Below are 112,474 nucleotides of genomic sequence, written 5' to 3'. Positions count from 1 at the left end.
CGGGCCTCGCGCGAGCCGGTGCGGCGAACGCCAGCCGCATATTGATCTACGCCAGCAGCGACGCGGACACCCTGACCGCGACCCTGGCTGTCTCGGCTATGGCGCCTGACGCCGCGCACATCGTGTGTTTCTTCGACGACGCTGACAGCGCGCGTTTGCTGGCGCAGCATTGTCCTCGGGTCGAGATCGTTCTGTCGTCGGCGCCGGAAATGCTGGCCCGCGCCGCGCGCGATCCAGGCTCCAGCCAGGTCATCAGCGCCCTGACCAGCCATCTGGATGACGGCGCGACCCTGTTCAGCCTGAGATGGGCGGGTGCGGGCCGGTCGGTCGGCGACCTGACGCAACGGCTTTTACACCACCGCGCCACCCTCCTGGCGCATCAACCCCACGGTGCGGAATCGCCGCGCTTCAATCCGTCGCCCGAAACAGCCGTGGAAGACGGCGACCGCCTGTTCTATGTCTCGGCGGCCCGGCTGAGCCAGCCGAGCCTGGCCGGATACTGATCGTCCCATGTTCAAGAAGCTTTTCGGATCGTCGGAGAAGGCCGCCCCCGCCAATCGGCTGGCGACGGTGCGCAACATCACCGTGGGCCGCACCGTATCGCTGGACCCGCTGGCCTGGCGTCGACTGGGCGACGAGACCCATTTCGTGCTGGATCGCGACGTGCTGGACATCTCGGCGCAAGGGCTGGTCAGTCTGGACAGCGGCCAGTTCGTCCACCGCTTCTACACCGACGACCACGTCATGCTTCAGGCCATGAGCGACGACGAGGCGGGCGCCGAAAGCTACGACTTCAGCCTGTTCATCCCCTGGACCTCGGCCTATCCGCCGGGTGAGCGCGAACGCCGCATCTGGCGCGACCGGCTGTCGGCGCCGGTCTTCCATGGCGCGGCCGAGGAACTGCCCGACTATCCGCGCTTCTGGTTCGCCGAGAGCGACGCCATCCAGCCGCCCGTCACCCTGTGGGAGACGATCTGGGACGACCGGGCTGCGACCACCCCCTATGCCAAGATCTTCCAGACCTGCATGCTGTATGCTCGCGACCTGGGCGGCGGGCGCGAACTGATGATCGCTCTGGAGCAGCAGCCCGAGGGCGGCGAGACGACGCACGAAATCATGATCGGCATTCCACTGGAAATGGCCGAGTTCCGCGCCTGAGCGCGCAATCTTAAGGGGCAAGACAGATGTTCGACTGGTTCATTTTTCAGCAGGGGGCGATCGCCTTCCTGATCGCCTTCGCCATGGCGGGCGCCTTCACCCTGGCCTTCAAACTGGTCTACCAGTGGGTCACGCCGTATCACGAGCATACGCTGATCCGGCAAGGCAACACCGCCGCCGCCATTGCTCTCGGAGGCGCCCTGATCGGTTACGTCCTGCCCCTGGCCTCGGCCCTGTCGCACACCGTCAGCCTGATGGAGTTCGCGGCCTGGGCCCTGCTGGCCGGGATCATCCAGATCGTCGTCTTCGTCGCCATCAGCCGCATGGCCTTCCGCAACCTAGTCGTCCGCATCGAGGCGGGCGAGATCGCCGCGGCCGTCTATCTGGCCTCCATCTCCATCTGCGTCGGCCTGCTCAACGCCGCCTGCATGACGTCGTGACCGCCATGACCGATCCGAAAGATCTGCCCAAGACAGACACCATGCGCCGGCTGAAGCGCTCGCGCGTCCTGCACGTCAGCAGCCTGATGGCGACCGCCAGCTTCTCCCTGGCCGCCTGCGGTTCGCCCCAGCGCGTCCCGCCGCCCGAGCCCGAACCGACCCTGGCCTATCAGTCGCTGGATGAGTGCCGCGCCGCCAACGACATCCCGGACGATCAGTGCAACGCCGCCTTGGCCAAGGCCCAGGAAGAGGCCGCCAAGACCGCGCCCCGCTACGCCACGCGCGAGGAGTGCGAAGGCCAGTGGGGGCCGTCCCAGTGCCAGCCCAACAACCAGGGCGGCAACGGCTCCTTCTTCACCCCGCTGCTGACCGGATTCATCATCGGGCAAATGCTGAACGGCGGCGGCTATCGCGGCGGCGGACCGCTGTATCGCGACCGGGAAGGCCGGCTGTCGAACGGCTACGGCGGAGGCTACACCTACCGCGACTATCGCACCGGCAAGACCCTGACCAACGGGCGCGAGCACGGCGACGTGGCGCGTCAGGCGCCCAGCCGCGTGCAAAGCCGCACCGCCGTCGTCTCGCGCGGCGGCTTCGGCGGCGGCGGCCGGAGCTACGGCGGCTGAGACGTCTCTGGCGTCCGCCGCCGGACTTCCCTTATTAGGGATCGCCTTTCGCTTCACGACTGACCGGACCGCCCCGCCCCATGACCGCATCGCCGCCCCGGATCGGAGGCCTGGACGTCGAAAGCTGGGGCGACCCGGAGGATCCCATCGTCCTGCTGGTCGGCGCGCCTGAGCGTCTGTCGGGCGACTGGCGGCGCTCGGTGCGGGCGCTGGTCGACGCGGGACGTCATGTCGTCCTGGCCGCCGCGTTCGACGGGGACGAGGATGCCTCCGTCGCGCTCAGGCGTCTGCTGACCGAAATCCCGTCGCGCCCGGCCATCGTCTGTGCGGACGAGACCTTGCCGGTCATGGCCCCCGCCCTGGCTGTCACCGGCCCGGCCCTGGCCAGCTGCCTGGTGATCGTCGCCGGCGAAGGGCAGGGGGTCGTGTCGCCCGAGGTCGAGGCCCTGCTGACCGGCGTTCCGACGCAGGTGGTTTCGCGCGCCGACACGCTCGAAGACGCCCCCGATCGGCTGGAGGCCGAGAACGCCGCCTTGCTGGGCTTCCTCGAACGTCAGGCCCCGCGCGAGGCCCTGCACTATCAGGCCGGGTCCGACCCGCGCACCCTGCGCGACGCTCTGGGCTGTTTCGCCACCGGGGTGACGGTGGTGACCACGCTGGACGAGGCCGGACAGCCCGTGGGCCTGACCGCCAACTCCTTTTCGTCGGTGTCGCTGGACCCGCCGCTGATCCTGTTCTGCCTGGCCCGGTCGTCCACCAACGTCGAGCGCTTCCGTCAGGCCGAGCATTTCGCCATCAACGTCCTGCACATCGGCCAGCAGCCCACCTCCGGCGTCTTCGCTCGGTCCCAGGCCGACCGGTTCCAGGACGTGGCGTGGGAGACCTGGGACACCGGCGCGCCCATCCTGTCGGGCGCCCTGGCCAGTTTCGAATGCGGGACCGAACAGATCGTTGAGGCCGGCGATCATCTGGTCATCATCGGCCGGGTCACGCGCGCGCGGTTCGAGCCGCGACGCGATCCCCTGCTCTATTTCCGGGGCAAGTATCGGCGGCTGCACTTCTCCTGACGCTTTGAATTGGTCGGGCGGATCGCTATCTGTCCGCGCAACAAGAGGAACCGCTCCATGTCCGATCCCGTCGTCATCGTCTCCTACGCCAGAACCCCGATGGGCGGTTTCCAGGGCGCGCTGTCGGACGCCAAGTCCACCGACCTGGGCGCCGTGGCGGTCAAGGCGGCGCTGGAGCGCGCCGGGCTGGACCCGAACAAGGTCGAGCAGATCATCATGGGCTGCGTCCTGCCCGCCGGTCTGGGCCAGGCGCCGGCGCGTCAGGCGGGCATGGGCGCGGGCCTGCCCGTCACGACCGAGGCGACCACGATCAACAAGATGTGCGGCTCGGGCATGCAGGCGGCCATGATGGCGCACGACGCCCTGGCGGCCGGTTCGGCCGACGTGATCGTGGCGGGCGGTATGGAATCCATGACCAACGCCCCGTATCTGATGACCAAGCACCGCGGCGGCGCGCGCATCGGCCACGACGTCATTTCCGACAGCATGTATCTGGACGGGCTGGAGGACGCCTACACCCCCGGCAAGCTGATGGGTCAGTTCGCCGAGGACACGGCCAAGGTCTATCAGTTCACCCGCGAGCAGCAGGACGCCTACGCCATCGAAAGCGCCGGCCGGGCCAAGCGGGCCCAGGACAGCGGCGCCTTCGACGCCGAGATCGCCTCGGTCGAGGTCAAGACCCGCAAGGGCCCTGTCATCGTCGATCGCGACGAACAGCCGACCAAGTCCGACCCCTCCAAGATTCCGAACCTGAAACCCGCCTTCGGCAAGGACGGCACCATCACCGCCGCCTCGGCCGCCTCGATCTCGGACGGCGCCGCCGCCCTGGTCATGATGCGTCAGTCGACGGCCCAGGCGCTCGGCCTGACGCCCATCGCCCGCGTCGTCAGCCAGGCCGCCCACGCCCAGGAGCCCAGCCTGTTCACCACCGCCCCGGTCTTCGCCCTGCAAAAGGCGCTGAAGAAGGCGGGCTGGAGCGCCGACGACGTCGATCTGTGGGAGGTCAACGAGGCCTTCGCCATCGTGCCGATGATCGCCATGCAGGAACTCGGCATCCCCCACGACAAGATCAACGTCAACGGCGGCGCCTGCGCCCTGGGCCACCCGCTCGGCGCATCCGGCGCCCGCGTCCTGACCACCCTCCTGTCCGCCCTGAAAGCCCACGGCAAGACCAAGGGCATGGCCGCCCTGTGCATCGGCGGCGGCGAAGCGACCGCGATGGGCGTGGAGTTGGTTTAGGGTATTTGCAGTTGGATTGGTCGCGCGAGGTAGGCTTCCTCTCGTCGGCCCCAGCTTCTAGCGTCGGGTGATGGACCAACTCCAACTCGATTTCGGATGGCGAACGGCGCTTCTCGGCCTAATCGCCGTTCAGATCACCGCCCTCGCCATCGCCCTCGTCACCGCCTCGACGCGACGGATGGCCAACCGCCTTTTGGCTGGCGCCCTCTTGGTCATTGCAGGCCTTCTGATCCCCTATGCCATTGGGTTCGCGGGCGCCTACGATCTCTGGCGCGGCCTGACCTTCGCGCCCTTCGCCATCCCCCTGGCTCTAGGCCCCCTGCTTTACGCCTATGCCCATGCGCTACAGGCCGGTCGCCTGCCTCGCCGGATGGCCTGGCACATGGCCCCGCCGTTGGCGCAGTTCCTCTATTTCGGGGCCTGCTTCCTCCTGCCGCTGGACATTAAATGGGCCTGGTACACGGGTGCTCACCGCGAGGTGGCGGCCCCGGTCCTCGACGTGCTCGCCATGGCCAGCCTCGGCGCCTACGCCTGGGCCATCGGCCGGGTGCTCAGGGACTATCGCCGCCGGTTGGCCGACGCCCGCAGCGACGACGACCTGTTCTCCGCGCGCTGGCTTGGGCGAGTGCGGGCCGCCATCGTCCTCGGCCTCCTCGTCGAGGTCGGTTTCTGGCTTTGGTCCGCCCTGACCGGCGGCATCGACTATTTCCAACAGGCCGGCCTGTATTTCGCGCTCGGCGCACTGGGCCTTTATCTCGGGGTTTCGGGCTGGCGCCACGCCGGCCTCCCCGAGACGTTCGTCCCTGAAGATGCGCCGGTGACCGACGAGCCCGTGCGCGTCGCGCCGGACTGGGGCGCCATCGCCGCCGACTTTGCAGCCCGAACTCGTGCAGAAGGCTGGTGGCGCGAGCCGGCGCTGACCTTGCCGCGTCTGGCCCGGTGTCTGGGCACCAACAGCGGGCGGCTGTCCCGAGCGATCAACCTCGGGTTCGGCGTCAACTTTTCCACCTTCGTCAATGGTCTCCGGGCCGAGGGCGTGGCCGAGGCGCTCGCGACCCGCACGGACGCCGATCTGCTCGACCTGGCCTTCGAGATGGGCTTCGCCTCCAAGGCCAGTTTCAACCGCGCCTTCCAGGCCCGCTATGGCCTGCCACCCTCCCGGTACCGCCAACAGGTCTCAGATCCTGTTTTTGTGTCGTGTGACGATGATCTGAGGCGCGCAAAGGCGTGAGGCCGCACATCCTCGACACCATCGAGATCGAGGATATCCCATGCCGTCGCTGAACCGCCGCCGCCTGCTCCAAATGTCCGCTGGCCTATCCCTCGCCTCGGCGTGTCCGGCCTGGGCGCAGTCCCAGCCCGACGACTGGAGCGGCGATGTCGCCATCCTGCGCGAGGTCTGGGAGACCATGCATCCGGGCCTCTACCGCTACAGCACGACGGCCGAGATCACGGCGCGCCTCGACGCGCTTGCCGACACCTGGCGGGCGCCGGGGTCATTCCGTGAGCGCTTTCTGGCCCTGACGCGGGTCACCGCCTCGATCCGCTGCGGCCACACCTATCCCAGCCCCTACAACGGCGACGACGCCATGGTCGCGGCCATGTACCCGGACCGTTCGCTTATGCCGTTCCGCTTTCGCTGGATCGACGGCCGCATCGTGATCACCGAGGATCACACGATGACGGGCGCTTTGCCGAGAGGCACTGTCGTCAGCGCCATCGACGGCGTCGCCACCGAAACGCTTCTGGCCCGACTGGTCCCGCTCGCTCGCGCCGACGGCGGCAACGACGCCAAGCGCATCAATCTGATGGAGGTTCGTGGCGAAGACCGGTTCGAAACCTTCGACATCCACCTGCCGCTCATCCTGCCGCTGAAGGACGAGGCCGCCTTCACCCTCGCGGACAGGCGGATCGTGCGCGCGCCGCTGCTCACTCTTGCGGAGCGGCAGTCCCGCCTGGCGCCGTCGGCCAGCCCGACCGGCGACGCCAATCCCTGGACGCTCGAAAGCCTGCCCGGCGGCGTCCGCCGCCTGACCATGCCCAGCTGGGCCCTGTTCAATTCGACCTTCGCCTGGGAGGCCTGGCTGGGCGAGACTCTGGACGCCTTGAGCTCCGAGCGAGCGCGAGGCCTGATCATCGATCTGCGCGGCAATGAGGGCGGCCTCGACTGCGGCGCCCTCATCCTCAGCCGCTTGATTGACCGCGATCTGCCTGTGTCGCGCAACCAGCGCTGGACCCGCTACCGCAGCGCCCCTGAATCGGTTCGGCCCTATCTTCACACCTGGGATCGCAGCTTCCTCGACTGGGGCGACCAGGCCCAACCCTCCACCGAACGCCCCGGCTTCTATCAACTGACCCGCTACGACGATGATGCGGAGGGCACGGTCATCCGACCGGCCGGAACGCGCTTCACGGGACCGGTCGCGGTCCTCTGCGACGCCTCCAACAGCTCCGCTACCTTCGGGTTCGCCCAGGCCGTGCAACAGAGCGGCGCCGCCACCCTGATCGGCCAGCCGACCGGCGGCAATCGGCGCGGCATCAACGGCGGCGCCTTCTTCTTCCTCAAGCTTCCGGCGTCCGGCATCGAGATAGACCTGCCGCTGATCGCCAGCTTCCCCGATACGCCCCAGCCGGACGCCGCGATCCAGCCCGACGTCTTGGTTCAGACGACGGCCGAAGACATCGCCTCGGGTCGCGATCCGCAGATGGCGGCGGCAATGGCGTTCATCACAAGGGAATGATGCGAAAGGGCTGCGTTCGGGGTCAGGCGAACGCCTAAGCCGCGAACGCCGCCCGGATCGGCTGCACCGTCTGGTCCGGCCGCTTCACCGGCAGGTCGAAGCTGACCACCGTGCCGACGCCGGGTTCGCTTTCCATAGTCAGCTGGCCGCCGTGCATCTCGATCAGGGCCTTGGTCAAAGCGAGGCCCAGGCCGGTCCCTTGCGTGGTCTTGGAATGCTGGCCCTCGACCTGTTCGAACGGGCGGGCCAGGCGCACCAGGTCGTCGGGGGCGATGCCGATACCGGTGTCGGCGCAGGCGACGCGGATACGGTCTTCACCCGCCGGGCCTGCGAACCGGTTCAGCGACACGACGATGGACCCGCCGTCGGGCGTGAACTTCACGGCGTTTGAGATCAGGTTCAGCAGCACCTGTTTGACCCCACGATGATCGGCCTCGATGTCGGGCAGGTCGCCGCCCTCGACCGAGATCTTCAGCCCCGCCTCCTGCACCTTGCCGCGCATCAGGCGCACCGCGTCCTCGCACACCTCGCGCAGCGACACGGGCTCATAGTGCAGGGTCATCTTGCCGGCCTCGATCTTGGCCATGTCCAGCACGTCGTTGATCAGGCTGAGCAGGTGCTGGCCCGACTTCAGGATGTCGCCGGCATAGCCCTTGTATTTCTCGTTCAGCGGCCCGAACAGCTCGCTGGCCATGATCTCCGAGAAGCCGTTGATGGCGTTCAGCGGCGTGCGCAGCTCGTGGCTCATGTTCGCCAAGAACTCGGACTTGGCCTGGTTGGCGGCCTCGGCGCGGGTCATGGCGACCTCGTATTTGCGCGCCAGCAGCGCCAGCGTCTCACGGCTGGCCTCCAGCTGATCGACGGTGGCGCGCAGGTCGTCGGCGGCGCGGCGGCGCTCGGCCTCCTGGCGTTTGATGGCGGTGATGTCGGCGGCGGTGACGACCGAGCCGCCTTCCGAGGTGAACCGCTCGGACAGCTGCAGCCAGCGCCCGTCGTGCAGTTCGACCTCGCGCAGACCGGCGCGACCGCCTGCGGGTTTATGCTCGGCCTTGATGGCCAAGGCCGCGATCCGGTTCAGCTCGTCCTTCAGGGCCCCGCGCCGCACAATGCCGTGCTCGAAGCCGAAGGCGTCCTCGAACGCCTGGTTCCACAGGATCAGCCGCCCCTGGCGGTCGAACAGGACGAAGGCGTCCGAGATGCTTTCGACCCCGTCGCGCAGCCGGCTCTCGGCGGCCTGGGCGGCGGCCTTGGCGCGGCGGGCCTCGGTGATGTCCAACGCGACGCCCAGGATGGCGGTGAAGCCGTTCTCGCCGCGCGTCCCGCGCGCCTGACCCCGTGCGTCGATCCAGCGCGTGCGGCCGTCGGGGCCGGCCACCGGGAAGGTGATCTCGAAGGCGCCATAGGCGGCGGCCTGGCGCAGGGCGTGCAGCACCTCATCGCGGAACCGCGGATGGACGCGGGCGATCACGTCATCGGCCGAGGTCACGCCGCCGCGTTCGAACCCCAGCAGGGTGGCCATATAGTCGGACAGGGACACCTCATCCTTCTTGAGGTCCCATTCCCACACGCCGCAACGCGCGGCCTCGACCGCGATGCGGAACCGCTTCTCGGTGGCGATGCGCTCGCGGTGCTGACGGGTCTGGCGAAAACCGTAGAAGACGAACAGGGCGACGACCACCAGGCCTAGCAGCAGCGGCACGCCCACCAGCCAGGCGTCGTCGTAGAAGGAGGCCGCGTCGCCCTGGGACAGGGTGACGACATAGGGACCGTCTGCGGTCGTGCGGGCGGCGGTCGCCATCCGCGTTTCGCCCCCGACCGTCACGGTGCGCGGCGCCCCATAGCCGGCCAAGGCCGCGGCGTCGGCGCCGATCAAGGCCCGGATCGGCTGACCGACTTCGGCGGCGCGCCGTGAGGCCAGCACAACCCCGGCCGCCGAGACGATCCGCGCGTCGCTGGACGCGGGCAAGACCGGGTCGATCCGCGCCTCCAGCCGGACCCCGTCGATGCTGGCCGACGACGCGATGACGGCGCCCTCGCCCTGGGTCGCCTGAACCGTTTCGCCGGGACCAATCAGCGAAAACCCGACCTGGGGCGCGACCCGACGCGCGGCCTCGACCACTTCGATGGGCGGGCGGCCGGCGCGAATGACCGTTTGGCCGGCGGCGAGGCCGGCGTCGGCGGACTGGATCAGGACGGCGGTCTGGCTGGCGACCAGCTGCGTGTTCAGCGTCAGGTTCTCGGCTTCCAGCCGGCTGACATCGCGCGTCGGTCTGGTGATTTCGCGTGACGCCAGAAGCACATAGCCGGTGGCGATCAGGGCCAGGACCAGCACGGAAACGCGCAGCCAGGCCGGCGCGCCGGGGGCGCGGTCGGAGGCGCGACGCCCCGACCGATTTTCCCGCCGCTCCTCGTCGCGCAAGCCCCGTCCCCCCGGCAAATCTGCTGTCAGGGGAATCTAGGCTGCGTCGCGGATTCCTGTCGAGGCTTGGCGCGCGCTTTTAACGGTATTTTAAGCCGCTGTGACCGGCGCCGGCAGGCGGTCCGGCGCAGGCTCCAGAACCCGCGTCACGCCCTGCAGCGTATCGCGCGCCTGGCTGGCCAGGGTCAGCACGGCGGGCGGGGCGTCGTCGGGCGCCTCCGACACCATGTCCACCAAACCCTGGGCGATCTGCATCAGCTGCGGCGCGGCGGCGATCAGCCGGGCCTGAAGCTCGATCTGCTGCGGATCGCGGTCGTATTCGGCGCCCGGCACGCGCCAGCCGCCCCAGTCCGCCCGGTCGGTCACCACCACGGGATAGGTGCCGGGGTGGGGGTGGTGCAGGCAGTCCTCGGGCAACTGCCATTTGTTGCGCGCCCGCAGCAGCCGCCACTCGCCCAAGTCCTCTTTCGCCGACGGATCGTCCATCGCCAGCATCAGCTCGCTGGCCGTGAACTCGCGCCCCAGACCGACGTCATAGGTGACGCGCACGGGTTCGTCGAAGCCCTTGGCCCACACGGGCTGGACCTGTTCGATGAAGGCCCAGGCGCCGACGCATTCGACCCAGACCTTCTGACCCTTCTGGAACTGCGCGCGCGCCATAGACCTCTCCGAACTTCAACGGACAGGATGAACGACGATCCTTGACGCCCGGTGTCGGGGCGCGGTTACGCAGGTCTTAACGCGAGATGCTCTCCAGCGCCTCTCCGGCGTATTTTTCCTTCACCCGCGTGGACAGATCGCCCAGCGAGACCACGCCGACGACGCGGCCATGCTTGTCCACTACCGGCGCGCGGCGGATCTGTTTGGCGCCCATAAGGTCCAGCACGACCTTCAGGTCGTCGGTGTCCAGAACCGTCTGCGGATCGCGGGTGATGAACTCTACCACCGCCGCGCTGGAGGCCGCGCCGGTCGCCAGGGCGCGCACCACGATGTCGCGGTCGGTGATCGTGCCGATCAACTGGTCGCCGTCCGCGACGGGCACGAAGCCGAAGCCGCCCTTGGCCATGCGGCTGGCGACATCCTGGATGGTGTCGGCGGGGCGGGCCAGGTGCACGTCCTTGGTCATCACGTCGCGGATCTTCATGGCGGGTTTCCTTGGTTCAAGCGTTGCGCTGGAAACCCGCCGCGAGCGCAGCGGTTCCGATCAGGGCGTCCGTTGCGCAGGCAGGCTCTCGGCCGCACGGACCATCTGCACGAACTCGGCCCGGTCGCCATAGGGATCCTCGCCCCTGGCCCCCTGTGCCTGATCGACGATCCGGTCCCAGCCATAGTCGGCCGCCATCCACGGATCGCCCCGCAGCTTCTGGCCGAAGCCGGCGACGGCGATGGCCCAGCGGGTCGATTCCGGCGGCTGGGCGCCGACCGAGCCTGATGCGCGATTGGTCAACGGTTGCTGGATCAGCTCCGACCGGCTCTGGCCCGGCTGTTTATAGCGCACCTGGACGAAGCCGATTTCGCCGTTCGGATCGCCGCCGCCGACCCCAATACGATTATCGGGATAGCGCCGTTCGGGCGCCTGGGTCGGGCCGCCGACGGGGGTGATCTCATACAGGGCCGTGACGCTGGCGCCCGATCCGACCTCGCCCGCGTCGATGCGGTCGTTGGCGAAATCTTCCTCGTTCAGCAGCCTGGTCTCATATCCGATCAGCCGCCATTCGGCGACGCGGGCGGGATTGAACTCGACCTGAATCTTCACGTCGTCGGCGATGGGAAAGGCGCCCTTGTCGAACGCCGGGCCGAACAGCCGGCGCGCATCGCGCAGGTCCCCGACATAGGCCGCCACGCCATTGCCAGCCTGGGCGATGGTCTGCATCCGCGCGTCCTGATAGTTGCCGCGCCCGAAGCCATAGACGGACAGATAGACGCCGGTCCCGCGCTTGTCGGCGACATAGTCCTCCAGCCGCTTGTCGTCGGTCACGCCGACGTTGAAGTCGCCGTCGGTGAACATCAGGATGCGGTTGACCTTGTCACGGGCGAAGCTGGCCTGGGCCTGGTCATAGGCGTTGGTCATGCCGGTGGCCCCGGCCGTGCCGCCCGAGGCGCGCAGACTGGCGACCGCACAGCGCATCTTCAGCTTTTCGTCACCACGCGTCGGCTGCAAGGTCGTGCCGGCGCCTTCGGCATAATAGGTCACGGCCAGGGTGTCCTGCGGCCGCAGCCGGTCGATGGCCAGGTTCATCGCCTTCTTGGCCAGATCCAGCTTGTCGGCCGACGCCATCGATCCCGAAACATCGACCAGGAAGGTCAGGTTCAGCGGCCGCTGCTCTCCGGTCGGCAGCTCATAGCCCTGCAGGCCGATATGCACGATCTCACGCCCTGGCGCCCAGGGCGAAGCGGCGACCGCCGTGGTGATGGCGAACGGCCGGCTCTGCGCGGTCGGCCGGGCATAGTCGTAGTCGAAGGCGTTGATCAGCTCCTCCACCCGCACCGCGTCCCTGGGGGGACTGCGCCCCTCGTCGATGAAGCGGCGGACGTTCGAATAGGCGGCCGTGTCCACGTCGATGGAGAAGGTCGAGACCGGCTGATCGCTGGTCCGCTTCACCGGATTGGGCGTCGCGTCGGGATAGCGTTCGGTGTCGGCGGGCGCGGGGGCTGGCGTGATGGCTGAAACCCGAGAGCCCGTGACGACCACGTTCCCCGCCATCGCGGCGGGCGGGGCCGGCGGAGGTGGCGGCGGAGGCGGCGGTGGTGGCGGAGGGGGGGCGTATGCGACGCGATCCTCCTTGCGGGTGGGCGCGACCATGACGGGAGGCCCCGTCGGCGCCACCCTGCGCACGAGAGCCGGCACGGACGGCGACGGCTGTAGGTCGAAGCCCAACGGCCCGCAGGCCGCCGGCGTCGCCTCGCCGTCCATCGATCGGGGCTCGCCCATCGTCTGGGCCAGCGGCGCCGTCGGCGGCGCGACGAACGAAAGACCGATAAGGGCCGCTAGCGCGGCCCGTGAAATATGAGACATGGCGTCCTCCCGCTTCAACCCCAGGGGGTATTCGCCGTCCCGTGTTCGTCGAAACTATGGCGAAGCGAATGCCCGCACGCCTCCGGCGCGCCGCAGCGCCGACGACAGCCTCAGTCTTCGCCGCGATCCATGATCCACGGCATCGACCGCCAGAACGCACAGCGATGGTCGTCGCTCAGCCCTGACATCGTCGCGACGACGTCGCCCTGCGGTCGAAACACGATGGCGGCGTTCGTCTCCCCGACGCCCGGCCAGGGCGCCAGGCCCTCGACGTTCGGCGACAGCGTGCGCACGAAGGCGCTCCATTGTTGGCGCATCCTCTGCGCCAGTTCGGCCTGGGCGGGGTCGAACCGGATGGAATGGCTCTGGAACACGCCGTCCGGCCACAGATAGGCCAGTTCCCCAGCATGGGCGGCGCCGAACCGCCAGCTGTCCGGACCGTCCCACATCGGCGGGTTCAGATCGGCGAACTCATAGAACCAGACCGGCCCGTGTCGGGCGGCGTTGCCGGCCAGGACCAGGCTGGCGCAGCCGCCGTAACCGCGCATGCCGCTGTCGGTGATGATGCGCGTGATCGCCTCGGCCGCCGCATGGTCGCCGTGGGCCGGGTCCAGCGGATAGAGAGCCTCGATCCGTCGCGCGCTGTCCTCGTCCACCAGGCGACGCAGCCAGGCGCGGTAGTCGGCGGCGTCGAAGCCGACGAAGGCGGGGCCGGCGATGCGCCCCTCCTCGGCGTTGGCGCCGATCATCAGGGGAATGGGTGCGCGGCCCTCTTCGGCGATCTGGTCGAAGGCGTTGCGGCCTGGCTCGGTCCGTCCGCCGTAATGCGGCGCCGCAAATCCTCCCGCAGCCAGAATCTCGACCGCCGACCGGCCGCGCAGGCAGGCCAACGGATCGGCGGCCTCCTCGCACCCCAGTCTACGCGCCGTCTCCAGCCCGCGCGCGATGGACACGGTCAGGTCGTCGACGTCGTGCAGGCAATCGTCGCTGGAGATTATGGCGGCGCGAAACAGGTCGCCCGCGTCCGCGCCTGCGACCAGGTTGCAGATCACCGTGCCGCCGGCGGACTCGCCCGCCAGCGTCACCTTTTCCGGGTCGCCCCCGAAGGCCCTAATGTTGTCGCGCACCCAGATCAGCGCCGCGCGCGTGTCCAGAACCCCATAGTTGCCGGCCTGGCCTTCGACCGCCGCCACCGCCGGATGGGTCAGAAAGCCCAGCGCGCCCAGGCGGTAGTTGATGGTCACGACGACGATGTCGCCTTCGCGCGCCAGCACGGCGCCGCCGTTGTCCGTCGCCGATCCGCTGGTGGCGCCCCCGCCGTGGACATAGACCATCACTGCGCGCGGCGTGGCGGCCGGCGCAGAGGGGCGGATGACGTTCAGCACCAGACAGTCCTCCGACCAGGTGTCGGGGCCGCCGCCTTGCGGACAGCGCGGCCCCGCCCGGCCGGCGTCACGCACGTCGTTCCAGGCCGGCGCGGGCGCGGGCGGGGCGAAACGCAGGTCGCGGACTGGCGCCGCGGCGTAGGGCAGGCCCAGGAATTGGTCCGTCCCGTCGATGGTCACGCCTCGCACACGGCCCTGGGCTACGGCGGTCTCCAGCGCATCGGTTTGCGCCTGTCCGACGCCGGGCGCGGCCAGGCCGAGGGTCAGGGTGAGCAGGGCGAGCGACAGCGAACGCGACATGGCCGCGTCTTCGCCCGAACCGCCGTTCGCCACAAGGCCGATGGCAATTGGCTGCGCGCATCCCCACAATGGAGCTTGAGCATACGAGGGGCATGATGGCCGAGGCGACGACGGGACTGGATCTGGGCGCGGCGGCCGCCCTGCTGGCGGCGGGCGTGCTCGCCGTGCCGGTGTTCAAGCGCATCGGCCTGGGGTCGGTGCTGGGCTATCTGGCGGCGGGCCTGGCCATCGGTCCCTTTGGCCTGAAACTGTTCCGCGAGCCCGAGACCATCCTGCATGTCGCCGAGTTCGGCGTGGTCATCTTCCTGTTCATCATCGGGCTGGAGATGCGGCCCAAACGCCTGTGGGGCTTGCGCAAGGAGATCTTTGGCCTGGGCGCGGCCCAGGTGCTGTTCTGCGGCCTGATTCTGACGCTGACGGCCATGCTGGCGGGCTTCTCCGCCCCGGTCGCCTTCGTCGGGGCCATGGGCTTCGTCCTGTCGTCCACCGCCGTCATCATGCAGATGCTGGAGGAGCGCGGCGAGATTGCGGGCGGGCCGGGCCAGCGCGCCGTCTCCATCCTGCTGCTGGAAGACCTGGCCATCGTGCCGCTGCTGGCCATCGTCGCCATCCTGGCGACTGTGCTGGGCGTGGCGAACGAACAGGCGCCGCCCCTGTGGCAGACCATCGGCTTCGCGGTCGCGGCGGTCGGCGGCGTGCTGCTGGCCGGCAAATATCTGGTCGATCCGATCTTCCGCCTTTTGGCCCGTTACGGCGGGCGCGAGGTGATGACGGCCGCCGCCCTGCTGGTCGTGGTCGGCGCCGCCTGGGCCATGTCGCTGGGCGGCCTGTCGATGGCCATGGGCGCCTTCCTGGCCGGCGTCCTGCTGTCGGAATCGACCTTCCGCCATCAGCTGGAATCGGATGTCGAACCGTTCCGCGCCATCCTGCTGGGCCTGTTCTTCCTCAGCGTCGGCATGTCGCTGGATCTGTCGGTGGTCGTCGCCGACTGGCGCATCGTGGTCGGCGGCGTGGTCGCCTTCATGGTGGTCAAGGCGCTGGGCATCTATGGCGTCGCCCGCCTGTTCAAGGCCTCCCACCACGAGGCGGTCGAGCGCGCGGCCCTGTTCGCCCAGGGCGGCGAGTTCGCCTTCGTTCTTTATGGGGCGGCGGTCACGGCCGGCGTGTTCGACGCCCAGGTCGGCGCCATGCTGTCGGCCATTGTCATCCTGTCCATGGCCCTGACGCCCCTGACCAGTTTGCTGACCCAGCGCTTCCTGCCCAAGCCGACCGTGTCGGCCGAGGACGCCGACGGCGTCGATTTCGCCAAGAACCTGCGCGGTCAGGTCCTGATCATCGGCTTCGGCCGTTTCGCCCAGGTCGTGTCACAGCCGCTGCTGGCGCGCGACGTGGACGTGTCGATCATCGAGAACGACGTCGAGATGATCCAGGCCGCCTCGCAGTTCGGGTTCAAGGTCTATTACGGCGACGGCACACAGCTGCACACGCTGCGGGCGTCCGGTGCGGACGAGGCCGAGATCGTCCTGGTCTGCGTGGACAAGCCCGAGGCCGCCGACCGCATCGTCGAACTGGTCAAGTCCGAGTTCCCGACCACCAAGATCATGGTCCGCGCCTTCGACCGGGGCCATTCGATGCGCCTGATCCAGGCCGGGGTCGATTACCAGATCCGCGAGACCTTCGAATCGGCGCTGAAGTTCGGCGAGCGCGCCCTGATCGAACTGGGAATGGACGAAAGTCAGGCGGCCGAGGCCATCGGCGACGTGCGTCGTCGCGATGAGGCGCGCCTGGATCTGCAACTGACCGGCGGGATCAGCGCGGGCCGCCAACTGATGCGTGGCAACATGCCCACGCCGCAGCCGGCGCCCTACATCAAACCGCGCCGCGAAGGCCGCCTGCTGAACGAGGACGAGGCGGGCCCGGCCGCGCCGGACACGCGGCGCGAGCCCGCCGACGTCTGATCCTACTGGCTGACGCCCGTTTCCAGACGCGCGCCGGCCAGCTCGGCCTTGGCCTGCAGATAGGTTGTCTCCGACACCAGTCGGGAGATGGTGTTGAAACGCTCCGTCGTCAGGCCCGACCCTTCGACCGCCGCCGTCAGCTGAGCGCTCTGCTCCGGCGTGGCCTGGTTGTTCTGGACCTGGGCCGTAATGGTGCGGATCTGGGTCATGGCGGCGACGAAGCGGTTCAGCTCGTCGTCGGTCACGGCGGCGGCCGGGGTGCCGGGCGCCGGCGGCGTGGCGTTGACCACGCGAATGCGTGCCGCCAGGGCCGGATCGGCGGCGACGGCGTTCGACAGGGTGTTGAAGCGGGTCACTTCCAGACCGGAATCCTGAACGGCGGCGGCCATCTGCGTCTGTTGTTCCGGCGTCGGCTGGGCGCCGTTCAGCGTGTCGCTGACGGCCCTTACCTTGACCATGGCGTCGTCGAACTTCTTCAGCTCGTCATCGGTGAAGGTCGCAGAGCCGGTCGTGGGCGCGGCGGCAGGCGTCGCGCCCGCAGTGGGGGCGGGGGCGTTCTGGGCCTGGGCGGTCGCGGCGGTCGCCAGAACGGCGACGGAAGCGAAAAGGGCGAGGCGGGGCGTGCGCATGGGCATGTCCTTTCGGTCTGGCGTCCACTTGAGGAGCCGTCGAACGACGACGACGACGCAATCACGTCATCGCTCCCCGAGAAGTGTGGAGCCTGGATAAGACGAAGGGGGAGCCTTCCTAACCTAGGCGTTTACGCTCGGATCGCCAGTCTTCGACGCTGGAGGCGCGATCAAGGATACGTTAGACGGGCGTGATCCTTGCTGAGGTTTGCTCATGAAACGTCTCGCCATCGCCGCCCTGGCCCTGATCGCGGTCGCCGCGCCGGCCGTCACCGTCACCGCCTGGGGCAATACCGGCCACCGCCTGATCGGCGTGGCGGCGATGCGGGCTCTGCCCGATGATCTGCCCGCCTTCCTGCGCACCCCGGCCGCCATCGCCGACGTGGGCGAGCTGGCGCGCGAGCCCGACCGCTGGAAGGGCGCCGGCCAGCCGCACGACCGCGAACGCGACACCGCCCACTTCATCGACATGGACGACCAGGGCCGCGTCTTCGACCAGCGCGGCATGAGCATCAACGACCTGCCGCGCCTGAAATCGGAATATGACGCCGCCCTGACCAAGGCCGGTCTGGACGTCAACGACGCCGGCTATCTGCCCTACGCCATGATCGACGCCTGGCAGAACCTGGGCCGCGACTTCGCCTATTGGCGTGTGCTGAACGCCGCCGAGAAGCGCGAGACGAACATGGAGCGCCAGGCCTGGTACCGCGCCGACCGCATCCGCCGCGAGGCTCTGATCCTGCGCGACATCGGCGTGATGGGTCACTATGTCGGCGACGGCTCACAGCCGCATCACACCTCGATCCACTACAACGGCTGGGGCGACTTCCCGAACCCGGAAGGCTTCACCAACTCGCGGCAGACCCACGCAGTCTTCGAGGGCGAGTTCACCAACCGCGTCGCCCGTCTGGACGCGGTCGAGGCCGCCATGCCGGCCGCCAGCCTGGACGGTTTCGACGTCAAGGCGCGCACCGTCTCCTATCTGACCACGACGCTCGGCACGGTGATCCCCTTCTATCGGCTGGAGAAGGCGGGCGGTTTCCGCGACGCCGACCCGCGCGGCGCGGCCTTCGTCAACGAACGTCTGGGCGCCGGCGCGGGCGAACTGCGCGACTTCATCGTCACCGCCTGGACCGCATCCGGCAGCGCCTCCATCGGCTGGCCCGCCGTCAAGGTCGCCGAGGTCGAGGCCGGAACCGCCGACCCCTGGATCGCCATGGTGGGCGAGGACTGATTTCCTTGTCGGAGCTAACGCCCCCCACCGTCATCCTCGACAAGTCGCAGATGGCCGAGAACATCGGCGCCGTGGCGCGGGTGATGGCCAACTTCGGCCTGACGGACTTGCGTCTGGTCACGCCCCGCGACGGCTGGCCCCAGGACCGGGCCTGGGCCATGGCCTCGGGCGCTGACTGGGTGCTGGAGGGGGTGCGGGTGTTCGACAGCGTGGCGGACGCCGTCGCGGATCTGAACACCGTCTTCGCCACCACCGCCCGCCCGCGCGAGACACGCCAGCCGGTCCGCACCCCGCGCGAGGCCAGCCGCGTCCTCTATGACGACACCGCCTCGGGCCTGAAGACCGGCCTGCTGTTCGGCGGCGAGCGGGCGGGGTTGGAGACGACCGACATCGCCCTGTGCGCCGGCATCGTCACCATCCCCATAGACCCCCGGCACCATTCGCTGAACCTGGCCCAGGCGGTGGCGATCAACGCCTATGAGTGGCGCACCCTGATCCTGGACGCCCCGCCGCCGCGCTTCCGCGACAGCGAGCCGCCGGCGTCGAACGAGCTTCTGGTCGGCATGTACGAACATCTGGAAGAAGAGCTGGAGAACGGCGGCTTCTTCTATCCGCCCGAGAAAAAGCGTTCGATGAGCCAGAACCTGCGCGTCATGCTGGGCCGCGCCGCCTTCTCGGAGCAAGAGGTCGCCACCATGCGCGGCGCAATCCATGCCCTGTCGCGCGGTCGCGGCCGGGTGCTGGCCAAGCTGGCGGCGGAACGGGCGGCGAAGGCCTCCTCAAGCAGCGAGCCGCCGCGCGGCGAGCGATAGGAGGCGAGGATGAAGCTCTTGCTGATCTATCCGTTGGCGGCGCTGGCGGAGATCGGCGGCTGTTTCGCCTTCTGGGCCTGGCTGAAGCTGGATCGCTCGCCGTTGTGGCTGGCGCCGGGCGTCGTCTGCCTGATCGCCTTCGCCTCGTTGCTGACCATGGTCCCCAGCGACGCGGCGGGCCGGGCGTTTGCGGCCTATGGCGGGGTCTATATCTGCGCGTCGCTGATCTGGATGGCGCTGGTCGAGAAGACGACGCCGGATCGATGGGACGTGCTGGGCGGTCTGGTCTGCATCGTCGGCGCGGGCATCATCCTGTTCGGGCCACGGGCGGCCTAACCCGCCCCCAGCAGGTCCGACCATCGCCAGCTGCCCTTGCCCAGCGCCAGCTGCGCGCCGCCGGGGCGGTCTTCCAGCTTCAGAACCGCCAGGCCGGTCATCCGCTGGCTTTTGCACTCGGCGGGAGCGAAGGCGACTTCCAGGGCGATGGCCTGACGCACGCCGGCCAAGCCTTTTCCCGATTGGTTGCGGCTCTGAAGCCAGTCGCCGTTCCAGACCAGGATGGCGCGTCCGTTGGCGTCCATGTCCTGAGACGCGGCGATGACGGCGCGGCGCACCGCCTGGTCGTCGCGCACGGCGTCCTGGACCCAGCGCACCATGTCGCACGATCCGCCGCCCGATCCCGGGCCTGAGCCGGTTCCGCCCGATCCGCCGCTGCCCCCCACGCCCGTTCCGCCTCCGCCGCCCGGTCCTGCGCCGACCGTCATGGCGCCGGCGATCTGGGCCGCGCCCAGCAAGGGCAGGGGCGGTCCCGGCGGTGCGGGCGCGGCGGGCAGGGGTTCGACGTCGGGCGGGCGTTTGGCGACGACCAGTCGCGGCCGCGCCGCCGCCACGGCGGGCGGGCGACGTTGGGGGGCGGGCCTGGGCGGCGCCGCCGACTGGGCCGCTGCGGCCGGCGCATCCGGCTTGGGCGAGGGATCGGGAGCGATGACCCGCGCGGGCGGCGGCGGAGGAGGGGGCGGCGGTTCGACCAGTTCGACCATCACCAAAGGCGGCTCGGACACGACCGTCTCAGGCGTCGCGCGCGCGGTCATCAGCAGGGCCAGCCCGGCATGGGCGACCAGAATCGGCGTCGCCGCCAGCGCCCAGCGTCGTGCCCGGCGCCGTGCCTGTCCGGCGCTCAATCGCCTATCCGTGATGACTGTTGAACACCGTGCCGCATGGTCATCAGAACAGAATGCCTGTAAAAATCTTCAGGCCCTGTTGAAAACATTCGGTCGCGTCAGGAAAGTGGCGCTGTGCCGAATACAACCGGGCGGCGTTTCAGATCAGCGATAGATCAGCCCGCCCGCCTTCGGCCTCGACCGTCGGCGGCGCAACGTCTGATCTCGGCGCCGGGTTCCGCGCGGACGCAAGAATAACGCGAAATACCCGATCTGCTTATGGTCAAGCTGACATGATCCCGCCCAAAGCAAGTCATTACTCCGCCTTGTGCCCTACGCCATTTTCATCTGGCGCAAAAACGGGTGTGGCGCTCCCGGCAAGAAGGAGACAGAACTTGAGCAGATCGAAACTCAGGACGGCGGTCGTCGGCGGCGCCCTCATCGCCCTCGGCCTTGCGGCCAGCGGCTGCGCCAGCCATCGTTTCGTGCGTGATCAGGTGGAAGTCGTCGATACCCGCGTGACCGGCGTCGAAGGCACCGCAGGCCAAGCCCTGCAACGCGCCAACGACGCGCACAAGCTGGCCGAGGGCAAGTTCCTCTATCAGGTCGTGCTGTCGGACGATTCCGTAAAATTCCCCACCGACGCGGCGGCCCTGTCGCCCGAAGCCGAGCAACGCCTGGCCCAGTTCGCCCAGCGTCTGCAGGGCGAGAACAAGAACGTCTATCTGGAAATCCAGGGCTATACGGACGCGACCGGCACGCCCGAGCATAACAACCAGCTGGGCGAGCAACGCGCCGAGGCCGTGCGTCGCTTCCTGAACCGTCAGGGCGTCGCCCTGAACCGCATGGCGACCATCTCCTATGGTCAGGAACAGCCGGTGGCCTCGAACGAGACGCCGGAAGGCCGTTCGCAGAACCGCCGCGTGACCATCGTCGTCCTGGCCTAACCGCCTTCGACCTCAAAGACCGGAACGGCGGCCGCTTCGCAGCGGTCGCCGTTTTCGTCTCTACAGCCCATCGAAGAAGCCCGGCACGGCCTGCGTCGCCGGCCCATAGACGCCCTCGTCGAACAGGCGCGCGCCCGACGTCGGCTCCAGGTTGATCTCCACCGTCCGCGCCCCTGCATAGCGCGCCGACTGCACGAACCCTGCCGCCGGATAGACCGCGCCGGACGTGCCGATGGAGACGAACAGGTCGCACGCCTCCAGCGCCGCCTCGATCCGCTCCATCTCCAGAGGCATCTCCCCGAACCAGACGATGTGCGGCCGCATGAGGCCCTGCGGATGATGCGACGAGGCCTGATCCGCCGCCATGTCTCCGGTCCAGTCCATCACCACGCCCGACCGGGTGCAGCGCGCCTTCAACAGCTCGCCATGCATATGGATCAGTTCGAACCCGGCGCCGGGCGGCGTCTGCGCATGCGCCCGGTCGTGCAGATCGTCGACGTTCTGCGTCACCAGCAGGAACTCGCCCTCCCACCGCGCCGCCAGATCCGCCAGCGCCCGATGCGCCGCATTGGGCTGAACATCGGCCAACTGCCGCCGCCGCTGATTATAGAAGTCCTGAACCAGGGCCGGATCGGCCGCATACCCCTGCGGCGTCGCCACATCCTGCACCCGATGCCCGCACCACAGCCCGTCATCCGCCCGAAACGTCGGCACGCCGCTCTCCGCCGATATGCCGGCGCCGGTCAGGACGACGAGGTTCAAGGCGCGATCTCCTGTCTGATCTGTGACGCGTTCAGCAAGCGCCGAAGTTCGCCAGATAGGCGTCGTAGTCGGGCCAACGGAAACCCATCGGCGCGCGACGTTGCTCCAGCCGTTCCGGGTCTTCCGTGGGCGCCGGGACCATGCGGCCGGCTACGCATTGCATCTGGGTGCCGTACCGCTGCGGACGGTTTTCGGCGACAGCGATGCGGTCGTACATCATCGCATACTGCCACTTCAGCGCCTCGCCCCGCTCGGCCATCGCTTCCAGCGCGGGCAAGAACCGTTTTTGCAAAGCCGCGTCGGCGTGCTGGATGACCAGGAAGGCTCCCGTCGCCGCATCCTGGCCATAGACGGCGTTGGAGAACCAGCCCTCGACCGGAACCAGCGACAGAACCGTGGCCACCGTCTCGTCGCTGATGGCGTCCAGCCGCGCCTTCGCTTCTGCTTGCGCGGCAAGTCGATCCGTTTCGGAAAGGCCCGAAAGATCGACGCTGTGCATCGCCTTCAACGGCTCCTGATCCAGGGTCAGCGTCAGCTCCAGTTTTTCCTTGGGTGTCGGGTTCTCCGGCAGGGCCGCTTGTTGAGCGCGTGCGGTCGCAATGGCCTCGGTCAGGGGACGAAGCGCCGACTCGGCGGCGGGGGAAAGATCGGCCAGACTCAAGATAACGACGAGGAACCAGGCCAGCATGATGGAGTCTCTCCGTTGCCGGATCAGACTATTGTCGCGCGTGAATGATGCAAGCCTGTCGTGCATCGGAACACGTCCGATCCTGACGCCCTCGTCCTCTACACATCAGACATTGCGCGTCCGTGCGAACCGATCTCAAAAATCTGCACGAAAGTGCACTCAAAAAAATTCAGTGGCCTTCATTGGCGGACGGGCTGGCCTTTCCGGCGTCGCTCGTGAGAAACAGGCGCAAACCAAGGAGCCCTCGCCATGAAAACCCGCGCCGCCGTCGCCTTCGAGGCCAAACGTCCGTTGGAGATCGTCGAGGTCGATCTGGAGGGGCCGCGCGCCGGCGAGGTGCTGATCGAGATCAAGGCCACCGGCATCTGCCACACCGACGCCTATACGCTGGACGGTCTGGACTCCGAGGGCATCTTCCCCAGCATCCTGGGCCACGAGGGCGCCGGCGTGGTGGTCGAGGTCGGACCGGGCGTAACCTCGGTCGCGGTCGGCGATCACGTCATCCCGCTGTACACGCCGGAATGCCGCCAGTGTAAGTCGTGCTTGTCGCGCAAGACCAACCTGTGCACCTCGATCCGCTCCACCCAGGGCAAGGGCGTCATGCCCGACGGCACGTCGCGCTTCAGCTATAAGGGCCAGGCCATCGCTCACTATATGGGCTGCTCGACCTTCTCGAACTTCACCGTCCTGCCTGAGATCGCCGTGGCCAAGATCCGCAAGGACGCGCCGTTCGACAAGGCCTGCTACGTCGGCTGCGGCGTGACCACTGGCGTGGGCGCCGTGGTCAATACGGCCAAGGTCGAGCCGGGCGCCAACGCCGTGGTCTTCGGCCTGGGCGGCATCGGCCTGAACGTCATCCAGGGGCTGAAGATGGTCGGCGCCGACATGATCGTCGGGGTGGACATCAACCCCGACAAGGAAGAATGGGGCCGTCGCTTCGGCATGACCCATTTCGTCAATCCGAAGGAGGTGTCCGACGTCGTCGCGCATCTGGTCGAACTGACCGGTGGCGGCGCGGACTACACCTTCGACTGCACCGGCAACACGGTCGTCATGCGCCAGGCGCTTGAGGCCTGCCACCGCGGCTGGGGCGAGAGCGTCGTCATCGGCGTCGCCGAATCCGGCAAGGAGATCGCCACCCGCCCGTTCCAACTGGTCACGGGACGGGTCTGGCGCGGTTCGGCCTTCGGCGGCGCGCGCGGCCGCACCGACACGCCCAAGATCGTCGACTGGTACATGGACGGCAAGATCGAGATCGACCCCATGATCACCCACACCTTCGGCCTGGAAGACATCAACAAGGCCTTCGACCTGATGCATGCCGGCGAGAGCATCCGCAGCGTGGTCGTGTTCTGATCGACTTGCGCGCCTCACGGTTCGTTGTCTAAAGAAATGGACTTAAAATCGGGAGGTTCGACCATGTTCACCCACGTCACCGTCGGCGCCAACGACATTGAGGCGTCGCGCCAATTCTATGACGCGGCGCTCGGCGCCCTAGGCGTCGAGCCGGGGCAGGGGCCGGACCCCAAGGGCCGCTACTGGTGGCGCACGCGCATGGGCGCCTTTGCGGTCGGCGCGCCGATCGATGGCGACCCGGCCTGCCACGCCAACGGCGGCACCATCGGCTTTCACGCCAAGACGCCCGAGATGGTCCAGGCCTTCCACGACGCCGGCGTCGCCGCCGGCGGTCGCGCCATCGAGGACCCGCCCGGCGAGCGTCAAGGCCCGTTCGGCCCGATGATCCTTGCCTATCTGCGCGATCCGTCAGGCAACAAGATCTGCGCCATGCACCGGGTGGGGTGAGGCGCTTGGCGCGATGATAGCATTGCGCTATCATCGCCCCATGGCTCAGGTTCTCGTTCGCGATCTGGATGACAGTATCGTCGCCCGCCTCAAGGTGATGGCGAAGGCTGAGAACATCTCCCTGGAGCAGAAGTTCAGGGATATGGCCGCTCGCGAGGCCATGGACATAGAAGCCCGCTTTGAAAACGCCTCCCGACGATCCCGCGAGCAGACGCGAGGCTCGTCGCTCGACTCCACCGCTCTGATCCGCGAAGACCGCGACCGGTTAGTGCGGTCTTCGACGCCAGCGTCGTCGTCAAATGGTTCGTCGATGATCCGCTGGCGGATGCGGCGATAGAGGCGCGTCGGACCCATGGTCCGGCGGTTGCGCCTGACCTGATGCTGATCGAGGTGGCGAATGTCTTTCGCCGCTATGTCGTTCGTGGCGAGTTGCAGTCGTCGTCGGCAGTGGAGAACCTTTCCATCATCCCGCAGGTGGTCGATCTGGTGGATCATCGGGGGCTGATCTCCGAGGCCTTTACCTTGGCCTGCGACCTGAACCATTCGATGACCGACTGCCTGTATGCCGTGATGGCGCGGCGGCGGGGTCTGCCGCTCGTCACCGCCGACCTCAAGCTGGCCCGGAAGTTGGGCAAGGTCGAGGGAATGGATGTTCGCCTGTTGAGTTCGCCGGAAACCGTCGCATGACCTTCGAGACCACCAAGACCCACATCGTCCACGGCGGAACCCTCCGCTATCTGAAGCACGACAGCACCGCGACCGGCACGCCCATGACCCTGTCGGTCTTCACGCCGGCGGGCGAGGGGCCTTTTCCCGTCCTGATCTGGCTGTCGGGCCTGACCTGCACCGAGGACAATTTCACCACCAAGGCCGGCGCCTACCGGGCCGCCGCCGAACACGGCGTCATCATCGTCGCGCCGGACACCAGCCCGCGCGGAGACGGCGTGGCCGACGACCCCGCCTATGATCTGGGCCAGGGCGCGGGCTTCTATCTGGATGCGACGCAGGCGCCCTGGGCCCCGCATTTCCGCATGGAAACCTATGTCGCCGAGGAACTGATCGGCCTGATCGACGCCGCGTTCCCGACCACGGGCGCCCGCGCCATCAGCGGCCATTCGATGGGCGGCCACGGCGCCCTGACCCTGGCGCTGAACCACCCCGACCTGTTCCGATCCGTCTCCGCCTTCGCCCCCATCTGCTCCCCCACCCAATGCGCCTGGGGCGAAAAGGCCTTCACCGCCTATCTCGGCGGCGACCGTGCGACCTGGGACCGCCACGACACCGCCAAACTGATCGCGGCCGGCGTCGCACGCGGGATCTATGACGACATCCTGATCGACCAGGGCGACGCCGACAGTTTCCTGACCGACCAGCTGAAGCCCGAACTGCTGCAAGCCGCCGCCGACGCCGCCGGCCAGAAGATCACCCTGCGCATGCAGCCCGGCTACGACCACTCCTACTTCTTCATGACCAGCTTCATCGCCGACCACGTCGCCTTCCACGCCCGGCGGTTGAAGGGCTGATCGTCGGATGAGGCATCGCCTGGGTTGGACGGTTCTCGCGGTCATGCTGGCAGCTGTACCGGCCCTGGCGCAGGAGCAGGTTGGCGATCTCGACTGGCGACCTGAGGTGGCGTCGCCGGCCTACGTGGCCGATGGGCCTCGTGTCCGTGTCGATCAGGGCCATGGCAGCGAGCAGACCATTGAAGGACGCTACGCCGCCTTCGCCGCCCTGATGCGGGCGGACGGATATCGGATCGAAGCGAGCCGGGGGCGGCTCGATGCGCCCGGCGCGCTCGATGGCGTGGCGGTGTTGGTTATCTCCAATCCGGCGCGCCCGGCGGACGGCTCGCGCGCCTCGGCTTTCGACGACGCCGAGATCGAGGCGATCAGCCGCTGGGTGGAGCAGGGCGGGGCGTTGCTTCTGGCCGCCGATCACGCGCCGCACGGCGCAGCCGCCGAAGCCCTGGCCGCAAGGTTCGGGGTGTCGATGGGAACGGGCTACGCCTTCCAGCCCGTGGGCGGCGACGTCACGGCCAATCTGGTCTTTCCGCGCCCGGCGCTTGCGGATCATCCGATCATTGAAGGCCGCGACGACAGCGAGCGCGTGACGGTCGTCAAGAGTTTCACGGGGCAGTCGCTCGCTGGGCCGACGGACGCGACCGTGCTGCTTGCGATGAGCGTGGACGCGCGAGAGGCTCCCGATCTCGAAGCCCTGCAGACGATCCGACGTCGCCTGCGGGCCGGCCAGGATCCATCCGTCGTCCTCGCCGAGCTATCGCGGTCCGCCTTGCCGGCTCAAGGTGTCGCCTTCCGTTTCGGCGAGGGCCGGGTCGTCGTGCTGGGAGAGGCCGGCATGCTCACGGCGCAGATCGTGCGGTTTCCCGACCAGCCGGATCGCGAGCCGCTCCGCATGGGGCTGAATACGACCGGCCATGACGATCAGCAGTTCGTGCTGAACCTGATGCACTGGCTGTCGCGTCTTCTCCCCTGATGCTACAGGGGCGCCATGAGCGCTCCCGATCCCTACGAACCGATGTTTTCCGCCCTGTGCCGCGAGGTGGGGTATTGCCTGCACGCCAAGGGCCAGAAGCGGGTGATCGAGGCCCTGCCCAAGGGTCTGGACGCCGCCGTGCGCGCCGTCTTCGCCGCCGAAGGCGTGGACGAGCCCAATGCGCCGGGCGACGTGAAGCGCGCCGTGCGCGAATGCCTGAAGGCGAACTTGCCAGCTTGACCGTTCCGGGCCGATAAGTCGGAACGAATCCGGGCTTTGTCGCTTGGGTTTTACGAACGGGCGCCTATGTGCTGCCTATCAAGATCTGTCGGAAAAGGAGCTCTCCCATGGCCTTCACCCTGCCCCCGCTGCCCTACGCCTATGGCGCGCTCGAGCCGGCCATCGACAAGGAGACGATGACCTTCCACCACGACAAGCACCACCAGACCTATGTCGACAACCTGAACAAGGCCGTCGACGCCGACGCCGGTCTGCAGGGCAAGTCGCTGGAAGAGATCTTCACCAGCATCTCGACCGCGCCCAAGGCTGTCCGCAACAACGGCGGCGGTCACTGGAACCACAGCCTGTTCTGGGAACTGCTGGCCCCGGCCGATCAGGCCGGCGAACCCTCGGCTGAACTCGCCGCCGCCATCGAGAGCGATCTCGGCGGCATGGACAAGTTCAAGGAAGACTTCAACGCCGCCGGCGCCGCACAGTTCGGCTCGGGCTGGGCCTGGCTGATCGTCCAGAACGGCAAGCTGAAGATCACTTCGACCCCCAACCAGGACAATCCGCTGATGGATGTCGTGGACGAGCGCGGCGAAGTCATCCTGGGCGCCGACGTCTGGGAACACGCCTACTATCTGAAATACCAGAACCGCCGCGCCGACTATCTGAAGTCGTTCTGGTCGGTGGTGAACTGGAACAAGGTCAACGAACTGTACGAAGCCGCCAAGTAAGGCCCGCCACAGATCGCGATCTAGATCGAGACAAGACGACGCCCGCCGGAACCTCCGGCGGGCGTTTTCGATTCAGGTTCTACAGACGGAGAGTGAAGCGATGCGGATGATGATGACGGGGGCGGCCTTGGCCTGCCTGACCTTGGCGGCGTGCAATCCACAGGCGGGCCAGCAGAAATCCGGCGATCACGCCCCGCCCACGCCGCAGCAGACGGTCGCCGCCCCGGCCGAGAAGCCGGTCTATCGGTTCAAGATCGGCGCACTGGACGCCATCGCCCTGTTCGACGGCGAGAACCCGGTCAAGAACGACAACCAGACTTTCGGCGTCGGCCTGACGCCCCAGGTGGTCGCTGCGTCCCTAACCGCCGCCGGTCAGCCGGCCGATCCGATCATGCTGGAAATCCATCCGCTGCTGGTCAGGAACGGCGACCGGACCATGCTGTTCGACACCGGCCTGGGCGAGGGCAAGGGCCAGCTGATGGACAGCCTGCAAAAGGCTGGCGTCGATCAGGCCTCCATCACCGACGTGCTGATCTCGCACGGCCACCCCGACCATGTCGGCGGCCTGATCCGCGCCGGCGGTCTGGCCTTCCCCAATGCTGCGATCCGGATGCCGCAGGCGGAATGGGCCTCGATCCGCGCCAATCCCGAACTGGCCGATCTGGTGCGCATCATCACGCCCAAGGTCCAGGCCTTCGCGCCGGGCGGAGAGGTCGCGCCGGGCGTGACGGCCCAGGACACGGCGGGCCATACGCCGGGCCACGTCGCCTATCTGATCGCCGATGGCCAGAACCAACTGCTCTTCACCGGCGACCTGATGCACCACTGGATTCTGTCGGTGGAGCATCCCGACTGGCGCGTCGGCTATGACGACGATCAGGCGGCGGGCGAGAAGGCGCGGCTGGATCAGGTGACGGCGCTGCGCAACTCTGGCGCCCATATCTACGCCTATCACTTCCCGTTCCCGGGCCTGGGCAAGATCGCCACCCGCGAGGGCCGGGCCATGTTCATCTCCGAGGCGCAATCAGCGACGGACTAGATACGAAGATCCAGACTGTGCCGGGCGCGTTCGTTCATGCGCTCGGCATGGTGCTGGCGCAGCATCCGACGCTGTCGAAGCATCTCGTGGATGCCGTCCGCCAGTTCGAGCAGCTGCCCGTCGTTCAGCGGCTCGACAAGGTCGATCAGCTTGGTTTTCAGCGTCGCGAACGCCGGCTCGGACAGGCCGGTCTGGAACGTCTTGGCTTCATTCGTCACCCTTGGTCCTCCTCTATCGTCTCAGGCGACTGGAGGCTTCACCCGGTCGGAAAGGGATGGGTGCGGGCCATCGTTCCATTCCATCGTGCTTAACGGCCCGCCCGGCTTGACTCCCCCGGCTTGACTCCATGCCCGCCGGTGGCCATAAGCGCCGCCTTCCATGCCTCCGGTTCGCCGGGGGCGGGATTGATGACGGAAGATGCGTGGACCGCCGTTGAGATCGCATTCCCAATCGAGGGGATGCCGGGCCGTATCGTTGAAAAGAGAATAGAATGTCCAAGCGCCACAGCGCCAAATACAAGATCGACCGCGCCATGGGTGAGAACCTGTGGGGCCGCGCCAAGTCGCCGGTCAACAAGCGTTCTTACGGTCCCGGTCAGCACGGTCAGCGTCGCAAGTCGAAGGTTTCGGACTTCGGTCTGCAACTGAAGGCCAAGCAGAAGCTGAAGGGCTACTACGGCAACATCACCGAGAAGCAATTCGCCAAGACCTACGACGAAGCCACGCGTCGCAAGGGCAACACCTCGGAAAACCTGATCGGTCTGCTGGAATCGCGTCTGGACGCCATCGTCTACCGCGCCAAGTTCGTCCCGACCGTCTGGGCCGCCCGTCAGTTCGTCAACCACGGCCACGTCACGGTCAACGGCAAGAAGGTCGACATCGCCTCCTACCGCGTGAAGCCGGACGACGTCGTCACGGTGAAGGAAAAGTCGCGCAGCATGGCTCTGGTGATCGAAGCCCAGACGTCGTCGGAACGCGACGTGCCGGATTATCTGGAACTGTCGGACCGCTCGTTCTCGGTTCGCTACGTCCGCGTCCCGGAACTGTCGGACGTGCCGTACGCCGTGAAGATGGAACCGAACCTGGTCGTCGAATACTACGCTTCGTAAGCGAAGCCTCGACCAGTTGAGTTTGAAGGGCCTCGGACTCGTCCGGGGCCCTTCGTTTTTACCCTGTTCCCTCCACGGGCGAACAGGCGCATTCTCGGCCCGTTCAGGCTTTGAGAGACAGGGGAGGTCGTCGGTGCGCGACTCCATCATCGGACGACTGGCTTTGATCGCCGCCGCATCGGCGAGCCTTGCCGCCTGCGCCACCGGCGGCGAGCCGTCCGTCTCGACCCAGGGCATGCCGGGCGCGCTTGAGCCGATCCACGCCGCCGCCTTCACCAAGGACGAGGCCGTTTTCTGGGTCAGCTCCAACGGCTGCACCGACAAGGAAGACCTGATCCCCATCGTCAGCCTGCAGGGCGGCGCTGCCGTCATCACCCTGCGCCGCATCGACGAGGACAAGTGCCGCCAGGATCTGGTCGAGGGCGTCGAGCTGAAGTGGTCGTTCGAGGAACTGGGCCTGCCGGCCGGTTCGCCCATCAGCGTCAACAATCCCTATCAACTGCCGCGCTCCTGACCTCCCGAATAGGGATTGGTTAAGCCTGTTCGGGCGCGTCTGATTAAATTCTCTGCTGCTACGGAGCCAGGCTGTCTTCCCCACGGTCTGTAGCTTTCATGCGCTTTTTCACCTGCCTGACCGACGACCATAATCTGTGGCTGGTCGGGCTCGCCGCCGGCCTGTGCCTGATCGGCTCCATCATCACCTTCCGCCTCTATCGCCGACTGCGCGCCGCCGAAAAGGGCACGCGCCTGGCCTGGGCCTTCATGGGCGCGGTGGCGACCGGGGCGACGATCTGGTGCACCCATTTCGTGGCCATGATCGCCTATGAGCCGGGCGCCGCCATCAGCTACGAGCCGGTCCTGACGGGTGTCTCCCTGGGCGTCGCCATCGCCGGCAGCGCGCTTGCCCTTTGGGTCGCTTCGCGAGCCATGCGGTTCTCGGCCGAGATCGGCGGCGTGCTGTTCGGCCTGACCGTCGTGGCGATGCACTATACCGGCATGGCGGCCTTTGCGACCGATGCGGTCATTCACTGGTCCGCCGCCTATATCGCCGCCTCGATCGTGGGCGCCGTCGTCTTCGGCGCCCTGGCGTTCAACCGCGCACGCCGTCCCGGACAGATCGCGCCGGTCGCGTTGATGGTCTTGGGGATCGTCGCGCTGCACTTCACCGGCATGGCCGCGATGACGGTCATACCCCTGTCGCCGCTGGTCGACGCCGTCGCCGCCGATTCCGCCAATGTCATCATGGCCTTCGCTGTCTCCGCCGTCGGCCTGATGATGCTGGGCACCGGCGTCGCCAGTCACGCCCTGGACATGCAGTCCCGGCTTCAGGCCAAGGCGCGCCTCGATCATCTGATCGAGGGCAGCGTGGACGGCATGGTGGTCGCGCAGGACGGCCTGATCCTGGCCGCCAACGCCGCCTTCGCCGACCTGTCGGGCATGGACCGCAACGCCCTGGTCGGTGAGCCGCTGTCGCGCTGGCTGGTTCACACCACCGATCTGGCCGTGGGCGGTCTGACCCAGTCCAGGCTGGTCGGAGCGGGCGGGACCGAAATCCCGGTCGAGATCGCCGTGCGTCGCGACGGCGGTCACGCGGTCGAAGCCGACCTGATGATCTATGCCGTGCGCGACCTACGCACGCGTCTGGCCCAAGAACGCCGCATCGCTCACCTGGCGCGCAACGACAGCCTGACCGGCCTGCCGAACCGCTCGTCCTTCCTGGAATGGCTGACGCGCCAGACCGCCGACGACAGCGCCGCGACCCGGGTCGCCCTGCTCGCCATCGACCTGGACCGGTTCAAGGAGGTCAACGACGTTCACGGCCACGCCGCGGGCGACCAGCTTCTGATCCGCATCGCCGAACGGATGAAGGCCAGCCTGCGCCCCGGCGAGTTCGTGGCTCGCTTGGGCGGCGACGAGTTCGTGGCCGTCGTTGCGGTCGAACAGCGCGAGGACGCGCTGGGCCTGGTCGATCGTCTGCGCCAGGCCGTCATCGCGCCAGTCATGCTGGACCATGCCGAGGTCGCCTGCGGCCTCAGCGTGGGGGTCGCCGTCTGGCCCGACGACGCGCGCGACATCTCGTCCCTGATCAATGACGCGGACCTGGCCATGTACCGCGCCAAGGCCTCGCTGGGGACCGACGTCTGCTTTTACGAGGAAGAGATGGACGAGGCGGTGCGCAACCGCCGTCGCATGGCCCAGCAGATGCGCGAGGCCCTGGACCAGGGCCAGTTCAGCCTGAACTGGCAGATTCAGGCCGCCGTCGATACGGGCGACATCACCGGCTACGAAGTGCTGCTGCGCTGGATCCAGCCTGACGGGACCTTCATTTCGCCGGCCGACTTCATCCCCCTGGCCGAAGAGAACGGCCTGATCCTGCCGATCGGCGAATGGGTGCTGCGCACCGCCTGCGCCGAGGCCGCCGCCTGGGCCGAGCCGTACAAGATCGCGGTCAACCTGTCGCCGGTCCAGCTGGGCCACGTCGATCTGCCGCGCCTGGTGCATCAGGTTCTGGTGGAGACTGGCCTGTCGCCCTCGCGGCTGGAGCTGGAGATCACCGAGACGGCCATGATCACCGACATGGAGCGCACAACCCACGTGCTGCGCCAGCTGAAGCTGCTGGGCGTCTCCATCGCCATGGACGATTTCGGCACCGGCTATTCGTCCCTGTCGACCCTGCGCGCCTTCCCGTTCGACAAGATCAAGCTGGACCGCTCCTTCATGTCGGAGCTGGACGGCGGACCTCAATCCGCCGCCATCATCCGCGCGGTGCTGGCCTTGGGCGAGAGCCTGGACATCCCGGTCCTGGCGGAGGGCGTAGAAACGCTGGAACAGCTGACCTTCTTGCGCGACCAAGGCTGCGACGAGGTTCAGGGCTATCTGCTGGGCCGCCCGCAGAAGACGGCCGAAGGCCATATCCAGCAGGCTGCTCGCGTCCTGTGGGACGGCGCACCACCGCTGGAAGACGCCGCCTGATCAGGCCTTACGCACCGGCCTTGCCGTAGCCCGGCCAATATTTCTTGCCGGCCCGCTCGTATTGCGGCGGCAGGCCCTCGTCGTCGCCCAGCGCAACGGCCGCATGATGCGCCCAGTTGGGATCGTCCAGCGCCGCACGGGCGATGGCGATCAGGTCCGCCTGACCCGACGCCACGATGCCCTCGGCCTTTTGCGGATCGAAGATCATGCCCACGGCCATGACGTTGGCGTCCGGCGTCGCCGCCTTCACGGCTTGCGCGAACCGCAGCTGATAGCCCGGCTCGGCGCCCGGAATGTCGGCGCGCGCGACATTGCCGCCCGACGTCAGATGCAGATAGTCATAGCCCATGTCGTGCAGGGCCTGACCGAGGGCCGTGACCTCGTCCAGGGCGATGCCGCCCTCGACCCAGTCCGACCCGTTGAACCGCACGCCCAGCGCCTTGGCGCGCGGCCAGACGTCGCGCAAGCCCTGGGCCACCCGCAAGGGGAAGCGCGCCCGGTTCTCGAACCCGCCGCCGAAGTTATCGGTGCGATGGTTGGACAGGGGCGACAGGAACTGGGTCAGCAGATAGCCGTGGGCGGCGTGCAGCTCGACCAGGTCGAACCCGGCCCGGTCGGCCCGGCGCGCGGCGTCCTCGAAGGCCGCGACGACCCGGTCCATGTCGCCTTGCGTCATCGCCGTCGGGGTATGCCAGTCGTCCTTGAACGGTTCGGCCGAGGCGCTGAACGTCTCCCATGCGCCCTCGTCGGCGCCTAGGGCGCGACCGCCCTTCCACGGCGCGCTGGTCGAGGCCTTGCGGCCCGCATGGCCCAGCTGAACGCCGATCGGCGTGTCGCTGTAGGTGCGGATGTCGGTGATGATCTGCGCGAAGGCGGCTTCCTGGGCGTCGTTCCACAGGCCGGTGTCGTCCGGCGTGATGCGCCCCGCCGCCTCGACCCCGGTCGCCTCGACGATGACCAGGCCCGCGCCCGAGATCGCCAGCTTTCCCAGATGCTGCACGTGCCAGGGCTGAGGCACGCCGTCGATGGCGGAATACTGGCACATCGGGGCGATGACGACGCGGTTCTTCAGCGTCAGGGGCCCCACGGCGCGGGGCGAGAACAGCAGGCTCATGAGAGACGATCCGAGGAGAAGGGGAGGGACCGTAGCTATGGCGGTTGCAGACGCGTTCAAGCCCAGCCTGTCCGATTGTTCATCCAGCTTGCCGATAATTCACGTGTGCGGAACCGACCTGCGCGGCACAAAGGGTCAAGCTTTCAAAGGGGAACCACCAATGCTTCGTCTCGCCATCGCCATCGCCATCGCCGCTCCGCTGCTGTCGGGCTGCATCATCGTCTCGACCGAAAAGCCGACCACGCGGGTCATCACCGCCCCGGCCTCGGGCCAGTGATGCGCGGTCTCGCAAAGGGTCTGGCGGTCGCGGCCCTGGTCGCGCCGCTTCTGTCGGCCTGCGTCATCTATGACAGCGATGCGGGCGAGAACGTCTCGGTCAATGTCACGCGCAACGACGCCCCGCCGGCCGAGGCCATTCGCGAGGCCCGCTTTGCCGACGGCGCCCTGGTCGCGCGTGTCGATTCCAACGGCTGCACCCAGGCGTCCGATTTCGAAGTGTCGGTGTCGGACGGCTCGCCCACCGAGATCACTCTGCGCCGCACCAAGCCGGACCTGTGCAAGGCCCTGGTCGCCGACGGCGTCGAACTGCGCTGGACCTACGCCGACCTGGGCCTGGAGCCCGGCACCCCGGCGCGGATTCTCAATCCGCTGAAGTAGGCGTCTCGAACACGCTCAGCATCGTGGGCGGAATGCGCTGGGGCCTCAGGGTCGCGGCGTCGACCAGCACCCATTCGGTGACGCCCTGGGCGCAGACGCGGCCTTGGGCGTCCTCGATGCGGACATAGCGGGTGAAGCGTGGCCCCTGCGGATCGCCGACCCAGGTGCGGGCGACCACGCCCTGGGCGCCCGGCTCGATGCCGCGCAGATAGTCGATCTCGTGCCGGGTCGCGACCCACGACCATTTCGCCCGCGTCGCCTCGTCGAAGCGCGCGTTCCAGTGGGCCGTGCCAGCGTCCTGCAGCCAGCCGACATAGACGACGTTGTTGACGTGGCCATTGGCGTCGATGTGCTCGGGCCGCACGTCCAGCGGCACGACGAAGACCTCGCGGTCCTCGCGCGGCTCAAGCGTCTTGCGGGCCATCAGGCCTCGCCGAGCGGCACGCCCTTCTCGACCATCAGGGCCTGAAGTTCGCCAGCCTGGAACATTTCGCGGATGATGTCCGATCCGCCGACGAATTCGCCCTTCACATAGAGCTGGGGAATGGTGGGCCAGTCGGTGAAGCTCTTGACGCCTTCGCGCAGGGCCTCGTCCTGCAGAACGTCCACGCCCACGAAGGCGGCGCCGACATGATCCAGGATCTGAACCGCCAGGGACGAGAAGCCGCAGCGCGGCTGGTCCGGCGTGCCCTTCATGAACAGCACGACGTCGTTCTGGGCGACGGTTTCGCCGATGAAGGCGTGGGCGGGATCGGCGGTCTGGGCAGTATCGGTCACGGGAAGGGCCTTTCGTGAAGCCCGTCAGCTAGGGAGCCGAGAGGGCGCGGTCAAGGCGTCCGCGACGATCTGTATGGCGCGGGTCGTTCTGCGTCAGGCGGCCTGGCTGGCGACGACGCGCGCCATCTCGATCTGCGCGGCCAGGCCAGGCGGCATGTCGCGCTCGGGCGCGGCCGCCAGTTGCGCCAGCCGTTCGGTGTCGGTGGCGTTGACGATCACGCTGGACACCGTCGGATCGGTCAGGACGTAGGCCAGGCAGATCGCCTCGGCCGTCCAGTTCTGCGTGCGATACAGGAAGCCGAAGGCGTCCTTCTGCGGCGTATCCGGCGGCCGCTTCTGCGCGCCGATGCCGAACAGGCCCTTCTTCAAGACCGGCGCGATGCGCGGACCCGAGCGACGATCCTTGAAGAAGTCATAGGCGAAGACCGACATGTCCTGCTCGCGCGCCGAGCGGATGCGATTGCGGACCTTCCAGTCGGCGTTGATGCCCAGCGGGGTCAACAGGGCGTCGAACGCGCCGGTCGAGACATAGGCGTCCATCACCTCGCCGCCGCCCGCGATGCCCAGCAGCTTGATGCGCCCGGTCGCCCGCATGGCCTTCAGCGCGCTCAGCGAGGATTGCGCCAGTTCGGTCTCGCCCGGCTCGTGCAGCACCGCCACGTCGATCCAGCCCAGGCCCGAGAAGTGCAGCACCCGATCGATGGCGGCCGTCATGCCCTGGGCGGAAAAATCCCGGTCTTCGCCGCGTCCGTCGCCGGCCCCCAGGGTCAGGCTGACATAGACCAGCTTGCGATCCACGTGCGACAGGGCCTCGCCCAGCACCTCGGCCGCCACGGGGTCGGCGCTGTCCAGGCGGTAGCTGTTGACGCCCGCTTCCAGCGCCGAATACAGCAGGTCCAGACCCGCTTCACGCCCGCGCTTCAGCGCATCGGCGCCGAAGTTCAGCGTCAGGTTGGAGATGGCGGCGCCCGAGGCGCCGAAGGGCCTGTAGCGCATCGGTCAGTTTCCCGCCTCGGGCGCCGAGGTTTCCAGCGCCAACGCATGAAGTTCGCCGCCCATCTGACCCTTCAGCGCGGCATAGACCATCTGGTGCTGGCGCACGCGCGGCACGCCCGCAAAGGCGCTGGACACGATGCGGGCGCGATAGTGGTCGCCGTCGCCCGCCAGATCCTCGATCTCGATCTCGGCGTCGGCAAAGGCGTCGACCAGATGCTGGCGCAGCGTTTCCACGGACATGGGCATGGGCAGGGACTCGCGGTTCGTTCGACGCCAGTTTGCCCGATAATCCTTAATGGCGACCTACGGCGCCCGGCGCGGCCGTTCGAACAGCTGAACCGGATGATCCTTGTAGGTCGCTGTCGCATAGGGCCGGTAGCCGACCCGCTCTGCCAGTTTCAGCGAGGCCAGGTTCTCGGGCGCAATCATGCACACCGTGCGCGTCGCCGACAGGCGGGCGTCGGCCCAGGCCAAGGCGACTTCAAGCGCCTCGCGCGCCAACCCCCCGCCATGAAAGGCCGGCGACAGGCCCCAGCCCAGTTCTGGATCGGTCATGGCCGGCTCTATCAGCCTGCGGTGGTCCAGGATCGAGACATTGCCCAGATAGATGCCGTCCTTCGCCCGACGAATCGTCCAACTGCCGTAACCATCGACGGTCCACTGCCCCAGGTCGCGCAGCAGCCGGAACCAGACCTCTTCACTGTTCATCGGACGGCCGGTGATGTGACGGGTGAAGTCCGCGTTCGCCCAGAGGACCAACAGATCGTCGTAATCCGTCACGGACACCGGGCTAAGCACCAGTCGTTCGGTCGTCAGTATTCTGTCGTTCACATCAGGCCCAGTTGCTTGAAGCTGGCCACCCCGTCGCGGCCGACGACCAGATGGTCGTGAACCTCGACGTTAAGGGCGCGCCCGGCCTGCACAACCTGTTTCGTGATCTCGACGTCGGCGCGGCTGGGCGTGGGATCGCCGGACGGATGGTTGTGCACCAGGATCAGGGCGCTGGCCGACAGCTCCAGCGCGCGCCGCACCACCTCGCGCGGATAGACCGGGGCGTGATCGACCGTGCCCCGGTTCTGCACCTCGTCCAGGATCAGCTGGTTCTTCTTGTCTAGATACAAGACGCGAAATTGCTCGCGCGGCTCGTGTTGCAGGGCGACCCGGACATAGGCCAGCAAAGCCGTCCACGACGAGATCACCGGCCGTTTCGCCGTCGGCTCGCGCGCGATCCGTCGCGTCACGTCGAAGATCAGCTGCAGGTCCAGCGCGATCGCCCGCGTCGCCTTGCCGACGGCATAGCCCATCGACCGCGCGACCTGATCCTCGATCGCCTCATGGCTGGCCGCCCCGATCCCCTCCAGCCCGCCGAACCGCGCCAGCAGATCCTTGGCCAGCGGCTTGGTGTCCTTGTAGGGCACGCTGCGGAACAGCAGCAGTTCCAGCAACTCATAGTCGGGCAGGGCGCCCAGCCCGCCCTTCGCCGCCCTCTCGCGCAGCCGGTCGCGATGGCCGCTGTGGCGCGGTTTGGGCTTGGTGAGAATCTCGTCGGTCATACGCCGTCAGGCTCGCAGATGCGCAACCTTCACAGGATCGGTCGATCCGACGACGCGCGCAAGCTCAACGTGTGTCGTTACACCTTCTTGAGTCGCCTTGGGCGCTTATGAGGGCGGCGGGGGTGCCATCGCGCTTAATCGAACCTGCCGACCAAAACTGTATCTGTAGGTAAGATCCCAGCCGTGCGCCGCCTCTGGTGACGGAGCGAGCCTGAAGGACAGGCAACGCGTCTCCCCCAAGCATGGCGTGACGGACACTATCTGGCTCGGCGCGAGAAATCCTGTCGTCCCGGCTTTACGGTCGGCAGGGCTCAATGCATCCAGAGCGTGGGCGTAGGCTTGAAGGGCCCCTTTCGCCGCTTCGGGCGACAGGGCAGCGAAACCTTCAGGCGAGTTCGCGTTCTGTGTGCAGCCTCCGGCATCATCTGCTGCGCGATACAGAACCTGACGATACCCGCTGAATACCCGAACGGTCGGCTTTCCCTGAACGGTCTGATCTTCGCCGAAGAACCCGTTCAGGGCCGTTTCGCAAATCCCTTGCGACACCAGGCTTGGGGCTTCGACGAGCTTAATGACGATATTGCCTGGCGGGGCCGGCGGTAGAGATGACGAAAGGGCGGCTGACTTGATCGCGTCGGCCCGCTCCGGTGTCAGCCAAAGCGCCAGGTCGCGGCTGTCAGCGTCGCGGACCTGCTCGACCGGTCGTTCTTCTGACGGAAGGGGGAGTTGGCTGTAGCCGGCATTCAACTGAACCAGCCTGCCAGCCTGATCAAGCGTCGGCGCGCATCCCGCCGCCAGCAGAAGCAGGGGTATGATTTGTCTCACCGGATACCCCCGCGCCGTCAGCCGTCAGTTCGGCCGGAACAGCCCAGCCGGAGACGCCGTGAAGATCTCCAGCCCGTCTTCCGTCACCCCGATGGTGTGCTCGCACTGGGCGGACAGGGACTTGTCGCGCGTCACGGCGGTCCAGCCGTCGGACAGCACCTTCACGTGCGGCTTGCCCAGGTTGACCATCGGCTCGACGGTGAAGAACATGCCGGGTTTCAGAACCGCGCCCTCGCCGCGACGGCCGTAGTGCAGGACGTTGGGGCTGTCGTGGAAGACGCGGCCGATGCCGTGGCCGCAGAAGTCGCGGACCACGCTCATGCGCTGGGCCTCGACGAACTTCTGGATGGCGAAGCCGATGTCGCCGAAGGTGTTGCCCGGCTTGACCTGTTCCAGGCCCAGCTCCAGCGACTGATAGGTCACGTCGATCAGCTTCTTGGCCCGCGCATTGATCTCGCCCACCGCATACATGCGGCTGGAATCGCCGTGCCAGCCGTCGACGATGACGGTGTGGTCGATGTTGACGATGTCGCCGTCCTTAAGCACCCGGTCGCCCGGAATGCCGTGGCAGACGACGTGGTTGATCGAGGTGCAGACGGTCTTTTCATAGCCCTTGTAGCCCAGGCAGGCGGGCAGGCCGCCGTTGTCCAGGGTGAACTCGCGCACCAGATCGTCGATCGTGCTGGTCAGGACGCCCGGCTTCACATGGGCGGCGATCATGTCCAGCGCCTCGGCGACCAGACGGCCGGCCTTTCGCATGCCTTCGAAGTCTTCGGCGTCGTGGACGCGAATGGCGCTGGAGCGGACCAGGACGTCGGTTTCGATTTCGGGCGTTTCGTACATGGGGCGATCGGTCTGCAAAAGGCGGGGATACGGCGCAATCCGTTCGCCGCAGATGGTCGTTATAGCATGAAACCTCAACCCCGAGTTTGGATTCCCGCATGACCGACGTCGATCCCACTGCCGGGCCCATTGCTGCCGGGCCCCCCGCCGCCGTCACAGCCGCCGTGCTGGTCATCGGCGATGAAATCCTGTCGGGCCGGACCCAGGACACGAACACCAACACCATCGCCCGTTTCCTGGCCGCGCTGGGGATCGACCTGATGGAGGCGCGGGTCGTCAGCGACGACCATGACCGGATCATCGAGGCGCTCGACGCGCTGCGCGCGCGCTGGGACTATGTCTTCACCACCGGCGGCATCGGTCCGACCCATGACGACATCACCGCCGACGCCGTCGCGGCGGCTTTCGGCGTGGCCCTGCCCGAACATCCCGAGGCCCTGGCCATACTGGCGCGGCGCTATGGCGACGACTTCAACGCCGCGCGCCGCCGCATGGCACGCATCCCCGACGGCGGAGTGCTGATCGCCAATCCGGTCACCGACGCGCCGGGCTTCCAGATCGGCAATGTCTTCGTCATGGCCGGCGTGCCCAGGATCATGCAGGCGATGCTGGAGGACGTGGCGCCGCGTCTGCGCACCGGCGCCGTCGTTCATGCCCGCACGCTGAAGGTCAGCGGGGTGGGCGAGGGGGCTGTGGCCGAAGTGCTGCGGACGGCCGCAAATCTGCGCCGTGACCTGTCGTTCGGCAGCTATCCGTTCGGCCACGGCAGCGTCGGCGAGATCGGAACCCAGCTGGTCATCCGTGGCCGTGACGCGGGCCTGGTCGAGGCGGCGGCGCAAGATTTGATCGCCGAACTGCGAAATATGGGCATCGATGTTGCCGCAACGTAACCTCTCGAAGCCGTGATCATGTGCGGCTCAGGCGCCACGGTTTCGCCCGTTTCCGGTCCGATGGGGGCCTTGCCCGCAACGCTTTCGCGCCGTGAACGCTGAGTGGGCTCCTCCCCGGATCGACCGCGCGTAATGCGGTCGACGTTTACTTAGGTGTTTGAAATGACCTCCAGGAACTTCGCCCGCGTGGGCGGGCTCGCCCTGACGACCGCCCTGCTGGCCGGCGTCGCCGCTCCGGCCATGGCCGGCTCCTTCTATGTTCAGGAACAATCGACGCGCGCCCAGGGCCGCGCCAACGCCGGCGTCGGCGCCGACAAGGGTGTCCAATCGCTGTGGTGGAACCCCGCCGCCATCGCCGGCACGCAACGCGAAGTCTATCTCGGCATGCACGGCCTGATCCTGGACTCCGACGTCGATAACCGCGGCTCCACCCTCAGCTACAATCTGCCCGCCCCGACCCCGCCGTTCCCGGCCGGCACCATCCTCAGCGGCTCGACCGTCGTCGCCGGTGATCCGCACGTCCACGACGTGGTCGAAAGCGGCATCGTGCCGAACTTCGCCGTCTCCATGCCGATCGGCGACCGCTTCAACGTCGGCCTGGCCGTCCAGGCGCCCTACAACTTCACCACCAAGTACGAACAGCCCGACTTCGCCCGCTACGACGCCCTGACGTCCGAGCTGCGCTCGGCCAACGTCAGCCTGGTCGCCGCCATGACGGTCACCGACTGGCTGGACATCGGCGCCGGCTTCGACGCCCAGTACGCCAAGGCGACCCTGTCGTCGGCTTTGCCGAACCTGCCGACCGTCGCCGGCGTGGCTCCGCTGGTGCTGATCCCTGCAGCGACCGACGGCCGCAACCAGCTGGAAGGCGACGGTTGGGACTACGGATGGAACGCCGGCGCCCAGATGCATTTCGGCAAGCTGGACCTGGGTCTGTCCTACCGCTCCAAGATCGAGCACGAGCTAGAAGGCTCGGTGAACATCTCGGGCCTGACCGGCGCCCTGGCCGCCGCCAACGTTTCGGCTGACGGCGTCGCCAGCTTCAACACCCCCTGGTACGCCACCGTCTCGGCCCGTTACGCCGTCAACGACCGCCTGACCCTGAACGCCCAGGTCAACCAGATTGGCTGGAGCGAGTTCGACGCCATCCGCGTCGCCTACGGAGCCACCGGCTCGTCGACCATCGTTCAGGACTATGACGACGTCACCACCGGCTCGATCGGCTTCGACTACAAGATCGACCCGACCATGACGGTCCGCGCCGGCCTGGGCTACGACCCGACCCCGACCTCGGACGATCACCGCACCGCCCGTATCCCGGACGGCGACCGCTGGCTCTACGCCGCTGGCCTGTCCAAGACGGTCGGTTCGATGACCTTCGACGGCGCCGTGACCTACATCGACATCGACACCGCGCAGATCAACGACACGCGCGACGTCTATGGCAACGGCCTGGTCATCTCGAACCTGCGCGGCGAGGCCAAGGGCTCGGGCGTCGGCTTCTCGATGGGCGCGACCTGGGCCTTCTAAGGTCCGCATACGCCTGACATGAGAACGGCGGCTCCTTCCCAGGAGCCGCCGTTTTTTTTATTCCTCCACCGCATAGCGGGGGAGGGGGACCGCGCGAAGCGGGTGGAGGGGGCGGAAACGGGCGCGATGTCCGACGTTTCACGCCGTGCGACGTTCGCCCCCTCCACCGCTTCGCGGTCCCCCTCCCCCGTTTCGCTGCGCTTCACGGGGGAGGATTTAGATCAAGCCTTGGCGCCGCCGACATAGCCCTTGCCGCCGTTGGACGGGCGACGACGGGGACGGCGCTTCATTTCGCCTTCCGCCGGCTTAACGTTGTCGTTGATCGACGGGACGCGCTCGCCGGCCAGGGGGTTGTAGGCGCGTTCGGGACGCGGGGCCGCCGGGGTTTCGCCCGGACGGGCGCGACGCTGGCGATGAGGCTGGCCGCCGCCTTCCGGGCGCACGCCGTCGCGGTGCGGGACGCGGCTGCGTCCACGTCCGCCACGACCTTCGCCACGGCCGCCTTCGCCACGGTCGCCGCCTTCACGTTCCGGCATGGTCGCCTTCTTGCCGACGCCGGTCGCCATGATGGTGGCGTCCAGCTGGCCCAGGGCCTTGTCGTTGCGACGGTCGATGGCCGGGATCTTCTGGCGCGTGACCTTCTCGATGTCCTTCAGCAGCTTCATCTCGTCGCCGGCGACGAAGCTGACGGCGGTGCCGTCCTTGCCCGCCCGCGCGGTGCGGCCGATGCGGTGGACATAGGATTCCGGCACGTGCGGCAGTTCGAAGTTCACGACGTGCGAGACGCCGTCCACGTCGATGCCGCGCGCGGCGATGTCGGTGGCGACCAGCACGCGCAGCTTGCCGGCCTTGAAGGCGGCCAGGGTGCGTTCACGCTGGGGCTGGCTCTTGTTGCCGTGGATGGCGCCGGCCTCGACGCCGCCGGCTTCCAGATAGGCCGCGACCTTGTCGGCGCCGTGCTTGGTCTTGGTGAAGACCAGGCAGCGCGTGTATTCGGGATCCGAGAACATCTCGGTCAGCAGGGCGCGCTTCCTGCCCTGTTCGATATAGACGACCGACTGGCTGATGCGCTGCACCGTGGTCGATTGCGGCGTGACCTGGACCTTGACCGGATCCTTCAGCAGTTCGCCCGCCAGCTTGCCGATCTCGCTGGGCATGGTCGCCGAGAAGAACAGGTTCTGACGCTTGGCCGGGATCTTGGAAACGATCTGGCGGATCGGCTTGATGAAGCCCAGGTCCAGCATCTGGTCGGCCTCGTCCAGCACGAAGATCTCGGTCTGCGACAGGTCCAGGTTCTTCTGCTGGATATGGTCCAGCAGGCGGCCCGGCGCGGCGACCAGGATGTCCAGACCCTGTTGCAGGGCGCGTTCCTGACCGCCGTATTTCACGCCGCCGAAGATCACGGCGACCCGGAAGCCCAGGTGGGCGCCGTAGGCCTTGAAGCTGTCGCCGATCTGGGTCGCCAGTTCACGCGTGGGCGACAGGACCAGCACGCGCGTCGTGCGCGGCTTGGGGGCGATGCGGTTCTCGGCCAGGCGATGCAGGATCGGCAGGGCGAAGGCGGCGGTCTTGCCGGTGCCCGTCTGGGCGATGCCCAGCAGGTCCTTGCCGGCCATGACGTCGGGGATGGCCTTTTCCTGGATCGGGGTCGGCGTGGTGTAGCCGGTCGAGGCCAGGGCCTGCAGGAGGGCCTTGTTCAGGCCCATGGATTCGAAGGTGATGCTCACAGTGTGTCTTTCGCGTAGCGGCGACGCGCATCGGCCATGGCATGACGCCGTCGGGCCGCGCACCGCCAGTCCCGACGGGGCCTCAAGGAATGAGGCCTGCGGGGTGGATCGGGCGCCGCCCCGCGTGTCCGGGCAGCGAATGGATATGAGGGGCCGGCGGCTTCTACAGACAGGTCCGGGAAGGACCCACACGCGCTGGAGACGCCGGAGATCGCGATTGTGCGACGCAGCGCAAATGGGCGCTTATCGCCGATAAGTCAACTGCCGCACACATCAGGGGGCGTATCGCGTCGCCGCCTCGGGCAGGCCGTCGGGCAGTCCGATGGCCTCACGCCACTCCTCGGGATGCAGCCGCGCCATCTCCAGATCCAGCCAGGCCAGCGGCTTCAGCGTCCCGTCCTCGTCCCAGAACCGCTCCGCCCACGGCTGTCCCGTCTCGACCGCCCGCGCCCGGTCCCGCGCCGTCGCGTCCGGCCCCAGATGCGTCGCCCGCCAGTGATACAGCCACGGAATATGCCAGTGCGGCGCGCGGGTCAGCCGCTCGTCCCGCATCGCCGCCGCCAGACATTCCGCCAGCGCCCGCGCCTCCTCCAGCTGGGCGGAAAAGGCGTCGCGCCGCGCCTGGATATGCCGGTCCCAGCCTTCCGCCGGCTCGATCGGCCCCGCCTGCGCCGGATCGGGCCGTTTCCACCCCTCCGCCTCGCGCCGCTTCCACAGGGCATGGACCCCCACGTCATAGCGCGCGGCGACCGAGCGCGCGGTCTCGCCGTCCTCCCACGCCTTGCGGACCTCGGCCCAGACGGCGTCCGGCCGGATCTTGCGATGTATGCCCTGGCTCATAGGGAAGGGGTCGTCGCACGCCCCTGCGTCATCATCGGACGCAAGCCTCGCCGCGCGCGGATTTAGGATGGCTGGCGCACCTAACCTGACATGTCGCGATGTGGAAAATCAGGTCTCTAGCCTCGAAAATTGCCCGTCTTCCGGCCTGAGGTAGAGACCGTCCCATACTGTCCGCATGGAAAAACGCCGCTACAAGATCAAACCGCCCGAGGTCTGGACCCAGGTCCGACAGGACTATCTGTCCGGCCTCGACGCCAGGACCACAGCCGCCCGACACGGCGTCACCGAGGCCGCCCTGCGCGCCCGCGCCACCAAGGAGGGCTGGTCGCGCCACCCGCGCACCGACACGCCGCCGCCCGCGCCGCAGCCGCTGTCGGCTCAGGACGCCGCCGACCTGTCGCCCGACGACCCCAACGATCCCTCAGCCTTGGCGCGCGCCGCCGCCCAGGCCTCGGGCCGCGCCCTCCACGCCCAGGACTTCGCCCAGGCCCGCGCCCTGGCGGCCTTGGCCGAGACCTATCGCAAACTGGCCGACCGCGACGGCCCCGGCCGCGCCTCGCGCCTGACGCTCAAGACCGCCCCCCTACAACTGGTCTTCGACATCCTGACCAACTTCGGAGAGGCCGAGAACCGCTTCGCCATGAACACCAGCGACAAGAGCGACTGGGAGCTGCGCGGCCAATACTGGCAGGCGAAGCAGAAGCTGGAGCGCGCCAACACCGAATGGGGTCACGCCCAACTGGCCCGCCGCGTCCAGCTGGACCGCCGCATCGCCGCCCTTGAGGACCAACTGCGCGAAGCCGGGCTCGACCCCGTCATCGAACGCGAACAGGACCGCCGCATTTCCAAAGGGATCGACCTCTACCTCGGCACCTGGCGCGGGATCGTCACGATGGAGGAGTGGGAGAAGACGCTGGATGAACTCTAACCCGCCCTTCTCCCCTTGCGGGAGAAGGGATCAGAAGGGCCATAAAGGCCCAGGCCCTCATCCACTCCGCCGTGGACACCGATCCGGTCGGCGACGCGGAGAGAGCGTTATCGTGGCCTATGACCAACAGACTAGGATCATCCGCCTAAGCCAACTCAGTTAGAAGTTCGTTTGGCATTGTAACTGCTGCAAGGCGAAATACTCAGCCGGTGTCGCGTCGGAGGCTAACTACTTAAAGCACGGACAGAGAGTCCAAAAATTGACCCAAACTCGTAGGACTCCCCACAAATTCCTTAACACGTTTGGATTTAACAAGGTCGCATACTTCACCGTAGCCCTCGTATGTCTTGCGAAGACCACCGAAATCGATCTTTTTCAGATATCGCGAAAGCCGGGCCTCGCCCGTGTGGACGTGATCGAGATCAGCAGCAAGAATTAGAAGCCAAGACTCGATAGAATGTATGCAAATCGCAAAACAGATGCGATGGCTATTTTCGTCATAAACGTCTTTGCCAATGCGGCTTGCTAAAAGATTCTTAGCATCAGAAATTAAAACAGAGACACTTTTAGCTATGCCTCCATCGCTGAGCCCTAGTCCATATCCCTTATCGTCTCCCAAATCAGTGTCGATCTGAACGATTAAGTAGTTATTATATTCAAGCGCTTCGGCGGCCCGCAATTCGCATGCTTCTAGAACTAAAGCCCATCCGCCGTGAGGAGCTGAGTACGCATCAGTTGCATCTCTTTCCGGTTGAATTGGAACAAACTCTATATCGTCATCGAATTTTGAAGCACAAATATCATCAATCAGCCTCTCAAGCACAACCTGATCGGTAATACCTTCGGTTATTAGTGCAAAAGTAGTCATCAGAATCTATTCGGAAGTCCACCGAGGACGCCGGAAATAAACATTTCTGATAGCTTGTGTCGTGTGGGCATGCTTGGTTTATGATCTATGCGCCGAACTTGTGTTTCTCCCTTACGATTTCTACTGACTACGAACAGCCGTTGTTCGTCATCGCTGAGATCTATACCATCGAGAACGGCGGGATTGTGTGTTGTTAGCAAAACCTGCTTGCCGTTCTCGACTGCAAGTTTTGGCATAATGCTCATCAATTTTTTGCAGAGTTTTGGGTTAAGTGAGGCGTCGATGTTATCGATTGCAAAAAACTTTGGCGTCAATGTGCTAACCATTAACGCCAAATAAAAAGTAACAAATAGAAAGCCCTCGTTAGCGCTTCTCTGGTCAAACGTATTTTTTTCTGCGTCTAAATACCTATCCACTATGTTAATACGTGCTCGGGGTCCAGTTCCTGTTACAGATAAACCATCAAACCAACTCAAAAGCTTAAGCGCAGAAGTTACTTCATCGATCTCACGCTTGTTTCGTGATTTATACATGACTGACAATAACTTAAGTAAACCCTCTCCGTTAACTCCGAGGGGTTGAACTTGTCCTTCCCTCTCAAAGGTTCTAAGGGAAGAGTTTTCGGGAGAATAAATAACAAATCCTGCTATGACCGAGTCAAAAGTCGGAATATATTTCGACTCCATTTCTACGTTGACGGTGATCTCCCGGGGTTTACCTTTAGATTTATTTTTTTGCTCATTATGATTTTTAAGAGCGACGCCAAGGGCGGCGGCGAGCTTCTCCAAAACTTCTCGACGCTGTTCATCATCTGGAAGACTCTCAAGCAATTTGGACAATCCAGGTCCAGCTTCACTTAATCTAGACGTGATGCCGCGTTCTTGCTCCCATTCAGAGTAAACCTTGTTATCGTTGGTAAGTCGATAGTTGTATTCAGAGTCCCCATCTAGGCTAACAGTCAAAGATACCGGAAGTTCTGAATCGGAAGCGTTGAAACCGGAACGCATTAACCTTGGGTTAGTTACTCGAATGCCGCGTGAAGTTAGAAACTCGTTATCGAGTTTGTTGCCTTCAGCAGCCGCGGCTAGCGCAATCGCCTCCAAGACGTTGCTCTTACCGGATCCATTTTCGCCGATAAACACGTTTACACGGCCAAGATTCAACTCCAACCGCTTGATCGACTTATAATTTTCGATTTTGAATTTTCGTATCACGAGATGCCTGTGGGCTTAGGTTCAGGGCAATATAGGAGACGCGCGCCGCAGTTGCGACAGTTAAGCTCCCCTGCTTAGCGGGCACTTAAGGAAGGCAGGCTGCCCCCCTTAAAGCCGCCCCTTCCTAAACCGCTCCTGCGCTTCCGCCGCCGCGTCCGCCCGCCACCGCTTCGGCGCGGACTTGTCCACCTCTTCCCCCGCGCCGGTCAGGGCTTCGTTGGCGAACTCCAGGTCCATCAGCTTCATGCGCTTGATCTCGTCGCGCAGGCGGCCGGCCTCTTCGAACTCCAGGTTGGAGGCGGCCTCGCGCATGCGGCCTTCCAGGTCGCGCAGGGCGGCCTGGAAGTTGGAGCCGACGAAGGGTTTGGAGGCCTCGGCCACGCCAGGCCGGGTGATCCGGTCCATCTCGCGCGACTCATAGGGGCTGGCCATGATCTCCTTGATGTCACGCTTGACGCTCTCGGGGGTGATGCCGTGTTCGGTGTTGTAGGCGACCTGGCGTTCGCGGCGGCGGTCGGTCTCGGCGATGGCGCGTTCCATGCTGCCGGTCATGCGGTCGGCGTACAGGATGACGCGGCCGTCCACGTTGCGCGCGGCGCGGCCGATGGTCTGGATCAATGAGGTCTCGGAGCGCAGGAAGCCCTCCTTGTCCGCGTCCAGGATGGCGACCAGGCCGCACTCGGGGATGTCCAGCCCCTCGCGCAGCAGGTTGATGCCGATCAGGCAGTCGAACGATCCCAGACGCAGGTCGCGCAGGATCTCGATCCGCTCCAGCGTGTCCACGTCGGAGTGCATGTAGCGGACGCGCACCCCCTGTTCGTGCATGTATTCGGTCAGGTCCTCGGCCATCTTCTTGGTCAGGGTGGTGACCAGGCTGCGATAGCCCTTGGCCGTCGTCGCCTTAACCTCGTCGATGACGTCGTCGACCTGGTTGCGGGTCTTGCCGGAGACGGGGCGGATCTCGACCGGCGGGTCGATCAGGCCGGTGGGGCGGATGACCTGTTCGACGAAGACGCCGCCCGCCTGGTCCATCTCCCACGGGCCGGGGGTGGCTGACACGTGGACCGTCTGGGGGCGCATGGCCTCCCATTCCTCGAACTTCAGCGGGCGGTTGTCGATGCAGGAGGGCAGGCGGAAGCCGTATTCCGCCAGCGTCGATTTGCGGCGGTAGTCGCCGCGGAACATGCCGTTGATCTGGCCGATGGTGACGTGGCTCTCGTCCACGAACAGCAGGGCGTTGTCGGGGATGTATTCGAAGAAGGTCGGCGGCGGCTCGCCGGGCGCGCGGCCGGTCAGCCAGCGGCTGTAGTTTTCGATGCCGGCGCAGCTGCCGGTGGCCTCCATCATCTCCAGGTCGAAACGGGTGCGCTGCTCCAGGCGTTGCGCCTCCAGCAGTTTGCCGTTCTCGATCATCCAGTCCAGCGTCTCCTTCAGCTCGGCCTTGATGCCGGCGGCGGCCTGGTTCAGCGTCGGGCGCGGGGTCACATAGTGGCTGGCGGCGTAGACGGTGATCTCGGCCAGGTCGGCGGTCTTCTTGCCGGTCAGGGGGTCGAACTCGGCGATGGACTCGATCTCGTCGCCGAACAGGGAGACGCGCCAGGCCCGGTCCTCCTGGTGGACCGGGAAGATCTCGATGGTGTCGCCGCGCTTTCTGAACATGCCCCGGTCGAAGGTCAGGTCGTTGCGCTTGTACTGCAGCGCGATCAGATCGGCCCGTAGCTTCGACTCGTCGATCTGGTCCCCCACCTTCAGCGTGAAGGTCATGGCCGTATAGGTCTCGACCGAGCCGATGCCGTAGATGCAAGACACCGACGCCACGACGATGACATCTTCCCGTTCTAGTATCGCCCGAGTAGCCGAGTGCCGCATCCGGTCGATCTGCTCATTGATCGACGAATCCTTCTCAATGTAGGTGTCGGTTCTCGGAACGTAAGCTTCCGGCTGATAGTAGTCATAGTAGCTTACAAAGTATTCGACGGCGTTGTCCGGGAAGAAACTCTTGAACTCGGAATAGAGCTGGGCCGCCAGCGTCTTGTTTGGGGCCAGGATCAGGGCAGGGCGCTGGGTCTGTTCGATGACCTTGGCCATGGTGAAGGTCTTGCCCGAGCCGGTGACGCCCAGCAGCACCTGATCGCGGTCGCCAGCCTCGGCCTGAGCCACCAGCTCGGCGATGGCGGCGGGCTGGTCGCCGGCGGGGGTGTATTTCGTCTCCAGCCGGAAGCGCCCGCCTTTTTTCTTGCCCTCGTGCGAGGGGCGGTGCGGCACCCACTCGGCCGGCGCCGCGATAGGCTCCTCCGGCGTCAGGCGCGGGCCGGTGACGGGGGCGAACATCGGCATGGCCTTGGCAGGCTTGCCGGTGTCCCGCACGAACTGCCCCGACGCCTCCTGCACCCCCGGATTGGGCACGTGAACGGGCTTGGCCGGCTTGGCGGCGGCGGGCTTCGGCGTCGAAGAACGGTTCATGAACAGAACTTAGTGCGTGCGGATGGGTCACGCCATAGCGCGCCTGTGCGCGGAGGGTTGCCGCACGGGCCTGCGTCTTCAGCGACCGGCCGCCGCGCGCTCCTGATTGAGGGCGAACAGGTGTTCCAGCACGGCGTCGTCGGTCAGGTCGGCGGGCCAGCCGTAGGCGGCCGCGACGGCGGCGTCGAGGCGGCGGTGGGCCATGGCCAGCCATTCCGGCCGCTGGTTGTAGAGGTTGGTCAGGGTGCGGGTCTTCAACACCTTCGCGGCTTCGTCACTCACCGGCAGGATGCGGTCGGGATAGCCGGGCACGACCTCGGGCTCGATCCGCACCAGATCGGCGGGGTTCAGCCAGGCCTCGCGCTTGGCGTTCAGATCGCGGGCGGCCTCGGCGATGGCGACGGCGCGCGGGTCGTCGGCATAGTCGGCGGCGGGGATATTCGGGGTCAGGCCTTCGGGGAAGGGGAAGGTCTCGAAGGTGGTGGAAGGGGTGTAGCGGGGATCGTTGCCGACGCCGAGCCACGTGCCCATGCGCAGGGACCAGAGCTCGTGGAAGCGGGAATGGAGGATGCCGAAGGTGGTGTCGTCATCGCGTGCGATTGCAATGACCTGCTGGTCAGCGAGTATCTCTGCAAAAAACCAAGTGAACAGACGAAATTTGGCCACCGATGGCGTCGCAACATATCGCCTGAGCCCCGTTAGTGCGTCTCGCATCCCCGGTGCGGCTTCCGAATGCAGCCACCACCGTGTCCGACGGTGTTCACGCCGGTTCTTTTCTCGAACGGGCTTAACCAATTTAAGAATATGGCCGAAGGGCAACTCATAGAGCGCAGCGTCGGCTTCCTCACCAGCAACTCCATAGTCTATGACCCATTCGTCGGAAGATCGCTGAACCAGATCAGCCCCTGTAGCTCGTGGATGCAACACGTCGGAGTTGGGCCGGTCGTTGGGATTCTTCGGCGCTAGAAGCCATGCGCGAGCCAAGTCGCCCGGAATATCAAAAGAACCACCCTTTTTTGTGCCGTAGAACGAAAAGCCCTTATTTTCGCCGAGGCGCTTGGCTTTCGAAAGATCGAAACCGGATGAAGTGAGGTCGGCATTAATCGCGACAACTTCAGCCCCGTTGACTCGGCGGCTGACAAACCCCGTTCCGTACCCGAGCATAGAGACCCGAACTGCCGCTCCATCCACTACCCAGGCTTCGTCTGGCCAAGCTTCCCAGATGGCTTTTTCATCGGCAATTGGCTCAAGCACTTTGCGATTTGTGCCGCCCCTAACCGAGTTAGTCGTCACAAAGCCTACTCGCACTGCGTTTTTAGACGCCAGCGCTTGCCAACCCTTTTCGATCCAAAATGTCACAAAGTCGGCGAAGCCAGGCACTCGACCCACGTATCTGCTCCGCAACAGAACTACTTGCTCTTCTCCCATGGCGGAGATCATTTTACTCGCACCAAGGAACGGCGGATTGCCGATGATGGCGTCCACCGCAGGCCATTCCGCCTCGGTTCCGTCGGGGTTCAGCAGGGCGTCGCGGTTCTCGATCTGGTCGAGCTTGGCCAGGATGGGTTTGGGCCAGTTGCGGTAGCCGTTCTTCAGGCTCCATTGCAGGTCGCCGATCCACAGGGTGACGCGGGCCAGTTCGGCGGCGTAGGGCTCGATCTCGATGCCGCGCACGGCGTCCAGGGTCACGCGCGGCCCCGGCGATTGCAGGCCCGTCAGGCGTTCGGCCTCGATCAGGGCCTTGAGCTCCAGATCCTTCAGCGCATGGAGCGCGACATAGAGGAAGTTGCCGGAGCCGCAGGCGGGGTCGAGGACGCGATAGGCGCCGAGCCGTTGCAGGAAGGCCTCCAGTCGATCGCGGGCGCGGTTCAGCGCCAGGGTGCGGTCACGGTCGGCCTGGGTGACGGCCTTGCGGCGCTTGGCTTCGTCGCCCTTGCCTTCGCCAGCTTTCAGGGCGTCGCCGGCCTTGTCGAAGATGGCCTGACGACGCGCCTGGGCGGCGCAGGCGTCGTCGGCGGCTGCGGCGATGTCGGCGCGGGCGGCGGCCCATTCGGCCTCCAGCGGCCAGACGATGACGGGATCGACGATCTTCAGGATCTTGGCGCGGTCGGTGTAGTGGGCGCCCAGGGCGGCGCGCTTGCGGGTGGCCTTCAGCGCCTCTTCGAACATTGTGCCGAAGATGGCGGGGTCGATTTCAGACCAGTCATGCTCGTCGGCGGTGTCGGCGACCAGTTTCAGGTCTGGCGCTTCCAGCAGCAGGGGCTCGGCGCCGTCGAACAGGCCGCCGTTGAACCAGTTGATGACGCCGACGCCGAGGAAGAAGCGGTCGTCTTCTTCCTCGCTGGCCATGGCCTTGAACAGGCTGGCGAGGGCCTTCTGAGCCAGGGCAGGGCGGGTCTGGACGCCCTTGATCGTCTTGGTGAACAGCTTGTCGGGCAGAAGCCGCGCGTCCTCGGCGAACATGCAGAAGACGAGCTGGTTCAGGAAGTGGGCGATGGCGCGCGGATCGTGCAGCGGCCTGTCGTCCTTGGTTCGGCGATCCTGTAGTCGGCGGCCCAGTTCGGCGAAGCGTTCGACGGCCTTGGCCGTCAACTCCTGCGGGCTGACGGTCGGCTTGAGCTTTTCCGAGCCTTCGAAAATCTGACGCAGCAGGTCGCGTTTGGCCGGGTCGCGCAGGTCCTCCAGCGCGAGCTCGTGGACCGCCGTCACGGTGTTGGTGAAATTGGTGCGGACGATGATCCGCGACATGTCTGACGTCACCAGATAGGGCGGATTTTCCAGGTCCGAGACATAGGTCGCCAACTGGCGGAAGGCCTTGTCCAGATCCTTGTGCGGACCCTTGTATTCCCAGGCGAAACAGCCGCGCCGCCAGACATCGGCCCAGCCGTCGTCGCCGCCCGCCTTGGTCGCGCCGCGCTCGAAACAATAGCGGTCGGGGTCGGTCGGCTGAGGCTGATCCAGCAGGGCGCAGAGGTCGAGGAAATGCATCTGCGAGCCCTGCCGCTCGCGCAGGGTCGCGTCGCTCCATTTGGCGATAAAGTCTGCGGCGTTCACGTCTGCTCCCTCGGGCTGTAGCTCCCTTCGCCCGCTTCGAGGTGGGTGGCAAGCTTGACTCCCTCGCACAGTATGTCTCATACACTGTGTATCACACACTATGTGACGCACGGAGATGGCGGGTGAGCCAGAACGATGAGGCGCTTCTGTTCGAGAGCCTGCGGCTGGAGCTGCGGCGGGGGTCGTTGATCCTGGCCGTGCTGGCGAGCCTAAGGCGCGAGCAATATGGCTATTCGCTGCGGGTCGCGCTGGGCGAGGTCGGGGTCGAGATGGAGGAGAGCACCCTCTATCCGCTCCTGCGTCGGCTGGAGAGCCAGGGGCTGCTCGACAGCGAATGGCGCGAGGAGGAGCGGCGCAAGAAGCGGTTTTATCGCCTGTCGCCGCGCGGCGAGGCGATGCTGGCGCGGCTGGCGACCGAATGGCGCGGCCTGTCGGCCTCGCTGGAGAAGATGCTGTGAACACCGGGAAAGAGGGAGAGACGGGCATGGACCTGGTCGAACGTTATCTGAAGACCTTGGCGGCGCAGTTGCCCAAGGACAGTCGCGACGACATCGTCGCCGAGCTGCGCGACGAGATCATGGGGCGGATCGATGCGCTGGAGGCCCGTCTGGGTCGTGCGCCGACCGACGACGAGGTCGAGGCCCTGCTACGCGAGGTCGGCCATCCCCTGACGGTGGCGGCGCGCTATCGCTCCGGGCCCCAGGCGCTGATCGGGCCGGAGCTCTATCCGTGGTGGATGTTCGGGGTGAAGGTCGGGCTGACGGTGATGGCCTGCGTGACCCTGATCGGGCTGGCGGTGCGGGTGCTGGTCGGCGACGTCTATGTGGGCCAGGCGATCGGGCAGGGGATCGCCAGCCTGATCAGCGGCGCGATCACCATCGTCGGCCTTCTGACCCTCGCCGGCTTCGTGCTGGAGCGTCAGGAGAAGAAGCCGGACTTCATCGCCAGATGGCGGGTCAAGGATCTGGGCATGTTCGAACTGGGCGGCGATTTCGACGCCGATCAGTGGGGGCAGAAGCTGGCGCGCGGCGACTGGTCTTCGTCCAAGGCCAAGCCCGAGGCCAAGCCCGGCGCCGAGGTGCGCAAGAGCGCCGAGATGTCGCCGGTCGCCCGCGCGGTGGCCAGCGCTATCGGCTGGGCCGTGGTGCTGCTGTGGTGGACGGGTCTGCTGCAGGTCGCGCCGATCCGGCCAGAGGATCTGGCGGGCGTCGTCGATGGCGTCGATTACGGGCGGATCCTGGGGGAGATGGTGCGTGCCGCCTATTGGCCGGTCGCCCTGTTCGCGGCCTGCCGTGTCGGGTTCGACCTGATGCGGGCGGCATCGGGCGGCAATGTGCGGCTGACGGCGTTAGGCGATCTGGTGTTCGGGATCGCGGCCGCCTGGGGCTTGTTGTGGGTCTGGTTCTGGTCGGCGCTGTCGCCGCTGATCTGGGTCGGGACCGTCACCGACTTCGTGGAGCGGGTGCGGGTGCTGATCGGCCGCTCGGGCGAGGACGTGGGCGGGGTGGCGACGATCCTGATGGTCGTGGTGGTCTGGGCCTTCGCGGCCGAGGTGGTGCGGGTGGTCCGGGCGGCGGCGCGACTGGTCGTCGGTCGCTGAAAAACAGCCCCTTCCGCGACGGGAGGGGCTGAACCTTCGGACGATTTCGCCGTTTGCGCCAAGCGGCGCCGTTCTGGACCGCATCGGGGCTGGGTTATCGCGTGACATTACAACAGGGTTTGGCGTTCGGCCTGGTGGGCCTGACGGTGGCGGCCTTCATCTGGGGCCGCTTCCGTTATGATCTGGTGGCGTTGGCGGCGTTGGTCGCGGGACTGGCCGTCGGCGTGATCCCGGCGGAGGACGCCTTCGCCGGCTTCGCCAACGACGTGACGGTCATCATCGCCTGCGCCCTGATTGTTTCGGCGGCCTTTGCTCGGTCCGGCATCGTCGAGATGGCGCTGAAGCGGGTCTTGCCGCACCTGAAGACTGAACGCAGCCAGGTTCCGGTTCTGACGACGGCGGTGACCCTGCTGTCCATGGTGACCAAGAACGTCGGGGCCTTGGCGATCATGATGCCGGTGGCGCTGCAGGTCTCGCGCAGGACCGGCACGCCGCAGTCGCGGCTGCTGATGCCGATGGCCTTCGGCGCCATGGCGGGCGGCATGGTGACGCTGGTCGGCACCTCGCCCAACATCCTGGTCGCGGAAGTGCGTCAGGACATCGTCGGCCAGCCGTTCCAGATGTTCGACTATGCGCCGGTCGGTCTGGCGCTGACGGCGGCGGCGCTGGTGTTTCTGGCGTTCGGCTATCGACTGCTGCCCAAGGATCGAACGGGCACGCTGGGACTGTCGGCCGCCTTGTCGGCCAACGCCTATCTGACCGAGGCGCGCGTGCCTGACGGTTGGACGCTCGATCGCACCACCATCACCGCCCTATCGGCCATGGCACCCGATGCGATCAAGGTGATGGCCCTGATCCGCAACGGAAAGCGACGTACGCGGCCTCGCGGGAACACCCAGGTCCAGGCCGGCGACACCCTGCTGCTGAAGGGGGACCATGAAGCGTTGGAGGGTTTCATAGACGCGACGAAGCTGAAGCTGGTGCGCGGGGACCGGCCCGTCCTGCTGGAACAGGCCAAGGACGAGGTGCATCTGGTCGAGGCGGTGGTGGGCGCAGACTCGCCGCTGACGGGGCAGTCTGTGCGGCAACTGGACCTCTATGGCCAACATGGGCTCAATCTGTTGGGCGTGTCGCGTAGCGGTTATGAACTGACCCAGCATCTGCGGACGGCCAAGCTGCAGGCCGGCGATGTGCTCCTGTTGCAGGGGTCAGAGGCGGCTTTGCCCAAGGTGCTGGCCGAATTGCAGTTGCTGCCTCTGGCCGAGCGCGAAGTGCGTCTGGGAGGGACGCGGCGGAAATATCTGCCGGCGGTGGTGCTGGCGGCGGCGATGGTGATGGTGGGGTTCGGCATCCTTCCTGTGGCCATCGCCTTCTTCGGCGCGGCGGTCGTGATCGTGGCCCTGGGCGGCTTGCGGATGCGGGATGCCTATGCGGCGTTGGACGGGCCGTTGCTGGTCCTGATCGCGGCGCTGATCCCCGTGTCCGACGCCATTCAGCAGACCGGCGGGGCCGACTTGATCGCCGGTGCCCTGAAGGGTGTGTTTGAGGGCATTCCGCCAGTGGTCGCCGTGGCGGGGATGATGGCCGTGTCGATGGCGGTGACGCCCTTCCTGAACAACGCCGCCACGGTTCTGGTCGTGGCGCCCATCGCCGGTGTTCTGGCCCAGCAGCTGGGCCATCGACCCGACCCCTTCCTGATGGCGGTTGCGGTGGGGGCCGCGTGCGATTTCCTGACCCCCATCGGACACCAGTGCAACACCATGGTCATGGGGCCGGGCGGCTACAAATTCTCGGACTATCCGAAGCTGGGCGCGCCATTGAGCCTGTTGGTGCTGGTCATCGGCCCGCCGATGATCCTGCTGTTCTGGCCGATGTGATGATCGCCTCTTGACGGCATGTAACCTATAGGTGATATGTCACCTCAAGGTTACTTCAGGAGGATGTCATGAGCAATGACGAAAGCGGCTACGCCGGGGCTGTGGTTCAGCAGATGAAGACGGAACGCGGCAGATGCTGGTGGAGCGGGATCGTCATGGTGTTCGTCGGCGCCGTCGCGCTAGCCGGCGGAACGGGCTTCGCGATCCTTTTCGGAACGGAGGGGGATCAGGCGACGGCGGCCGGCGTGGTCGCGGGGATGGGCTTTGCTGTGGTCCTTATTGGGTCGATCTTGGCCTGGTTTGGGCGGCCAGGCCGACCGATCGATATGGCGACGAGCGGCGAGGGCGCCCAGCGCGACAAGCTTCAACGCGCGCGGACCCAACAGCTGGTGATCTACCCCGCCGTGCTGCTGCTGTTCATGGCCCAGGCCCACAGCGCCATGCAGCGTGTCTTGGGCGGGGACCATAACCTCGGCGCCTACGTCCAGATCCTGCTGCCGGTCCTGTACGGCTGGCTGATCCCCGTGCTGGTCATGGGGTGGGACTGGCATGCGCAGAAGAACCGCCGCCTGCTGGAGGATGAACTGACCCAGGTGATGCGGGCGCGGTCGATGATCCTGGCCTTCGTCGTGTTGATGAGCGGCGTGACCGTGGCCCTGGGTCTGGGACTGTGGCGAGCGGACTATGGCGTAATGGCCTTGCCCTATGTGCTGGCGCTGGGCGGTGCATCAGCGGGCCTGCGGTTCGCTTGGCTGGACCGCGAGGCCGGCCGCGATGGGTGATCCGCGACTGGGGTCACGGCTCAAGGAACTGCGCACCGCCGCGGGCCTGACCCAACAGGGGCTGGCCGACAAGGCGAGCGTCTCGCGCAAGACCATCAATACGGTCGAGAACGGCGTCTTCGTGCCCTCCACCGTTCTGGCGCTGGAACTGGCGCGGGCGCTGGAGACGACGGTGGAGGCGCTGTTCTTCCTCAAGGACTGATCCGATCCATGTCCGAAAACCGCGAGACATGCCGAGGCGGCGGGGGCATCCTGTCCTCATGGAACAGCCCCTGGATCAGGACGCCTGCTGGCGCGCCGTCGTGGCGCGGGACGCCCGCTTCGACGGGCGTTTCTTCACCGGCGTGACCTCGACCGGGATCTATTGCCGGCCGGTCTGTCCGGCGCGGACGCCGAAGCGGGAAAATGTGGTCTTTCATCCGACAGCGGCGGCGGCCGAGGAAGCGGGGCTTCGGGCCTGCCTGCGCTGCCGGCCCGAGACCGCGCCCGAGATGGGCGCTTGGCTGGGCACGTCGAACACCGTCAGCCGCGCTCTGGCCATGATCGAGGCGGGCGCGCTGGATAGGGGCGATGCGGAGGCGCTGGCGACTCGGCTGGGCATGGGCGAGCGGCAACTGCGCCGCCTGTTCCGCCAGCACCTGGGCGCCGCCCCCGTCAGCGTGGCCCAGACGCGGCGCGTGCTGCTGGCCAAACAGCTGATCCACGAAAGCGACCTGTCGATGGCCGAGGTGGCGATGGCCTCCGGCTTCGGCAGCGTGCGACGGTTCAATGAGACATTCCAGGCCCTCTACGGCCGCGCGCCGTCGGACCTGCGCCGGCGCAAGGTCGAAGGCGAACCGGGCGGGGTGATCAAGATCAACCTGTCCTACCGGCCCCCCTATGACTGGGCCGCCATGATGACAACGCTGGCGATGCGCGGCGTCGCGGACGAGGCGGTGGTCGATGGCGTGTGGACCCGGCGGCTGCGCGTCGACGTGGATGGCACGGACGGGTCTGTGACGGTGCGCCCCGCCGCTATCGGCAAGGCGGCGGTCGAGGCGCGGGTCGGCGAGCTGAAGGCCTTGCCCGGCGTTCTGGCGCGGGTGCGGCGGGTGTTCGACCTCGCCGCCGATCCCGAGGCGATCACGCGCGACCTGTCGGCCGATCCCGTCCTGCGGGCGGCCGTCGAGACCCGGCCGGGATTGCGGCCTGCGGGCGACTGGATCGACGCGGGCGAGGATGCGCCCAGCGACAGGCTGGCGACGACGAATGTCGGACTGCTGGCGCGCGCGGAGCTATGGCGGCCGTGGCGGGCTTACGGCTCCCTGTACTGGACCCTGATCGAGGAACGGCGAGATGACCAAGCAGCCTGAGATGCATCTGACCCTGGATCGAATCCCGTCGCCCGTGGGCGAGGTGCTGGTCGTCACCGATGCGGACGGGGCAGTGCGGGCGCTGGATTTCCACGACTATGAGGCGCGGCTACGGCTGCTGCTGCGTCGTCACTATGGCGAGGTCGTGCTGACCGAAGAGCGTGCGCCTCAGCCGGTGCGTCAGGCCGTCGAGGCCTGGTTCGGCGGAGACCTGACCGCCTTCGACACGGTCGAGGTAAAGACCGGCGGCACGGATTTTCAACGCGCCGTCTGGCGGGCCCTGCGCGACATTCCCGCCGGCCAGACGCGCAGCTACGGCCAGCTGGCGACCGCGATCGGCGCGCCCAAGGCGGTGCGGGCGGTCGGTCTGGCCAATGGCGCGAACCCGGTCGGGGTCATCGTGCCCTGCCACCGCGTGATCGGGGCGAACGGGACGCTGACCGGCTATGCCGGCGGGCTGGAGCGCAAGCGCTGGCTGCTGGCGCACGAAGCCGCCGGCCGATTGCTCTAGCGCCGCGTGAACCGCTCGGGCGGCAAGGCGGCGTGGGTGAAGCGGGCCTGGCGCACTGCACCCTTGAAATAGTTCACGCGGTTCATGCGACAGCCAACCGAGGCGCGACCCGGTCCCTGGGGCTTGAACGGCACGGCATGTTCGCCCTGCAGCACGCCGTCGACATAGGCCCGGTACATGACGCCGTCGAAGGTCTGGGCGACGTGGAACCATTGGCCGCAAGGGTATAGGCGTTCGGGGAAGATCAGGGTGTGGTTATAGCCGGGGCCGCGCGTGAAGGCGTCCAGGTACCAGCGGTCCTGAACCACGCGAATCTCGAACAGGAAGCGCGTCTGAGACGGGGGCTGGCCGGCGGGCGCCTCCTCGGCGAGATGGAACCAGCGCTGCTCGAAGGCGCCCCCGTCTGGCCGAAACAGGGCTTCGAAGGTAAAGGTCTCGGCCCCGGCCAGCGGGTGATCCTCGATGAACAGGGCGTCGTCCACGCCGTCGAACAGCACGGCCCGGCCATAGGGACTGTCGATCAGGACGGGCGCGCCTTCGACGCTGGTCGCGACCCCGCCGATGTCTGCCAACCGATCAAAGGTCCACACCGTCTGGCGCGGCGCCGCAGCCCCCATCGTCGCACATCCCGGCAGAATCGCGCCCGCGACGCCCGATGCGCCCAAGGCCATCAGGCGGCGGCGGTCGAGGGGCAGGGCGTCAGGCATGGTTCGGTCTCTCAGCGGTTTTGTCGCGCGACACTATGGGAATGATCGCGCGAGGCAACGGCCGGGGCTCCGGTTCGTTATCGGCATCCCTACAGACTGGAGTATCGACGATGAAACTTTCCAATGGCGCGCTGGTGGCGGTGGTCGACGGCGAAAAGCTGGCCCTGTTCAAGAACACGAACGCCTCGGAGATCAAGCTGACGCCGCTGGAAAATCCCCCCATCGCGGATCGCGTTTCCGGCTCGGCCGGCCGACGTTCGAATGAGGCCAATCCCGACAACGACACCCAGGCCGAAGACGGCTTCGCCATGGGCGTCGCAGAGGTGCTGAACAAATGGTCGGTCACCAACAAGATCGACGAACTGCTGGTGATTGCCGCGCCCAAGACCTTGGGCGAACTGCGCAAGCACTGGCACAAGGACCTTCAGGCCAAGCTGGTCGGCGAAATCGCCAAGGACCTGACGGGGCACTCCAGCGATCAGATCGCTGCGGCGATCGACAAGGCGTGACCTAAATCTGTCGGTCGCTGCATTTCGGATGCGCGATCGACCTGTCGCCGACGTTTGAAAGGGCCGCATATCGCCGCAGTGCGATATGCGGCTCTTCTGTTTCAGCGGGTGAGTCCACAGCGATGAAATCGCGAAATAATCTCAGCACTCACGACGTGCTGGCGATCATCCGTCGCGTTAGTCCTTGTGGTCAAAATGCGACAGCATTGCCACAAAGTTGCAGCATTTCGTTGATCTTCGATTGACGCCTGCTGCATTGCAGCAAAATCCTTGCAGTCATCGCGACTCCTCTCGCGATGATTGGGGATGATCATGCATAAAAAAGCGGTTTTCCGCTCGATCCTGCTTGGCGGATCGATTCTGGGCGCCATTTCGACGCCTGCCTTCGCTCAATCTACTCCGGACCAGCCGTCCGAGATCGATGAGATCGTGGTCACGGGCTCGCGCCTGTCTGCGACCGCCGCGACACAGGCGGCTCAGCCGGTCCAGGTGGTGACGGCGCAATCGATCGAGGCCCAGGGCGTGACGCAGGTCGCCGACCTGCTGGATCGCATCCCGGCGCTGCAATCCTCGACCAGTTCGGCCCAGGCAGACGGCGGGGCCGCGACCCTGGACCTGCGCGGCATGGGGCCGGAGCGCACCCTGACCTTGGTCAATGGGCGACGTTACGTCGCCGGCGTGCCCGGATCGGCCGCCGTGGACGTCAGCAGCATTCCCGCCGGCCTGATCGAACGTGTCGAAGTCCTGACCGGCGGCGCCTCCGCTGTCTATGGGTCCGACGCGGTCACCGGCGTGGTCAACTTCATTCTCAAGGACGACTACGAGGGCACCGAGATGACGGTGCAGGGCGGCCTGTCCGGCGAAGGCGATGCCGAGGAGTTCTATATCTCGCTGCTGCATGGCCGAAACTTCGACAATGGACGCGGCAACTTCACGATCGGGGTGCAGGGCAACGAACGCTCGGAGCTCTACTACGGGGATCGCAGCTATTCGAAAAACAACGGGACCTACGACGACTACACCAACCCCGCGCTCTTCTTCCAGGTCGGCGATCCCATTCCGGCGGGATATACTTTGGCCGAAGTGCGTGGCCAGCGAATCCTGGGGTTCGTGAGCGCAAATCCAACTGCGGTCGTGGATGCATCGCTCATCGCTCGCGCCCGATCTTCCACCCCGCGCGCCTTCATCGCCGATCCCCGCTTCTCGATCTCCAGCACCAGCGGTTTGATCGGCATCGATCTGGACGGCGACGGCTATGCCGATCCGGCCGGTTTCTTTTCCAATCCGCAGGTCAGCGCCGACTGCAACACCAACCGCAACGGTCAGCTCGGCTATGGCTGCTACACCGTCGATCCGGTCACCGGGCAGCTGCGGCCCTTCCAGGACGGCCTCTATGCCGGCTCCTCCAACCAGTCGGGCGGCGACGGCGCAGCGCAAGTGTTCGACAACCAGAGCCTGCTGCCCAAGGAGTCGAGCTATTCGGTCAGCTTCACGGCCAACTACAACCTCTCGACTTTCTTCAACCCGTTCGTCGAGATCAATGTGTCGTGGAACAAGGGCACGACCTTCAGCCCCTACAACACCTACGACGACTCCATCCCGATCTCGCTGGACAACCCCTTCATTCCGGCGGCGCTGAGGGCGCTGGTCGATGCCGAGATCGCGGCTGATCCCAGCGTCGCGGGAACGGCTCAGATCGCGCTTTCGCGCGACCATATCGACATCTTCGATCCCAAGGCCGTCAGCGACCGCCGCACCTATCGCGCTGTGGTCGGCACGCGGGGCGAGCTTGATCTGGGCTGGAAATACGAGCTGTCGTTCAACTATGGCCGCACCGAGCGGGACACGACCTTCGCCGTGCGGCTGGAGGACCGCTTCTTCGCCGCCCTTGACGCCGTCACCGATCCGGTGACCGGCCAGGCGGTCTGCCGCTCGACCCTCGATCCCACGGCGGCGCCGCCCATTTCAGGCCTCTATCCCGGGTTCGGCGGGCCTGTGCCGAACCCGTTCCAGACCTTCACGCCGGGCGCGGGTTCGGATTGCCGCCCGCTGAACCTGTTCGGGCTGGGCAATGTCAGCCCGGAAGCCTCGGCCTTCGTCGGACCGCTGGCGACCGACACCTCCCTGATCCAGCAGACGGTCGTCTCGGGCTTCCTGGCCGGCGATCTGTCGCGCTGGTTCAGCCTGCCGGGCGGCCCGATCAGCTTCGCCCTCGGCGGCGAGTATCGCAAGGAACAGAGCGACTTCAATCCGAACGACTATGACGAGCAGGGCGTGACCTTCCGCTACGCCACCACGGCGGCCGTCTCCGGCGAGTTCGAGGTGTCGGAAGGATTCGTGGAAGTCAGCTTGCCGCTGCTGGCGGACCTGCCGTTCGCTGAGACCCTGACCCTGAACGCCGCAGCCCGGTTCGGCGACTATACCAACATCGGCAATACGGAGACCTTCAAGGCGGACCTGATCTGGGCGCCGGTGACCGACGTCCGGTTCCGCGGGGGCGTGGCCAAGGCCGTGCGTGCGCCGAACATCGCCGAACTGTTCACGCCGTTGGAAACGTCCGGCTTCCGTCCGATCGATCCCTGCTCGGCAGAGAACATCACCCAAGGGACGAGCACGCGTGAGGCCAACTGCCGCGCGGATCTGGCCCGTTACGGCGTGACGGTCGGCTCGACCTATGATTTCGAAGACCCGCTGACGGCCCAATTCTTCGGCGCGGCCGGCGGCAACCCCAATCTGCAGGCGGAAACCTCGGATTCCTGGACGGCGGGCGTGGTGCTGCAACCGCGCTTCATCCCGAACTTCACGCTGACGGCCGACTACTGGAACATCAAGATCGAGAACGCCATCGCCTCGGTCTCGGACCAGGACATCGTCAACAGCTGCTATGACGCGCCAAGCATCGCCAACCAGTATTGCGCTCTGCTCAGCCGCGACGATCGCCCCGGCTCATTGACCCAGGGCGGCCTGGACTATCTGCAGCAGAGCAAGGTGAACTTCGCGGGGCTAGAGGCGTCGGGCATCGATTTCAATGCCGTCTATCGGCTGAATATGGACACGTTCGGCAAGCCGGAATGGGGTTCGCTGGCCCTGGGTGTCGGCGGCACCTGGCTTGAGGACCGCAACGATTTCCCGTTCGCCGCAGACGCTGGCCTGGCCAATCCGGTCAAGGAGCAGTTGAACTCGCCCGAGTGGGTGGTCAACACCTCCGTCCGCTGGAGCGTGGGCGACTTCACCGCCGGTCTGTTCTCGAACTATCAGAGCAAGCAGACGCGTTCGGGCGTCGAGATCGAGAATACGGTGTCCTTCGACGCGCCGTGGAACGATCCCATCTGGACCCACGACGCCTCGCTGTCCTGGGACATCGACGGCAAGAGCGACCTGATCCTGGGCGTCAACAACCTGACGGACGAGGAGCCGTTCCTCAGCACGGTGGCGACCCCGGTTTCGGCGCGTGGCCGCTATGTCTTCGTGCGGTTCAACAAGAAGCTCTGATCACCGTCAGAAAAAGAGGGGCGGCGGCCGGAAACGGTCGCCGCCCTTTTGCTCGTCAGGCGCCGTCCAGAAACAGCCGGCAGGCCGGATTGGCGGTCTCGTCCACGTAAGGGTAGCCCAGGTCGGCGAGGGCGGCGGACAGTTGATCCTGCTCCTGCGGGGGCACGCTGATGCCGGCCAGCACCCGGCCCACGTCGTCGCCGTGGTTGCGATAGTGGAACAGGGTCAGGGCCCAGGCGGGCTGGAGGCTGTTGAGGAAGCGCAGGAAGGCGCCGGGCCGTTCGGGGAACTGAAAGCGCAGGATGCGTTCGTGCGGCAGGCCGACTGTGCGGCCGCCGACCATATAGCGGACGTGCAGTTTCGCCGTTTCGTTGTCGCTCATGTCCTCGACGGCGTAGCCGCCGGCGCGCAGGGCGGCGATCAGGTCGTCACGCTCGTGCGGCCCGTTGCGCAGCGCCACCCCCACGAAAATCTGGGCGTCGCCGTCCCCGGACCAGCGGTAGTTGAACTCGGTCACCGACCGGCCGTCCAGCGTATCCAGGAAGCGGCGATAGTCGTCGCGGTCGTCCTTCATCGCCACGGCCAGCAGGGCCTCGGCGCCCTCGCCGATCTCGGCCCGTTCGGCGACGTGGCGCAGCCGGTCGAAGTTGAGATTGGCGCCCGAGTTGACGGCGATCAGCGTTCCCGCGCCGGGATGGGCGGCGGCCCAGGCCTTGAGGCCCGCCAGGGCGACGGCGCCCGAGGGTTCGGCGATGGCGCGGCTGTCGTCGAAGATGTCCTTGATGGCGGCGCAGATAGCGTCGGTGTCCACCAGGACGATCTCGTCCAGCAGGTCCTTGCACAGGCGGAAGGTGTGATCCCCGGCGCGGCGCACGGCGACTCCGTCCGCGAACAGGCCGACTTCGTTCAGTGTCACGACCTCGCCGGCGTCGATGGCGGCCTTCATGGTGGGGGCGTCGACCGGCTCGACGCCGATGACGCGGGTGTCGGGGCGCAGGAATTTGACGATGGCGGCGACGCCGGCGGCCAGACCTCCGCCGCCGATGGGCACGAATATCGCTTCGATGGGGTCGGCGTGCTGACGGGCGATCTCAAGCCCCACCGTGCCCTGGCCGGCGATCACGTCGGGATCGTCGAAGGGGTGGATGAAGGCCGCGCCGGTCTGGCCTTCCAGATGGCGGGCGTGGGCGTAGGCCTCGTCGAAACTGTCGCCGTGCAACACGACCTCGCCGCCCAGGGCGCGGACGGCGGCGACCTTGATGCCGGGGGTGGTGGTCGGCATGACGATGGTCGCGGGCGTGTTGCGCCGCGCGGCGGCCAGGGCGACCCCTTGGGCGTGATTGCCGGCCGAGGCGCAGATGACGCCTTTCGACAGCTCGTCCTCTGATAGGGCGGCGATCTTGTTGTAGGCGCCGCGGATCTTGAACGAAAAGACCGGCTGCAGGTCCTCGCGCTTCAGCAGGACGGGGCGGTCCAGCCGCGCCGACAGGCGGCGCAGCGGGTCGAGAGGCGTTTCCTCCGCCACGTCATAAACGCGGGCGGTGAGGATGCGGCGGATGGTGTCCTGCATGGAAATGTCGTGAATAGGCTTGAAGCGGCAAAGAAGTGGGCTGTCATCTAGGCGAACTCGGTCGTCTTGGGAACGGTTTTTGCAAATCCGAGCCGTCGGCGCTTGCGGAGTGTGGCTTTGCATTTCCTCTTGCGCCGCGTCCGCATCGGCCTACATTGTTCCTGCTTATGCTAACTTTGAGCATAAGGGTCTAGGGAGACGGTCATGGCGGACGGCACCTTTGGTCTGACGAAGGAACTGGAGCGGGAGACCGCGGGGGTGTGGGCGAAGGTCAAGGACCACGTCACGCCGCTGGAGTGGCCGGCCCAGGCGCGGTTGATCAGCGAGATCAACCGGCTGAAGCGCGAGCGCGACGCCGTGATTCTGGCCCACAACTATATGACGCCCGAGATCTTCCACGGGGTGGGCGACTATGTCGGCGACAGCCTGGGCCTGGCCAAGGAGGCCGCGCGGTCGGACGCCAAGGTCATCGTCCAGGCGGGCGTCCACTTCATGGCCGAGACCTCGAAGATTCTGAGCCCGGAAAAGACCGTGCTGATCCCCGATCTGCGGGCGGGCTGTTCGCTGGCGTCGTCGATCACGGGGGCGGATGTGCGGCTGATCAAGCAGCGCTATCCGGGCCTGCCGGTCGTGACCTATGTGAACACCACGGCCGATGTGAAGGCCGAGACCGACATCTGCTGCACCAGCGCCAACGCCGTTCAGGTGGTCGAATGGGCGGCCAAGGAATGGGGCGTGGATCGGGTCATCCTGATCCCCGACGAATATCTGGCGCGCAATGTCGCGGCCCAGACGACGGTCGGGATCATCGCCTGGAAGGGCCGCTGCGAGGTGCACGAACGGTTCACGGTGGACGACATCGCCGAGATGCGCGCCGCCTATCCGGGCGCCGAGATTCTGGCCCACCCGGAATGCCCCGAAGACGTGCTGGCGGCGGCGGACTTCGCCGGTTCGACGGCGGCCATGACCGACTATGTCGAGACGCGCCGGCCCAAACAGGTGGTCCTGATCACCGAATGTTCGATGGCCTCGAACGTGGCCGGCGACGTGCCGGGCGTGCAGTTCATCGGCCCGTGCAACCTGTGCCCGCACATGAAGCGGATCACGCTGGAAAATATCCGCGACTGTCTGCTGCACATGCAGTTCGAGGTGACGGTGCCGGAAGAGATGATCGAGCGCGGGCGCATGGCCGTGCAGCGGATGATCGACCTGCCGCCGCCCGCCGTTCCGGCGCGCTATGACCTGGTCAAGGCGCGGCATCACGTCGATGTGGAGCTGATCTGAGCGACGCGGCGATCGGTCCCGGCGACGGGACGGTCGTCCGCGCCCATCTGGACGCCATGAGCAACACCGACACCCCAAACCCCACGCCCCTCAGCCCCTCTGGCCGCACGCCCGGTCCTTGGGATGCTCGGCCCGAGGACGCCGCCGTTCGTGAGGCGCAGGTCGAACGCGCCGCCATCGACGCCCCGGTCGAGAAGGATCAGAGCCTGGTCTGGGCGCTGTTGTCCACGGCCCTGATGGGCGGCTTCCTGTGGTGGGTCACGGGCAGCGCCATCGTGGCGGGCGCGGTGCTGATCGGCCTGTTCGTCCACGAGGCGGGGCATGCCCTGGCGATGAACAAGCTCGGCATGGGGCCGGCGCGCATCTACATCATTCCCTTCCTGGGGGGACTGGCCAAGGCGCGGCGCGAGCCCCGCAGCGAATGGGACGGCGTGCTGGTGTCGCTCGCCGGGCCGGCCTTCGGCCTGCTGGCCATGATCCCCTTCGTCGGGGTGTGGATGGCGCTGGGGCAGGGCGAATGGCTGATGGGGGCCTTCTTCATCGCCATGCTGAACCTGGTGAACCTGGTCCCCGCGCCGCCGCTGGACGGGTCCAAGGCTCTGGGGCCGGTGCTGACGCGGGTGCATCCGCGACTGGAGCAGATCGTGCTGCTGGTCATCGGTGTGGCCGTGGTCTGGTGGGGACTGTCCACCGGCCGGTTTATCCTGGCCGCTTTCCTGGCCCTGTCGGTGTTCAGCCATCTGAAGCGCGGCGTCTGGCGCGCGGCCTGGGGCACGCTGAGCTGGGCCGAGGCGGGCAAGAGCCTGGGGCTCTATCTGCTGACCCTTGCCGTATGTGCGGCGGCCGCTGTTGGCACCCTGATGCCGATGACCGGGGGCGATCCGGCCGGGGCGGTGCAACTGGGCCTGAACTATCTCGGAGTGCGCGGATGAACCGGACGCGGCATGACGGCCCACTGATCGTCGGCGCAGGCCTGGCGGGGCTGTCGGCCGCGCTGGAGGCGGCCAAGGCGGGGGCCAAGGTCTTGGTGGTGACGCCGGAGCCGCTGTTAAACGCCTGTTCGTCGGCCTGGGCGCAGGGCGGTATGGCGGCGGCCCTGACGGCTCAGGATTCGGCTGAACGCCATGCGAAAGATACCGAGGCGGCGGGCGCGGGCCTGGTCGATCCGGGCGCGACGCGGGCCCTGACAGAGGCGGGGCGTGAAACGGTGGAATGGCTGGCGGCCTTGGGCGCACCGTTCGACCGGGATGCAGAAGGCGGCTTCGTCGTCAGCCTGGAGGCGGCCCACTCCGTTCCGCGCGTGGCGCGGGTCGGCGGCGACGGGGCCGGGCGGGCCATCCTGTCGGCCGTGGTCGCGGCGGTGCGGGCCGAGAAGCTGATCGAGGTGTGGGACGATGCGCGACTGAAAGGCCTGCTGCAGGACGGCGACGGCCGGGGGGTCGGGGCGGTTATCATGCGCGGCGGCCGTCTGATCGAGATCACGGCGACGGCCGTGGTGCTGGCCACCGGCGGCGCGGGTGGCCTGTTCGCGGCGACCACGACCCCGGCGGCGCTGAAGGGCGAGGGGATGGCCCTGGCCGCGCGAGCCGGCGCGGAAATCCTCGATCCCGAGTTCGTGCAGTTTCACCCCACCGCCATCGACGTGGGTCTGGACCCCGCGCCTCTGGCGACCGAGGCGCTGCGGGGCGAGGGCGCGCGGCTGATCGACGGACAGGGGCGGTTCCTGCTGGGTGACGAAAGCGACGCCGATCTGAAACCACGCGACGTGGTGGCGCGGGCGGTTCATGCGGCGCGGGCCGCGGGAAGAGGCGCCTTTCTGGATGCGCGCACGGCCATTGGCGAGGCCTTCCCGCACGAGTTTCCCGCCGTCTTCGCCGCCTGCATGCGCAGCGGCCTGGACCCGCGCGTCAGTCCCATTCCAGTGATGGCGGCCTGCCACTATCACATGGGCGGGATCGCCGCCGACGAGGACGGACGCACGACGATTGCGGGCCTCTATGCGGTCGGAGAATGCGCGGCGACGGGGGTGCACGGCGCCAACCGGTTGGCCTCCAACTCCCTGCTCGAAGCGGCGGCCTTCGGTCGGCGCGCGGGCGTGGCGGCGACCCTGGAAACAGGCGGCGGCCGTGCTGCGCCGGTCGAGATCGCGCCCGATCTGCCGGATGCGGCGATGGCTGAACTGCGCACCGCGATGACGGCCCATGCGGGCGTGGTGCGCGATGCGGCGGGGCTGTCGGCCCTGATCGCCCTGATCGACACGCTGGAGGTCCAGCACGGGCCGGCGGCCGTCCTGCTGGCGGCGCGGCTGATCGCCCAGGCGGCGCTGGATCGGCGCGAGAGCCGGGGCGGTCATTATCGTTCGGACTATCCTCAGACGGCGGCGCGCGCCGACCATACGCGGGTGCGTATCACGCGCCCGGCGACGCTGGAGGCGGCGGAATGAGCCGGTCTCTTCCCGATGTCCTGATCGAACCCGTCGTGCGACTGGCTCTGGCCGAGGATTTGGGCCGGGCGGGCGACGTGACCGCCATGGCTTGCATTCCCGAGGGCGCGCGCATGAAGGCGGCGTTCGCGGCGCGCAAGCCGGGCATGCTGGCCGGGATCGACTGTGTGCGGCTGGCGGTGCTGGCCATGGATCCGAAGGCGTTCGTGGACGTGCGCCTCAATGACGGCGACGCCTTCGAGGCGGGCGCGGTGCTGGCGGTGGTCGAGGCCGACGCCCGCGCTTCCCTGTCGGCCGAGCGGACGGCGCTAAACCTCGTCGGGCGGCTCAGCGGCGTGGCGACCTTGACGCGGGCCTATGTCGATACGGTCGCGGGAACGCGCGCGCGGATCGCGGATACGAGGAAGACCACGCCGGGTCTGCGCGCGCTGGAAAAGCACGCCGTGGCCTGCGGCGGCGGAATGAACCATCGCTTCGGCCTGGATGACGCCATCCTGATCAAGGACAATCATGTCGCTGTCTGCGGCGGGGTCGCCGAGGCCGTGCGACGGGCCAAGGCCTTCGCCCCGCACCTGATGAAGGTCGAGGTCGAGGTGGACGGGCTGGATCAGCTGGACGCCGTTCTGGCCCTGATCGACGAGGGCGCGGCGCCGGACGTGATCATGCTGGACAACTTCAGCCTGTCGGACCTGCGGGCTGCCGTGACGCGCGTCGCCGGGCGGATCGTGCTGGAGGCCTCGGGCGGGGTCGATTTGACGACCGTGCGCGGCATCGCCGAGACGGGCGTCGACGTGATCTCGGTCGGCGCCCTGACCCATTCGGCCCCGGTTCTCGACATCGGTCTGGACGCGCTCTAGGCGCCAGACCCTCCAGACCTGGGCCGATCAGGCGGGGCTGGAGGCCGTTTCGACGATGTCGGTCTTGACGGGGGCTTCGGCCGGACGCGCGGGACGGGAAACCGGCTGGGCGTTGGCGGCGCGGGCGGCGGTTGGCGTCGGCGTGGTCGTGGCCGCCGGGCGCGATGTCGTCGCCGGCTGGGCGGCGGGAGCCGGGAGGGACCGGCCTTCCTGCGCCAGCACCATCGTATAGGCCACGGCCTGTCCGGCCTGACGCGCAGTCTCGACCGGGTTGAGGCCGGCCTGGATCAGGCGCGGCTGTTCCGCAGGGGCCGAGGGGCGCGCCGCATAGGTGAAGGCGCCGCTGGAGCCCGAACGCCCGCCGAAGCGATAGAACAGATGGCTGCCGACCTGGCTGACCTGAATCAGCGACGAACGCCAACCCGGCGCGACGGCTGTGGTGTGGAAGTGGGTGGCGTTGCCGACGCGGGCGAAGACCGAGCCCGACATGGCGTCCGACGCGACGGCGCGCGCGCGGTTCCAGGCGGTCTGGTTGACGCGACCGCGCATCACGCCCGAGCAGGTGAAGGAGAACTGGCAGCCGGTGCTGCGGGCCGCGCCCTGGAACACCACGCCGCAGACGGTCTTGGGGAAGGCGGGGTGGCGCACACGGTTCAGGACGACCTGGGCCACGGCCTTCATGCCGTCGCCGCCTTCGCCGCGGGCTTCATAATAGACGGCCTGGGTCAGGCAATCGAGGTCGCGGCTGGCGTCCAGGGCGTTGGCCATCTGGAAGGGGCGGGCGGCGGTCGGGGCGGTCAGGCTGGCGCGGCGCAGACTGGCGTCGCCGGGCGCACGCAGTTGTTCGAGACGGGCGGCCAGCAGTTCGGCCTGTCGATCGCGCTGGGCCGAGCCGGCGCTGGTATAGGGATCGTGGCGACGCGCGATGGTCAGGGCGCTGGCGTCCAGGCCGCCTGCGGCGGCGGCGAGCGCCTCTTCGGTGAAACCGGCGGCGGTCGCGCCCTGAATCCGTTCGGCCTGGGCGCGCAGCGTCGTCGCGCGCGCCGTCGTGCCGCCCAGATAGGCGCAGCCGATCGCCAGTCCCACCAGACCGCCAAAGGCTGCGGCGGCCGTCATGGGCTTGATCTTGGCCACACGATCGGCGCGCAGAATGGCGCGCGTCTGCGAGGAATGCGACAACGAGGTAGTCCTGTTCAGCAGGGCGAGAAACGCGGCCCCCGGGGGTAGTCTTGCCGGCGAGGCGACTCTGCGGTCGCATTCCAGCCTGCAAATTCCGGCGCTCGGCTCACTGGCCCGGGCGTCGAGGACGGGCCTTTAGCCAGCCTTTTATGGCCTCAATGTGTTCGATTCGCAATCCGATGGTTAAGGTGGCGAAACGACTAGGTATTTTTCAGATGGGTGACGGCTTGTGGCGGAAATCCGGCGCATCCTGCATAATCGAACTACCGAATACTGTATTCGGTTACACAGAAACTGCCCGTCGAACGACGTGTTGCGGTGCAGCAGATTAAAGGCGGTGTCTTTGTCTGTTCAAGAATGTGACGCCGCGCGTAATCGCTACTAAAGCGAAAGGCCGGAACCGCGGCGTCGCGTTCGCGTTCAAGCTTGGCCTTTTGGAGAGAAGCACCATGTCCCGAACACTCGTTCTGACCGCCGCCGTCGCCGCCGCCCTGACCCTGGCCGCCTGTGGCGCAACCATCGAACAGAAGGCCGCCAGCGGCGCCATCGCCGGCGCCGTCGTGGGCGGGCCCGTGGGCGCCGCCGTCGGCGGGGCCGCTGGAACGGCCGTGGGCCAGGCGCAAAAGCCGAACTGACCCGGCGCCGACCGCGCCCGTTCGGATGGTGGCCCTTGCCATCGGGCGGGCGCGGCCTACTTTAGGAAAGGCGTGTCGATGGCGACGCCATCGCACGCCAAATGCCTCGCAGGACCGATTTCCTGGCGGCGAACCTTGATTTTCGCCCGCTTATCGGTTTTGTGCCCCCCGCTTCGGGATGCGCGTTTTTTTCGCCGCCTGACCCCCGACGGCCGCCCCTGGCCGTTCACAAGGAACCCTGACGCTTTCGCATGAAAGATCTGAAGACCGGATTCTCCGACCGCATTACCGCCCAGCAGGAGGCCAAGAAGGCCCTGCTCGCCAAATTCAAGCCGAAGGCCGCTGCGCCCGACCCCGAATTCGATCGGCTGGCCGAGAAGCGCGCCGCCGAAAAGGAAGCCCTGCGTCAACAACACGAGATGGCCAAGGCCGAACAGCGCCGCGAGAAGGCCGATAAGGACGCCGCCCGCATGGCTGCCGATCTCGCCGCTCAGGAAGCGATCGAGGCCGAGAAGCGCGCCGACCGCAAGGCGCGCAAGCAGTTGACCAAGGAAGAGCAGAAGGAAAAGCGCGACGCCCGTTACGCCGCGCGCAAGGCACGCCGCTAGGCGCACGCCGACTGCTGAAAAGATCGACGCGTCGCAGCTCTGCGGCGCGTTTTTCTTTGCCCGTCAGGTCACTGGCGCGGCGCTCATGCGCTCCAGCAGGGCGCGCAACTGGTCGGACGAATAGGGTTTGCGCAGCAGCGGCCAGGTCGTATCGGCCAGCACCGCATCCACATCCTCGCCGACATAGCCCGAGGTCAGGGCGATCCGCAGTTCGGGCCACTCGACCGCAGCCGTGCGCGCCAGTTCCACCCCGCTCATGCCGCCCGGCATGACCACATCGGTCAGCATCACGTCGAAGCGGTCGGCGTGCAGGAACTTCAGCGCGTCGTCGCCAGTCTCGGCCCAATCGACCTCAAGCCCGAAACCTTCCAGAATTTCCAGCGCAACGGCGGCGACGCCGGGATCGTCCTCGACCAGCAACATCCTCCCGCCCTCGGCCAAGGGCGCGTCGTCTCCCGACGCCGCGACCGGCGCCGCCACCGCATCCTCGGCGGACAGGGGCGGCAGATAGAGGCAGATTTCGGCGCCCTGTCCCGGCTCCGATTCGATATGGACGCCGCCGCCCGACTGGCGCGCGAACCCATAGACCTGGCTCAGGCCCAGGCCCGTGCCCTTGCCGACGCCCTTGGTGGTGAAGAAGGGTTCGAACACCCGGTCGCGGACCTCGGCCGACATGCCCTCGCCATTGTCGGACACGGCGACGCAGACATAGTCGCCGGGAGGCAGCTCTGCGACCTGGCCGGCCTCGACAGTGCAGGCCCGCGTCTGGACCGTGATCCGCGCGTGGCGGCTCTTGGCCCCCGTCACGTCGCCCAGGGCGTCGCGGGCGTTGACGATCAGGTTCAGCAGCGCCGCCTCGAACTGGGCCGGGTCCACATTGGCGCATGCGCCGCCACGCTTCAGCTTGACCTTGAAGTCCACCGCCTCTCCGACGGCGCGACGCAGCAGGGGTTCGCTCTCGCGGATCAGGGCGTTCAGGTCGATCGGCTCGGGCCTCAGCGCCTGGCGCCGCGAGAAGGCCAGCAGTTGGTGCGTCAGGCTCTCGCCACGTCGCGCCGCCGCCAGGGCCGCCTCGCCCAGCTTCTTGCGCTTGGCCGGATCGTCGCTGCGCAGAATGATGTCCAGGGCGCCGATCACCACGGTCAGCAGGTTGTTGAAATCGTGCGCCACGCCGCCGGTCAGCCGCCCGACCGCCTCCATCCGCTGGGCGTGAACCAGCTGGGCCTCGGCCTGGGCCTTGTCGATCAGGGCTTCGTCCACGCGCTCGGCCAGCAGCTCGTTGATCCGTTTCAGATCGTCCTCGGCGCGTTTGGCGTCGGTCACGTCCAGGCAGGCGCCGACATAGCCCTGGAACTGGCCCGAGGCGTCGAAGCGTGGCACGCCCTCGTTGCGCAGCCAGCGCAGACCCAACAGCGGGTGGTTGACCCGCGTCAGGGCCTCGAACCGATCCCTCGCCTCGAAGGCCCGCATGAAGGCGCCGACGAAGACGCCCTCGTCGTCCGGGTGGATCAGGGCGCGCCAGCTATCGGGCAGATGGCCGTCGGCCTTGACGCCGAAGAAGGTGCGGTATCGCCTGTTGGCGAACACCATCTGGGCGGCGTCGTCGCTCATCCAGATCAGGGCCGGCGCGCTGTCGGCCACGATGCGGAAGCGGTTCTCGGACTCCTCCAGCCTGGCCTGGGCCGCGCGCATGTCGGTGACGTCGAAGGCCACGCCGACGAAGCCCACCACTTCGGACCCGTTCAGCCGGGGGCGCGAGAAGGATTTCAGCCAGCGGCATTCGCCGTCGTGACGCCGATAGCGGGCCTCCATCGAGAACGGCTCGCGGGTCGCTTCGCCTGCCACGGATTCCGCCAGGATGCGGGCCTGGTCGTCGGGATGCAGCGCCTCGCGCCAGTCCAGGGTGCGGACCGTCTCATAGTCCGCGCCATAGAAGTCGACATAGGCCTGGTTGACGAAGGCACGGGTGCGGTCCTGCTGCGTGACCCAGATCAGGACCGGGGCCGTGTCTGCGATGGCGCGGAAGCGTTGCTCGCTCTCCCGGGTCTCGTTCTCGGCGCGGGCGCGCTCGACCTCGGCCCAGGTCCGGGCGGCGACCTCCTCGACCAGGGCGACCTGCGCCTCGGTCCAGCGACGCGGGGTCGCGGAATGGACATAGAGAAAGGCGCGCAGCCGTCCCGTGCGGATCAGCGGCGCGCGGATCAGGGCGCGGGTCTGGATGGCGTCGAAGGCGTCGGCGAAGGCGGCCGTGCGGGCATCCTCTCGGACATCTTCGATCTGGATGGTCCGGCCTTCGGCCAGATCCGTAATCAGATCCTCGCCGAAGGCGTTCAGGCTGAACTGCCCCTGGGCGCTAGCGACGCCGGCGGTCCAGTCGCGGCTCATGGAGACGATGCCCGCCGCCTGGTCCACCTCGCCATAGCCGACGCGGTCGGCGTCCAGCAGGGCGCCCAGGGCGCTTTCGACATCGGCCATGATCTCTTCGGGATCGGTCAGGTCGCGCAGCCGGTCGCTGAGATTCAGAAGGAAGGCCTGGCGACGCTCGGCGCGCGCAGCCGTATCCAGCGCCTCGCGTGTCTCCGTCACGTCGAACGAAATCCCGGCATAACCCAGGAAGACGCCCTGGCCGTCGAAGCGCGGGCGGACGATGGCCCGCATCCAGCGCCAGAGGCCGTCCTGCCCCTTGATCCGCGCCTCCATCTCGAAGGGCTGTCGATCCGCAGCCCCCGCCTTCTCCGCAGCCTTGACGGTCTCAAGATCGTCGGGATGCACCGACGACTTCCAGCCGCCTTCGCGCAGTTTTTCCACGCTCAGGCCGTGCAGGGCGAAGACCGCCGCATTGACGAACTCGAACTCGCCGTTCGCGTCCAGCAGCCAGATCGGCGAGGGGGCCGTGTCGGCGAGCAGACGGAACCGCGTCTCGCTTTCGCTCAGTCGCGAAATGGCGCTGCGCAACGAGGCGCCCACGGCGGCGATGAACAGACCGACGAGCACGAAATTCCAGGTCGCCGCGCCGCCTATGGCGTCCAGGATGCCGTCTCGGCCGGTGGTGGTCAGGGCGACGATCGCCCAACCGCCCCCTGTGCAGACAGCCAGGGCGGCAAGTGCGCCGGTCCAGCCGCCCGCAAGCGCCGCCAGGGTGACGGCCGGCAGCAGGATGGTGAACCCTGTCACCTCGCCATACAGCGGAGAGGCCGCTGCTCGGACGACCAAACCCAGCAGGGCGATGCCGACCCCGATCAGCACGCGACGCAGCGGCGACATCGTCGGCAGGCGCGCCAATCCGACAAGCCAGCGATCCATGCCCGCGATACGCCGTTTCGATACGCCTGCGCTCATACCGTCGGTTTGCCCCATCAGCGTCGCGTTTGCGAAGCTGGAACGCAGCTTTACACCTTGCGTTTCGAGCGACCACCCCCGTTGCGCAGCGGGGGTCGCCGTAACGACGGTCGCCGGATCGCCGGAAAATGGCCTATAAGTCCGAATAGATGCGCGGTTTCAGCGAGAGGCGATTGCGCCGATCGCGGCTGTGGACGGTGAATGACCCTGTTGCCCTGGAAGACGATGTGGACGGCGCTACGGCGTTCGGCGGCGGCCTTGCCTGCGGCCGGCGCTGTGCTGGGCGTCGCCATGGCCGCCGGGTCGAGTGTGCGCCCGGACGTGGACCGCACCGCCGAGGCCGTGTCGCGCATCACCGGCGGCGATCTGGGCGAGGGCGGTCTGGCGGCGATCAGGGGCCGCCTGACCCCGTCGCAACTGGCCATGGCCATGCGGCACGATCCCAACCTGTTGCAGCCGGCCCTGTATGGACTGACGCCCGGCTGGGAAAGCCTGACCCTGGCGGGCAAGCCGGGTCTGGAGCCGGGCAAGAGCGGGCTGGAGGCCCAGCGTTTGAACGCCGCCCTGGCCCCCGCGTCCGGCGCGCTGCGTCCCGCCCTGCCGTTCGTGTTCAAGGGCAGCGCCGACGACCGCAGGCGCGCTCTGCGCTGCCTGACCCAGGCCGTCTATTTCGAGGCGGCGCTGGAGCCGGACAGCGGCCAGGCCGGCGTGGCCCAGGTCGTGCTGAACCGGGTCCGCGATCCCAACTACGCCAACACCGTCTGCGGCGTGGTGTTCGAGGGCGCTGAGCGGACCACGGGCTGCCAGTTCAGCTTCACCTGCGACGGTTCGCTGGCCCAGGCGCCGGTCGGCTGGGCTTGGGATCGGGCCCGCAAGGTCGCGGAGAAGGCGCTGAACGGCGAGGTCGCCCAGCAGGTCGGCACCGCCACCCACTATCACGCCGACTATGTGCATCCCTGGTGGGCGCCGACGGTGGCCAAGGTGACGCAGATCGGCGCGCACATCTTCTATCGCTGGAAGGGCGTCTATGGCGAAACCGCCGCCTTCCGCAAAGTCTACAACGGCCGCGAGCCGGTCATCGACGAGGCGCGCTTCTCGCGGCCCCGCATGACCATCGCAGCCGGCGCCGCGACCGGCGGTCCCGACCCCGACGCCCCAGCCAAGGACGCCCCCCTGCGCACTGTCGAGGTCGATGGTCAGCAGCGGGTCGTCGGCGTCGTCAGCCTGGGCGGACGTCGCCTGCCGACCCGTGACGAGGTCGCCGCCATCAACGCCCGCCTGACCGCCCTGGAGCGGCCCGCAGCCGCGCCCAAGCCCGCCGCGCCTGCGCCGGAAGGCGTGGCGACCATGGACGTCGAAGAAGTCGGTCGTCCCGCGAACTGAAATCCCGCATTGCAACGCTTTGACCGGTCTGGGCATTTATGCCCCTGCCCGGACATCTCCGGCCCGACGAGGACGCCTGCTTGACCCACCCCGAAGTCGAATGTCCTAGGTGGGACGAGGTCGATCGTCTGAGAGCGCTCAAACAATACGGCGTGCTGGACACGACGCCCGAGGCGTCGTTCGACGACATCGCCAACCTCGCCGCGCGCCTCTGCGACGCGCCCATGGCCGCCGTCAGTCTGGTCGACGCCGAGCGTCAGTGGTTCAAGGCCGAGGTCGGACTGGGCGTGCGCGAGACACCGCGCCCCCTGTCCTTCTGCGCCCACGCCATGCTCGCCGACGCCGCCATGGTGGTGACGGATGCTCTGGAGGATCCGCGCTTCGCCGACAACGCCCTGGTCACCGGCCCGCCCCACATCCGCTTCTATGCCGGCCATCCGTTGAAGACGTCCGACGGCGTGTCGCTGGGTGCGCTGTGCGTGCTCGACGACAAGCCGCGCCCCGAAGGCCTGACCGAGCTTCAGACCATGGCTCTGAAGACACTGGCCGATCAGGTCATGACCCAGCTGGAGCTGCGTCGCGCCCTGCTGGACCGGGATCGCAGCCGCGACACCGCGCGTCTGGCGATGGAGGCGTCGGCCTATGTCGGGGCCTGGGACTGGGACATCGCCCAGAACCGGGTCGTCGCTGACGAACGCTTCGCCCGGATGTATGGCGTAGACGCCGCCGCCGCGCGCGACGGCGTGCCCATCGAGGTCTTTACCGGCAGCATTCACCCAGACGATGCGGTGCGTGTCGGCGAGGAGATCGAGCGCGCCAAGTCCGGGGACGGCGTCTTTCTCAGCGAATACCGGCTGGCGGCCAACGGCGACGTGCGCTGGGTGCTGGCCAGGGGACAGGCCTATTTCAACCGTTCGGGCGAAGCCATTCGTCTGCCCGGCATCGCCGTGGACATCACCGAGCGCAAACAGATCGAGACGGATCTCGCCGAGACGGCGCGGGCGCTGAGCGAGAGCGAGACCCGGTTCCGCGTCCTGGCCGACGCCATGCCGCAGATGGTCTGGTCGACCCAGCCGGACGGGTTCCACGACTACTACAACGCCCGCTGGTACGAGTTCACGGGCGTGCCCGCAGGCTCCACGGACGGCGAGGGCTGGAACGACATGTTCCATGCGGACGATCAGGAGCGGGCCTGGGCGGTCTGGCGTCACTCGCTCGAAACGGGCGAACCCTATGAGATCGAATACCGGCTGAAGCATCACAGCGGCGTCTATCGCTGGACGCTGGGGCGTGCGGTCGCCGTCCGCGACGAGCAGGGCGAAATCACCCGCTGGTTCGGCACCCTGACCGACATCGACGAGCTGAAGAGGCTGGAACAGGGCCGCGAGTTGGTCAGCCAGGAGCTGAGCCACAGAATCAAGAACATCTTCGCGGTGATCACGGCGTTGGTCGCCCTGTCGGCGCGACAGTATCCTGAGGCCAAGGCCTTCTCCGCCTCTTTGCGCACCCGCATCGCCGCCCTGGCCCGGGCGCACGAGTTCGTGCGGCCGCACACCGAGACGTCCAAGCCGACAGTCGGCGCGACGACCCTGCATTCCTTCCTGTCGGACCTGTTCAAGGCCTATGCCGACGAGACGGGCGCGCCGCGCGTCAGGATCACGGGAGACGACGCCGTGTTCGACGATCAGGCCGCGACCTCCGTCGCCCTGCTGTTCCACGAACTGGCGACCAATGCCGCCAAATACGGCGCCCTGTCGGAGAAGGGGGGCGTGGTATCGCTTGTCACTGTTCGTGACGAGGACCGGTTCGTCCTGACCTGGAGCGAAAACGGCGGGCCGATCATCCAGGGCGAGCCTTCGCGCGCCGGCTTCGGCTCCTCGCTGGCGACGTTGTCGGTCCAGGGCCAGTTGGGCGGACGCCTGGAACGCGAATGGCGACCGGAGGGTTTGAAGGTCGTCGTCGATCTGCCGGCGACGGCGCTCTCGCGCCGCAGGGCAGCGAGCGGCGAGAGAATTTAGCAGCGCGTTGAACCTATCGGTCGAACTCGCGTTGTGTACGTTCCCGAGCACAAGCATCACCTATGACCGCGCGTATCCTCATCATCGAAGACGAAGCTCTCGTCGCCATGGAGCTGCGCTTCGTCCTGGAAGATCTGGGACATGAAGTCCTGGGTGTCGCCGCGACCGCAAAGGCCGCGCTCGACCTGGTGCGTGAGAACGACGTGGACCTTGCTCTGGTCGATATCCACCTGTCCGACGGCCCCACGGGCATCAACCTGGGTCGCGAGCTGGGCCAGGATATGGGCGTCTCCGTGCTGTTCATGACGGCCAACCCCGGCATGGTGCGCGACGGCGTCGCCGGCACCATCGGCGTCCTGTCGAAGCCCACCGATGAACACGCAGTCCAGAGGGCCGTGGACTATGCCCTGCGTCGCCGTCAGGGCGGGCCGGTCGAATACGCGCCGCCCGGTCTTCAACTCTTCGCCTGACCGCTTCCAAGGCGGTTGCGGTCGCTGCGATGCGGCATATGTCGAGGGCTCCCCACAGGAGACCTTCCCCATGACGACCCTGACCCAACGCAAGCTCGGCTCCAGCGGCCTGGACATCGCCCCCCTGGTGTTCGGCGGCAACGTCTTCGGCTGGACGGCCGACGAGGCGACGTCGTTCGCCCTGCTGGATGGGTTCGTCGAGGCCGGGTTCGACGCCATCGACACAGCCGACGCCTATTCGCGCTGGGTTCCCGGCCATTCGGGCGGCGAGAGCGAGGTCATCATCGGCAAATGGCTGAAGGCGCGCGGACGGCGTGAGGACGTCAAGATCCTGACCAAGGTCGGCTCGGACATGGGCCAGGGCCACAACGACCTGTCGCCGGCTTGGATCGAGACGGCGGTCGAGGCGTCGCTGCGCCGGCTCCAGACCGACTATATCGACCTGTACCAGACCCACTGGCCCGACCCGAAGACGCCGCAGGAAGAGACGCTGCGCACGCTCGACAAGCTGGTGAAGGCGGGCAAGGTCCGGGCCATCGGCACGTCGAACCATTCGGCCGAACAGGTCAGCGAGGCTCTGGCGATCTCGGAACGCGAAGGCTTGGCCGCCTATGCGACCATCCAGCCGCACTACAACCTCTACAGCCGCGACACCTTCGAGGGCGGGTTGCAGGACTTGGCGATCGAGAAGGGGCTGGGCGTCATCACCTATTTCAGCCTGGAAAGCGGCTTCCTGACCGGCAAGTACAAGACCGTCGATCAGATCGCCGGGACCAAGCGCGAGGGGATGCTGAAGGACAAGTTCGACGAGCGCGGCGTGCGCATCCTAGCCGTGCTGGACGCCGTGGCCCAGAAGAACGAGGCCACCTCCGCTCAGGTCGCCCTGGCCTGGCTGCTGGCCCAGCCCGGCGTGACGGCCCCCATCGTCAGCGCGACCTCGACCGAGCAGCTGGCCGACACGCTGAAGGCGGCGACCCTGACGTTGTCGGACGAGGATGTGGCGGAGCTGACGGAGGCGAGCGCCTACTGATACCGAAGGATCGGGGTCACCAGACCCCGATCTTCTCCGCCTCGGCGTGGCTGATGGGGTTGTGGGCCTTGGCGTGGTCTTCTTCGGCGAGGAAGCGGCTGACTTCCAGGGCGGCCATGCAGCCCATGCCGGCGGCGGTGACGGCCTGGCGATAGACGTCGTCGGTGACGTCGCCGGCGGCCCAGACGCCCTCGATCTCGGTCGAGGCCGTGCCGGGCTTGACCCGTAGATAGCCGCCGGAATTGGTCTCCAGCTGACCCTTGAACAGTTCCGACGACGGGGCGTGGCCGATGGCGATGAAGACGCCGTCGGCCGGGATTTCCTGGGTCGAGCCGTCCTGAACGTTCTTCAGGCGCACGCCCGTGACGTTCTTGGCCATGCCGTCGACGACGCCGACGATCTCCTCGATGGCCACGTGCCAGATCACCTCGATCTTGGGGTGGGCGAACAGGCGGTCCTGCAGGATCTTCTCGGCGCGGAACTCGTCCTTGCGGTGGATGACGGTGACCTTGGAGGCGAAGTTGGTCAGGAACAGCGCCTCTTCGACTGCGGTGTTGCCGCCGCCGACGACCACGACTTCCTTGCCGCGATAGAAGAAGCCGTCGCAGGTCGCGCAGGCGGAGACGCCGAAGCCCTGGTAGGCGGCCTCGGACTCCAGACCCAGCCATTTGGCCTGGGCTCCGGTGGAGATGATGATGGTCTCGGCCAGGATTTCGTCGCCGCCGTCCAGCTTCAGCCGGAACGGGCGTTGCGACAGGTCGGCGGAGACAACGATGTCGTGAATGACCTCGGTGCCGACGTGCAGGGCCTGGGCCTGCATCTGCTCCATCAGCCACGGGCCCTGGATGGTGTCGGCGAAGCCGGGATAGTTTTCGACATCGGTGGTGATGGTCAGCTGGCCGCCGGGCTGGATGCCGGCGATGACGACGGGGTTCAGCGAGGCGCGGGCGGCGTAGATGGCGGCGGTCCAGCCGGCGGGGCCGGAACCGATGATGGCGACGCGAACGGTACGAGCTTGGGTCATGGCCCCTATTTAGGGGCTGATTCCCGTTTGCGCGATGCTAGTCTCGTCTGACGAGAAGGGGAGATGGGGATGACCAACAAGGGCGCGGCCTTTTTGCCGATCGGGATCGGCGTGGGGGTGTCGATCGGGGTGGCGCTGGGCTCCGCGATGGACAACATCGGCCTGGGTCTCGCCCTGGGCATAGCCATCGGATCGGGCCTGGGCGTGGCGCTGATGGGCGCGGCGAACGCCAAGGCCAAGCCCACCAGGAAGGGCGACGGGTCGGACGGCGGCGGCGCGGTGATCCCGTCCTCGGACACGCATCATCAGGGCGGCCATGACGGGGGCTCGGACGGCGGCGGGGATGGCGGCGGCGGGGGCGACTGAACGCCACTGCAATTTTTTTGAGTGCACTTTAGTGCAGATTTTTGCGAGCGATTCTTAAAGCGCCTCCCTGACCGTGGATCGACCCTAGGTCACGCCTGCGTCAGGATCGGACGTCGTCAGCGCGCCCGCATTGCCTCCAGCACCGCGCGCGCGGCGCGGTCGGTCTCGGCCAGAGGGTCGTAGGTCCAGCTGTCCAGCGTGCCGTCAAAGGGCTGCGTCGCGCCGCGTGACTGAAGGTCGTCGTGCAGGCGGGCGAACTTGTCGCCGGATTTCAGCGGGATCATCGGCAGGATGTGGACCGGCTTGCCGGTCGAGGCCGCCTCGGCGGCCATGTTGGCGCTGTCCTCGGTGACGAGGATGTGGTCGGCGAAATGTAGAAAGCCAAACAGGGGGTTGTCGCCCGTTCCGTCCCAGATCCAGCCGGGCAGGTCCGACAGGCGGGCGGTCATGGCCGCCCTGGCCGCATCCGGCGTGCGGCGCGAGAAGGTCAGCATCAGCGAACCGCCCGACGCGCGCACGGCGTCGGCGATCTGGTCCGCCAGGTCCGTCGCATGGGCCTCGGGCAGGTCGAAGGCCCTGGACTTGCCGCCGATCAGCACGGCGACGCGCGGGTGGGGCAGGGGGGCGATCCGGTCGGCGAAGGCAGGCGCAGCCTCGGCGATCCGCTGCGGCGTGATGCGGTGGGGCGAGCCGGTGATCTCGAAGACATTGTCGCCCGACAGTTCGTCATGGGCGGGGGCCACGATCAGGTCGTAGCGGTCGTTGGCCCAGCGCGGATCCTGGGTCTGGACGACGAAGGTCTTGCCGCCGCTCCAGCCTTTGATGCGGGTCGAGAGGGGCAGGGTCGCGCGGCCGGTGGCGATCCAAAGATCGGGCCACGGCTCTGTCAGCGGCGCGGACGCCAGCATGGTCGGGGTCTTCAACGCCGAAGGCAGTCGGTCGAACAGCGGCCGCCAGCGGATGTGTTTGATCGCAATCTCGGCCGGGGTCAGGCGCTGAACGGCCTCGGCGAGGCCCAGCGCTTGGTTCTCGATGCCGGCGCGGCCGTCGGAGACGACCCAGATGGAGAGGGGGCGCGCTGACGCCGCCCCCGCCGCCATCGTTACTTCCACTCGACCTTGAGGATTTCGTAGGCCTTGACGCCGCCGGGGGTGTTGACCTCGACGACGTCGCCGACCTCCTTGGAGATCATGGCGCGGGCGATGGGCGAGGCGATGGAGACCTTGCCCTTCTTCACGTCGGCTTCGTGCTCGCCGACGATCTGATACCGGGCCTCGTCCTCGGTATCCTCGTCGACCACGGTGACCGTGGCGCCGAACTTGACCTGGCTGCCCGACAGTTTCGACACGTCGATAACCTGGGCGCGGCTGATCTTGTCTTCGATGTCCGCGATCTGGCCTTCGATCCAACCCTGCCGCTCCTTGGCGGCGTGGTATTCGGCGTTTTCAGACAGATCGCCATGTTCGCGGGCCTCGGAGATGGCCGCGATGACGCTCGGCCTTTCGACCGACTTCAATTGCTTCAGTTGATCGTCGAGGACACGGTAGCCCTCGCCCGTCATCGGCACTTTTTCCATTGGTGTCGTGATTTTTCTGGTTCGCCCGGAGACTGGAAAGACGCGAAGTAAGCATACAAAAGGCCGCGGGGCGGGCGCGGCCGGGCATCAATACTAGGGTTTCCCGCTCAAGATTTCAAGAGCGGGGCCCCGAGCCGATGAAAACATCAGGCTCGCGCGGGCGGTTCGGACTTGGGATCGCGGCGCAGGACGCCCTTGATCAGGCTGTAGGCCAGCCAGGCGACGGCCGCGAGACCGGCCAACATGAACAGGCCCGAGACAAGGGCGGCTCCTGCAGCCATGAAAGCCAGGATGAAGGCGACGGCCGCTGCAAGTCCGGCCACGATCTGAATGGTTTGAAGGCGCATGGCCTATTAACGTCTTGGGCCACGCCGGGTTGCGTCGCCCTCGATCACGATCCGATCACGCGTAGCTGTAGGGGCCGCCGCGTTCCAGGGCGCGCTGATAGGCAGGGCGGGCGTGGATGCGGGCCAGGAAGGCTTTCAGGCGGGGTTTGGTCGCCGCGTCGAACGCCCGGTCGGCGCCGGCCTCGACGGGGAAGCTCATCATGATGTCTGCGGCGGTGAACTGATCGCCCGCGAACCATTGGGACCGGCCCAGTTCAGCCTCCCAAAAGCCAACGTGGGTCTTGAGCTGCGGATCGACGAAACTGGTCAAGGCCTTGTTCGCGATGCTCTTGACCAGGGGCTTCAGCAGGGCCGGCGCGCGGCGCGGCAGCATGCCAAACACCAGCTTCAACAGCAGGGGCGGCATGGCCGAACCCTCGGCATAGTGCAGCCAGTAGGTGAAGCGACGACCGTCCTCGGTCCCCGCCGCCGGTCGCAGTCGTCCCTGACCATAGGTATCGAGCAGATATTCGACGATGGCCCCGGTCTCGGCGACCTTGACCCCGCCGTCCTCGATCACCGGCGACTTGCCTAAGGGGTGGATGGCCAGCAGTTCGGGCGGGGCCAGGCGGTTGCCGGCGTTCCGCTCATAGCGGACGACCTCATAATCCAGGCCCAACTCTTCCAGCAGCCACAGGACGCGCTGCGAACGGCTGTCGTTTAGGTGATGGACTTTGATCATGGGTCGGCTCCAGGCGGCGAGGCGCGACTATTCGCATCGCCGCCCAAGAAGTCGAGGGGGAAGTCGAGCGCTATCGCGGGCGACGACCGCTCCACCGCGCGCGCGGCTCGGGCGCAGGCCTGGGCGTGACCTGAGGCTTGGCGCCTTCGCGACGGTTGCGCCAGACCTCATAGGCCAGGGTGGCCAGGGCCAGCTTGCCGGCATGGCGACCGGCGACGCGCCGACCGCCCTTGGACAGCAGCAGGCCGCCGAGCATGGGAACGAGTTTGTGCAGACGGGACATGGTTGATCTCCTTTGGCGGCTTAACGCGCCGTCTGGCGTCGCGGTTCGCCCTGCGACGACATGAACTGAAGATGGCAGACAGAAGGTTTGGCGCGCGCGCCGCGAAAAGCGGTGCTAGCTCTGGCTTATGAGCCAATCTCGCATCGCCGCCTTCTTCACCTCCCTGAGCTTTTTCGTCATCGCCGCCCTGGTCGCGGGGGTGGTGGTCGGGGCCCTGGCGCAGGGGACGCAGGCGTCGTGGCTGACCGGATCGCTGGGGGTGGTCGAAAGCCTGGGTCAGGTGTGGCTGAATGCGCTGCGCATGACGGTCATCCCCCTGGTGTTCAGCCTGCTGGTGACGGGCATCGTCTCCATCGCCGACGCGGCGGCGACGGGGCGGATCGCCGTGCGGTCGCTGGTGGTGTTCGGCGTTCTGCTGGTGGGGGCCACCGTCTATGCGATCCTGGCGGGGCTGGGCCTGCTGGCGGTCTGGCCCATCGATCCGGAGGCGGGCAGGGGACTGCTGGCCGGCGTGACGACCGAGTCTCTGACGACCGTGGGCGAGGCGGCGCGGACGGACGGCCTGCGCGCCTTCCTGGCCAGTCTGGCGCCGGCGAATGTGATCAAGGCGGCGGCGGACGACGGGGTTTTGGCGGTCGTAGTCTTCGCCGTCGCCTTCGGTTTCGCCGCGACCCGGATCAAGACGGAGTTGCGCCGGCCGCTGGCGGGCTTCTTCGAGGCGGTGGCGGAGACCATGGTGGTGATCGTCCACTGGGTGCTTCTGGCCGCGCCGTTTGGGGTCTTCGCCCTGGCGTTGGGCGTCGGCCTGCGGGCCGGGCTGGGGGTGGCGGGGACGCTGGCCCACTATGTCGCCATCGTCTGCCTGAGCCAGATCGGCCTGATCCTGATCATCTATGTCGTCGCCGTCGTCTGGGGGCGGATTTCGCTGGCCCGGTTCGCCCGCGCCGTCGCCCCGGCCCAGGTCGTCGCCGTCTCGACCCAGTCTTCGCTGGCCAGCCTGCCGGTCATGATCGAGCGGGCGCGCGACTGGCTAGGCGTGCCCCAGACCTCGGCGGGCTTGGTCCTGCCGCTGGCGGTGGCGGTGTTCCGCATCACTAGCCCGGTCGCGAACCTGGCGGTCTGCCTCTATGTGGCGCAGCTGCACGGGGTCGAGCTGAGCCTGGGCGTGCTGATCGCCGGGGGGCTGACGGCCATCGCCGTGTCGATCGCCTCGGTCGGCCTGCCCGGTCAGGTCAGCTTCTTCGCCGCCATCGGCCCCATCTGCCTGGCCATGGGCCTGCCGCTGGGCGTGCTGCCGCTGTTGCTGGCGGTCGAGGTCATCCCCGACATCTTCCGCACCGTCGGCAACGTCACCGCCGACCTGGCCGCGACGCGGATCGTGGCGGGGGAGGACGGGGACGAAGAGGCGGCCGATACCGTTACAGAATGACCCAGGCCGCGCCGGCCGCCAGCAGGATCAGGTGGAGCAGGACGACGAAGCCGAACTGGGTCCTGAACGGCTCCTTGCGCGTCTTGTGGCGGAGCAGGTGCTGACCCATCCAGGCGCCCAGGCCGCCGATCAGGCCAAACAGCAGCAGGGTCGCCTCAGGCGTGCGCCACAGGCCCGCGTGCGCCCTCTGCTTATCCCTGGCGAAGGCGGCGAAGCCCAGGACTTCGGCGCACAGGATGGCGATCAGGGCGAGGTCGAGATTTGAGATCGGCATGTCCCTGGCTTTCGGCCGCTACGCATTCGCAGCTTGCGGCCGAAAGCCGGAGATTTCGTCAACGTCAGGCGTAATCCTGGATCGGTCGGACATCCAGGTCGCCGGCCTTGATGGCGCCGATGGCCTGGGCGGCGGCGAGGGCGCCGGCGGTGGTGGTGTAGTAGGGGATCTTCATCATCAGGGCGGTGCGGCGCAGGCTGAAGCTGTCCTGCAGCGACTGCTTGCCCGAGGTGGTGTTGAAGACCAGGTGGACCTCGCCGTTCTTCATGGCGTCGACGATGTGCGGGCGGCCTTCCAGCACCTTCTTGACCAGGCCGACCTCCAGCCCCTGTTCGACCAGGTAGCTGTGGGTGCCGCCGGTGGCGATCAGGGTGAAGCCTTCGGCCAGAAGCGTCCTGGCTGCATCGACGATGAAGGCCTTGTCCTCGTCCTTGACCGAGATGAAGGCGCAGCCCGAGGTGGGCAGGGTGACGCCGCCGCCGATCTGGGACTTGGCGAAGGCGCGGGCGAAGGCGGGGGCCATGTCGGCCTCGCCCTCACGCTTCCAGTCCAGGCCCATGACCTCGCCCGTCGAGCGCATTTCCGGGCCCAGTATGGTGTCGACCCCGGCGAAGCGGGCGAAGGGGAAGACCGCTTCCTTGACCGCGATATGGTCGTAGGGCTTGTCGGTCAGGCCGAAGGATTTCAGCGGCACGCCGGCCATGACCTTGGCGGCGATGGAGGCGATCGGCTGGCCGATGGTCTTGGCCACGAAGGGCGCCGTGCGGGACGCGCGCGGGTTCACCTCCAGCACGAAGATGCGCGGTTCGGCGCTGTGCGGCTCTTCAATCGCGAACTGCACGTTCATCAGGCCGCGCACCTTCAGGGCCTTGGCCATTTCGGTGGTCTGGCGCTTCAGCTCGGCCACCGTCTCGGCCGACAGGGACCAGGGCGGCATGGAGCAGGCGCTGTCGCCCGAGTGGACGCCGGCTTCCTCGATATGTTCCAGCACGCCGGCGACGAAGACCGTCTCGTCGTCGCACAGGGCGTCCACATCCACCTCGGTGGCGCGGTTCAGATAGTGGTCGATCAGGACGGGGTCCGAGCCCGAGACGCGCATGGCCTCGTGGACGTAGCGGTCCAGCTGCTCGCGGTCGTGGACGATCATCATGCCGCGGCCGCCCAGGACGTAGGAGGGGCGCAGCACGACGGGATAGCCGACCTCTTCCGCCTTCTGCGCGGCCTCTTCGGCGCTGCGGGCCAGGCCGTTGGGCGGTTGGCGCAGGCCGATGCCTTCCAGCATTTGCTGGAAGCGTTCGCGGTCCTCGGCCAGGTCGATGGAGTCGACGGACGTGCCCAGCACCGGAATGCCGTCTTCCTGCAGCGCATGGGCCAGTTTCAGCGGGGTCTGGCCGCCGAACTGGACGACGCAGCCGATCAGGTCGCCGTTCGAACGTTCGACCTCGATCAGCTCCAGCACGTCCTCGGCCGTCAGGGGCTCGAAATACAGGCGGTCGGAGGTGTCGTAGTCGGTCGAGACGGTCTCGGGGTTGCAGTTGACCATGATCGACTCGACGCCGATGTCGGCGAAGGCGAAGGCCGCGTGACAGCAGCAGTAGTCGAACTCGATTCCCTGGCCGATCCGGTTCGGACCGCCGCCCAGGATGATGGCCTTTTTCTTGTTCGTCGGCTCGGACTCGCACTCGGGGATTTGGCCCAGGGCGCCGGTCTCATAGGTCGAATACATATAGGCGGTGGCGCTGGCGAACTCGGCCGCACAGGTGTCGATCCGCTTGAACACCGGGCGGACGTTCAGGCCGCGACGGGCGGTGCGGACGGCCTTTTCGGTCGCGCCGGTCAACTGTGCCAGGCGGGCGTCGGCGAAGCCCTTGGCCTTCAGGCGGCGGAACTCGGTCGGGTCGGTCGGCAGGCCCTTGACCCGGATGTGGCCTTCCTCGCGCACGATGTCGGCGATCTGGCGCAGGAACCAGGGCTCGTAGGAACAGGCGGCGTTGACCTCTTCCACCGTCAGGCCATGGCGGAAGGCCTGGGCGATGACGCGGATGCGGTCGGGGGTCGGGATGCCCAGGGCGCGGACCACGGCGGCGCGGGCGGCGCCGGCGTCCTCGACATCGGCGACGCCTTCGATCTCGATTTCGTCGAAGCCGGACAGGCCGGTCTCAAGCCCGCGAAGGGCCTTCTGCATCGATTCCTGGAAGGTGCGGCCGATGGCCATGACCTCGCCCACTGACTTCATCGAGGTGCCCAGCAGGGGCTCCGACCCCGGATATTTCTCGAAGGCGAAGCGCGGGATTTTGGTGACGACATAGTCGATGCTCGGCTCGAACGACGCCGGCGTGACCTGGGTGATGTCGTTGGTCAGTTCGTCCAGCGTGTAGCCGACGGCCAGACGGGCCGCGACCTTGGCGATGGGGAAGCCGGTGGCCTTGGAGGCCAGGGCGGACGACCGCGACACGCGCGGGTTCATCTCGATCACCACCATCCGGCCGTCGGCGGGGTTGATGGCCCACTGGACGTTCGATCCGCCCGTCTCGACGCCGATCTCGCGCAGGACGTTGATCGAGCCCGTCCGCATCCGCTGATATTCCTTGTCGGTCAGCGTAAGCGCAGGGGCGACGGTGATGCTGTCGCCCGTATGGACGCCCATCGGGTCGATGTTCTCGATGGAGCAGACGATGATGCAGTTGTCCGCCGTGTCGCGGACGACCTCCATCTCGTATTCCTTCCAGCCCAGCACCGATTCCTCGATCAGCACCTCGGTGGTCGGCGACAGGTCCAGGCCGCGAAGGACGATCTCCTCGAACTCCTCGCGGTTGAAGGCGATGCCGCCGCCGGTGCCGGCCAGGGTGAAGGACGGACGGACGACGGCGGGCAGGCCGACGAACTCCAGCCCGTCCAGCGCCTCTTCCATCGAATGGGCGGCCTTGGAGCGGGGGCTTTCCAGACCCAGCTTGTCCATGGCGTCGCGGAATTTCTGGCGATCCTCGGCCTTGTCGATCACGTCGGCTTTCGCCCCGATCATTTCCACGCCGTATTTTGTCAGGGCGCCCGAGGCGTCCAGGGCCAGGGCGGTGTTCAGCGCCGTCTGGCCGCCCATGGTCGGCAGCAGGGCGTCGGGGCGTTCCTTGGCGATGATCTTCTCGACCATCTCGGGCGTGATCGGCTCAATATAGGTGGCGTCGGCCACCTCGGGGTCCGTCATGATGGTGGCGGGGTTCGAATTGACCAGGATGACCCGGTACCCCTCCGCCTTCAGCGCCTTGCACGCCTGGACGCCGGAATAGTCGAACTCGCACGCCTGGCCGATGACGATCGGGCCGGCGCCGATGATGAGGATGGATTGGATGTCTGTGCGCTTGGGCATCGCCAGCTCTTCTTCTTATTGAACGCTAATGGGTCACGACCGCGCAGTCCCAGCCGTCATAGTCCAGCTGAAACGCTGCGGCCCAGGTCTGCATCATGGCGGAGGTCGCGGCGAACGACGCCTCGTCCACCGCCATTGTGGTCTCAAGTGTGGTGGAATCGTCGGCGCCGCCGGTCAGGAAGCCGGCGCGACGCGCGACCTCGTTCAGGTCGCCGTGGTCGCCTTCGCCATAGAAGTAGAATCGCGTGTGGCGTGGGGTCACGCCGCTGTCGCCCTGTTCGGCCAGCGCCGCGCGCACCATGGCGTCGCGTTCGTCATGACTGATGTCCGAGGCGTCCAAGGGGCTGCGTCGTCCTTCGTTCTCTACGCGCGCGAGAAGTCCCCGCAGAGCCTGGCCCTGCGACGCTCACGTCTGCTTGTCGGTTAAGCGGCCCGTTTAGAGAGGGAGGCTCCGCCTGACAAGACGGCCGAGGCTTTGGTGCAAACAAAAAGGGCGGCGCCTTGCGACGCCGCCCTCCATTTTTCTAGGTCTCGCCGCCGTTAGAACGGGCGGAAGTTCAGGCCGACGAAGAAGCGGCGGCCGTAGGGGTCGAAGTTCGAATAGATCGACTGACCCAGGAAGTCGCGCTGTTCGGCGTCGAACACATTGACCACGCCCGCACGCACCGCGAGGTCGTCGCGAACGTTCCAGCGCACCGTCAGATCGTGGCGCGAGAAGTTGCCGGTCCGGGTCTGATCGAACAGGCGAGCGTCGGCGTTATTGACGAAATCACGCGAGGCGGTGATCTCTTGCGACGATTGCCAGTCGGCCGTCCAGTTCACGCTCCAGGTGTCGTTCGGCGTGTAGGTCAGCGACGACTTGAAGCGAACGCGGGGGTTGGAGCCGCCCAAGGCCAAGGTTCCGGCCAACTCGTCAAAGTCGGACGGATCGTCGGCGTTCAGGAAGTTCTGTTGATCAAGAACCCACAGGCCGGCGATCGAGTAATCCAAGCGACCCCAGTTGCGACCCATCATTTCGTCGAAGTCGAAACGATAGTTGGCCGTGAAGTCCAGGCCGCGGGTTTCCAGCTTGGCGTAGTTGATCGAGCCCTGGATGAAGCCGCCGATCGGGTCGCCAGCAGGTGCGCCGATCCCGAACGGAATCGCCGGGTTGTTGCGGAAGATGGTGGCGCAAGCCCCGGCGTTCAGCGACGGACCATCGACGCAGTTCGCGGCGGCGGTTTCGGCGGAGACCGCGGCGATCACGTTGTCGATCGTGATTTCGTAGTAGTCGAGGACCAGCGAGAAGTTGGGGATGAAGCGAGGCTTCAGCACCGTCGAGAAGGTGAAGCTTTCCGACTCTTCGGGCTGCAGGTTGGGGTTGCCGCCCAGGACGCCCGAGACGCCCGAGGTGTAGTTGGGGCGGAAATCATCCGTGGTCTCCGGCGTCGCACCGGCGAAGTCGAACGACAGGCCTTGGGCTTGCGCCAGCGCCGTACAGTTGCGGATGCGGTTCTCGCGCGTCGCCGTTTCACTGACCCCGACGATCGCCGCCGTGGTGCAGGGGTCGGCGAAATCGTTCGCGAAGGTCTGACCGAATGGCGAGAAGTTCTCGTTAAGGTCGGGAACGCGGATCGAGGTGTTGAAGCTGGTCTTGAAGGTGATGTCCGAAATCGGGCGATAGACCAGGTTAACGCCGTAGACGTCCTGGCTTCCGACGGTGGAGTAGTCAGCATAACGGTACGAACCGCTGAGTTCTGCATACTCGCCCAGGATGGTGTCGCGCATCAAGGGAAGCGAGACTTCCGCGAAGACTTCCTTGCTCTCATAGGAAACTTCCGGGAAGTCGGGCGACGAGTTCAGGAACAGCAGACGTCCACCGGCGTCACGGCCGGTGCCCGAGGTCGTTTCCTTGCGATACTCACCGCCGACAGCCACGCCGATGGCGCCGGCGCCCCAGAAGTCCCAGAGATTTCCAGCGACCGAAGCGATGACCTGGTGCTGTTCGTTCTGCTCGGTCACAGCGACGGCGGCGTCGACATACTGCAGTGCTTCTGCAGATTGGTTGCCTTCGCCGAAGATGTTCAGCGGGGCGCACTGTTGGATGGAGTTGCGGCCGTATTCGCTGTCTCGCAGGTCGCCGCCGCGGACCGGGTCCCCGATATTGCCGCTCGGCACGCCTTGGGCGTCCAACAACTGAACCCGGCAGACCACTTGTCCTGCCTGACCGTTGACGAGCCCGAGGGTGTCCACCACGGCGTCCGCTGCAAGCGCGAACCGCTGGCTGTCGACGCCGGTCTCGATGTTTTCGACTTCGACCTTGCCGTAGGTGTAGCCGATGTCCCAGTTCAGATCCTTGACGAAGGCCAGGCGATCGAGATCGCCACGCGCGCCGACGACGAAGCGTTGCAGTTCACGGGTGTTCTGTTGGTCGCGACGCGGGCCGAACAGGGTGTGGCGGGCGACTTGAGTCAGCACCGGGGCCAGCGGTTGGCCGGGGGTGGTCAGGGTCGGCGTGGTATAGGGCGTGACGAAGTTGGTGCGGATCGCATCCTTGACCGATTGGGGCAGATAGGCGTTGTCGTCCCAGCGCAGGTCGAACAGGTTCACATCCTCGATGATGTTCGCCTCGTTCGCGGCATAGGAGTTCTCAAGCGTGACGTTGAAGAATGTCCGCTGACCGCTGAAGGACGTCTCTTCCTTCACATACTTGGCTTCGCCATACAGTTCGATGTTGTCGGTCAGCTTGAAGGTCGAGCCGACCTGGAACCGCGCCGACTCCGTTTTCGGCGTAATGGCGCCGTTATATTCAACGGGATTGTAGCCGTCCCCGCCGATGTTCAGCGTGCGGTTGATGCCGACGTTGCCGATGCGTTGGCCGAAGTTGGCTGCACGGGCGTTTGCGCCATCGTAAATGAACGTCTTGCCTGGCGTCACGCCGAAGCAGTTCGCCGCGTTGGTGAAACCGTCGCCGCCGCCGAAGCAATCTTCATAAGCCACGTTGGGGCTGGTCAGATCCGTAGGCTGCTGAACATTGGCGAGCGTGGTCTGGCCCCACAGGGGACGGCTCAGAGTGCGAAGACCCGAGAAGACCTGGGCGTCCAGGTTGCCGTCGTAACGCTGCGCCGTACGATCGGAATCGATCGAGACCAAGGCTGATGAACGGTCAATCCAGTCGAGGTCAGTCAGTTTGACTTCATCGGCCTGCTCGTATTCGCCATGTGCGTAGACGTTCAGACGATCGTCGAAGAAGTTCTTGCCGACCAGGGCGGAGAAACGCTTATTGGTTTGGCCGTCCTGATTGATCATGCCGTAGTTGGCGTCGACTTCCAATCCTTCGAAGTCTTTGCGCAGCACGAAGTTCAGAACGCCGGACACGGCGTCAGCGCCGTAAACCGAGGCCGCGCCGCCGGTGATGATCTCGATGTTTTCGATCAGCAGGCGCGGAATGGTGTCGATGTCCACCGCGAGCGATCCGCCCGACGAACCGACGTGGCGACGACCGTCGACGAGGGTCAGGGTGCGATTGGAGCCCAGCTGGCGCAGGTTTGCGAACGACAGACCGCCGGCGCCCAAGGTGGAGCCGGTCGTGTCCGACGGAATCTGCGAGTTCGAAAGCGCGGGCAGGGTGGCCAGATAATCGATCACTGTCGATTGACCGGTGTTCAGCAGCTCATTGCGACCGATCTGGATCAGCGGCGTGGGGGCATTCGTCGGATCGCGACGAATACGCGAGCCGGTCACCACGATCTCGCCCAACTGAGTCGCCTGTTGGTCTTGCACATCTTCCGCAGCGGGAACCGTGTTCAGCGGCGTATCGGCGTTAGGGGCGGTTTGGGCCATGGCCACGCCAGACGTGGCGATTGCGCCGGCAAGCACAGTCGAGGCCAGAAGAATTCTACGCATTTTTTGCTCCGGAAGCGTCACATCAGGGAGCCAAACAAGCGCTTTTGGTCTTCTAGGCGCCCCCTAGCTGTCACAAAGACAACACATCTCCCGGGGGTCAACCTTGGCCTTAGTTGTTATTTATATATATCTGTGTTGTCTAAGAGTTCGTTTCAATACTGCAACATGAACGACGTTATTTAATAATCTGCGAAACCACTTCCTCATCTCTGCGTATAGGTGGGTTTTCTAGATGTTAGAGTGCCTTAATTGCTCCACATCTTGATCGTTTCAGGCAAGTTACATATCGCCGATAGCGCAACAAATCTGCTTTGATCTTCCGGGGCGTCGGCCAGTTCGTGGGCCCAAGTGACGTGGTAGGGGATATGGACGCCGAAGGCGCCGGCGGCGATGGCGGGCAGGACGTCGGACTTCATGGAGTTGCCGGCCATGACGGCCTCGGCCGCGCCGGTGCCGTGGCGGTTAAAGACGCGGTCGTAGGTGGCGCGGTCTTTCTCGGACACGATCTCGACGGCGCTGAAACGGTCGCCCAGGCCCGAGGCGGCCAGCTTGCGCTCCTGATCGAGCAGGTCGCCCTTGGTGATCAGGACCAGGCGGTATTTTTCGGACAGTTCGGCGATCACCTCGTCCACGCCGGGCAGGGTCTCTACCGGGTGGGCCAGCATCTCGCGGCCGGCCGCCAGGATCTCGCGCACGACATGGGGCGGGGCCTCGCCGCCCGTCAGCTCCATCGCCGTCTCGATCATCGACAGGGTGAAGCCCTTCACGCCGTAACCATAGAGGCGCAGATTGCGTTGCTCGGTCTCGGCGAGACGCGCCTCGATGGTCGGTTCGTCGCCGTGGTCGGCCAGAAGATCGACGAACCGCGCATGGGTCAGGCGGAAGATCGTCTCGTTGTGCCAAAGGGTGTCGTCGGCATCGAGGCCGACCGTGGTGATGCTCATGCCGCGCCCCTATCATGGGACGAACGAGGAGGGGAGACGCGATGAACGGATCGGCAGTGGTGATCGGTGCGACGGGCGGCATCGGCCGGGCGATGGTCGAACGGATCGTGAGCGGCGGGGCGTTCGAGGCGGTCTGGGCCGTGTCGCGGTCGTGCGCTGATGTGGCGGGCGCTCAGGCGCTGGCCGCCGATCTGGAGGATGAAGCCGGTTTGGCCCGCGCCGCCGAACGGATCGGCCAGGGGCCGCCGCCGACCCTGATCGTGCTGGCGACCGGCGTGCTGCACGAAGGGTTTCAGCCGGAGCGGTCCTTACGCCAGCTCGATGCCGATCACATGCTGCGGGACTACCGAATCAATGCCATCGGGCCGGCGCTGGCGGCCAAGCACCTGCTGCCGCTGATGCCGCGTGATCGGCGGGCGGTGTTCGCGGCCCTGTCGGCGCGGGTGGGGTCGATTTCGGACAATCGGCTGGGCGGCTGGCACGCCTATCGCGCGTCCAAGGCGGCGCTGAACATGATCCTGCGCAATCTGGCGATCGAGATGGGGCGCAGCCACCCGCAGGCGGTGATCGCCGGCCTGCATCCCGGCACGGTGGATACGGGCCTGAGCGCGCCGTTCCAGAAAGGGGTGGCCGAGGGGCGGCTGTTCACGGCCGACCATTCCGCAGAGCGGCTGCTGGCGGTTCTGTCGGGCCTGACGCCGGCCGACAGCGGCGGGGTCTTCGCCTGGGACGGGGCGCGGATCCCCGAATAACGCGCCAATAACGCGCAGTCGTGACTTGAGCCAAAGGGGCGTCTGGCGTCAGATGCCGTCCATGCGCGTCAGAGTTTCCGTCCGGCTTTTCAGCCTCTTGTTGCTCGGCCTGCCGTTGAGCGGGCCGGCAGCGGCCCAGCCGGCCGGCTCGACCCTGTCCATCCAGTCCATGGCCGCGCCCCAGACGCGAGACCGCGCGCGCCTGAACCAGCGGGTGTTCGACCGGGTGTGGAGCGAGGTCCGGCGCGGCTATTACGATCCGACCCTGCACGGTGTGGACTGGAACGCGGCGCGGGCGCAGTTCCGGCCCCAGGCCCTGGCGGCGACCGACGAGCGCGGGCTGTACCGGGTCATCAACGAAATGCTGGATCTGCTGGACGACGGCCATGCCGCCGCCAGCCCCCCGGCCGCCGTGCGCCGCCAGGAGGCTCAGTTCGCGCGACGCGCCGTGATGGGTCTGACCCTGATGCGGGGCGAGACGCCCGATGACTGGACCGTCGAACGCATCCGGCCCGGTTCGCCGGCCGAGGAGGCGGGGGTGCAGCTGGGCTGGTCGCTGAACTCGGTCGATGGTCGGCCCTGGGGGCCGGATGTCGAGACGCACGAGGGACAGCCGGTGCGACTGATCCTGACCGACGAGACAGGCCAGCGTCACGAGACCGCCCTGACCCCGCGCGTGATGGACGCGGTCGAGCCGTTCACGGCGGACACGTCGCGGCCGGGCGTGCTGGTCCTGCGGGTCGAGCAGTTCGACAAGGGGCTGGGCGCCTGGATGGGCAGCGAGCTGGAAGGTCTGCCGGCCGATGTCGATGTGGTGCTGGACCTGCGTGGCAATCCGGGTGGTCGTTTGATGGAGGCCGAGGCCGTCCTGACCTGTTTCCTGCCCGCCAATCAGGCCTGGGCCACGCGGCGGGGGCGCAGCGGCCGGGCGGTGGTGCTGCGGGCGGCGGGCGACTGCGGCGACCGGCGCGACCCTCTGGCGAACGACGTCGCAGTGCTGGTGGATCAGGGCAGCCGAAGTGCTGCGGAACTGACGCCTGCCGCCCTGCAGGAGGCGCGTCGCGGGATCGTGGTGGGAGAGAAGACCGGCGGATCGGTGCTGATCGCGCAAGAGACCAATCTGCCCGACGGTGGGAAACTGACGCTCAGCCGGGCGGACTTCGTGACCTCGGGCGGCATGCGGCTGGAAAAGCGGGGCGTCACGCCCGACATCGCCGCGCCACGCACCGTGGCCCAGCGCCGCGCCGGCGACGACCCCGCGCTGGAGGCCGCCATCGCGGCGCTTCAGGCGGAGGATCGGGCTGGCGCTGCTGACCGACCCGGCCCGCTCTAAATCAGTTTCTTCTATCCGCTCATCCCGGCGAAAGCCGGGACCCAGTTCTTTCGCAAGATAGGTGCGTTGGATTGGCGGCTGGCGCTCTGGCTCAGGGTTGAGCGCCCAAAACGCTGGGTCCCGGCTTTCGCCGGGATGAGCGGAATATCAGAGAACGATCAGCAGCACTTGAAGCCGCCGGCGCCGCCGAAACGGCGCTGTTCGTGCAGTCGGAAGAAGGCCGTCTTGTCCAGCGGCGGCTGGTCGGCGTGGGTCGCGGCCGCATGGGCGACATAGGCGTCATAATCCGGCTGGCCGATCATGGCGCCCGCCGTGCGCCTGACGCCGCGACCCCACCGCAGGGCGGTGTCGCGGCACAGGCAGAGCAGGTCGTCCTGGGTCTGAGGACTAGGCACGGGCGATGTCCGCCGCTTCGTCGGCCGGCGTCAGGTCATGCGCTTCGGGATATTCGCGCACGGTCGGCCGGTTGTTGCGGTAGGCCTTGCGGCACGCCAGCACGCCGTAGATCACCATGGTGACGACCACGAACAGGAAGCCCGCCGTCAGTGTCGAGTTGACGTAGTCGTTGACGATGATGCGATGCATGTCGCCGACGCTCTTGGCCGGGGCGATCAGTTCGCCGGCGCCCAGGGCCTCCTGATACTTGCGGGCGTGGGCCAGGAAGCCGATGCGGACCTCGGGGTGGAACAGCTTCTGCAAGCCGGCCGTCAGGGTGCAGATCAACAACCAGGTCGCCGGGATCATCGTGACCCAGGCGTATCTCTCGCGCTTCATCTTGAACAGGACGACGGTGCCCAGGATCAGGGCGACGGCGGCCAGCATCTGGTTGGCGATGCCGAACAGAGGCCACAGGCTGTTGATGCCGCCCAGCGGATCGACAACGCCGGTGTAGAGGAAGTAGCCCCACAGGCCAACGGTCAGGGCCGTGGCGACGACGTTGGCGCTCCACGACTTGGTCTCGCGCATCTTGGGCACGGCGACGCCCAGCAGGTCCTGGATCATGAAGCGGCAGACGCGGGTGCCGGCGTCGACCGTGGTCAGGATGAACAGAGCCTCGAACAGGATGGCGAAGTGATACCAGAAGGCCATCATGGCCTGGCCGCCGATCACGCTGGACAGGATGTGCGCCATGCCGACCGCCAGGGTCGGGGCGCCGCCCGCCCGCGACAGGATCGAGTTCTCACCCACGTCGCGGGCCAGTTGCTCAAGCTCTCCGGGGGTGATGTGGAAGCCCCACTGGGCGACCGCGGCGGCGGCCGAGACCGCATCGTTGCCGATGAGGGCGACCGGGCTGTTCATGGCGAAATAGACCGCCGGGTCCAGGACCGTGGCGGCGATCAGGGCCATGACGGCGACGAAGCTTTCGCACAGCATGGCGCCATAGCCGATCAGCGGGATCTGGTTTTCGTTCTCAAGCAGCTTGGGCGTGGTGCCCGACGAGATCAGGGCGTGGAAGCCTGAGACCGCTCCGCAAGCAATGGTGATGAACAGGAAGGGGAACAGGGCGCCGGCGAAGACCGGACCGGTGCCGTCGATGAAGGGGGTGACGGCCGGCATCTGCAGATGCGGACGCACGATCAGGATGCCGATGGCCAGGGCGACGATCGCGCCGATCTTCAGGAAGGTCGACAGATAGTCGCGCGGCGCCAGCAGCAGCCAGACCGGAATGACCGAGGCGATGAAGCCGTAGACCATCATCAGGATGGCCAGGGTCGGGCCGGTCAGGGTGAAGGCCGGGCCCCAGAACGGATCGGCCGCGACATGACCGCCGCCGATGATGGCCAGGATCAGCAGGACGACGCCGATGACCGAAATCTCGCCCACGCGGCCGGGCCGCAGATAGCGGGTGTACAGGCCCATGAAGATGGCGATGGGGATGGTGGCGGCGACGGTGAAGGTGCCCCACGGGCTCTCGGCCAGGGCCTTGACCACGACCAGGGCCAGAACGGCCAGGATGATCACCATGATCATCAAGACGCCGACCTGGGCGATGATGCCGGGGATGGTGCCCATTTCGGTGCGGATCATATCGCCCAGCGACTTGCCGTCGCGGCGCGTGGACATGAACAGGACGATCATGTCCTGCACCGCGCCCGCCAGAACCACGCCGACCAGGATCCACAGCACGCCGGGCAGATACCCCATCTGTGCGGCCAGCACCGGCCCGACCAGCGGCCCCGCGCCGGCGATGGCGGCGAAGTGGTGGCCGAACAGGACGTTGCGGGGCGTCGGCACATAGTCCAGCCCGTCGTTGCGGCGCATGGCCGGCGTCAGACGCGCGGCGTCCAGCTTCAGCACCTTGTTGGCCAGGAAGCGGGCGTAGAACCGATAGGCGATGGCGTAGGTGCAGACGGCGGCGACCACCATCCAGACCGCGCTGATGCTCTCGCCCTGATGAAGGGCGATGACGCCGAGGGACACGGCCCCCAGTATGGCGATGGCGCCGAAAATTATGGGTGTGCTGAGTTTGCCCACGACAGATCCCTCTCGGCCGGCTGGCTGCGGCCCTCGCCCTTGGTTTGCACCACAATGCGGGACAAGGCCAATCGACTAAAGTCGTAGAAATGCGGGGTCAGACGTCTCCTCCCCATTTCATGGGGAGGTGGCTCGGAGCGGAGCGGAGAGACGGAGGGGCTCTTTGCTGCATAACTGGCGCCTGTGGGACTTCAAGAGCCCCTCCACCGCTTCGCGGTCCCCCTCCCCACGATGTGGGAGGAGACGATGGTGCTAAGCCCGAACCACCTTGACGCATCCCGCCGCTTCGCGCGCGCGTTCGCGGGCCTGATCGACGTCGGCGCCGCGGGCGGTCGCGACGCCCATGCGGCGGCGGTCGAAGGCTTCGGGCTTGCCGAACAGGCGTAGTTCGGCGGTGGGGACGGAGAGGGCTTCGGCGACGCCTTCGAAGGCGATCCCTTGCGCCTCCATGCCGCCGTAGATGACGGCGCTGGCGGCGGGTTCGCGCTGGGTGACGTCGACGGGCAGGCCCAGGATGGCGCGGGCGTGCAGGGCGAACTCGCTCATGGTCTGGCTGGCCAGGGTTACGAGGCCGGTGTCGTGCGGGCGGGGCGAGACCTCGGAGAACCAGACCTGGTCGCCCTTGACGAACAGTTCGACGCCGAAGACGCCGAGACCGCCCAGGGCGTCGGTGACCTTGCCGGCGATGTCTTGAGAGGCCGCGAGCGCGGCGGGGGTCATGGCCTGGGGCTGCCAGCTTTCGACATAGTCGCCCTTGACCTGGCGGTGGCCGATGGGGGCGCAGAAATCCGTGCGGATCGAGCCGTCGGCGGCGCGCGAGCGGACGGTCAGCAGGGTGATCTCGAAGTCGAAATCGATCCGGCCCTCGACGATAACGCGAGCGCCGGCGACCCGGCCGCTGTCTTGCGCGTAGGTCCAGGCGTCGGCGATCTCGTCGGCGCTTTCGACGAAGGACTGCCCCTTGCCGGAGGAGGACATGACCGGTTTGACGAAGGCGGGATAGCCGACGGTTTCGGCGCCGGCGGCCAGTTCCTCGGCGCTGCCGGCGAAGGCGTAGGGGCTGGCAGGCAGGCCAAGCTCTTCGGCGGCGAGGCGGCGGATACCCTCGCGGTTCATGGTCAGTTGCACGGCGCGGGCGGTGGGGATGACGACGGCCAGGCCGGCGGCCTCGATATCGGCCAGGACCTCGGTGGCGATGGCCTCGATCTCGGGCACGATGATGTGCGGGCCCTCGGCCAGGATGACGCCGTTCAGCACCTGGGGATCGGTCATCGGGATGACGTGGCTGCGGTGCGCGACCTGCATGGCCGGGGCGTTGGGATAGCGATCGACAGCGATCACCTCGACGCCGAGCCGCTGAAGCTCGATGGCGACCTCCTTGCCCAGTTCGCCCGAGCCCAGCAGCATGACGCGGACGGCGGTGTCGGAAAGCGGGGTGCCGAGTTTCATCGGGGTCAGGCTCCGGTAGCGGGTTCGATCAGGTCCCAGGCGTTTCCGTAGAGGTCTTCGAAGACCACCACCTTGCCATAGGTCTCATGTCGCGGGGTTTCGCGGAAGTGGACGCCGGCGGCAAGCCAGGCGGCGTGATCGCGCAGCAGGTCGTCGGTTTCGAGGAACAGCCAGACCCGGCCGCCGGCCTGGTTTCCGACCTGGGCCTTCTGGGCCTCAGTCGTGGCGCGGGCGAGCAGCAGGCTGGTTTCGCCGCCTTTGGGGGTAATGCGCACCCAGCGTTTGCCGGCGCCCATGTCCGTGTCTTCGCCGAGGTCGAAGCCCAGCTTGCCGACATAGAAGGCGATGGCCGCGTCATAGTCGTGGACCAGCAGGCTGACGGCGCCGATACGGCTCATTTGGCGGGCTCCGCATAGAGGCGGCGGAAGGCGTCCAGGGCGGCGCCGTGGTAGATGGTGGCGTGGGTCTCGGTCGGACGGGGCGTGAAGCTCCAGCTCAGGCCGGGCAGGGCGTGGTCGCGCAGATTGGCGGTCAGGACGTCCATCGGGGCCTGCATCTCGGGGCCTTCGTCGCCCAGGGTCAGGATCAGGGTGCGGGGGGCGTTCGACTGGTCGCGCAGATGGGCGCCGGACTGACGCGCCAACTGGCCGCCGTCCCACCACAGGCTGGGGCTGACGGCTACATAGGCGTCGAACATCTGGGGTTCCTTGAGGAAGGTCTCGACCACGAACAGGCCTGCCAGGGACTCGCCCATCAGGGCGGTTTCGCCGCTGGTGCGGAAGCGGGTCTCAACGAAGGGCTCGACCTCTTCGGCCACGAAGCGACGGAAGCGATCCGAATGGCCCTGGGTCGGATAGCGGGCGATCAGTTCGGGGTCTTGCGTCGGCAGGGCCAGTTCGTTGCGGCGGTCCACCGAGGCGATCCCGACCACGATCACATCACGCGTGGTGCCGGCGACGGTTCCCAGCTGGGCGAGGCCCGAGATGTGGTGGAAGTCCTGATCCTGGCCGCCGTCGAGGACATAGAGGACGGGATAGGTCCGGTCGCTGTCGGCATAGCCGGGGGGCAGCCAGACGTTGATCTCACGCGTCGCGCCCATGATGGCCGAGGGCAGGGCGTAGGACCGGCCTATGACGATGGGGGTTTCGGCGGTGGGCGGCGTTTGGGCGTGGGCGACGGGCGCCGTCAGGCTGAGGGCCAGGCCGATGGTCAGCACCAGACCGCGAACCGAAATCATCGACATCTCCACAAGCCTTCCCTCTCCCGTTGGGAGAGGGCTTGAGCGCACGGCGGCGACAGCCGTCGTTCTTGCGCGAAAGGGTGAGGGTCGGGTGGTGCGAACTGGCCCACCGGCCGACCCTCATCCGGCCCTGCGGGCCACCTTCTCCCAACGGGAGAAGGGCAGGTTTCTTACAGCCTCGCCTTGACCGCCGCGACGACGGCGTCGGCGGTGATGCCGAACTTGTCGTAGAGGACTTCGGCGGGGGCGGAGGCGCCGAAGCCGGTCATGCCGATGAAGGCGCCGTCTTCGCCGATGAAGCCTTCCCAGCCCTGTTTGATGGCGGCTTCGACGGCGACGCGGATCGTGCCGCGGCCGATGACCGAGGCGCGGTAGGCGGCGTCCTGTTGCTCGAACAGTTCGAAACAGGGGACGGAGACGACGCGGGTCGGGACGCCTTCGGCTTCAAGGGTTTCGGCGGCCTTGAGGGCCAGGGCCAGTTCCGTGCCGGTGCCGAACAGGGTGGCCTTGGCTTCAGCCGAAGCCGCCTTGATCTCATAGGCGCCCTTGGCCGACAGGTTCTCGGTTCCCGCGACGGTGCGGACGGCCGGGGTCTTCTGGCGCGACAGGGCCATGGCCGAGGGCGAGGTCTTGGTCTCCAGCGCGATCTTCCAGCATTCCATGGCCTCGACCGTGTCGGCGGGGCGGAAGACCAGCAGGTTGGGGATGGCGCGCAGGGCGGCCAGGTGTTCGACCGGCTGGTGGGTCGGGCCGTCCTCGCCCAGGCCGATCGAGTCGTGCGTCAGGACGTGGATGGCGCGGACCCCCATCAGGGCGCCCAGACGGATGGCCGGGCGGCTGTAGTCCGAGAAGACCATGAAGGTGCCAGCATAGGGGATGATCCCGCCGTGCAGGGCCAGGCCGTTCATGGCCGCGGCCATGCCGAACTCGCGGATGCCCCAGTTGACGTAGCGGCCTTCATAGGACGGCGCGTCCAGGATCGGGGTGCCGGCGACGAAGGTGTTGTTCGAGCCGGTCAGGTCGGCCGAGCCGCCGACCAGTTCGGGGATCGACGCGAAGACCTGGTCCAGGGCGGCGCCCGAGGACTGGCGCGTGGCCTGGGCGGGCTGGGTCTCGATCAGTTCAGCGATCTTGGCGTTCAGGGCGTCGAAGGCGCCCTCGGGCAGGTCGCCCTTCATGGCGCGGGTGAAGTCGGCGGCCTGGCTAGATGCGGCCAGGCGGGCCTCCCACTTCTTGCGGTCCTTGGCGCCGCGACGCCCGACCTTGGCCCAGGCGTCGGCGATGGTCTGAGGCATTTCGAAGGGTTCGTGATCCCAGGCCAGGCCCAGGCGGGTGGCGGCGATCTCAGCGGCGCCCAGGGCGGCGCCGTGGGTCTTGTGGCTGCCTTCCATGGTGGCGGCGCCCTTGCCGATCTTGGTCTTGCAGGCGATCAGGGTCGGCTTGTCCTGGCGGGTCGCCCATTTGAGGGCGGACTTGATGGCGTTCATGTCGTGGCCGTCGATGGCCTTGACCGCCCAGCCGGCGGCCTTGAACCGGGCCTTCTGGTCGGTGGCGTCGGACAGGGAGACCTTGCCGTCGATGGTGATCTCGTTGTCGTCCCACAGGACGGTGAGCTTGTTCAGCTTGTAGCGGCCGGCCAGGGCGATGGCTTCCTGCGACACGCCCTCCATCAGGCAGCCGTCGCCGGCGACGACCCAGGTGCGGTGATCGACCAGGTCGTCGCCGTATTTGGCGGCCAGGTGACGCTCGGCCATGGCGAAACCGATCGAGGTGGCCAGGCCCTGACCCAGGGGGCCGGTGGTGACCTCGACGCCGGGCATGTGGCCGTATTCGGGGTGGCCGGCGGTCTTTGAGCCCCACTGGCGGAAGTTCGACAGTTCTTCCTTGGTCGCGGCCTTGTAGCCGGTCAGGTGCAGCAGGGCGTAGATCAGCATCGAGCCGTGGCCGGCCGACAGGATGAAGCGGTCGCGGTCGGCCCAGTCGGGGCGGCTAGCGTCAAACTTCAGGAACCTGGAGAACAGCACAGTGGCGACGTCGGCCATGCCCATGGGCATGCCGGGATGGCCCGACTTGGCCTTCTCGACGCCGTCCATGGCGAGGACGCGGATGGCGTTGGCCATCTGCTCGGGAGTGGCCTTGGGAGCGGTTTTGGCGTCGGTCACGGTGGAGACCTCTGTTGGGAAGGCGGAAAAAGGGGGCGCGCCGCTTTACCCCGGCGCGTCCTCGGGTTCTATACGCAATTTGAAGGAGCGACCGATGGCAGACGCCACCACGGCCGCACGGGCGCGTATCGACCGCGCCCTGGCCGAACTGGAACGCAAGATTGTGCAACTGAAGGCGCGCCCCGCCTCGGCGCCCGCCATTGCGGACGACGACCTGTTTGCGCCCCGTCCTTCGAATCCGGGGGCCGATAGTCAGCGCGTCGCCGAGTTGGAGGCCGCCGGGCGCGAGGCATCCGACGCCCTGGCCCGCGCGGCAGAGGCCGTGCGCGGCGTGTTGGCCGAAAGCGAGGCCGGCTGATGGCGACGGTGACGGTAGAGGTCAACGGGCGGCCCTATGCGGTGGGTTGCGCCGACGGTCAGGAAGAGCGGGTCCGCATCCTGGCCAAACAGTTCGACAACCAGGTGCGCCAGGTGGCTCAGGACGTGGGCCATGTCGGGGATCTGCGGCTGTTCCTGATGTCCGCCCTGATCCTGGCCGACGAACTGCACGAGGCGCGCCTGAACGGCGGCAAGGCGGGGCCGTCCACCCTGGCCCCGGCTCCGGCCTCGACGGACGGGGTCGCCGAGGCGCTGAACGCCGTCGCCGCGCGGATCGAAAAGATCGCTCAGGGTATCTGATCAAGATTTGATCGTGGCGCTGGCGCAAGCCGAGGCGAACGCCTATCTTGCTCGACGGCGGGTCTTGCTGCGGCCCACGTCGAAGGCATACATTTCCTCGCGACCTTAATTCACTCAAAGGGATCTGTCCCTGTCCGGGCTCGAGGGCCTGGGCATATGGAGCCCACCTGGCTACCCAGGTTCGAGAGGATTTAAACGCCCTTCACGGTTCTTGCGGCGCCGCCAACCTTCTCTCTTTTTGCGCTATCGCTCGCGACGCGGTCGCTCCCTGCTTGAGCGCGCTTTGTGTGCAACCGCTCGCCGCGCGGCGGCTCGCTGCTTGAGCACGTTTGTGCGCCATCGCTCGCAGCTTCAGCGCGTTTTGCTGTTGCGTGGGCGTCGCTTTGGCTCGCTAGGCTCGGGGCGTTGATAGAGGTGGCCGAATGATTCAGGACAAGCATGAGCTGCGGTCCGCCGCGCGGGCGCTTCGCAAGCGGCTGGCCGAGGCTGATCCTCTGGCGGCCTCACGCGCGGCGGATCATGCGGACGCCCTGCCTCCCGCCGAGATCTTGGCCCTGTATCGCGCCATGGGGTCCGAACTGGATGCCGATGCTCTGGCCGTGGCGCTGGAGGCCGCAGGCCGCCGGCTGTGTCTGCCGGTCGTGGTACAGCGCGACGCGCCCATGGAGTTTCGGGCCTGGTCGCCGGGCGAGCCGCTGGAACTGGACGCCGCCGGATGCCCCGCCCCCCTGCCGCTGGCGCAGGTCGTCACGCCCGACCTGATCCTGACGCCCCTGCTGGCGTATGACGATCGGGGCGGGCGTCTGGGGCAGGGCGGCGGCTACTACGACCGCACCTTCGCCGCGCGCCCGGATGTCACCCGCATCGGCTTCGCCTACGTCGGCCAGAAGGTCGAGCGGCTGGAGCTGGAACCGCATGACATCCGACTGCATGGGATTTTGACCGAGGCCGGATATACGGGTTTTGGCATATCCCATTGACATATACGTCCAGCGAGCCGATATCGACGCCATGAGCGCCCCGCTGAAAGCCACAGTCTTCAAGTCCAATCGCTCGCAGGCCGTGCGACTGCCCAAGGCTGTCGCCTTTCCCGATGACGTGAAGGAGCTTCGCGTCATCAAGGAAGGCAAGAGCCTGCGCCTGGTGCCGGTGGACGCCCTGTGGGACGACTTTCTTGATCAGCCCGGCATTTCGGATTGGCCGGATCGCGATCAGCCCGAGATGCAGAAACGGGAGGACTGGTGAGCACCGGCTATATGCTGGACACCAGCATTTGTATCGACATCCTGCGGGGACGCAGCGCCGCGTTGAGCGCGCGTCTGAGAACCGAACACGAGCCTCTGCATGTGTCGACGGTGGTCGTCATGGAACTGGCGGTCGGTCCGAACAAGCTGGCGGATTCGCGGCGCACCAAACGGCTCGAAGCGTTTCTGGCCCGTCTGGACATTCTGGCCTTTGACGAAGACGCAGCGCGGCATACAGCGGCCATCCGCGCCGATCTGGAGCGTCAGGGACGCCCCATCGGACCTTATGATTATCAGATTGCGGGTCATGCCCGCAGTCGGGGGTTGACCGTCGTCACCCGCAACACTGGCGAGTTCGAATGTGTCGCTGGCCTGAGGGTCGAGGACTGGTCGGATCGTGCAAAAGGCTTTCACGAATGAGACTGGCATTTTTCGGCGACGTCATCGGCAAGTCCGGTCGTGACGGGATCAGCGACCATCTTCCGGGCTTGAAGCGCGATCTGAAGCTCGACTTCGTGGTGATCAACGCCGAGAACGCGGCGGGCGGTTTCGGCATCACCGAGAATACGGCGCGCGAACTGTTCATGGCGGGCGCCGACTGCCTGACCCTGGGCAATCACTCATGGGACCAGCGTGAGGCCCTGACCTATATCGTGCGCGAGCCGCGCCTGATCCGGCCGGCCAACTATCCGCGTCTGATGGATGCACCGGGCGCGGGGGCCAATCTGTTCGAGACCCATTCAGGGCGCACTGTCCTGGTGATGAACGTGCTGGGCCGGGTGCATATGGACCCGATGGACGATCCTTTCGGTGCCGTGGAGCGCGAGCTGGCCGCCGCCCCCCTGGGCGCCGTGGCCGACGCCGTCATCGTCGACATGCATGCAGAGGTCACGTCGGAGAAGATGGCCATGGGCCATTTCTGCGACGGGCGCGCCTCGCTGGTGGTCGGCACCCACACCCATGTCCCGACAGCGGACTGCCAGATCCTGCCCGGCGGCACGGCCTATCAGACCGACGCCGGCGGTTGCTGCGACTATGACAGCGTCATCGGCAACGAGAAGGAAGAGCCGCTGCGTCGCTTCACCACCCGCATCTCGGGCGGTCGCTATATGCCGGCGTCGGGTCCGGCGACGGTGTGCGGCGTGTTCGTGGAGACGGACGACAGGACGGGGCTGGCGACGCGGGTCGAGCCGATCCGCGTCGGCGGGCGTCTGTCTCAGGCCGTGCCGGTTCTCTGAGGGGTCAGGCGGCGGTGCGGCGGTGTTCGATCAGGGTCCGGCGAACGGCCTGAAGATCGGCCGCGCGCCGCTGGGGCGTATGTGTCGCCAGCACATAGGCCTGGCCCCCGCGCGCCAGGGCCAACCGTTCGTCGGGCGCCGCGATCAGCCGTTCCATCGCCGTCGCCAGCGTCCGGGGCGTCACCGCATCCACATAGAGGGCGTGCGGCCCGCTGGCCTCGCGCAGGCCGCCGCGCCCGGAAGAGATCAGGGCCGCCCCGGCCGCATGGGCCTCGATCGCCGTCAGGCCGAACGGCTCGTCCCAGACGGACGGCGTCAGGGCGATGGCCGCCGACTGCATCCGTCGCCGGACCTCGGCCAGGGGCGCCGACTTCAGCACCTCGACCCGGTCGCCATAGGGTTCCAGCGGCGCGACGTGCCGGGCCGCCCAGCGGGCGTGATCGTCCCAGTCGTTCAGCATCAATACGGCGCGCCATTCGGGGTGAGCGTCCAGAACGGCGGGCAGGGCGGCGCACAGGACATCGACGCCCTTCTCCGCCATGGCGCGCCCGGCGAAGGCGATGACCGGCTGTCGATCCTCGGGCGAGGCCAGCCAGGCGCCGGCGTCGATGGGATTGGGCACCGCGAACGCCCGGTCGTCCAGATCGGGGAAGGTCCGCACGAAGGCGTCGCGCTCGGCGATGCTGACGAAGACCAGGCCGTCCAGCCTCTCGTAACGCGCCCGGTAGCGCCAGCGGTCGATGGGGTGGCGCGGCGGGCGCAGGGCGTTGTGGCGATAGAGCAGGTGAGGCGTATCGGGCAGGGCTTGCTGCACCGTCATCGCCTGTTTCACCTGCTGATGATGCTCGATCACGTCGGGTCGAAAGGCCCGCAGCCGCTCGATCAAGGTCGGCATGCGGATGCGTCCGGGGGGCAGGGCGTCCACGCCGGGAAGATTGTGATCGTCCGCGCCGCTGCAGCAGAAGATGCGGGTCTCCCCATCCTGATCGACGCCCGCCATCGTCCGCACGACGGTCTCCATCGAGTTCGGCTGGGCTTCTGAAAAGAGACAACCCGGAGGAAGCAGGACGGCGGTGCGCAAGGGCGAGTTCCGATGGGAGAGGCTGCGCGACCTATAGACGGTTCATGGCGGAACGGCGACGGTTCGGTCGGGTCAGCCCTTGCGCCGCGCCCTCAGCCGCAGACGCATGGGTTCGCGGCTGCGCAGGGTGATCTGGTGGACCGGGCGGGGCTCGACGGTCGTCAGGGCCTCGACCTCGGCGGCGCGCAGGATGGCGGCCAGGGCGATCATCGCCTCCTGGACGGCGAAGGCGGCGCCGATGCAGACGCGGGGGCCGGCGCTGAAGGGGATGTAGGCGTAGCGGTCGATGGACTTGCGGTTCTGCGGCAGGAAACGTTCCGGCTTGAAGGCATCGGGGTCGTCCCACAGCAGGCTGTGGCGTTGCAGGATCCACGGCGAGATGATGACGGTGGCGCCGGCCTTGATCGTCTGACCGCCGATCTCGTCGTCGGCCAGGGCCTTGCGCGCCATGGTCGGGGCGGGCGGGAACAGGCGCATGGTCTCGTCCAGCACGGCGCGGGTCCAGGGCAGGGCGTCGGCCCATTTGGGATCGGAGACGTCGAAGGCGTCGGCCTCGGCTTGGAGCCGGGCCAGGTATTCGGGCTGGCGCGACAGCAGGTGCAGGGTCCAGCCCAGGGCGCGGGCGGTGGTCTCGTGCCCCGCCAGGATGAAGGTCAGGATATTGGCGGCGACCTCTTCGTCGCTCAAGCCGGGTCCGCCGTTCTCGTCGCGGGCCAGCAACAGGGCGCTGAGCAGGTCGTCGGGGGCGTCGGCGTCGGCCTCAATCCGGGCGCGGCGGGCCTCGACCAGGGTGGTGACGCGCTGTTCGAAGAAGCGGGCCGAGCGGAAACTGGCCAGACGGCCCAGGCGCGGGGCCCAGTCCGGCGCGCCCAGGACGTCCAGCGGATCGATGCGGGCGCCATTGGCCAGGAACTGGTTCAGGGCGCGCTCGAACCCGCGCGCCTCGCCGCCCAGTTCGTCGGAGAACATGGTGGCGGACAGGATGTCGAAGGTCAGGCCGGACATTTCGCTGTCGATATCCAGCACCCGCCCGCGCGCCGACAGGGACCAGCCGGCGACGCGGGCCTGGCAGACCTCGGCCATGCGGGCGTTCAGCGTCGCCATCTTGGCGGGGGTGAAGAGCGGAGCCAGGATGCGGCGGGCGCGGCGCCAGGTGTCGCCCTCGGTCAGCAGCAGGCCTTCGGCCAGCATGGGGCCCAGCACCCGGCGTTGCAGATCGCCCTTTTCGTAGTTGGCGGCGTTTTCGGTCAGGACGTAGCGGACGCCTTCGGGGTGGCTGACGACCAGGATTTCGCCGAAGGCCGAGTTCCCGTGCAACTGCGGCTCGGTGAAGTGCCGCTCGGACCACATCTGGATCGGGTCGCGCCAGCTGATCCACAGGAAGGGCAGCAGCGACAGGGGCTTGCCCGTCCGTCGAGGCGGTATGGCGGGGCGGAAGATGGTGTCGGCGGTCGTCGCGTCCATAGGACCGTCCCTTAAGAAGATCGCCGGTTCAGCCGGGCGCATCATCCCTTATACGCGCGATCTGGTGCATGCGTTCATGCAGGATCAATGCGACGTCAACGCGACGGCCGCGCCCTGGCGATGACGCCGAGCAACCGCGCCATGTCTTCAGCGGCCAAATCCTTCCCGCGCTGGCTTGAGGCGGCGGGCTTCGAAACCGGGGCCGTCGGCGCCGCGGGAGCCGTTTGAGAGGCTCTCTTCTTTTCGCGTCGCTCGAACAGAAAGCGTTGAAGACCCCAGACAAGGTGAGGCGTCCACGGCTGGCCGCAGGCGGTTGTCTTCCCCGTCTTGTTCAGCAGGCCGGCGACCTCGTTGGGCCGAGTGAAGCCGCCCTTGAAACAGGCGCGGAGCAGAGGGTCGAGCTCATCTAGGAACGCCTCCTTGGAGCGGTCGCGAAAGGCGAAATGCTTCAGCTCGTCTCTCGTGATCTGTGACGGCTTGGATTGCGGGCGTCCGGCAGGCCGCTCCGGCTTCTGCGCCCGAGAGCGTCCAGTGAGCGTCGCCTTGGCCTTGGAGGGACCCGCCCGTTTTCCACCGCCGAGATAGGGTCCCTTGCTCATCCTCAGTTCGCCGGAGCAGTGGTCAGCGCCCAGGCCTTCATTTCGGCGATCTCGCGCGTCTGGGCATCGACGACGCTTTGGGCCATGCGGCGGATTTCGGCGTCGCGGCTGTCGCGCAAGGCGACTTGCGCCATTGCGACGGCGCCTTCGTGGTGGGCGATCATCTTGGCGACATAGGCCTGATCGACGGTCTGGCCGGATGCGGCGACCATCTTCTCGTGCATCTCGGCTTCGGACGCGGCGAAGGCCTGATCGCCGGGTGTAGGGCCGGCCTTGCCGTGACCGGTGTGGCCGGCGGCCTGGGTCTCGGCCGTGGTGCGGGTCGCCGCCGCATGGTTGGCGGCCGATGTGTCGCGCAGCGCCTGCTCCACCGGGTCGCCGCCGCCGTCGCAGGCGGCCAGCAGACCGAGCAGAGCGAGGGGTGCGAGGACGCGGATCATGCCGCGTCGCCCAGCCAGCCCGGCATCCAGCCTTCGTGCCATTCGCGCAGATGGGCGACGGGGATGCTGAACAGTTCGCCCTTGTCGCCGCGAGAGGCGAAGGCGTCGCCGCCGGCGTGGCCGACGACCGAGGCGTGCAGGCCGGCGGCCTGGGCCTTGGCGATCAGGGCGTCGGCGTCGGGGACGGCGACCAAGTAACGGGCCTGGTCCTCTCCGAACAGGAAGATGTGGGCGTGGGTCGCGCTGGAGGCGTCCAGGGTCACGCCGACGTCGGAGGCCAGGACCAGGTCGGCGGCGGCGCCGATCAGGCCGCCGTCGCTGAGGTCGTGGACCACGGTCAGGTCGCCGGCCTCGATCAGGTCGCGCACGAAGTCGCCGGTCTTCTTTTCCAGCTTCAGATCGACGGGCGGTGGAGCGCCGTCCTCGCGGCCCAGGACCTCGCGCAGATAGATGGAGGCCCCCAGTTCGCCGACGGTCTGGCCGATCAGGACCAGAGCATCGCCCGCCGCCATGGTCGAGAAGTTGGTGACCACGTCATAGTTGGGCAGCAGGCCCACGGCGCCGACGGTCGGGGTGGGCGGAATGGCGACGCCGTTGGTCTCGTTATAGAGCGACACATTGCCGGACACGACGGGGAAGGACAGTTCGCGGCAGGCCTCGGCCATGCCGTCGATGGCGCGGACGATCTGGCCCATGATCTCGGGGCGCTGCGGGTTGCCGAAGTTCAGATTGTCGGTGATGGCGATGGGGCGCGAGCCGACGGCGGTCAGGTTGCGCCAGGCCTCGGCCACCGCCTGTTTGCCGCCCTCATAGGGGTCGTTCTGGACGTAGCGGGGGGTGCAGTCGCTGGTCACGGCCAGACCCTTGTCCGTGCCGTGGACGCGAACCACGCCGGCGTCGGCGCCGGTGGCCGAGTCCTGGAGCGTGTCGGCCATGACGTGACGGTCGTACTGTTCCCAGATCCAGCGCTTGGACGCCATGTCGGGGCAGGCGATCACCTTCATCACCGCATCGGCCCAGTTCTCGGGCGCGGGGATGTCGGCGGGGTTCAGGCGGGGGTGCAGTTCGGGCTGGACCCAGGGGCGGTCGTACAGGGGCGCGTCGTCGAACAGGGGCGCCAGGGGCACGTCGCAGACGGTCTCGCCGTGATGCTTCAGCACCAGACGGCCGGTGTCGGTGGTGACGCCGATGGTGGCGGCGTCCAGGCCCCATTTCTTGAAGATGC

Annotated in this window: 107 protein-coding genes, 1 other RNA gene and 1 pseudogene (2 of these 109 cut by a window edge); 59 read left to right on the top strand and 50 right to left on the bottom strand. The window is 67.0% G+C overall.

The genetic code is table 11. The annotated features are described in order from the left end of the window. The 8 genes from ACK4MH_RS01705 to ACK4MH_RS01670 all read left to right on the top strand — a co-directional run. Positions 1 to 503 carry the end of an ion channel gene (locus tag ACK4MH_RS01705; protein WP_409713795.1) on the top strand. Its footprint begins 541 nt before the window's first position, so the window shows 503 of its 1,044 coding nt (coding positions 542-1,044); the start codon falls outside the window, past its left edge; it ends in the stop codon at positions 501 to 503. A gap of 7 nt (positions 504 to 510) precedes the next feature. Beyond that, positions 511 to 1,158: a YjfK family protein gene (locus ACK4MH_RS01700; RefSeq protein ID WP_409713792.1), complete on the top strand. Its 648-nt coding sequence runs from the start codon at positions 511 to 513 to the stop codon at positions 1,156 to 1,158. Between the two features lie 26 nt (positions 1,159 to 1,184). Beyond that, positions 1,185 to 1,598, top strand: a complete 414-nt coding sequence (locus tag ACK4MH_RS01695; protein ID WP_409713789.1) for a DUF350 domain-containing protein — start codon at positions 1,185 to 1,187, stop codon at positions 1,596 to 1,598. Positions 1,599 to 1,603: 5 nt separating this feature from the next. Then, positions 1,604 to 2,224 (top strand): DUF1190 domain-containing protein, encoded by a 621-nt coding sequence (locus ACK4MH_RS01690; protein WP_409713786.1) that lies wholly within the window; start codon positions 1,604 to 1,606, stop codon positions 2,222 to 2,224. A gap of 80 nt (positions 2,225 to 2,304) precedes the next feature. After that, complete coding sequence (locus ACK4MH_RS01685; RefSeq protein ID WP_409713783.1) at positions 2,305 to 3,291, top strand: flavin reductase family protein; 987 nt, start codon at positions 2,305 to 2,307, stop codon at positions 3,289 to 3,291. A gap of 57 nt (positions 3,292 to 3,348) precedes the next feature. Then, a complete protein-coding gene (locus ACK4MH_RS01680; RefSeq protein ID WP_409713780.1) occupies positions 3,349 to 4,530 on the top strand; it encodes an acetyl-CoA C-acyltransferase in 1,182 nt (393 codons plus the stop codon). A gap of 70 nt (positions 4,531 to 4,600) precedes the next feature. Next, positions 4,601 to 5,761, top strand: coding sequence for a helix-turn-helix domain-containing protein (locus ACK4MH_RS01675; RefSeq protein ID WP_409713777.1), 1,161 nt, complete (start codon positions 4,601 to 4,603; stop codon positions 5,759 to 5,761). A 40-nt stretch (positions 5,762 to 5,801) separates the two neighbouring features. Beyond that, a complete protein-coding gene (locus ACK4MH_RS01670; RefSeq protein ID WP_409713774.1) occupies positions 5,802 to 7,271 on the top strand; it encodes a S41 family peptidase in 1,470 nt (489 codons plus the stop codon). 34 nt (positions 7,272 to 7,305) lie between these two features. Here the strand turns inward: ACK4MH_RS01670 and ACK4MH_RS01665 are convergent, their stop codons facing one another. The 5 genes from ACK4MH_RS01665 to ACK4MH_RS01645 all read right to left on the bottom strand — a co-directional run bounded on the left by ACK4MH_RS01665 (position 7,306) and on the right by ACK4MH_RS01645 (position 14,391). Then, positions 7,306 to 9,690: an ATP-binding protein gene (locus ACK4MH_RS01665; protein ID WP_409713771.1), complete on the bottom strand. Its 2,385-nt coding sequence runs from the start codon at positions 9,688 to 9,690 to the stop codon at positions 7,306 to 7,308. 90 nt (positions 9,691 to 9,780) lie between these two features. After that, the gene (locus ACK4MH_RS01660; RefSeq protein ID WP_409713768.1) at positions 9,781 to 10,350 is read right to left on the bottom strand and encodes a hypothetical protein; all 570 of its coding nucleotides are present in this window, start codon (positions 10,348 to 10,350) and stop codon (positions 9,781 to 9,783) included. 76 nt (positions 10,351 to 10,426) lie between these two features. After that, a complete protein-coding gene (locus ACK4MH_RS01655; protein WP_409713765.1) occupies positions 10,427 to 10,834 on the bottom strand; it encodes a CBS domain-containing protein in 408 nt (135 codons plus the stop codon). A 60-nt stretch (positions 10,835 to 10,894) separates the two neighbouring features. Then, positions 10,895 to 12,706, bottom strand: a complete 1,812-nt coding sequence (locus ACK4MH_RS01650) for a vWA domain-containing protein (protein WP_409713762.1) — start codon at positions 12,704 to 12,706, stop codon at positions 10,895 to 10,897. A gap of 110 nt (positions 12,707 to 12,816) precedes the next feature. Continuing rightward, on the bottom strand, positions 12,817 to 14,391 hold the full coding sequence (locus tag ACK4MH_RS01645) for a carboxylesterase/lipase family protein (RefSeq protein ID WP_409713759.1): 1,575 nt from the start codon (positions 14,389 to 14,391) through the stop codon (positions 12,817 to 12,819). A 47-nt stretch (positions 14,392 to 14,438) separates the two neighbouring features. Between ACK4MH_RS01645 and ACK4MH_RS01640 the strand changes: the two genes are divergently transcribed. Then, positions 14,439 to 16,349, top strand: coding sequence for a monovalent cation:proton antiporter-2 (CPA2) family protein (locus tag ACK4MH_RS01640; RefSeq protein WP_409713756.1), 1,911 nt, complete (start codon positions 14,439 to 14,441; stop codon positions 16,347 to 16,349). 2 nt (positions 16,350 to 16,351) lie between these two features. On the opposite strand, the gene ACK4MH_RS01635 is transcribed toward ACK4MH_RS01640, so the two are convergent. Next, complete coding sequence (locus ACK4MH_RS01635; protein WP_409713753.1) at positions 16,352 to 16,978, bottom strand: DUF4168 domain-containing protein; 627 nt, start codon at positions 16,976 to 16,978, stop codon at positions 16,352 to 16,354. A gap of 214 nt (positions 16,979 to 17,192) precedes the next feature. Here ACK4MH_RS01635 and ACK4MH_RS01630 point away from each other — a divergent pair, with 214 nt between their 5' ends. From ACK4MH_RS01630 to ACK4MH_RS01620, 3 genes are read left to right on the top strand one after another with little or no spacing between them, the layout of a single operon-like run. Further along, on the top strand, positions 17,193 to 18,212 hold the full coding sequence (locus ACK4MH_RS01630; protein WP_409713750.1) for a S1/P1 Nuclease: 1,020 nt from the start codon (positions 17,193 to 17,195) through the stop codon (positions 18,210 to 18,212). A gap of 5 nt (positions 18,213 to 18,217) precedes the next feature. After that, positions 18,218 to 19,024: an RNA methyltransferase gene (locus ACK4MH_RS01625; RefSeq protein WP_409713747.1), complete on the top strand. Its 807-nt coding sequence runs from the start codon at positions 18,218 to 18,220 to the stop codon at positions 19,022 to 19,024. Positions 19,025 to 19,033: 9 nt separating this feature from the next. Next, a complete protein-coding gene (locus ACK4MH_RS01620; protein WP_409713744.1) occupies positions 19,034 to 19,360 on the top strand; it encodes a YnfA family protein in 327 nt (108 codons plus the stop codon). Here the strand turns inward: ACK4MH_RS01620 and ACK4MH_RS01615 are convergent. Next, positions 19,357 to 20,205 carry a hypothetical protein gene (locus tag ACK4MH_RS01615; RefSeq protein ID WP_409713741.1) on the bottom strand — a complete coding sequence of 283 codons (849 nt, stop codon included), beginning with the start codon at positions 20,203 to 20,205 and terminating at the stop codon, positions 19,357 to 19,359. The two genes, ACK4MH_RS01620 and ACK4MH_RS01615, sit on opposite strands and share 4 nt — an antisense overlap. A gap of 374 nt (positions 20,206 to 20,579) precedes the next feature. On the opposite strand from ACK4MH_RS01615, the gene ACK4MH_RS01610 reads away from it, so the two are divergent. Then, on the top strand, positions 20,580 to 21,131 hold the full coding sequence (locus tag ACK4MH_RS01610) for an OmpA family protein (RefSeq protein WP_409713738.1): 552 nt from the start codon (positions 20,580 to 20,582) through the stop codon (positions 21,129 to 21,131). Positions 21,132 to 21,191: 60 nt separating this feature from the next. Here ACK4MH_RS01610 and ACK4MH_RS01605 read toward each other — a convergent pair whose 3' ends face one another. Then, complete coding sequence (locus tag ACK4MH_RS01605) at positions 21,192 to 21,893, bottom strand: NAD-dependent deacylase (protein WP_409713735.1); 702 nt, start codon at positions 21,891 to 21,893, stop codon at positions 21,192 to 21,194. A 31-nt stretch (positions 21,894 to 21,924) separates the two neighbouring features. Continuing rightward, entirely contained in the window at positions 21,925 to 22,581 is a 657-nt protein-coding gene (locus ACK4MH_RS01600) for a DUF6624 domain-containing protein (protein ID WP_409713732.1), read from the bottom strand. Between the two features lie 249 nt (positions 22,582 to 22,830). Between ACK4MH_RS01600 and ACK4MH_RS01595 the strand changes: the two genes are divergently transcribed. From ACK4MH_RS01595 to ACK4MH_RS01555, 9 genes are all read left to right on the top strand, one after another. Then, entirely contained in the window at positions 22,831 to 23,937 is a 1,107-nt protein-coding gene (locus ACK4MH_RS01595) for an S-(hydroxymethyl)glutathione dehydrogenase/class III alcohol dehydrogenase (protein ID WP_409713729.1), read from the top strand. Positions 23,938 to 24,000: 63 nt separating this feature from the next. Further along, positions 24,001 to 24,384 (top strand): VOC family protein, encoded by a 384-nt coding sequence (locus tag ACK4MH_RS01590; RefSeq protein ID WP_409713726.1) that lies wholly within the window; start codon positions 24,001 to 24,003, stop codon positions 24,382 to 24,384. A 40-nt stretch (positions 24,385 to 24,424) separates the two neighbouring features. Beyond that, complete coding sequence (locus ACK4MH_RS01585) at positions 24,425 to 24,721, top strand: FitA-like ribbon-helix-helix domain-containing protein (protein WP_409713723.1); 297 nt, start codon at positions 24,425 to 24,427, stop codon at positions 24,719 to 24,721. Then, entirely contained in the window at positions 24,703 to 25,071 is a 369-nt protein-coding gene (locus ACK4MH_RS01580; RefSeq protein ID WP_409714009.1) for a type II toxin-antitoxin system VapC family toxin, read from the top strand. The genes ACK4MH_RS01585 and ACK4MH_RS01580 overlap by 19 nt, the downstream gene beginning before the upstream one ends. Next, positions 25,068 to 25,907, top strand: a complete 840-nt coding sequence (fghA, locus tag ACK4MH_RS01575) for an S-formylglutathione hydrolase (RefSeq protein ID WP_409713720.1) — start codon at positions 25,068 to 25,070, stop codon at positions 25,905 to 25,907. Before ACK4MH_RS01580 ends, fghA begins: the two co-directional genes overlap by 4 nt. 43 nt (positions 25,908 to 25,950) lie before the next feature. Then, a complete protein-coding gene (locus ACK4MH_RS01570; protein ID WP_409713718.1) occupies positions 25,951 to 26,877 on the top strand; it encodes a DUF4350 domain-containing protein in 927 nt (308 codons plus the stop codon). 15 nt (positions 26,878 to 26,892) lie between these two features. Further along, positions 26,893 to 27,117, top strand: a complete 225-nt coding sequence (locus tag ACK4MH_RS01565) for a hypothetical protein (RefSeq protein WP_409713715.1) — start codon at positions 26,893 to 26,895, stop codon at positions 27,115 to 27,117. A gap of 107 nt (positions 27,118 to 27,224) precedes the next feature. Continuing rightward, positions 27,225 to 27,836, top strand: coding sequence for a superoxide dismutase (locus ACK4MH_RS01560; protein ID WP_409713712.1), 612 nt, complete (start codon positions 27,225 to 27,227; stop codon positions 27,834 to 27,836). A 100-nt stretch (positions 27,837 to 27,936) separates the two neighbouring features. Continuing rightward, the gene (locus ACK4MH_RS01555) at positions 27,937 to 28,875 is read left to right on the top strand and encodes an MBL fold metallo-hydrolase (protein WP_409713709.1); all 939 of its coding nucleotides are present in this window, start codon (positions 27,937 to 27,939) and stop codon (positions 28,873 to 28,875) included. On the opposite strand, the gene ACK4MH_RS01550 is transcribed toward ACK4MH_RS01555, so the two are convergent. After that, a complete protein-coding gene (locus tag ACK4MH_RS01550; RefSeq protein WP_346494792.1) occupies positions 28,872 to 29,093 on the bottom strand; it encodes a hypothetical protein in 222 nt (73 codons plus the stop codon). The genes ACK4MH_RS01555 and ACK4MH_RS01550 overlap by 4 nt on opposite strands. Positions 29,094 to 29,365: 272 nt before the next feature. Here ACK4MH_RS01550 and rpsD point away from each other — a divergent pair, with 272 nt between their 5' ends. From rpsD to ACK4MH_RS01535, 3 genes are all read left to right on the top strand, one after another. Further along, positions 29,366 to 29,983 (top strand): 30S ribosomal protein S4, encoded by a 618-nt coding sequence (gene rpsD / locus ACK4MH_RS01545; protein WP_135194849.1) that lies wholly within the window; start codon positions 29,366 to 29,368, stop codon positions 29,981 to 29,983. 133 nt (positions 29,984 to 30,116) lie between these two features. Next, positions 30,117 to 30,497 carry a hypothetical protein gene (locus ACK4MH_RS01540; protein ID WP_409713705.1) on the top strand — a complete coding sequence of 127 codons (381 nt, stop codon included), beginning with the start codon at positions 30,117 to 30,119 and terminating at the stop codon, positions 30,495 to 30,497. Between the two features lie 98 nt (positions 30,498 to 30,595). Continuing rightward, a complete protein-coding gene (locus ACK4MH_RS01535) occupies positions 30,596 to 32,956 on the top strand; it encodes an EAL domain-containing protein (protein ID WP_409713702.1) in 2,361 nt (786 codons plus the stop codon). 7 nt (positions 32,957 to 32,963) lie between these two features. Here the strand turns inward: ACK4MH_RS01535 and ACK4MH_RS01530 are convergent, their stop codons facing one another. Continuing rightward, positions 32,964 to 34,070: an NADH:flavin oxidoreductase/NADH oxidase gene (locus tag ACK4MH_RS01530; RefSeq protein WP_409713700.1), complete on the bottom strand. Its 1,107-nt coding sequence runs from the start codon at positions 34,068 to 34,070 to the stop codon at positions 32,964 to 32,966. Positions 34,071 to 34,346: 276 nt separating this feature from the next. On the opposite strand from ACK4MH_RS01530, the gene ACK4MH_RS01525 reads away from it, so the two are divergent. Continuing rightward, complete coding sequence (locus ACK4MH_RS01525) at positions 34,347 to 34,727, top strand: hypothetical protein (protein ID WP_409713697.1); 381 nt, start codon at positions 34,347 to 34,349, stop codon at positions 34,725 to 34,727. Here the strand turns inward: ACK4MH_RS01525 and ACK4MH_RS01520 are convergent. From ACK4MH_RS01520 to map, 8 genes are all read right to left on the bottom strand, one after another. After that, positions 34,711 to 35,151: an acyl-CoA thioesterase gene (locus ACK4MH_RS01520; protein WP_409713694.1), complete on the bottom strand. Its 441-nt coding sequence runs from the start codon at positions 35,149 to 35,151 to the stop codon at positions 34,711 to 34,713. The genes ACK4MH_RS01525 and ACK4MH_RS01520 overlap by 17 nt on opposite strands. Continuing rightward, on the bottom strand, positions 35,151 to 35,504 hold the full coding sequence (gene grxD / locus ACK4MH_RS01515) for a Grx4 family monothiol glutaredoxin (RefSeq protein WP_409713691.1): 354 nt from the start codon (positions 35,502 to 35,504) through the stop codon (positions 35,151 to 35,153). Before grxD ends, ACK4MH_RS01520 begins: the two co-directional genes overlap by 1 nt. Positions 35,505 to 35,597: 93 nt before the next feature. Then, positions 35,598 to 36,500, bottom strand: a complete 903-nt coding sequence (locus tag ACK4MH_RS01510; protein WP_409713688.1) for an oxidoreductase — start codon at positions 36,498 to 36,500, stop codon at positions 35,598 to 35,600. 3 nt (positions 36,501 to 36,503) lie between these two features. Next, entirely contained in the window at positions 36,504 to 36,746 is a 243-nt protein-coding gene (locus tag ACK4MH_RS01505; RefSeq protein WP_135194857.1) for a BolA/IbaG family iron-sulfur metabolism protein, read from the bottom strand. Between the two features lie 57 nt (positions 36,747 to 36,803). Next, positions 36,804 to 37,331, bottom strand: a complete 528-nt coding sequence (locus tag ACK4MH_RS01500) for a GNAT family N-acetyltransferase (RefSeq protein ID WP_409713684.1) — start codon at positions 37,329 to 37,331, stop codon at positions 36,804 to 36,806. Continuing rightward, on the bottom strand, positions 37,328 to 38,053 hold the full coding sequence (gene radC / locus ACK4MH_RS01495) for a RadC family protein (RefSeq protein ID WP_135194859.1): 726 nt from the start codon (positions 38,051 to 38,053) through the stop codon (positions 37,328 to 37,330). The genes ACK4MH_RS01500 and radC overlap by 4 nt, the downstream gene beginning before the upstream one ends. Before the next feature lie 105 nt (positions 38,054 to 38,158). Beyond that, entirely contained in the window at positions 38,159 to 38,878 is a 720-nt protein-coding gene (locus tag ACK4MH_RS01490) for a hypothetical protein (protein WP_409713681.1), read from the bottom strand. Positions 38,879 to 38,902: 24 nt separating this feature from the next. Continuing rightward, on the bottom strand, positions 38,903 to 39,721 hold the full coding sequence (gene map, locus ACK4MH_RS01485) for a type I methionyl aminopeptidase (protein WP_409713678.1): 819 nt from the start codon (positions 39,719 to 39,721) through the stop codon (positions 38,903 to 38,905). A gap of 98 nt (positions 39,722 to 39,819) precedes the next feature. Between map and ACK4MH_RS01480 the strand changes: the two genes are divergently transcribed. Together ACK4MH_RS01480 and ACK4MH_RS01475 are read left to right on the top strand one after the other, a co-directional pair. Continuing rightward, complete coding sequence (locus ACK4MH_RS01480) at positions 39,820 to 40,611, top strand: competence/damage-inducible protein A (RefSeq protein ID WP_409713675.1); 792 nt, start codon at positions 39,820 to 39,822, stop codon at positions 40,609 to 40,611. A gap of 162 nt (positions 40,612 to 40,773) precedes the next feature. Beyond that, positions 40,774 to 42,141: an OmpP1/FadL family transporter gene (locus ACK4MH_RS01475; RefSeq protein ID WP_409713672.1), complete on the top strand. Its 1,368-nt coding sequence runs from the start codon at positions 40,774 to 40,776 to the stop codon at positions 42,139 to 42,141. Between the two features lie 221 nt (positions 42,142 to 42,362). Here ACK4MH_RS01475 and ACK4MH_RS01470 read toward each other — a convergent pair whose 3' ends face one another. Then, positions 42,363 to 43,868, bottom strand: coding sequence for a DEAD/DEAH box helicase (locus ACK4MH_RS01470; RefSeq protein ID WP_409713669.1), 1,506 nt, complete (start codon positions 43,866 to 43,868; stop codon positions 42,363 to 42,365). A gap of 273 nt (positions 43,869 to 44,141) precedes the next feature. Continuing rightward, positions 44,142 to 44,708, bottom strand: coding sequence for a hypothetical protein (locus tag ACK4MH_RS01465; protein ID WP_409713665.1), 567 nt, complete (start codon positions 44,706 to 44,708; stop codon positions 44,142 to 44,144). Between the two features lie 175 nt (positions 44,709 to 44,883). Here ACK4MH_RS01465 and ACK4MH_RS01460 point away from each other — a divergent pair, with 175 nt between their 5' ends. Next, positions 44,884 to 45,636 carry a hypothetical protein gene (locus tag ACK4MH_RS01460; protein WP_409713662.1) on the top strand — a complete coding sequence of 251 codons (753 nt, stop codon included), beginning with the start codon at positions 44,884 to 44,886 and terminating at the stop codon, positions 45,634 to 45,636. Positions 45,637 to 45,868: 232 nt separating this feature from the next. Here the strand turns inward: ACK4MH_RS01460 and ACK4MH_RS01455 are convergent, their stop codons facing one another. From ACK4MH_RS01455 to ACK4MH_RS01440, 4 genes are all read right to left on the bottom strand, one after another. Further along, a complete protein-coding gene (locus ACK4MH_RS01455; protein WP_409713660.1) occupies positions 45,869 to 46,504 on the bottom strand; it encodes a hypothetical protein in 636 nt (211 codons plus the stop codon). Beyond that, the gene (locus tag ACK4MH_RS01450) at positions 46,504 to 47,718 is read right to left on the bottom strand and encodes an AAA family ATPase (RefSeq protein WP_409713657.1); all 1,215 of its coding nucleotides are present in this window, start codon (positions 47,716 to 47,718) and stop codon (positions 46,504 to 46,506) included. The genes ACK4MH_RS01455 and ACK4MH_RS01450 overlap by 1 nt, the downstream gene beginning before the upstream one ends. Before the next feature lie 108 nt (positions 47,719 to 47,826). Next, a complete protein-coding gene (gene uvrB, locus ACK4MH_RS01445) occupies positions 47,827 to 50,181 on the bottom strand; it encodes an excinuclease ABC subunit UvrB (protein WP_409713654.1) in 2,355 nt (784 codons plus the stop codon). 78 nt (positions 50,182 to 50,259) lie between these two features. Next, positions 50,260 to 53,235 (bottom strand): class I SAM-dependent DNA methyltransferase, encoded by a 2,976-nt coding sequence (locus ACK4MH_RS01440; protein WP_409713651.1) that lies wholly within the window; start codon positions 53,233 to 53,235, stop codon positions 50,260 to 50,262. A gap of 122 nt (positions 53,236 to 53,357) precedes the next feature. Between ACK4MH_RS01440 and ACK4MH_RS01435 the strand changes: the two genes are divergently transcribed. From ACK4MH_RS01435 to ACK4MH_RS01405, 7 genes are all read left to right on the top strand, one after another. Beyond that, the gene (locus ACK4MH_RS01435) at positions 53,358 to 53,693 is read left to right on the top strand and encodes a PadR family transcriptional regulator (protein ID WP_135194868.1); all 336 of its coding nucleotides are present in this window, start codon (positions 53,358 to 53,360) and stop codon (positions 53,691 to 53,693) included. A gap of 26 nt (positions 53,694 to 53,719) precedes the next feature. Beyond that, a complete protein-coding gene (locus tag ACK4MH_RS01430; protein WP_409713648.1) occupies positions 53,720 to 54,835 on the top strand; it encodes an HAAS signaling domain-containing protein in 1,116 nt (371 codons plus the stop codon). Positions 54,836 to 54,936: 101 nt separating this feature from the next. After that, positions 54,937 to 56,712, top strand: coding sequence for an SLC13 family permease (locus tag ACK4MH_RS01425; protein ID WP_409713645.1), 1,776 nt, complete (start codon positions 54,937 to 54,939; stop codon positions 56,710 to 56,712). A 68-nt stretch (positions 56,713 to 56,780) separates the two neighbouring features. Next, positions 56,781 to 57,494, top strand: coding sequence for a hypothetical protein (locus ACK4MH_RS01420; protein ID WP_409713642.1), 714 nt, complete (start codon positions 56,781 to 56,783; stop codon positions 57,492 to 57,494). Beyond that, on the top strand, positions 57,487 to 57,696 hold the full coding sequence (locus tag ACK4MH_RS01415; RefSeq protein ID WP_409713639.1) for a helix-turn-helix transcriptional regulator: 210 nt from the start codon (positions 57,487 to 57,489) through the stop codon (positions 57,694 to 57,696). The genes ACK4MH_RS01420 and ACK4MH_RS01415 overlap by 8 nt, the downstream gene beginning before the upstream one ends. 58 nt (positions 57,697 to 57,754) lie before the next feature. Continuing rightward, positions 57,755 to 58,846 carry a bifunctional transcriptional activator/DNA repair enzyme AdaA gene (locus ACK4MH_RS01410; protein ID WP_409713636.1) on the top strand — a complete coding sequence of 364 codons (1,092 nt, stop codon included), beginning with the start codon at positions 57,755 to 57,757 and terminating at the stop codon, positions 58,844 to 58,846. Further along, on the top strand, positions 58,830 to 59,357 hold the full coding sequence (locus tag ACK4MH_RS01405; protein ID WP_409713633.1) for a methylated-DNA--[protein]-cysteine S-methyltransferase: 528 nt from the start codon (positions 58,830 to 58,832) through the stop codon (positions 59,355 to 59,357). Before ACK4MH_RS01410 ends, ACK4MH_RS01405 begins: the two co-directional genes overlap by 17 nt. Here the strand turns inward: ACK4MH_RS01405 and ACK4MH_RS01400 are convergent. After that, positions 59,354 to 60,064: a LamG-like jellyroll fold domain-containing protein gene (locus ACK4MH_RS01400; RefSeq protein WP_409713630.1), complete on the bottom strand. Its 711-nt coding sequence runs from the start codon at positions 60,062 to 60,064 to the stop codon at positions 59,354 to 59,356. The genes ACK4MH_RS01405 and ACK4MH_RS01400 overlap by 4 nt on opposite strands. A 110-nt stretch (positions 60,065 to 60,174) precedes the next feature. On the opposite strand from ACK4MH_RS01400, the gene ACK4MH_RS01395 reads away from it, so the two are divergent. Together ACK4MH_RS01395 and ACK4MH_RS01390 are read left to right on the top strand one after the other, a co-directional pair. Beyond that, positions 60,175 to 60,573 (top strand): host attachment family protein, encoded by a 399-nt coding sequence (locus tag ACK4MH_RS01395; protein WP_135194872.1) that lies wholly within the window; start codon positions 60,175 to 60,177, stop codon positions 60,571 to 60,573. Positions 60,574 to 60,885: 312 nt separating this feature from the next. Then, complete coding sequence (locus ACK4MH_RS01390; RefSeq protein ID WP_409713627.1) at positions 60,886 to 64,065, top strand: TonB-dependent receptor domain-containing protein; 3,180 nt, start codon at positions 60,886 to 60,888, stop codon at positions 64,063 to 64,065. Positions 64,066 to 64,120: 55 nt separating this feature from the next. On the opposite strand, the gene ilvA is transcribed toward ACK4MH_RS01390, so the two are convergent. Beyond that, positions 64,121 to 65,635 carry a threonine ammonia-lyase, biosynthetic gene (gene ilvA / locus ACK4MH_RS01385; RefSeq protein WP_409713624.1) on the bottom strand — a complete coding sequence of 505 codons (1,515 nt, stop codon included), beginning with the start codon at positions 65,633 to 65,635 and terminating at the stop codon, positions 64,121 to 64,123. A 204-nt stretch (positions 65,636 to 65,839) separates the two neighbouring features. On the opposite strand from ilvA, the gene nadA reads away from it, so the two are divergent. Genes nadA through nadC form a run of 4 tightly spaced genes read left to right on the top strand, consistent with a single transcriptional unit; the run spans position 65,840 to position 70,219 of the window. Continuing rightward, on the top strand, positions 65,840 to 66,919 hold the full coding sequence (gene nadA / locus ACK4MH_RS01380; protein WP_409713621.1) for a quinolinate synthase NadA: 1,080 nt from the start codon (positions 65,840 to 65,842) through the stop codon (positions 66,917 to 66,919). Positions 66,920 to 66,975: 56 nt separating this feature from the next. Then, on the top strand, positions 66,976 to 67,851 hold the full coding sequence (locus tag ACK4MH_RS01375; RefSeq protein WP_409713618.1) for a metalloprotease: 876 nt from the start codon (positions 66,976 to 66,978) through the stop codon (positions 67,849 to 67,851). Then, positions 67,848 to 69,362 (top strand): L-aspartate oxidase, encoded by a 1,515-nt coding sequence (locus ACK4MH_RS01370; RefSeq protein WP_409713615.1) that lies wholly within the window; start codon positions 67,848 to 67,850, stop codon positions 69,360 to 69,362. The genes ACK4MH_RS01375 and ACK4MH_RS01370 overlap by 4 nt, the downstream gene beginning before the upstream one ends. Next, a complete protein-coding gene (nadC, locus tag ACK4MH_RS01365; protein WP_409713612.1) occupies positions 69,359 to 70,219 on the top strand; it encodes a carboxylating nicotinate-nucleotide diphosphorylase in 861 nt (286 codons plus the stop codon). The genes ACK4MH_RS01370 and nadC overlap by 4 nt, the downstream gene beginning before the upstream one ends. Positions 70,220 to 70,246: 27 nt before the next feature. On the opposite strand, the gene ACK4MH_RS01360 is transcribed toward nadC, so the two are convergent. Continuing rightward, on the bottom strand, positions 70,247 to 71,398 hold the full coding sequence (locus tag ACK4MH_RS01360) for a cell wall hydrolase (protein ID WP_409713609.1): 1,152 nt from the start codon (positions 71,396 to 71,398) through the stop codon (positions 70,247 to 70,249). A gap of 449 nt (positions 71,399 to 71,847) precedes the next feature. Between ACK4MH_RS01360 and ACK4MH_RS01355 the strand changes: the two genes are divergently transcribed. Both ACK4MH_RS01355 and ACK4MH_RS01350 read left to right on the top strand, forming a co-directional pair. Then, positions 71,848 to 72,033, top strand: a complete 186-nt coding sequence (locus ACK4MH_RS01355) for a hypothetical protein (protein WP_135194881.1) — start codon at positions 71,848 to 71,850, stop codon at positions 72,031 to 72,033. A gap of 251 nt (positions 72,034 to 72,284) precedes the next feature. Continuing rightward, positions 72,285 to 72,641, top strand: coding sequence for a DUF6481 family protein (locus tag ACK4MH_RS01350; protein ID WP_135194882.1), 357 nt, complete (start codon positions 72,285 to 72,287; stop codon positions 72,639 to 72,641). Positions 72,642 to 72,704: 63 nt separating this feature from the next. Here ACK4MH_RS01350 and ACK4MH_RS01345 read toward each other — a convergent pair whose 3' ends face one another. Further along, the gene (locus ACK4MH_RS01345; protein WP_409713605.1) at positions 72,705 to 75,998 is read right to left on the bottom strand and encodes a PAS domain S-box protein; all 3,294 of its coding nucleotides are present in this window, start codon (positions 75,996 to 75,998) and stop codon (positions 72,705 to 72,707) included. Positions 75,999 to 76,181: 183 nt separating this feature from the next. Between ACK4MH_RS01345 and ACK4MH_RS01340 the strand changes: the two genes are divergently transcribed. From ACK4MH_RS01340 to ACK4MH_RS01325, 4 genes and pseudogenes are all read left to right on the top strand, one after another. Continuing rightward, the gene (locus tag ACK4MH_RS01340; protein WP_409713602.1) at positions 76,182 to 77,363 is read left to right on the top strand and encodes a cell wall hydrolase; all 1,182 of its coding nucleotides are present in this window, start codon (positions 76,182 to 76,184) and stop codon (positions 77,361 to 77,363) included. Positions 77,364 to 77,443: 80 nt separating this feature from the next. Further along, the gene (locus tag ACK4MH_RS01335; protein WP_409713599.1) at positions 77,444 to 79,381 is read left to right on the top strand and encodes a PAS domain-containing protein; all 1,938 of its coding nucleotides are present in this window, start codon (positions 77,444 to 77,446) and stop codon (positions 79,379 to 79,381) included. Between the two features lie 44 nt (positions 79,382 to 79,425). After that, a pseudogene (locus ACK4MH_RS01330) lies at positions 79,426 to 79,851 on the top strand (response regulator); the annotation flags it as partial. Between the two features lie 70 nt (positions 79,852 to 79,921). Continuing rightward, positions 79,922 to 80,881, top strand: a complete 960-nt coding sequence (locus ACK4MH_RS01325; RefSeq protein WP_409713597.1) for an aldo/keto reductase — start codon at positions 79,922 to 79,924, stop codon at positions 80,879 to 80,881. A gap of 16 nt (positions 80,882 to 80,897) precedes the next feature. Here the strand turns inward: ACK4MH_RS01325 and trxB are convergent, their stop codons facing one another. Then, positions 80,898 to 81,905 carry a thioredoxin-disulfide reductase gene (gene trxB, locus ACK4MH_RS01320; protein ID WP_409713594.1) on the bottom strand — a complete coding sequence of 336 codons (1,008 nt, stop codon included), beginning with the start codon at positions 81,903 to 81,905 and terminating at the stop codon, positions 80,898 to 80,900. A 69-nt stretch (positions 81,906 to 81,974) separates the two neighbouring features. On the opposite strand from trxB, the gene ACK4MH_RS01315 reads away from it, so the two are divergent. Beyond that, complete coding sequence (locus tag ACK4MH_RS01315; RefSeq protein WP_409713591.1) at positions 81,975 to 82,271, top strand: hypothetical protein; 297 nt, start codon at positions 81,975 to 81,977, stop codon at positions 82,269 to 82,271. A 116-nt stretch (positions 82,272 to 82,387) separates the two neighbouring features. Here ACK4MH_RS01315 and ACK4MH_RS01310 read toward each other — a convergent pair whose 3' ends face one another. The 5 genes from ACK4MH_RS01310 to ACK4MH_RS01290 form a co-directional block, all read right to left on the bottom strand. After that, a complete protein-coding gene (locus ACK4MH_RS01310) occupies positions 82,388 to 83,383 on the bottom strand; it encodes a mitochondrial fission ELM1 family protein (protein WP_409713588.1) in 996 nt (331 codons plus the stop codon). Beyond that, positions 83,374 to 83,847: a transcription elongation factor GreA gene (gene greA / locus ACK4MH_RS01305; protein ID WP_346494833.1), complete on the bottom strand. Its 474-nt coding sequence runs from the start codon at positions 83,845 to 83,847 to the stop codon at positions 83,374 to 83,376. The genes ACK4MH_RS01310 and greA overlap by 10 nt, the downstream gene beginning before the upstream one ends. Before the next feature lie 146 nt (positions 83,848 to 83,993). Continuing rightward, positions 83,994 to 84,194, bottom strand: a complete 201-nt coding sequence (locus ACK4MH_RS01300; RefSeq protein WP_346494834.1) for a hypothetical protein — start codon at positions 84,192 to 84,194, stop codon at positions 83,994 to 83,996. A 55-nt stretch (positions 84,195 to 84,249) separates the two neighbouring features. Then, entirely contained in the window at positions 84,250 to 84,915 is a 666-nt protein-coding gene (locus tag ACK4MH_RS01295; RefSeq protein ID WP_409713585.1) for a glutathione S-transferase family protein, read from the bottom strand. Between the two features lie 70 nt (positions 84,916 to 84,985). Further along, complete coding sequence (locus ACK4MH_RS01290) at positions 84,986 to 85,198, bottom strand: cysteine protease (protein ID WP_409713582.1); 213 nt, start codon at positions 85,196 to 85,198, stop codon at positions 84,986 to 84,988. Between the two features lie 127 nt (positions 85,199 to 85,325). On the opposite strand from ACK4MH_RS01290, the gene ACK4MH_RS01285 reads away from it, so the two are divergent. Beyond that, positions 85,326 to 86,627, top strand: a complete 1,302-nt coding sequence (locus ACK4MH_RS01285) for a dicarboxylate/amino acid:cation symporter (protein WP_409713579.1) — start codon at positions 85,326 to 85,328, stop codon at positions 86,625 to 86,627. Here the strand turns inward: ACK4MH_RS01285 and ACK4MH_RS01280 are convergent. From ACK4MH_RS01280 to ACK4MH_RS01260, 5 genes are all read right to left on the bottom strand, one after another. Further along, entirely contained in the window at positions 86,617 to 86,901 is a 285-nt protein-coding gene (locus ACK4MH_RS01280; protein ID WP_409713576.1) for a DUF1294 domain-containing protein, read from the bottom strand. The two genes, ACK4MH_RS01285 and ACK4MH_RS01280, sit on opposite strands and share 11 nt — an antisense overlap. A gap of 64 nt (positions 86,902 to 86,965) precedes the next feature. Then, complete coding sequence (carB, locus tag ACK4MH_RS01275) at positions 86,966 to 90,265, bottom strand: carbamoyl-phosphate synthase large subunit (RefSeq protein WP_409713573.1); 3,300 nt, start codon at positions 90,263 to 90,265, stop codon at positions 86,966 to 86,968. A gap of 25 nt (positions 90,266 to 90,290) precedes the next feature. After that, entirely contained in the window at positions 90,291 to 90,605 is a 315-nt protein-coding gene (locus tag ACK4MH_RS01270) for a hypothetical protein (protein WP_236547491.1), read from the bottom strand. A gap of 200 nt (positions 90,606 to 90,805) precedes the next feature. Continuing rightward, positions 90,806 to 94,150, bottom strand: a complete 3,345-nt coding sequence (locus ACK4MH_RS01265; protein WP_409713570.1) for a TonB-dependent receptor domain-containing protein — start codon at positions 94,148 to 94,150, stop codon at positions 90,806 to 90,808. 245 nt (positions 94,151 to 94,395) lie between these two features. Continuing rightward, entirely contained in the window at positions 94,396 to 95,094 is a 699-nt protein-coding gene (locus tag ACK4MH_RS01260) for an HAD family hydrolase (RefSeq protein ID WP_409713567.1), read from the bottom strand. A gap of 41 nt (positions 95,095 to 95,135) precedes the next feature. Between ACK4MH_RS01260 and ACK4MH_RS01255 the strand changes: the two genes are divergently transcribed. Beyond that, the gene (locus tag ACK4MH_RS01255) at positions 95,136 to 95,846 is read left to right on the top strand and encodes an SDR family NAD(P)-dependent oxidoreductase (protein WP_409713564.1); all 711 of its coding nucleotides are present in this window, start codon (positions 95,136 to 95,138) and stop codon (positions 95,844 to 95,846) included. Between the two features lie 61 nt (positions 95,847 to 95,907). Beyond that, positions 95,908 to 97,179 (top strand): S41 family peptidase, encoded by a 1,272-nt coding sequence (locus tag ACK4MH_RS01250; protein WP_409713561.1) that lies wholly within the window; start codon positions 95,908 to 95,910, stop codon positions 97,177 to 97,179. A gap of 158 nt (positions 97,180 to 97,337) precedes the next feature. Here ACK4MH_RS01250 and ACK4MH_RS01245 read toward each other — a convergent pair whose 3' ends face one another. The 6 genes from ACK4MH_RS01245 to tkt all read right to left on the bottom strand — a co-directional run bounded on the left by ACK4MH_RS01245 (position 97,338) and on the right by tkt (position 104,505). Then, positions 97,338 to 97,574: a YbdD/YjiX family protein gene (locus tag ACK4MH_RS01245; RefSeq protein ID WP_346494847.1), complete on the bottom strand. Its 237-nt coding sequence runs from the start codon at positions 97,572 to 97,574 to the stop codon at positions 97,338 to 97,340. Then, positions 97,567 to 99,654, bottom strand: coding sequence for a carbon starvation CstA family protein (locus tag ACK4MH_RS01240; protein ID WP_409713557.1), 2,088 nt, complete (start codon positions 99,652 to 99,654; stop codon positions 97,567 to 97,569). Before ACK4MH_RS01240 ends, ACK4MH_RS01245 begins: the two co-directional genes overlap by 8 nt. Positions 99,655 to 99,906: 252 nt before the next feature. Next, complete coding sequence (gene purT, locus ACK4MH_RS01235; protein WP_409713554.1) at positions 99,907 to 101,103, bottom strand: formate-dependent phosphoribosylglycinamide formyltransferase; 1,197 nt, start codon at positions 101,101 to 101,103, stop codon at positions 99,907 to 99,909. A gap of 5 nt (positions 101,104 to 101,108) precedes the next feature. Further along, entirely contained in the window at positions 101,109 to 101,501 is a 393-nt protein-coding gene (locus ACK4MH_RS01230) for a VOC family protein (RefSeq protein WP_409713551.1), read from the bottom strand. Further along, positions 101,498 to 102,346, bottom strand: coding sequence for an alpha/beta hydrolase (locus ACK4MH_RS01225; RefSeq protein WP_409713548.1), 849 nt, complete (start codon positions 102,344 to 102,346; stop codon positions 101,498 to 101,500). Before ACK4MH_RS01225 ends, ACK4MH_RS01230 begins: the two co-directional genes overlap by 4 nt. Positions 102,347 to 102,513: 167 nt before the next feature. Then, complete coding sequence (gene tkt, locus ACK4MH_RS01220; protein WP_409713545.1) at positions 102,514 to 104,505, bottom strand: transketolase; 1,992 nt, start codon at positions 104,503 to 104,505, stop codon at positions 102,514 to 102,516. 94 nt (positions 104,506 to 104,599) lie between these two features. On the opposite strand from tkt, the gene ACK4MH_RS01215 reads away from it, so the two are divergent. From ACK4MH_RS01215 to ACK4MH_RS01185, 7 genes are all read left to right on the top strand, one after another. Further along, a complete protein-coding gene (locus tag ACK4MH_RS01215; RefSeq protein ID WP_409713542.1) occupies positions 104,600 to 104,863 on the top strand; it encodes a hypothetical protein in 264 nt (87 codons plus the stop codon). Then, positions 104,863 to 105,183, top strand: a complete 321-nt coding sequence (locus tag ACK4MH_RS01210) for a cell division protein ZapA (protein ID WP_135194907.1) — start codon at positions 104,863 to 104,865, stop codon at positions 105,181 to 105,183. Before ACK4MH_RS01215 ends, ACK4MH_RS01210 begins: the two co-directional genes overlap by 1 nt. A gap of 61 nt (positions 105,184 to 105,244) precedes the next feature. After that, a non-coding RNA gene (gene ssrS / locus ACK4MH_RS01205) (6S RNA) lies at positions 105,245 to 105,407 on the top strand. A gap of 198 nt (positions 105,408 to 105,605) precedes the next feature. Next, positions 105,606 to 106,163 (top strand): 5-formyltetrahydrofolate cyclo-ligase, encoded by a 558-nt coding sequence (locus ACK4MH_RS01200; RefSeq protein ID WP_409713539.1) that lies wholly within the window; start codon positions 105,606 to 105,608, stop codon positions 106,161 to 106,163. Between the two features lie 31 nt (positions 106,164 to 106,194). After that, entirely contained in the window at positions 106,195 to 106,428 is a 234-nt protein-coding gene (gene vapB / locus ACK4MH_RS01195) for a type II toxin-antitoxin system VapB family antitoxin (protein WP_221205100.1), read from the top strand. Beyond that, positions 106,425 to 106,847, top strand: coding sequence for a type II toxin-antitoxin system VapC family toxin (locus ACK4MH_RS01190; RefSeq protein WP_409713534.1), 423 nt, complete (start codon positions 106,425 to 106,427; stop codon positions 106,845 to 106,847). Before vapB ends, ACK4MH_RS01190 begins: the two co-directional genes overlap by 4 nt. Then, positions 106,844 to 107,665 carry a YmdB family metallophosphoesterase gene (locus ACK4MH_RS01185; protein ID WP_409713531.1) on the top strand — a complete coding sequence of 274 codons (822 nt, stop codon included), beginning with the start codon at positions 106,844 to 106,846 and terminating at the stop codon, positions 107,663 to 107,665. The genes ACK4MH_RS01190 and ACK4MH_RS01185 overlap by 4 nt, the downstream gene beginning before the upstream one ends. Before the next feature lie 4 nt (positions 107,666 to 107,669). Here the strand turns inward: ACK4MH_RS01185 and ACK4MH_RS01180 are convergent, their stop codons facing one another. The 4 genes from ACK4MH_RS01180 to purL all read right to left on the bottom strand — a co-directional run. Beyond that, positions 107,670 to 108,746: a glycosyltransferase family 4 protein gene (locus ACK4MH_RS01180; protein ID WP_409713528.1), complete on the bottom strand. Its 1,077-nt coding sequence runs from the start codon at positions 108,744 to 108,746 to the stop codon at positions 107,670 to 107,672. A gap of 72 nt (positions 108,747 to 108,818) precedes the next feature. Continuing rightward, positions 108,819 to 110,210: a cytochrome P450 gene (locus ACK4MH_RS01175; RefSeq protein ID WP_409713525.1), complete on the bottom strand. Its 1,392-nt coding sequence runs from the start codon at positions 110,208 to 110,210 to the stop codon at positions 108,819 to 108,821. A gap of 601 nt (positions 110,211 to 110,811) precedes the next feature. Further along, complete coding sequence (locus tag ACK4MH_RS01170; protein ID WP_409713522.1) at positions 110,812 to 111,249, bottom strand: DUF305 domain-containing protein; 438 nt, start codon at positions 111,247 to 111,249, stop codon at positions 110,812 to 110,814. After that, positions 111,246 to 112,474: the 3' portion of a phosphoribosylformylglycinamidine synthase subunit PurL gene (gene purL, locus ACK4MH_RS01165; protein WP_409713519.1), read on the bottom strand. It continues 1,000 nt past the right edge of the window; 1,229 of the gene's 2,229 nt are visible here — the last part of the coding sequence; the start codon falls outside the window, past its right edge; it ends in the stop codon at positions 111,246 to 111,248. Before purL ends, ACK4MH_RS01170 begins: the two co-directional genes overlap by 4 nt.

Source organism: Brevundimonas sp. (genome assembly GCF_046295075.1).
GTDB lineage: Bacteria > Pseudomonadota > Alphaproteobacteria > Caulobacterales > Caulobacteraceae > Brevundimonas.
Note: the sequence above shows the minus strand (reverse complement) of the source record. Positions and strands in the feature narration are given on the sequence as shown.

Excerpts from the sequence above, each read along its gene's own strand:
- ACK4MH_RS01700 (WP_409713792.1), top strand. The coding sequence starts at position 511 with ATGTTCAAGAAGCTTTTCGGATCGTCGGAGAAGGCCGCCCCCGCCAAT.
- ACK4MH_RS01695 (WP_409713789.1), top strand. The coding sequence starts at position 1,185 with ATGTTCGACTGGTTCATTTTTCAGCAGGGGGCGATCGCCTTCCTGATC.
- ACK4MH_RS01690 (WP_409713786.1), top strand. The coding sequence starts at position 1,604 with ATGACCGATCCGAAAGATCTGCCCAAGACAGACACCATGCGCCGGCTG.
- ACK4MH_RS01685 (WP_409713783.1), top strand. The coding sequence starts at position 2,305 with ATGACCGCATCGCCGCCCCGGATCGGAGGCCTGGACGTCGAAAGCTGG.
- ACK4MH_RS01680 (WP_409713780.1), top strand. The coding sequence starts at position 3,349 with ATGTCCGATCCCGTCGTCATCGTCTCCTACGCCAGAACCCCGATGGGC.
- ACK4MH_RS01675 (WP_409713777.1), top strand. The coding sequence starts at position 4,601 with ATGGACCAACTCCAACTCGATTTCGGATGGCGAACGGCGCTTCTCGGC.
- ACK4MH_RS01670 (WP_409713774.1), top strand. The coding sequence starts at position 5,802 with ATGCCGTCGCTGAACCGCCGCCGCCTGCTCCAAATGTCCGCTGGCCTA.
- ACK4MH_RS01660 (WP_409713768.1), bottom strand. The coding sequence starts at position 10,350 with ATGGCGCGCGCGCAGTTCCAGAAGGGTCAGAAGGTCTGGGTCGAATGC.
- ACK4MH_RS01655 (WP_409713765.1), bottom strand. The coding sequence starts at position 10,834 with ATGAAGATCCGCGACGTGATGACCAAGGACGTGCACCTGGCCCGCCCC.
- ACK4MH_RS01650 (WP_409713762.1), bottom strand. The coding sequence starts at position 12,706 with ATGTCTCATATTTCACGGGCCGCGCTAGCGGCCCTTATCGGTCTTTCG.
- ACK4MH_RS01645 (WP_409713759.1), bottom strand. The coding sequence starts at position 14,391 with ATGTCGCGTTCGCTGTCGCTCGCCCTGCTCACCCTGACCCTCGGCCTG.
- ACK4MH_RS01635 (WP_409713753.1), bottom strand. The coding sequence starts at position 16,978 with ATGCGCACGCCCCGCCTCGCCCTTTTCGCTTCCGTCGCCGTTCTGGCG.
- ACK4MH_RS01630 (WP_409713750.1), top strand. The coding sequence starts at position 17,193 with ATGAAACGTCTCGCCATCGCCGCCCTGGCCCTGATCGCGGTCGCCGCG.
- ACK4MH_RS01620 (WP_409713744.1), top strand. The coding sequence starts at position 19,034 with ATGAAGCTCTTGCTGATCTATCCGTTGGCGGCGCTGGCGGAGATCGGC.
- ACK4MH_RS01600 (WP_409713732.1), bottom strand. The coding sequence starts at position 22,581 with ATGCTGGCCTGGTTCCTCGTCGTTATCTTGAGTCTGGCCGATCTTTCC.
- ACK4MH_RS01595 (WP_409713729.1), top strand. The coding sequence starts at position 22,831 with ATGAAAACCCGCGCCGCCGTCGCCTTCGAGGCCAAACGTCCGTTGGAG.
- ACK4MH_RS01590 (WP_409713726.1), top strand. The coding sequence starts at position 24,001 with ATGTTCACCCACGTCACCGTCGGCGCCAACGACATTGAGGCGTCGCGC.
- ACK4MH_RS01585 (WP_409713723.1), top strand. The coding sequence starts at position 24,425 with ATGGCTCAGGTTCTCGTTCGCGATCTGGATGACAGTATCGTCGCCCGC.
- fghA (WP_409713720.1), top strand. The coding sequence starts at position 25,068 with ATGACCTTCGAGACCACCAAGACCCACATCGTCCACGGCGGAACCCTC.
- ACK4MH_RS01570 (WP_409713718.1), top strand. The coding sequence starts at position 25,951 with ATGCTGGCAGCTGTACCGGCCCTGGCGCAGGAGCAGGTTGGCGATCTC.
- ACK4MH_RS01565 (WP_409713715.1), top strand. The coding sequence starts at position 26,893 with ATGAGCGCTCCCGATCCCTACGAACCGATGTTTTCCGCCCTGTGCCGC.
- ACK4MH_RS01560 (WP_409713712.1), top strand. The coding sequence starts at position 27,225 with ATGGCCTTCACCCTGCCCCCGCTGCCCTACGCCTATGGCGCGCTCGAG.
- ACK4MH_RS01555 (WP_409713709.1), top strand. The coding sequence starts at position 27,937 with ATGCGGATGATGATGACGGGGGCGGCCTTGGCCTGCCTGACCTTGGCG.
- rpsD (WP_135194849.1), top strand. The coding sequence starts at position 29,366 with ATGTCCAAGCGCCACAGCGCCAAATACAAGATCGACCGCGCCATGGGT.
- ACK4MH_RS01535 (WP_409713702.1), top strand. The coding sequence starts at position 30,596 with ATGCGCTTTTTCACCTGCCTGACCGACGACCATAATCTGTGGCTGGTC.
- ACK4MH_RS01530 (WP_409713700.1), bottom strand. The coding sequence starts at position 34,070 with ATGAGCCTGCTGTTCTCGCCCCGCGCCGTGGGGCCCCTGACGCTGAAG.
- ACK4MH_RS01525 (WP_409713697.1), top strand. The coding sequence starts at position 34,347 with ATGCGCGGTCTCGCAAAGGGTCTGGCGGTCGCGGCCCTGGTCGCGCCG.
- ACK4MH_RS01520 (WP_409713694.1), bottom strand. The coding sequence starts at position 35,151 with ATGGCCCGCAAGACGCTTGAGCCGCGCGAGGACCGCGAGGTCTTCGTC.
- ACK4MH_RS01510 (WP_409713688.1), bottom strand. The coding sequence starts at position 36,500 with ATGCGCTACAGGCCCTTCGGCGCCTCGGGCGCCGCCATCTCCAACCTG.
- ACK4MH_RS01505 (WP_135194857.1), bottom strand. The coding sequence starts at position 36,746 with ATGCCCATGTCCGTGGAAACGCTGCGCCAGCATCTGGTCGACGCCTTT.
- radC (WP_135194859.1), bottom strand. The coding sequence starts at position 38,053 with ATGACCGACGAGATTCTCACCAAGCCCAAACCGCGCCACAGCGGCCAT.
- map (WP_409713678.1), bottom strand. The coding sequence starts at position 39,721 with ATGTACGAAACGCCCGAAATCGAAACCGACGTCCTGGTCCGCTCCAGC.
- ACK4MH_RS01480 (WP_409713675.1), top strand. The coding sequence starts at position 39,820 with ATGACCGACGTCGATCCCACTGCCGGGCCCATTGCTGCCGGGCCCCCC.
- ACK4MH_RS01475 (WP_409713672.1), top strand. The coding sequence starts at position 40,774 with ATGACCTCCAGGAACTTCGCCCGCGTGGGCGGGCTCGCCCTGACGACC.
- ACK4MH_RS01465 (WP_409713665.1), bottom strand. The coding sequence starts at position 44,708 with ATGAGCCAGGGCATACATCGCAAGATCCGGCCGGACGCCGTCTGGGCC.
- ACK4MH_RS01460 (WP_409713662.1), top strand. The coding sequence starts at position 44,884 with ATGGAAAAACGCCGCTACAAGATCAAACCGCCCGAGGTCTGGACCCAG.
- ACK4MH_RS01455 (WP_409713660.1), bottom strand. The coding sequence starts at position 46,504 with ATGACTACTTTTGCACTAATAACCGAAGGTATTACCGATCAGGTTGTG.
- uvrB (WP_409713654.1), bottom strand. The coding sequence starts at position 50,181 with ATGAACCGTTCTTCGACGCCGAAGCCCGCCGCCGCCAAGCCGGCCAAG.
- ACK4MH_RS01430 (WP_409713648.1), top strand. The coding sequence starts at position 53,720 with ATGGACCTGGTCGAACGTTATCTGAAGACCTTGGCGGCGCAGTTGCCC.
- ACK4MH_RS01420 (WP_409713642.1), top strand. The coding sequence starts at position 56,781 with ATGAGCAATGACGAAAGCGGCTACGCCGGGGCTGTGGTTCAGCAGATG.
- ACK4MH_RS01415 (WP_409713639.1), top strand. The coding sequence starts at position 57,487 with ATGGGTGATCCGCGACTGGGGTCACGGCTCAAGGAACTGCGCACCGCC.
- ACK4MH_RS01410 (WP_409713636.1), top strand. The coding sequence starts at position 57,755 with ATGGAACAGCCCCTGGATCAGGACGCCTGCTGGCGCGCCGTCGTGGCG.
- ACK4MH_RS01405 (WP_409713633.1), top strand. The coding sequence starts at position 58,830 with ATGACCAAGCAGCCTGAGATGCATCTGACCCTGGATCGAATCCCGTCG.
- ACK4MH_RS01400 (WP_409713630.1), bottom strand. The coding sequence starts at position 60,064 with ATGCCTGACGCCCTGCCCCTCGACCGCCGCCGCCTGATGGCCTTGGGC.
- ACK4MH_RS01395 (WP_135194872.1), top strand. The coding sequence starts at position 60,175 with ATGAAACTTTCCAATGGCGCGCTGGTGGCGGTGGTCGACGGCGAAAAG.
- ACK4MH_RS01390 (WP_409713627.1), top strand. The coding sequence starts at position 60,886 with ATGCATAAAAAAGCGGTTTTCCGCTCGATCCTGCTTGGCGGATCGATT.
- ilvA (WP_409713624.1), bottom strand. The coding sequence starts at position 65,635 with ATGCAGGACACCATCCGCCGCATCCTCACCGCCCGCGTTTATGACGTG.
- nadA (WP_409713621.1), top strand. The coding sequence starts at position 65,840 with ATGGCGGACGGCACCTTTGGTCTGACGAAGGAACTGGAGCGGGAGACC.
- ACK4MH_RS01375 (WP_409713618.1), top strand. The coding sequence starts at position 66,976 with ATGAGCAACACCGACACCCCAAACCCCACGCCCCTCAGCCCCTCTGGC.
- ACK4MH_RS01370 (WP_409713615.1), top strand. The coding sequence starts at position 67,848 with ATGAACCGGACGCGGCATGACGGCCCACTGATCGTCGGCGCAGGCCTG.
- nadC (WP_409713612.1), top strand. The coding sequence starts at position 69,359 with ATGAGCCGGTCTCTTCCCGATGTCCTGATCGAACCCGTCGTGCGACTG.
- ACK4MH_RS01355 (WP_135194881.1), top strand. The coding sequence starts at position 71,848 with ATGTCCCGAACACTCGTTCTGACCGCCGCCGTCGCCGCCGCCCTGACC.
- ACK4MH_RS01350 (WP_135194882.1), top strand. The coding sequence starts at position 72,285 with ATGAAAGATCTGAAGACCGGATTCTCCGACCGCATTACCGCCCAGCAG.
- ACK4MH_RS01345 (WP_409713605.1), bottom strand. The coding sequence starts at position 75,998 with ATGGGGCAAACCGACGGTATGAGCGCAGGCGTATCGAAACGGCGTATC.
- ACK4MH_RS01340 (WP_409713602.1), top strand. The coding sequence starts at position 76,182 with ATGACCCTGTTGCCCTGGAAGACGATGTGGACGGCGCTACGGCGTTCG.
- ACK4MH_RS01325 (WP_409713597.1), top strand. The coding sequence starts at position 79,922 with ATGACGACCCTGACCCAACGCAAGCTCGGCTCCAGCGGCCTGGACATC.
- trxB (WP_409713594.1), bottom strand. The coding sequence starts at position 81,905 with ATGACCCAAGCTCGTACCGTTCGCGTCGCCATCATCGGTTCCGGCCCC.
- ACK4MH_RS01315 (WP_409713591.1), top strand. The coding sequence starts at position 81,975 with ATGACCAACAAGGGCGCGGCCTTTTTGCCGATCGGGATCGGCGTGGGG.
- greA (WP_346494833.1), bottom strand. The coding sequence starts at position 83,847 with ATGGAAAAAGTGCCGATGACGGGCGAGGGCTACCGTGTCCTCGACGAT.
- ACK4MH_RS01300 (WP_346494834.1), bottom strand. The coding sequence starts at position 84,194 with ATGCGCCTTCAAACCATTCAGATCGTGGCCGGACTTGCAGCGGCCGTC.
- ACK4MH_RS01295 (WP_409713585.1), bottom strand. The coding sequence starts at position 84,915 with ATGATCAAAGTCCATCACCTAAACGACAGCCGTTCGCAGCGCGTCCTG.
- ACK4MH_RS01290 (WP_409713582.1), bottom strand. The coding sequence starts at position 85,198 with ATGTCCCGTCTGCACAAACTCGTTCCCATGCTCGGCGGCCTGCTGCTG.
- ACK4MH_RS01285 (WP_409713579.1), top strand. The coding sequence starts at position 85,326 with ATGAGCCAATCTCGCATCGCCGCCTTCTTCACCTCCCTGAGCTTTTTC.
- ACK4MH_RS01280 (WP_409713576.1), bottom strand. The coding sequence starts at position 86,901 with ATGCCGATCTCAAATCTCGACCTCGCCCTGATCGCCATCCTGTGCGCC.
- carB (WP_409713573.1), bottom strand. The coding sequence starts at position 90,265 with ATGCCCAAGCGCACAGACATCCAATCCATCCTCATCATCGGCGCCGGC.
- ACK4MH_RS01265 (WP_409713570.1), bottom strand. The coding sequence starts at position 94,150 with ATGCGTAGAATTCTTCTGGCCTCGACTGTGCTTGCCGGCGCAATCGCC.
- ACK4MH_RS01260 (WP_409713567.1), bottom strand. The coding sequence starts at position 95,094 with ATGAGCATCACCACGGTCGGCCTCGATGCCGACGACACCCTTTGGCAC.
- ACK4MH_RS01255 (WP_409713564.1), top strand. The coding sequence starts at position 95,136 with ATGAACGGATCGGCAGTGGTGATCGGTGCGACGGGCGGCATCGGCCGG.
- ACK4MH_RS01250 (WP_409713561.1), top strand. The coding sequence starts at position 95,908 with ATGCGCGTCAGAGTTTCCGTCCGGCTTTTCAGCCTCTTGTTGCTCGGC.
- purT (WP_409713554.1), bottom strand. The coding sequence starts at position 101,103 with ATGAAACTCGGCACCCCGCTTTCCGACACCGCCGTCCGCGTCATGCTG.
- ACK4MH_RS01230 (WP_409713551.1), bottom strand. The coding sequence starts at position 101,501 with ATGAGCCGTATCGGCGCCGTCAGCCTGCTGGTCCACGACTATGACGCG.
- ACK4MH_RS01225 (WP_409713548.1), bottom strand. The coding sequence starts at position 102,346 with ATGTCGATGATTTCGGTTCGCGGTCTGGTGCTGACCATCGGCCTGGCC.
- ACK4MH_RS01215 (WP_409713542.1), top strand. The coding sequence starts at position 104,600 with ATGGCAGACGCCACCACGGCCGCACGGGCGCGTATCGACCGCGCCCTG.
- ACK4MH_RS01210 (WP_135194907.1), top strand. The coding sequence starts at position 104,863 with ATGGCGACGGTGACGGTAGAGGTCAACGGGCGGCCCTATGCGGTGGGT.
- ACK4MH_RS01200 (WP_409713539.1), top strand. The coding sequence starts at position 105,606 with ATGATTCAGGACAAGCATGAGCTGCGGTCCGCCGCGCGGGCGCTTCGC.
- vapB (WP_221205100.1), top strand. The coding sequence starts at position 106,195 with ATGAGCGCCCCGCTGAAAGCCACAGTCTTCAAGTCCAATCGCTCGCAG.
- ACK4MH_RS01185 (WP_409713531.1), top strand. The coding sequence starts at position 106,844 with ATGAGACTGGCATTTTTCGGCGACGTCATCGGCAAGTCCGGTCGTGAC.
- ACK4MH_RS01175 (WP_409713525.1), bottom strand. The coding sequence starts at position 110,210 with ATGGACGCGACGACCGCCGACACCATCTTCCGCCCCGCCATACCGCCT.
- ACK4MH_RS01170 (WP_409713522.1), bottom strand. The coding sequence starts at position 111,249 with ATGATCCGCGTCCTCGCACCCCTCGCTCTGCTCGGTCTGCTGGCCGCC.